Origin of the sequence: Rhodococcus sp. NPDC056506 (genome assembly GCF_042794945.1) — a bacterium.
GTDB lineage: Bacteria > Actinomycetota > Actinomycetes > Mycobacteriales > Mycobacteriaceae > Rhodococcus_F.
Window position 1 is genome coordinate 1 of the sequence record NZ_JBHTSW010000018.1, and the last position, 103,170, is coordinate 103,170.

A 103,170-nucleotide genomic window follows, 5' to 3' on the forward strand; every position below is an offset into this window, starting at 1 on the left:
GTGTGGGCCCCCCCCGGGTGGGCTTTTTGGTTTGGGGGGGAAACAAAAACGGCGCACGGGGGGCGAAGCCCGTTACTTGCCTTCGGGCCGGGTAAGGAATGCCAGAACGGACGCAACCCAAGCGTCGCGGGCCTCGATCATCGTCCAGTGTCCGCAGTTGGGGAAGATGTGAACTTCGCCGTTGGGGATGTCGCGCATCGGCAGGATCGCCATGTCCACGGGGCTGACGCGGTCGTCGCGTCCCCAGGTCAACAGCGTCGGCGCCTTGATCTTGTTCAGCTGCGCCCAGTACGGCACGGCGGTCGACGCAGCAGCAGCCGCGCCCATAGCTGCCATGGCCTTGCTGCTGTACATACGGCGGGCGATCTCGAGCGTCGTCGGCTCGGTGGCGAGGGCCCAACGCTCTTCGATGAGCTGCTCGGTGACAACGGCACGGTCGAAGACCATCGAATGCAACCAACGGACCAGAGCTTCGCGGGTGGGGTTGTCGGTGAACTCCATGAGGAGTTTGATGCCTTCACCGGGGCCGGGAGAGAAGGTGTTCTTGCCCATACCGCCGATGGTGACGAGCTTGCTGACCCGATGTGGCTCGTCGATCGCAACCTTGGTGGCGACGATGCCGCCCATGGAGTTACCGATCATGTGGACCGGTCCGAGGCCCAGACCGTCGAGGAACATGCCGACCGATGCCTGCGCCATCATCATCGGATGGTCGGGGCCGGGATCGCTGACGCCGAATCCGGGAAACTCGAGAACGTAGCAGTGGAAGTGCTCCGCGAAGTCCGCGAGAACGCCGCGGTAGTTACGCCAACCGGTGACTCCGGGGCCCGATCCGTGCAGCAGCAGTAGCGGCGGGCCGTCGCCGGCTTCGTGGTACCGGAGCACACCGAGATCGGTCTGCAGTTCCTTCAGGGTTCCCTCGTAGCTCAGTTCAGTCGTCATGGTCCGAACGGTGCCATCAGTACCGCTGAGCTGCTATGACTCGTCCCGATCAGCGAGACAAGTCGATCAAAATACGTCAGATCCAGTGGTCGGACGACGCTGCCAGCAGGCGATCCATCGTCTCCGCGGAGAACGTATTGGTCGGAACAGGAGGGGTTTTGCGGCCACGGCGGGGAGCGCCCAGTTCGGGGTACAGCGTGCGCGACACCTCGCGAGCCGCGTCGACTACCAGCGGAGCAACTCGCTCGAGCTGAGCGGTCCGCATGTCCCCACACAACGCGATGCTGCCGACGGGACCCTCGTGTCCGCGGATTGCCGACGCCACACAAGCGACCCCACGTGCCGACTCTCCGCGCTCGAAGGCCAGGCCCCGACGCTGACGGATCCGGTTCAGTTCCTGATGGAGCACCGCGACGTCGGTGATCGTGTTCTCGGTGCAGCGGGGAAGCGCCGACCCGAACAGAGCGTCGACACGCTCGGGGTCGATCCACGCCAGCATCGCCTTGCCTCCGGCCGTCGAATGGGCGAGTACTCGGCCGCCGACGCGGGACGGTAGCGCCGCGGCGAACCGCCCGCCGACCTTGTCGAGGTAGACACTCTCGCGCCCGTCGAGCACCGACAGATGAACAACCATGCCGGTCTGCAGGTGCAACTCGTGCAGAAGCGGCGCTGCGGCTTCGCGGATCTGGCTGTGGCCGCCGTCGCCACCACCGAGGCCGAGTGCACGGCGCCCGAGACAGTAGCCGAACGATGCGTGATCAACCCAGTCCAGTTTGACGAGCTGATCGAGAATGCGGTGGACGGTGGACCGCGGCAACTGAGTGCGGCACGCGACCTCTTCCAGCGTCAGCCGTGCGGCGCGGCCGTCGAAGGCGTCGAGAATCAGTGTCATCCGCTCGACCATCGACGGCGGCAGATCCTTCTTGGGTAGCCCGGCGGCGGTCTGGACGGTGGACAGTGTGTCGTTCATGTCAACGATGGTCATGGACGCCTCCCGAAAACTGGAATTGATTCTACCGACTATAACCCAGGTCACAGTTTCTGGAAAGTGAATCAACCTTTTCGATCCCGATCAGCGGTAATTCACCTGCCGCCGCGTGTGCGGGAGGGCTATAAACGCCCGATGCACCTGGGAATCGTCACGCCGGTCCTGATTCAGCACCCGAGCACACGTTCGGAGTGGGAGGCGAGTGCTGACATCGGTGAGATTGCCACAATTGCTGCCGCGGCGGATCAACTCGGTTTCCACCATCTGACCTGCAGTGAACACGTCGCGGTTCCAGAAGAGATCGCCACCGAACGTGGCGGAACCTACTGGGATCCGCTCGCCACCCTCGGTTTTCTCGCCGCACGTACATCACGAATCCTGCTGGCGACGCAGGTGCTGGTGCTGGGCTATCACCATCCCCTCGAGATCGCCAAGCGCTACGGAACGCTGGATCGCGTCAGCAACGGACGCCTGATACTCGGACTCGGAGTGGGGACTCTGAAACAAGAATTCGATCTCGTAAATGCTCCATTCACCGATCGAGGAGCGCGTGCCGACGACGCTTTGGCCGCCCTTCGGACATCGTTGTCGACGCCGACTCCGGAGTATCACGGCGAGTTCTACGACTACTCCGGATTTGTCGTCGAACCTCATGCCGTCCAGAAACGTGTGCCCCTGTGGATCGGCGGCCGGACCAAGAGATCGTTGCGCCGGGCCACCACACACGGCGACGGGTGGGTTCCGTTCGGGCTGAGATTCTCCGAACTGAAGGAAATGCTGGGCGCCACGACGCTCCCCGACGGATTCGACGTCGTCCTCCCTGCCGGCGCTCCGCTCGATCCCCTCGGCGATCCCGAGTCCACGCTTCGCGCCTTGACTCGCGTCCGCGACGCCGGGGCGACCATCGCCAGTTGCTCGGTCGGCGCTCGAAGCGCCGAACACTACTGCGAACAACTCGAAGAACTTCACCGAATCGCCCTCGCCGAGGGCTTCTCTTTCACCACTTCCTGATTCGCCGATAATCCAATGCAAAGGACCCACCGATGACCGACTCGACCGCCCTGATCGAATCCCTGCTCGCCCGAGTGGAATTGCTCGAGGACAAGCTCGCGATCACCGAACTGCTGACCACGTACAGCCCCGCCGTCGACAGCGGATCGGCCGACGAAGTCGCGAACCTGTGGCTCGAGGACGGTGTCTACGACGTCGACACCGGCGCGATGCACGGCCGCGGCGAACTGCGGGCCATGGTTCACAGCGCCTCTCACCAGAACTGGATCATGAACGGCGCGGCGCACATGATGACGCCCGCGCACATCCGCATCGACGGCAACAAGGCCGTCGCTACCTGCCATTCACAGTTGGTCATCAAGGATCCCGAGAACCCGACGGGATTCAAGGTCCTCCGCATCACCGCAAACCGTTGGGAGCTGATCAAGACAGACGGCGAGTGGAAGGTCGAGTTGCGCACCAACGCTCTCCTCGACGGCCGACCCGAGGCCCGCGCCCTGCTGGCAGCCGGGGTGACGGCCTAACCCCCTGTGCGCGGTTAGAGAGTCTCTGCGGTCACTAACCGCGCACAGCGGTTGAAAGTTTGGCTCCCCGAACTCTATAGTTCACATATTCGAACCGGCAGGTCCGAGTACGTGCGACCAGGAGACCGATGAGCACCAGTACGCAAGAGCCGACGACTCCGCGCCGACGACCTACGGGGAGATCCATCGCCCTGCTCGGTCCGGCGTTCGTCGCGGCCATCGCGTACGTCGATCCGGGCAACGTCGCCGCCAACCTGACTGCCGGCGCGAAGTACGGCTACCTGCTCATCTGGGTGCTGGTACTCGCCAACGCGATGGCCGTCCTGGTGCAGTATCTGTCCGCGAAACTCGGACTGGTCTCCGGCAGATCCCTGCCCGAAATGCTGGGTCAGCGCCTGCGTAAGAACAACCGTCGCGCGTTCTGGCTCCAGGCCGAGATGATGGCGATCGCAACCGACGTGGCCGAGGTCATCGGCGGCGCCATCGCACTCAACCTGCTCTTCAACGTCCCGCTCTTCGTCGGTGGGTTGATCACCGGTTGCGTGTCGATGGTGATCCTGACGATCCAAAGTCGGCGCGGACAGCGCACTTTCGAGTTCGTGGTCATGGGATTGCTGGCCATCATCACGATCGGCTTCCTGACCGGACTCGCCTTCACCGACGTCTCCGGTAGCGAAGCCGTCGCCGGACTGGTCCCCCGCTTCGAAGGAACCGAGACCGTACTGCTCGCCGCCAGCATGCTCGGCGCCACGGTCATGCCGCACGCGATCTACCTGCACTCCGCATTGGCCCGAGATCGCCACGGCCACATCAAACCTGGGCCACGATTGCAGCGACTACTCAAGGTCACGCGTTGGGATGTCGTCGTCGCGTTGATCATCGCCGGCGGCGTGAACATCGGCATGCTGCTCCTGGCCGCGTCGGCACTGCGCGGAGTACCCGGCACCGACACCATCGACGGCGCGCATGCCGCGATCGAGAATTCACTCGGCCCTGGCGTGGCCGTCGTATTCGCGATCGGACTCCTCGCCTCCGGACTCGCGTCGACCTCCGTGGGGTGCGCGGCCGGCGCCGAGATCATGCATGGCCTTCTGGCCATTCGCATTCCGGTGATCACACGCCGAATCGTCACTCTCATCCCGGCGCTGATCGTGCTCGGACTCGGCGTCGATCCGACTCTCGCACTCGTACTCAGCCAAGTGGTCTTGAGCCTGTGCATCCCCTTCGCGATCATCCCACTGGTGCGTATGACCTCGGACCCCGAACTCATGGGCGACGCGCGCAATGCCCCGCTCACGACCGTCGCGGCATGGGTTGCAGCGGGTTTGATCGTTGCGCTCAACGTCGCGCTGCTGGTTCTGACGGTGACAGGCTAGAGCACCGGAGCCACCCAACGCGTCCCTCACAAACGCGCTGGATGACTCCGGCCGGATCAGGAGGCTTGCTCGGCGAGAGTGGCCTTGGCCCAGCGATAGTCGGCCTTTCCGCTGGGAGAGCGCCTGATCGACGGCACACTGACAACAGTGCGCGGCACCTTGTACCGAGCAACGTGCGACGCGCAATGCTCACCGATCTCGGCAGCGTCCGGGACGTCGAAGCCCTCGCGGGTCGTGATTACCGCAGCGACACGCTCACCGAACTTCGCATCCGGAATTCCCGCGACCAGAGCGTCGAGCACCGCCGGGTGACTCTTGAGCGCCTGCTCGACCTCTTCCGGATACACCTTCTCCCCGCCGGTGTTGATGCACTGAGAACCACGTCCCAGCAAGACGATCGAGCCGTCGGCTTCCACGCGTCCGACGTCGCCGAGCACCGACATCCGCACCCCGTCGATCACCGGGAACGTAGCCGCGGTCTTGACCGGATCATTGAAGTAACCGACCGGCACGTGACCACTGCGAGCGATGTATCCGGTCTCGGGGGATCCCGGCTCCAGCGGCCGCATCCTTTCGTCCACGACGCGGGTCTCGTCGCGAGCGGCAATGCGCATCAGGCCGTCTTCGCCGATTTCGAGATTGCCGTCGACTCCCGACTCGGAGGAGCCGAATCCGTCGCGAATCACCAGGTTCGGAAGCATCGACTTGAGCTGCTCGCGCAGTGAGAGCGAGAACAACGCTCCGCCCGACGAAATCATTCCGACTGTACTGAGGTCGTAATCTGCTGCGTTCGACGCCAATTCGTCTGCGAGCGGACGAGCCATCGCATCTCCGACGACGGTGATGGAGACGGCCTTCTCACTCCCGGCGAGCTGCAGCGTCGACTTCGCGTCGAACCGCGCCATGAGGATTGCGTTGGCACCCATGAAGAATCCGGTGAACAGCGAGTAGGACGCCGCGCCGTGCATCAGGGGTGCGGTGCTGAGCATGTTCATCGCGGGAACGTTCGGTACCGCGGCATACAGAGCTTCGGCAGTCGTATGCGGCGGACCGAACGGATTTCCGCCGGTGAGCGCCGCGAAGTAGAAGTCTTCATGCCGCCACATGACGCCCTTGGGCATTCCCGTCGTGCCGCCGGTGTAGATGACAAACAGGTCGTCGTTGCTGCGAGGCGCGAAGTCACGAGTAGCGGGTTGCTCCGCTGCAGCGTCGGCATATCGAACGACGTCGACACCTTCGATGTCGCGGACCGCCGACTCGCCGACGACGACGACGTGTTTGATGCCCGGCACGGCCGGGAGAACCGTCTCCACGACGGGAACGAACTCCTCGTCCACGATCAGCGCTACCGACTGCGAATCGTTGTACAGGTAGGTCAGTTCGGCGTCGACGTAGCGATAGTTGACGTTGATCGGGACCGCGCGGATTTTGAGGCACCCGAGCAAACTTTCGACGAACTCGATGCTGTTGCGCATGTGCAGAGCAACGTGGTCGCCCGGCCCGACACCGACACTCGCCAGGTGGCGGGCGATGCGATTCGAGCCCTCGTCCAACTCGACGTATGTGCGACGACGCCCATCGCACACGAGTGCCGTGCGGTCCGGAATCAAATCCGAAATACCCTCGAACAGATCTGCCAAATTCAATGACACTGCTGGTGCCTTCCTTGATGTCCGGCCCGGCGAATTCGGGGCCGACCGTACTGCGTTTGCGGTGAGAACTATCCGATTTTGGCGCCGACGAATGCGGCCAGGAACTGGGCGGATTCACCCGTCGCACCACCAGAGGTCGCGAAAGCCGATCCCGCCGTGAGGATTTCCGACGGAGGTGTGGGGTGGGGACGTTTCTGGGTGTCGACAACCATGATGGCTCCGGGACAGGATCGGTGGTGACGCAAGCGCGTACGCGGTGGGATCGCCGCGTCGCCCCAAGGTGGCATGCACGGCTCGTGACCCAGATCACCGCTCCCGCTGAGTGGGACTGCCCCTCAGATGGCCAGACTTGTGTTCAAAACTAGAACTAATTCTGATTCTGTTCGAATGATTTTTTCGGAACGGCAACCGAACTCTCGACTTCAAATTAGAATGAATACTAATTTTGCCGAACTTACCGCCAGACCGGATCGAAGGAGCACGACATGACGCAATCACTGAGCTTGGAAGGCAAAGTTGCCGCCGTCACCGGCGCCGGTGCCGGCCTGGGTCGCGCCGAGGCACTCGGACTCGCCGCTGCCGGCGCAGCTGTCATCGTCAACGACATGGGTGCAGCGGCCAACGACGTGGTCGACGAGATCAAGGCCGCAGGTGGACAGGCACTCGCCATCACCGGCGACGTCTCCGACTGGTCGCTCGGCGGGCGCATCATCGAAGAAGCTGTCAAGAACTTCGGATCCTTCGACATCCTCGTCAACAATGCAGGCATCCTGCGCGACAAGATGATCTTCAACCTGACCGAATCCGATTGGGACGACGTCATCCGCGTGCACCTCAAGGGTCACGCCGCCACCTCGCACGCAGCCGCAGTCCACTGGCGCGCAGCCAGCAAGGCAGCCGACGCACCGGTCTACGGCCGCATCATCAACACCTCTTCCGAGGCCTTCCTCTTCGGCAGCGCCGGACAGCCCAACTACTCGGCGGCCAAGGCCGGTATCACCGCTCTGACGCTCTCGAGCGCATCAGGTCTCTCCCGCTACGGCGTCCGCACCAACGCGATCTGCCCCCGCGCCCGCACCGCCATGACAGCAGAAGCTTTCGGCGAGAACAACACCGGCGTAAGCGGTCTCGATCCGCTGGCACCCGAGCGCGTCGCGACCCTTGTCAGCTACCTCGCATCCCCCGATTCCGACGAGATCAACGGCCAGGTCTTCGTCGTCTACGGCAAGATGGTGGCGTTGATGGAAGCACCCAAGGTCGAAAATCGTTTCGACGCAGCCGGATCCGCGTTCACCGTCGAAGAGCTCGGTGGCCAGCTCTCGTCCTACTTCTCAGGCCGCGGACCGTACGAGACCTACGCTGCCTACAGCATCGCCGGCCTCGAAAAGATTGCCCTTGCAGTCGACGAGACCGCAACAGTTTAAGAAGCACCTACGAAGAGGAGCGTTTTCATGAGGTTGAACGGCAAGGTAGCGATCGTCACCGGCGGCGCCGGCGGAATCGGTCGTGCCATCACCCGAGTCTTCGCTCGTGAAGGCGCGAAGGTCCTGTTCGTCGACATCAACGACGAGCAGGGCCAGGCACTCGAGGAGGAACTGGCCGGGGCCGGCAAATTCCTGAACGTCGACCTCGCTGCCACAGGTTCTGCCGAGCAGATCCGTGACGCCGCGCTCGATGCTTTCGGCAAGCTCGACATCCTGGTGAACAACGCTCACGCGTCCCGTCAGGCTCCGTTGCTCGAAACCACGCAGGACATGTTCGACCTGTCCTTCAACACCGGCTTCTACCCTGTCGTCCACCTGATGCAGGCATGCCACGACGAACTCGCGAAGACCAAGGGTTCGGTCGTCAACTTCGCGTCGGGCTCCGGCCTGGACGGCATGCCCACCCAGACGTCCTACGCGGCAGCCAAGGAAGCTGTGCGAGGCCTGACTCGCGTAGTCGCCAACGAGTGGGCGCCAGAGGGCATTCGGGTCAACGTTGTCTGCCCGTTCGCCGCCACCGAAGGCGTCGTCAAGTGGCAGGAAGCCTTCCCCGAGCGCGCAGCCGCATCCGTCGCCAAGGTACCTCTCGGACGCATCGGTGATCCCGAAACCGACATCGCTCCCGTCGTGGTGTTCCTGGCGAGCGAGGACTCCAAGTACATGACAGGTCAGACGCTGATGGCCGACGGCGGCAGCATCAAACTGCGCTGAGCGAAGCTCCTCACCGGCTGAGTCGAAGGTCTTCTCGGTGGGCTCAGCTCACCGAGAAGAGCTTGGCAGCGTTGTCGTGCACAACGGCTCGCAGCCACTCGTCACCGAGATCGAAGCGCGTAACCGCCTGCAAGGCGGTGAGATACGGGTACGGAATGTTCGGGAAGTCGCTACCGAACAGAATCCGGTCCTGCATGTCGACGAGCCGAGAGACATCGGCCTTCGGGAAGGCGCACTGCTCTTCCGTGAAGTCGGTGAACGCCATGGTCGTATCCAGGTGGACGTTGCCGTAAGCCTCTGCAAGATCGAGGAATTCGCTGTACTCGGGCATCCCCATGTGCGCGACGATCAACGGCAGGCGCGGGTACCGTGCCAGCAGCGAAGCGATGCGATCGGGTCCCGTGTACTCCCCCGGAGCCGGTCCCGAACCACAGTGAATCACGATGGGCGTCTCGGAGTCCTCGAGCTGACCCCAGACCTTGTCGAGCAGAGGATCGTTCGGATCGTAATTGCCGACCTGGATGTGGGACTTGAAGATTCGCGCCCCGGACTCCAACGCCTTCCCTACGTACGACGCCGCCGACTCCTCGGGATAGAACGTGGCCGTGTGCAGGCAATCAGGTGTTTGCGCGGCAAATTCGACGGCCCACTGGTTGAGCCATTCGGCCATCGCGTGCTTGTGGGGGTAGATCATCGACGTGAAAGCCCGGACGCCGAACTCGCGGAGACGGTGTACCCGTTCTTCCTCGGCAAGTCGGTAGGCGATGGGCCACGGTCGACCGATCATCGGTCCCGCGGAATCGAAGTAGCCCCACACCTTGTCCATGACGCTCTTCGGCATGAAATGGGTATGGACGTCGATCACACCCGGAACACCCAAATCGCGCCAGAAAGCCCGAACCTCGGCAATCTCTTCCGGTCCGGTCGATGGGACCTCTTCGGTACACACGTCTGACACCCCTTTCGTTCGCTCGACCATACCGAGTGCCGTCGCGCTCACCGGGACAGGTCGTTGACGGCCTGACCCGAGCACCCGAATGTGAACCCATATTGCCGATCACTGTTGGAGGTTGAATGTCTCAGACCGAGTCCGAAGTGGAGTCGATCAGTGCCGTCGAGGAACTGCTCGCCATCGAGGAAATCAAGCGTGTCTTCGCCGCGCGCCTACGCTGTATGGACACCAAGCAGTGGCACGTCTACCCAACCCTGCACACCGCAGACGTCGTCAGCGAGACGTGGGGCGGACTCCCGACAGACAAGCAACCCAAGACCGGTGACACCTCGAACCAGGTAGTGGGAATCGACAAGCTCACCGCAGCAATTCGGAACATGCTCGACGGCGACATCCCCCTCACCACAGCGCACCACGCACACACCCCCGAAATTGTGCTCACCTCACCCACCACCGCAACTGGTATCTGGGCGATGGAGGACATGTTGTGGTGGAACGACGGCGAGAAAGAGCTGCATCTGCACGGCTACGGCCACTACCACGAGGAATACCGCAAAGAAGACGGCAAGTGGCTGATCAGCTACCGAACCCTCACCAGGCTCCGTGTCGACCAGGACCCCGGATTCTTCCGATTCATGAAAGCGCTGTGACGAAGTGACCAACCCGCTGTTCCAACCGCTCCGCATCCGTTCGCTCGAACTGTCCAACCGAATAGTCATGTCGCCGATGACGCGCACGTACTCCATCGAGGGCGTGCCCGGCCGCGACGTTGCCGACTACTACCGCCGACGCGCTGAGGGCGGCACCGGGTTGATCGTCACCGAAGGCGTCGCGATCGATCACGAGACTGCTGTCGATCACGCCAACGTCCCCAACCTCCACACCCCCGCTGCGCAGGCTGGATGGCGCAAGGTCGTCGACGACGTGCACGCTGCGGGCGGCAAGATCGTGCCTCAGCTCTGGCACGTCGGACCGCTGTGGGGCGCGATGACGCAGATGGACCCGTCACTCAAGCCGATGCGCCCCTCCGGTGAATGGGGCCCGCTCGGCGTCACCTCGTACTCCGCTGCCTACGTCGAGCGCGCGCAGGCTAGCACCGAGGCGATGACCGAGCAGGACATCCAGGACGTCATCGACGCCTATGTCCGCAGCGCGAAGCACGCTGTCGAACTCGGCTTCGACGGTATCGCGATCCACGGCGGTCACGGCTACCTCCTCGATTCCTTCTTCTGGGAGGGCACCAACCAGCGCAATGACGCGTGGGGCGGCGACCTGGAGCGTCGTACCAAGTTCCCGGCCGCCGTCGTCGCTGCAATCCGCGCGGCAATCGGCCCGGATCTGCCGATCATCTACCGTTTCTCGCAGCACAAGCAGCAGGATTTCACCGCGAAGATCGCGGAAACTCCCGAGGAGTTGGGTGTCATCCTGGGCGCGCTGGTCGACGCCGGAGTGGACGTCCTCGACGCCAGCATCAGGCGTTTCGACGTCCCGGCCTTCGAAGGCAGCGACCTCTCACTGGCCGGTTGGGCAAAGAAGCTGACCGGTGCCGTCACGATGGCCGTCGGTAGCGTCGGGATCGGAAAGTCACTGCGCGACAGTCGCATCGAAGGCGTCGCACCTGTCGTGGACAACATCCCGCAACTCGAGGAGCGCATCGGCAGTGGTGAGTTCGATCTGATCGCGATCGGCCGTCTCCATCTCGCCGATCCTGCGTTGGCGACGACCCTGCGCGCGGGCGGTCCGCTGCCGGCTTTCGATCGAGCGGTGCATGAGGGCAGCTTGATCTAGGGGCTCCGGCCCTGTGTTGATCTAGGGGCTCCGCCCCTGTGCGCCTTTCCGGTAGTTCGCACTACCAAGAAGGCGCACAGGGCCGAAGGCCTTTATGTTCGACTTATGACTACTTTCAACGCCTGGGTCGCCCGCGACAGCGACGGCTCCATCGACTTCGCCCCCGAAACCGTCGACGAATCCTTCCTCCCTGCAGGTGAGGTCACCATTCGTGTCGAATATTCGAGCGTCAACTACAAAGACGCCCTCGCGGTCACCCCGAAGGGCGGGGTGGTTCGCGACTACCCGATCGTCCCCGGTATCGACGTTGCCGGCGAGGTCATTGCCTCCGAGTCCGACGCGTTCGCCCCCGGCGACAAGGTGGTGGCCCACGGATACGAGATCGGGACCGCCCGCAACGGCGGCTACGCGGAGATCGCCAGGCTGCCTGCCGAGTGGGTGGTGAAGCTCGACGGCATCTCCACTGCCGACGCTGCTGCAATCGGCACGGCTGGATTCACCGCCGCCATGAGTGTCCAAGCGATTCTGGCCAGCGGAGTGAAGCCCGCCGACGGTCCGGTACTGGTGACCGGCGCGAGCGGCGGCGTCGGCACCGTCAGCGTCGACCTTCTGGCAAGCGCAGGCTTCGACGTGGTCGCCTCCAGTGGCAAGCCCGGTGCGGCAGACCTTCTGACGTCTCTCGGTGCGTCTTCGGTGATCGGCCGGCTCCCCGAGGATCCCGACGCCAAGCCCCGTCCGCTCGGGAAATCCCAGTGGGCGGCGGCCGTCGACTGCGTCGGCGGAAAGACCCTCGCCCACGTACTGAGCACGATCAACTACGGCGGTGTTGTCGCTGCCAGCGGATTGACCGGTGGCGCCGCGCTGCCTACGACCGTGCTGCCGTTCATTCTCCGCGGAGTCTCACTGCTGGGTATGGACTCGGTACTAATGCCGATCGAACCCCGTCGTGCACTGTGGGCACGTCTGGGCTCCGACCTTGCGCCACGTCATCTGAAGGAAATCACGAACCTCGTTGCCGTCCGCGACGTCGTCTCGGTGATCGATCAGGTACGCGAGGGCAAGTACACGGGCCGGGCGCTCGTTCAGGTTGCCGACGGTTTCTGAACCGCTCAGAAAAGCGTGAACAGATCTGCCGGTTCTTCGGCCGTCGTGGACTTCTCTTTGTACGAGGAGTTCACGACGGTCGGTTCCTTCTTCACCGGCGCCGCAAGCGGGACCGACGCGATGTCCCCCGAGACGATGGCGCGTGCGGCTTCGCCGGCCAACTTGTCGGCCATCTCGTTGTAGTGGTTGCCGACGTGCCCGCGCACCCAGCGAAAGCGCACCGGTCCGACACGGTCGGTGATGGCTCGGTCGATGCTCTGCACCAGTTCCAGATTCTTGACCGCCCCGCCGCTCGCGGTCTTCCATCCCTTGCGCTTCCAACTCGGCAGCCATTCCGACGCGCACTTGATGGCGTACTGCGAGTCGGATTCGATGAGCAGTGGATCCCCACCCGGATGCGCGACGACAGCCTCGAAGAGGGCACGCAACTCGGCAATCTGGTTGGTGCCGGACGCTTCTCCGCCGGACATGCTCGGACCCTCGTGATTGACCCACGCCCAGCCGATAGCCCCACCGGGGTTTCGCAGACAGGATCCGTCGGTGCTCACGATGATCATGGCTCGGACAATACGTTGCGCCACCGACACACGCCTTAACGGAGGATGGACGGTGGCGATACGCTGACCTCGATGACGCCGCTATCTCCGGCCGACGAAGTCACGGTGACTTCTCAGCGACCACTCGATGCCGCGCTGACGCTCAGCCCGCATCAGCGCGGACCCGGCGACCCCGCACATCGGCGGTCCGCCGACGGAGCGATCTGGCGAGTTTCCCGCCAACTTTCGGGTCCTGTGACCTACCGCATCACGCAGTCGGATCGGCACACGGTCCGCGTGCAGGCGTGGGGTCCCGGTGCCACGGAATTACTGAAAGGCGCCGAAGCGCTGCTCGGCCTCGACGACGAAGCCGAAGATTTTGCCCCCGAACATCCCAAGCTCGCCGAAGCCCATCGACGCTTCCCTCATCTGCGCATCGGCCGCACCGGACGCGTCATGGAGGCTCTCGTACCAGCGATCCTCGAGCAACGAGTTCACGGCATCGACGCGTTTGCCGCGTGGCGCCGCCTGTTGACCAAGTTCGGTGAGCGCCCACCCGGCCCCGCGCCCGACGGAATGCGCGTTCCACTCACCACGGACCAATGGCGTCGAATGCCGTCGTGGGAGTTCCATCGCGCGAACGTCGATCCCGCGAGGTCCAAGACGATCGTTCAGTGCGCTCGCGTCGCCGACCGCCTCGAGCAGGCATCCACGTTCTCCAGAGCGGAAGCGACCAAACGATTGCGAGCGGTCCCCGGCGTCGGGATCTGGACTGCCGCCGAAGTGGCGCAGCGTGCCTTCGGCGATTCCGACGCACTCTCGGTCGGTGACTATCACCTCGCCGCGGTCGTCGGGTGGTCGCTGCTGGGTGAACCGATCGACGACGCCCAGATGGTGCAGTACCTCGCTCCCCTCCAACCGCATCGATACCGCGCTGTACGACTGCTGCAGGTCAGCGGTCAAGCAGTCAAACCCAAGTTCGGTCCGCGAACAGCCGTTGCCGACCACCGCTGGCACTGAGCACCAGGAGATAAAAAATGTCGACCCGATACGCACACATCGCCTTCTCACCCGCTGCGGTGGAGCGTCAGCGGTCGACCGGTAGCTTCACCGTCTACGGTTCGAAACTCGATCAGCCCGACGAAGGCCCGATGGAATTCGATTTCCGCGCTCAGGGATTCGTGAAATCCGTGGATTCCTTCTTCATGTCCACGGTGACGCCCGACGGTTGGCCGTACGTCCAACATCGCGGCGGCCCGCGCGGATTCCTGCATGTGTTGGGTCCGAATCGAATCGGATTCGCCGATCTGCCCGGCAATCAGCAATTCGTGACACTCGGCAATCTGGAAGAGAACAATCGCATCTCGCTGTTCGTCATCGACTACCCGACGCGGACCAGATTGAAGATCTACGGGCGCGCGCAGGTGATCGAAGCGGATCAGGACCCCGAACTGCTGCAACAACTCTTGCAGGTTCCCGGCGGCACGATGACGGCAAAAGCTCAGCGCTCCATCGTCATCGACGTCGAAGCGTTCGACTGGAACTGCAGTCGAAACATCACGCCTCGCTTCGACAAGGAACGCATGGACGAATCCCTCGCTCTGGCACGCCAACCCTTGCAAGCCGAGGTCGATCGCCTTACTGCCGAGGTCGAAGAACTGCGCGCTCGCTTGTCGAAAAACGAATGAGACTAGGCGGTTTCAGGGCACCCGGAGTCGGGTAGCCACCAAACACGGCCCGTCGCGCGAAGACGACGGGTCCCGTTGTGCCCGAGGAGGTCCGCACGATCGATCCTGACGGTGGAGTTCAGGCTGACGAACTGCACCGCCACCATTCACGACCGGTTCCACACAGACAGATTGGCCGTCCCCATGAAACTGTCCCGAACTCTCACGATGTCCGTTCTCGTTGTCGCCGCTGTCGGCGCCGGAGCCGGCACTGCCGTCGCAGCGCCCCCGAATGCGGGCTTCGATCCGTCCCAACCCCTGTTCACCCCGACCGCCGAGTCGAACAGCCAGGCGGCGTTGATGCTCTTCCCCGGAAACGATCCAAAGCAGGCCGCGTTCGACACCATGGCCAACGAGGTCAATACCGGCTGGAACAACGGTGGCCTGCAGTCGACGCTGATCGGGGCCAACCTAGGCGTCGGAATCGGCTGCCTGTCGATCTTCCCGAACTTCATCGCCGGCTGCATTGTCGGTGGAGTCATCGGCACGGTTGCCGGAGTCGGCGCAGGAATCACCAACGGAAACCCGAACGCTGCACCGGCCGTCGAGAAATTCTTCGCGACTCCTTGAGAGCCGCTCAGCTGTGCGTGTGCCCGGGGGTGTGTGACTCCTCGTGAAAATGCGTGGCGCCGATCGAATGCAGTAACTGGTGAACGGTGTCGTCTGCCAGTTGGTATCGCATCGATCGGCCGTCGCGCGTCGCGCTCACCCATCCCTGGCTACGCAGCAGTCGCAGCGCATGTGAGACGGCTGTGCCGCTCATCCCCAGCGCCACGGACAGATCCGTGACGCAGATACCCGGTGCGTGGTGAAGGCAGAGCAGCAGACGCAGACGGTTGGCGTCGGAGAGCAGTTCGAAGCGACCGGACCAACTGGTGACGTCCAAACCCTCGAGTGCAGCCCTGGCGCGACGAACATCCTCGATGCTCAGCGCGCCGCTGGTGTCTGCTGCACCTGCATTCGTCAACCGACTGCCTCCGTAGAACTTCCGATCCCCCGCCGCAAGTGTACCCAGAAGCGCGACCTGGTCAGGCAGACTCCACCACGGCCGCCATGCCCTGGCCACCGCCGATGCACATGGTCAACAGCGCTTTTCCGCCGCCGCGACGGCTGAGTTCGTGAAGGGCCGTCGTCGCCATGCGCGCACCCGTCGCTCCCACCGGGTGCCCGAGCGAGATGCCGGAACCGTTGACGTTCAGGCGATCGACGTCCTCGAAACCCCATTCCTTCACGACACCGAGAACCTGGCACGCAAACGCTTCGTTGAGTTCGACCAGCTCGAAGTCGGCGAAGCCTGCACCCGTCCTGGCAAACAATTTCGAGACGGCGGCGACCGGCCCGAGACCCATCAGCGCCGGTTCACAACCGGCCGCGGCCCAGCTGTCGAGGAACCCGATGGGCTCCAGCCCCAGTTCGTCCAGACGATCCTCGGCGACCACCAACATCGCTGCGGCAGCGTCATTCTGTTGGCTGGCGTTACCGGCGGTCACGACGCCACCCTCGGTTACCGCACGCAGCCGTGCCAGAGTTTCGAGTGAGGTGTCCGAACGGATCCCTTCGTCAGCACGGAACTGTGTGACCTTCCCTTTTCGATCCTTCAGTTCGACGGTGACGATTTCGGCGTCGAACCGGCCGGAATCTCTTGCCAGTGTTGCTTTTCGGTGACTGTCGACGGCAAACGCGTCCGACTCTTCCCGACTGATCCCGCAGCGTGTCGCGACGTTCTCGGCCGTTTCGATCATTCCGCTGATCCGGCCGAAACGCCACTCGGGTTGCGAGCGCTCGCGACCACGATCGAGGCGGTCGAACAGTTGCAGCCCACCGGCTTTGGTGCCCCACCGCGCTCCGGTGGTGTAGTGCTCGATCCCGCTCATCGATTCGACACCGCCCGCCAGAACCACGTCGGCAGCACCCGTCTGGACCATCATGGCCGCAGTGACGATGGCTTGCAGGCCCGTTCCGCATCGGCGATCCGTTTGGAAGCCGGCCACCGAAATGGGCAACCCGGCCTCGAGCGCCGCCCACCTACCGATGCACGGCGCCTCCGAATTGGCATACGACTGCCCCATCGCGACGTCGTCGATGCGAGACGGATCGATTCCGCTACGACGCACAGTCTCCTTGACCACGGTGGCAGCCAAACTTTCCGCTGGCACGTCTCGAAGTGCCCCTCCGAAGCGGCCCACCGCGGTTCGGACCGGCGCGACCAATGCTGCTCGTTTCACAACTGACCTCGAATCTCGTTCTGGAATAATGGAAAAGGGCTCAGGCAACCAGCAGGCGCACGGTGTCTGCCACCAGCGCAGGTTTGCCCGCTCCTTCGATGTCGATCGTGTACCGCACGACAATCGTCGCGCCCTTCGCCGTGCGCTCGAAGGAAAGAATCTCCGCGCCCGCTCGCACCGACGAACCGACCTTGACCGGTTCGGGGAATCGCACCTTGTTGCTGCCGTAGTTCACGGTCATGGAAATTCCGTCGACGCGCATCACCTGAGCGCCCAGCACCGGCAATAACGACAGGGTCAGATAGCCGTGGGCAATGGTGCCGCCGTAAGGGCCCTGCGCTGCGCGCTCGGGATCCACGTGAATCCACTGATGATCCTCGGTGGCGTCGGCGAACTTGTCGATCCGATCCTGTGTGACCGGGAACCACGCGCTGTAGCCCAAGTGCTCACCGACAGCCGTCTCTACTTCGTCGATTCCGTTGAAAATTCGCATAGTTCTCTCCTGAAAAGTGTTGAACAGCAAAGGAAAGCAACAGCGTCCGGCGCAGCTCTAATGTGCGCCCCGGCGCAGCGTTAATGTGCGCCCCGGCGCAGTGTCACCCGATACGTGTACTGCTCCGGCAAGAAGTAACTCACCGACAGCTCGTTGGCGACGCCCTGCGCGTTGGAGTACAACCGATCCACTCGCAACATGGCGTGCCCGATCTCGCAATCGACGTCCCTGGCCACGTCTGCCGTCGCCGGGGACACCGTGATCGATTGTGCTGCTTCGACAATCGGACTGTCGATCAGCGGTTCCAGCAAGCCGATCACGGTATTTGCGCTCACCGCACCGGCGGCCATTGCGGGTAGGTCGATGATCTGACGAGCTATCGCCTCCGGCAGATGCGCCGTCGTCTGAACGAACGGAACCCCTTCGTGTATCCGCCGAAAGACCACGGTGTACACGACGTCGGTGTCGAGCCGAAGCCGACTGGCAGCCTCGATGTCCACGCGCCGTTGCAGCGGTGAGACTACTTCCATCGTCGTATCCCGCGAAAGGTTCATGAGATCTTCGATGGACCCGAGATGACGGAGATAGCGGCCACTGTTCTCGGTCACGAACGTTCCGCGCCCGGGTACCCGGTACACGATGCCCTCGGCAACGAGGTCGTGAAAGGCTCGGCGGACCGTCTGCCGGCTCACGCCATGATGCTGCGCCAGTTCGGATTCGGTGGGCAGTTGAATGCCGTCGCGGTAGGTACCGGCAGAGATCTGCTGACGAAGCTCACGAGAGAGGCGTTGGTACGCCGGCTCCGTCTCTCTTTCCTTACCGCTCATAGCGACATGATCCTACTTGCTCACCGGGCCGTCACAGACCGCCGCGGGCAACCAACTGCGAAACGATCACGTTGCGCTGAATTTCGTTGGTTCCCTCACCGACGATCATCAGCGGCGCATCACGGAAATACCGTTCGACGTCGTACTCCGTCGAGTAGCCGTAACCACCGTGGATGCGGACGGCGGACAACGCGATTTCCATTGCCACCTCGGAGGCGTACAGCTTGGCCATGCCTGCCTCCATGTCGCACCGCTCGCCGCTGTCGTACATTTGCGCCGCGTGCCAGGTCAGCTGCCGTGCCGCAGTCAACTTGGTTGCCATGTCGGCGAGATAGTTCCCGATCGACTGGTGCTTCCAGATCGGCTGCCCGAAGCTCTCGCGCTGCTGCGCGTAGGCAAGCGAATCCTCGAGTGCAGCCGTGGCGACGCCCAGCGCACGGCATGCCACCTGGATACGGCCGGTCTCGAGCCCCTTCATCATCTGCCCGAATCCCTTGCCAGGAGTGCCACCGAGAATGGCCGACTCGGAAATTCGGTAGTTGTCGAAGGACAATTCACAACTCTCGACGCCCTTGTACCCGAGCTTCGGGAGATCGCGGGAGACCGTCAGTCCTTCGCCGTGCTCGACGAGAACGATCGAGATACCCGCATGCCGAGGGCTTGCACTCGGATCGGTCTTGCACAGCAAGGCGATCACGCCGGACCGGCGGGCATTGGTGATCCACGTCTTGGCCCCGTTGACGACCAGATCTGTGCCGTCGCTCTTGGCGTTGGTCGTCATGGCCTGCAGATCGGAGCCACCGCCAGGCTCGGTGAGTGCCATGGTTGCCCGGATCTCACCGGTTGCCATTCGCGGCAGGTATTTCACCTTCTGCTCTTCGGTACCGAACAGTGAGATGAGCTTCGCGACCACCGTATGACCGCCCATCGCTCCCGCCAGGGACATCCACCCTCGCGACAGTTCCTGCGTCACCTGCGCATAACAGGGCATGGACACCGGCGATCCGCCGTACTCCTCGGGAATCGCGAGACCGTAGATCCCGATCTGCTTCATCTGATCGATCCACTTCTCGGGATACTCGTTCGCGTGCTCCACCTCCTGAACTGTGGGCTTGACCTCTCGGTCGACGAACCGGCGCACGGTTTCGATCAGGAATGTCTCTTCGTCGTTGAGCTTGAGCATGAATCCGCCTCGACTTGAAAAAAGTTTGTACGGCCATATTTCGATATTGTTCGCGCAATGTCAATACCGCTCCTTGACATGGATACGCAGCAACTGCCAGCATCGAGGCAGTTCGTTGCACATCAACGCCGTTCACGGCAGCTCATCACTTTCACAACTGGCCGTACATTTGAACCCCAGATCGAGGTAATCGACACACATGGACGAGAACCACTACCGCTCGACCAGACGCCGCGCGTCCCTGGTCGCACCGGGTTCGGACGAGCGCAAGGCCCGCAAAGCCATCGCATCGAGCGCAGACGAGGTGATTCTCGACCTCGAGGATGCCGTCACTTCGGCAAACAAGGACCTGGCGCGGGCCCTCGTCACCGCGCTGGTGCAGGAGTTCGGTGCGACGCGCACCATCTCGGTGAGGATCAACGGCCTGGCAACGCCGTGGGCCCGCGACGACCTGATCGCCTGCGGCACCCTCGGAGAATCGCTGACCAGCGTGATCGTCCCGAAGGTCGAGTCGTCCGACGAACTGCTCGAGGCCGAACAGATCCTCGCGACTGCAGGCGGGCACCACACCACCTTGCAAGCGCTGATCGAAACTCCGCTCGGCGTCCAGAATGCCGACTCCATCGCCCGCGCGACTCCTCGCCTCCAGGGCGCGATCATCGGATACGCCGATCTCGGTGCAGCACTAGGTCGCTCGCGCTCGGCGCTGCCGGAACACTGGCTTGCCGTCCAGGACAGAATCCTGATCGCCTGCCGTGCGGCCGGCATCGCAGCAATCGACGGGCCCTTCCTCGGTATCGCCGACGACGACGCCTTTCGGCGCGCTGCGCACTGGACCAGCGCTCTCGGATTCGACGGCAAATGGGTCATCCATCCGGCGCAGATCGACTCGGCCACTGGCGCATTCACCCCTTCGGAGGACGCTGTCAGTGAGGCCCGGCGGGTATTGACCGCACTCGAAGAAGCCGAGACCCTGGGTTCGGGCGCCGCCCAACTCGACGGTCAGATGCTCGACGAAGCTGTGGCCGTGGCAGCGCGTCGTACGCTTGCCCGAGCCGAAGGAGTCACCGTATGAGCGAGCACTACGTAGGAGGACCGTACTTCGACGAGCTGACCCACGGACAGATCTTCGACGAAGCCCCCGCGGTGACGTTGACCAGTGGACTCGCCGCCGCCCATCAGGCAATTCTCGGCGACCGCATGCGCCTGCCTCTCGACGCACACTTGTCGTCGAGCGTCACGGGTTCTGCTGCACCAGTGGCGAATCCAGGACTGGTCACGGACATTGCCATCGGTCAGTCCACCGTGGTCACTCACCACGTCAAGGCGAACCTCTTCTACCGTGGACTGCGATTCCACCGCTTCCCCGTGCTCGGCGACACCCTGTACACACGGACCGAAGTGGTCGGTCTACGAGAGAACTCGGCCAAGCCGGGACGCGCCGCCACCGGACTTGCGGCGCTACGGATGACGTCCGCTGACCAGAACGGCAACACGGTCCTCGACTTCTACCGCTGCGCCATGCTCCCGCTGAGCCCCGACCCGATCGAGACGAGAACCCGCCACGCCGACGACCTCGGTGCGATCGGTCCGCTCGAACCGGCTCCGTACGTCTCACCAAGTGGCTGGGACCTCGACACATATCGAGAGCGGGTGCCCGGCAAGCACTTCGAATCAGGTTTGGTGGGCTCCGTGTTCCGTAGCAGCGGCGACGTCGTCTCGAGCGCCCCCGAACTTGCCCGCCTGAGCTTGAACATCGCAGCAACGCACCACGACGAGCGCGTCGGCACTCACGGTCGCCTCGTCTACGGCGGCCACACCATCGGGATTGCTCTCGCCCAGGCAACTCGCGCACTGCCGAACGTGGTGACAGTGCTGGGGTGGCACTCGTGCGATCACGCCGGACCCGTTCACGAGGGCGATACCCTCTCGAGCGAACTGCACGTCGAAGGTTCGTCGCCCCTCGAACACGGAACCGCAGTGCAGCTGCGTTCACTCGTGTTCTCCCACAATGCTTCTGCAACACAAACTCCGGTCCTCGACTGGCGTTTCACCGTGTTGATGGCATGACCGCACACTCTTCTACCCCGGAGGAACACAGATGACTCAGACCCCCGGCCCGCTGTCCGGGCTTCGCATCGTCGAGGTCTCGAGCTTTGTCGCCGCACCCCTGTGCGGGCTGACTCTCTCACAACTCGGTGCCGACGTGATCCGGATCGATCCGATCGGAGGAGCCTCCGACTACAACCGATGGCCGGTGACGGCCGAGGGTGAAAGCATCTACTGGACCGGGCTCAACAAGGGCAAACGCTCACTCTCGGTGGACATGCGTGCCGAGCGCGGCCAGGAACTGATTCGCCAACTGGTCACGGCTCCGGGACCTGGCGGCGGAATCCTGGTCACCAATGCCGGCGGCCGCAACTGGATGAGCCACGACTCCCTGGCCCAGTTGCGCAGCGACGTCATCACTCTCGAGATCCTCGGGCGCCGCGACGGCAGTCCCGGAGTCGACTACACGGTCAACGCCGCGTTGGGATTTCCACAGATCACCGGCCCCGCGGACTACGCCGGTGTTGTCAATCACGCCTTGCCTGCCTGGGACGTCGCATGCGGGCTCTACGCCGCCCTGTCGATCACTGCCGCAGTGCGCCAACGTGACTCGACCGGACATGGATCTCGGATCACGCTCCCGCTCGAAGACGTCGCGTTGGCCACCGCAGGAACTCTCGGCTACCTCACCGAAGTGCAGGTGAACGGCCGCAGTCGTGAGTCCGGTGGCAACGCCGTCTACGGCACGTACGGAATCGATTTCGTCTCCAGTGACGACGAACGGTTCATGATCGTCGCCCTCACTACTCGCCATTTCCGCGACCTTGCGTCGGTCACCGGCACCACGGCGGCTGTCGACGCCGTCGAAACCGCACTCGGAGCGGACTTCTCCACCGAAGCGGACCGCTACCGTCATCGAGAGGTGCTGACTGCCCTGTTCTCACACTGGTTCCGGGAACACAGCGGCGCCGAGATCGCTGCAGCGCTGGACACATCGTCAGTTCTGTTCGAGAGGTACCGCAGTTTCGAAGAGGTTGTGAAATCGGGTGAACTCGAGAACAACCCGATGTTCTCCGCACTCGATCAACCTCGAATCGGACGCTATCTGGCTGCCGCCAACCCCGCCTCGTTCGACGGCGCGCACCTGGGCACCGGACCCGCCTCCGAGGTCGGCGGCGACTCGATCGCGGTTCTCGCCGGCATCCTCGGAACCAACGCCGATCACGCCTCGACGCTGATCGCGGACGGAGTCGTCGGGGTTCCGGCGAACTGACCCACCCACGAAAATACTTTCGGCCTCGGAACATCGTTCCGAGGCCGAAAGTTCGTAGCTTGCAATTCAGAGACCAAGATCCTTCGCGATGATGGTCTTCATGACTTCGCTTGTACCACCGTAGATTCGCGTGACACGTGTGTCTGCGTACAGACGTGCGATGGGGTACTCGGTGATGTAGCCGTATCCGCCGTGCAACTGGAGGCACTTGTCGATCACTCGACCTGCTGCCTCGGTGCAGAACAGTTTCGCCTTCGCTGCGTCGGGAATCGTCAGCGTGCCGCGGTCATGGCATTCGAGTGCGTTGTCGGACACCAGCTGGATGGCATCGACCTCGGTAGCACATTCGGCCAGAACGAATTTGGTGTTCTGGAATGCCGCGACGGGTTTACCGAACACCTTGCGGTCCTTGACGTAGTCGATCGCAAAGCGAAGCGCGGCGCTCGCGGTGGCGGCCGCGCCGAACGCGATGGTCAACCGCTCCTGAGCCAGGTTGTGAGTCAGATAGCTGAACCCGTCACCTTCTTCTCCGAGTCGGTCCTCGACGGGCACCTGTACGTCGACAAACGAAAGCTCAGCAGTATCGGAGGTCTTGAGACCGATCTTGTTGATCTTGCGCCCCACCGAGTATCCGGGCGACGACGTATCGATCACCAGAATCGACAACCCAGTGCGTCGGTTCTCCGCTGTACTGGGGGCGGTGCGGCACACAACCAGGACGCGATCGGCAAGCACCCCGCCGGTGATGAACGTCTTCGAACCATTGACCACGTAGTGCGTGCCGTCCTCGGACAGCTTGGCCGTCGTCGCGATGTTCGCCAGATCCGAACCCGTTCCCGGTTCGGTCATCGCAATCGCGAACATCAGATCTCCCGAAGCGAAGCCCGGCAACCAGCGGCTCTTCTGCTCGTCGTTCGCGTACTCGAGCAGGTAGGGCAGGATTAGGTTGGTATGCACCGACTGCGAGCCGAACGACGCCCCGGCGGCAGCAACTTCCTCGGCGACGACGACGTTGAACTTGAGCGACTTCTCGCCGCCTCCGCCGTATTCCTCCGGCACCTGAATTCCGAGTACGCCCAGCTCTCCGAGTCGTCGGTAGAAGTCACGGGGCGGGTAACCGTCCTCTTCCCACTTCTCGTGGACCGGGGTGACTTCCTTCGCGATGAAATCGCGGACAGTAGCCCGGAATGCCTCGTGATCCTCGTTGAACACGGTGCGCTGCATGTATGAACTCCAGTCGGTCAAGGGAACAGGGTGATCCTTTTTCTCACCTTGCCTCAATGTTCCGCATCCGATCCAACACTCATCGGCTATGGCTCCGATAGGGCGTACCAATATGGCCTGACCTGCGATACATAGGCAACCGCTATCGTTCCGATCATCGACGCGACATTGCTCAAAGTGATCCAGAACACGTTGAATGGGTCAGCCGGCAAATACAACACCATCGATCGCTTCGAGGCCGCGCTTCGAGCACGATCGCATCCGCCCACCAGTCTCGAAGGGACGCCACGTGACCCCCATCGCGCCACAGCGTAACGACGTCCAGCCCGAAGCAACAGCAACGCCAGATTCGTCAGCAGTCCCTGTCTTCGGTACCCGCAAGCGTGCGTGGACGATGACCGGGCTCGTCGTCTTCCTCTACATCGTCAACTACGCGGACAAGGCAGTCCTCGGCATCATCGCTCAGCCCCTCGCTCGTGAGCTCGGACTGAAGTCGTCGCAAATCGGCATGGTCGGCTCGCTCTTCTTCCTGATGTTCTGCATCGGCGGATTCCTCGCCGGACCGCTCAACAAATATCTGACCCTACGTTGGGCGCTGTTGATCCTGGCCGCCATCTGGTCCGTGGTCATGCTTCCCCTCGTTCTCGGCGCCAGCCTCGCGATGTTGATCGTCTCGCGCATGCTCCTCGGATTCGCCGAGGGTCCCAGCTCGGCACTGATGCACACCGCCGCGTACTCGTGGCACCCGCCGGCCAAGCGCGGCCTTCCCGGCGCAATGCTCGCCGGATCCGCATCTGTCGCAAAGATCGCCCTCGCGCCGGTACTGACCTTCATCGCCGTTCATTACGGCTGGCGTGCAGCGGTTCTCTCGCTCTCCGTCCTCGGACTCGTGTGGATGGGTTGCTGGCTGGCCGGTTGGTCCGAGGGCCCGTACACGAGCAAGGCCGTCAAGGCGACCAAGAATGCAGATACAGAAGCAAGCGAGGCAGCCGGGACAGCAACGAAGGCAGTCACCGAGCCCAACGTTCCTTGGCGCAAGATCCTGCTCTCCCGCACCTTCATCAGCTGCTGCTTCCTCATCGCCACCATCTACGCGCTGACCACCGTCGTTCTCACCTGGCTGCCGTCGTACTTCGAGGTCGGCCTCGGATACAGTGCGATGCAAGCCGGTTCGATGTTCGCGCTGCACTCGATCGTCGGTCTGGTTCTCATGATCACCTCCGGTTCGGTCACGGACAAGTTGATCGGCCGCGGCTACACCTCTCGCACGGTTCGTGTCATCGTCCCCTGTGTCGGCGTTCTGATCTGCGGATCGATCCTCCTGTTCCTGCCTCAGATCTCCACTCCCATCGTCGCCGTCGCCATGGTCTCGATCGGCTACGGATTCTCGGCAATCACCTTCCCGCTCATCAACGCTGCGATCTCCGAACTGTGCCCGCCGCAGCAGACTGCCGGAACGATGGGATTCTTCCTCGCCATCATGTCGATCGGCGGCCTGATTGCTCCCTACGCAACGGGAGTCATCGTGGACAACGCTGCAACACCGGCCGATGGCTACGCCCAGTCCTTCCAGGCAATCGGCATCATCGGAGTCGTCGCCGCGGTTCTGGTCCTCGTCTTCGCCAACCCCGAACGCGACCGCAAGCTCATCCGCGGCTGAGTACTCCACGTATAGCCTTTCGCTAACACAGCCATTCACCGAAAGACATTGCCGGGTCGTCCCGCTCGTGATCGACTCGAGTAACGCCCCAACCGCACCGTCGCAACACCGGGCACGAACAGCAGGAGAGATACATGCGAGATGCCGTCATCGTCGACGCAGTACGTACACCGATCGGCCGTCGCGGCCGCGCCCTCTCGGAGATCCATCCGGCCGAGCTGTCCGCACACGTACTGCGTGCGCTCGCTGAACGGACCGGACTCGACGCGGCGACGGTCGACGACGTGATCTGGGGATGCGTGAGTCAGGTCGGCGAGCAGGCCGGAAGCATCGCCCGCACAGCGGCACTCGCCGCCGGCTGGCCCGACAGCGTTCCCGGTGTCACGCTGACCCGAGCCTGTGGATCGAGCCAGCAGGCAGTGTCCTTCGCTGCGGCCACCGTCATCTCCGGCCAGAACGACGTGGTCGTAGCCGGAGGCGTCGAATCGATGTCGCGAGTACCGATGGGGACCGCCAGCAAAAACGGTGAGCACTTCCCCGCTTCGGTACTCGAACGCTTCGGGGTGGACAGTTTCAGCCAGGGAACCGGCGCCGAGATGATGGCCCGGAAATGGGCGCTCACACGAACGGCTCTGGACGAATACGCACTTCGCTCACACAAACTCGCGGCCACCGCCACCGATGCAGGTGCGTTCACCGGGCAGATCGCTCCGATCGCCGGCTTGTCCCAAGACGAAGGCATTCGGCGAGGCGGAAGTCTGGAGTCGCTCGCGAAGCTGCCCCCGGCCTTCGACGCCGACGGAGTCATCCACGCCGGCAACTCTTCTCAGATTTCCGACGGAGCGGGCGCCACACTCGTCACGACCAGTGAGTACGCCCGGGCACGCGGGTGGAAGCCTCTCGTCCGTATTCACACCGCAGTGGTCGCGGCCGATGACCCGGTCATCATGCTCACCGGTCCGATTGCCGCCACCGCAAAGGCATTGGATCGCTCCGGCTTGTCTATCGACGACATCGGCGCCTTCGAAATCAACGAGGCATTCGCGCCCGTCCCGCTTGCCTGGCAGGCCGAAACCGGCGCGGCCGTAGATCGTGTGAATCCGCTCGGCGGCGCGATCGCGGTCGGGCACCCACTCGGCGGATCGGGCGCGATCTTGATGACTCGCCTGGCACATCACATGCGCGATCAGGGAATTCGCTACGGACTCCAGTCGATGTGTGAGGCCGGCGGCATGGCCAATGCGACCATTCTCGAATTGATCTGACCCGACAACGCTTTCGGGCCACACGTCATCCAGCAGGAAAGAAGAATTGATTCATGAAACTCGAGGGACTTTCCACCGCGATCACCGGCGGCGCTTCAGGTCTCGGCCTGGCCACCGCTCGACGACTGCTCGACGCCGGGGCGCAGGTCACGTTGATCGATCTGCCTTCCTCCGACGGTAAGCAGGTGGCGGCCGATCTCGGAGCTGCCGCACAATTCGCCGCGGCCGACGTCACCGACAGCGAACAATTCGCGGAAGCACTCGACGCGGCGCACGAGCGCGGCGGACTGCGTGGCGTCGTCCACTGCGCGGGCGCCGGGCGTCGCATGCGCATTCTCGACAAGGACGGAAAAGCCGGATCGGTCGAGGATTTCGAGTTCGTCGTCAAACTGAATCTGGTCGGTTCGTTCAACGCACTCCGGCTCGGCGCCGAGCGGATGGCCGAACTCGACGCCGTGGACGGTGAGCGAGGTGCCATCGTCATGACGGCGTCGGTCGCGGCATTCGAAGGTCAGATCGGTCAGATCAATTACACGGCATCCAAAGCCGGAATCGTCGGTATGACGGTCACCGCTGCTCGCGATCTCGCCAGCCGAGGAATCCGCGTCAACACCATCGCTCCTGGCATCATGGACACTCCCTTGCTGGCGCGCCTGCGCGAAGACGTGCGCACCGCCCTCGAAGCCTCGGTTCCCAACCCTTCACGGTTGGGTCGCCCCGACGAGTTCGGTCAGCTGGCCGTCTCGATGCTCGAGAACGGCTATCTCAACGGCGAAACCATCAGGCTCGACGGCGCTATCCGGATGGCTCCCCGGTGACGGGCGCCAGCGTGATCGCCAATCCACAACTGCGCCACAACATGCACTACCCGGATACCACGATGGCCTACTGGGCGCCCAGCATGGCGTCACTGTACGGTGATCGCCTCGCCGTCGTGGACGGAGAGCGCACGTGCACCTTCCGCGAACTCGGCCAGCGCAGTGCACAATTCGCCGGTGCATTGCGGCAAGCCGGAGTGGGCGTCGGTGACGTGGTGTTGATGCACCTCGGGAACTGCGTCGAGTTCCTCCAGGCCTACTACGGCTGCCTGCAAGCCGGAGCGACCGTTACGTTGGTCAATCCGCTGCAGCCAGAACTCGGCCTACGCAAGCAGATCGAAGAGACGTCCGCCGTTGCTGCGGTCACTCAAAGTTCGCAGCTGCACGTCCTTCTGGCGGCTTCTGCGGGAACCACCATACGTACGATCGTGATGGTCCAGGACACCGAGGGCGCGCTCGACGCTCCGGAGTCGGTCGTCGCGTTCGACGCCTTCATCGCGGACCTACCCACCGAATTCACCCCAGCCACCGTCCGTAGCGACGACATCGCGCACATCGCGTTCACGGGCGGAACCACCGGGGTGTCCAAAGGTGTTCGCGTTCTTCACCGCAACGTCGTCGGCAACATCACGCAGATGTGTGGTTGGAGGACCGGACACGAATTGGAGGCAGGTGCCGACGGTCTGGTCACGCCACGACGCATCGACGGCCTCGACGTGCTCGGTCCGACGCCGGGAACCGGTGCGACCATCGTGGTCTCACCTCTCTTCCACGCACATTCGTTGCTCAACACGTCGTTCCTGTTGATTTCCGGGCTCACTCAGGTATTTGCCGGCCGGTTCGAACCCGGCCGGATGCTCGAGCTGATCGAAAAGCACGGCGCCACCTACCTCACCGGGTCTCCCGCCATGTGGCACGCACTGTCGGTTCATCCCGACGCTACGGTGCGTAACACCGACAGCGTGTGTGTCGTGTCCTCCGGCGCTGCCCCGATCGACAGCGTCACGCTCGCTGCGCTCCGCCGCGCATTTCCCAAAGCGCTGGTCGTCGAGGGATACGGACTGACGGAAGCCACTTGTGTGGTCACGGCCGCACCGCTGATCAACGGCTCGCAATACCGTCAGAGCAGCGTCGGCCTCCCGATCTTCGACACCGAGATACAGATTCGCGATCAACTCGACCGGAAGACTGTTCTGGGCGAGAACGAACGCGGCGAACTGTGGGTACGTGGACCTCAGGTCACCGACGGCTATCTCGGACATCCGGAAACCACCGCAGAACAGTTCGTTGACGGCTGGTTGGACACGGGCGACATCGCGTACGTGGACTCGGACGGATACCTCTTCATCTGTGACCGGGCCAAGGACATGCTCATCTACAAGGGGTACAACGTCTATCCGCGTGAACTCGAAGAGATTCTGGTCTCGCATCCGGCAATCTCGACTGCCGCGGTCGTCGGCCGCGAAGTGGGGAGCAACGGTCAAGAACCCGTCGCCTTCGTGGTGATGATTCCGGGCGCCGAGTTCGACGCCGAGCAGATCAAGGCGTTTGTCGCCGAGCAAGTGCTGCCGTACAAGAAGATTCGCGATGTCGTCGAGGTAGAGCTACTCCCGACGTCCGCCGCCGGCAAGGTGCTCAAAACCGATCTCCGGTCGAGGCTTCTCGAGTCGGTCGACAAGGCAGGTTCCAAATGACGACCTTCGCAGATCTGACGTCGCAACTGCGGGTACCAGTTCTCGCGTCACCGATGTTCATCATCTCGACGCCCGACCTCGTCATCGCGCAGTGCACGTCCGGGATCATCGGGTCTTTCCCGGCTCTGAATGCTCGTCCGCAGTCAGCACTTCGGGATTGGCTCAAGCTGATCACGGTGGCGCGCGAGGAGCATGATCGTGAACACCCGGAGAAGCCCTCCGCACCATTTGCGGTCAACCTCATCGTCCATCGGTCCAACAACCGCCTGGAAGAGGACCTTGCCACCATCGCCGAGTTCGAGGTCCCGATCGTCATCACCTCGCTCGGTGCACGCACGGACATCAACGATGCGGTTCATGCGTACGGCGGAATCGTTCTCCACGACGTCATCGACAACCGCTTTGCACGCAAGGCGATCGAGAAAGGCGCGGACGGGCTGATCGCGGTCGCCGCCGGGGCAGGCGGACATGCCGGCAGACAGTCGCCGTTCGCCCTGATTCGGGAGATTCGTGAGTGGTTCGCCGGTCCGCTACTGCTGTCGGGTGCGATCGCTCACGGTGATTCGATTCTTGCTGCACTCGCGGCCGGTGCCGACCTGGCTTATGTCGGTTCGGCTTTCATCGCTACGGAAGAGGCCAACGCCGATCCGGCGTACAAGGAGATGATCGTCGACTCCGGCGCTTCGGACATCGTGTACTCCAATCTGTTCACCGGCGTACACGGGAACTACCTGCGTGGCAGCATCGTTGCCGCCGGTTTGGACCCGGAAAACCTAGCCGAATCCGATCCTTCCGCAATGAGTTTCGCGACCACCGATACCGACACCAAGGCCTGGCGCGACATCTGGGGCGCGGGCCAGGGAATCGGTTCGGTCGACGCAGTTCTTCCGACGCATGCAGTGGTCGAGCGTCTCGCATCCGAGTACGAGGCGGCCCGCGAGCGCATCTGCCGACGCTAGGGCTGCGACAGATAGTCGTCGGACAGGTATTCGTCGGACAGGTATTCGTGGACCAAGCTCACGAATGCCTGTCCCACCGGCGACAAAGTCGAGGGGTCGAAGGCGAGACCGTACGCACGAAGGAATCTCGGCTCGCAGGCTCGCTCCACCACCTGACCTGGCATCGATTTCGCCACCGAGCGCTCGACCAACGAACCGCCGAGCCCAGCGATGACCATCGGTAGCCGCGACTCCCGCTGCTCCGTGACCACTGCGAGTTCCGTTCTCGTACCGGCCTTTCGGATCGAATCTTCGATCGCGTCACCCATCGCCGCCCCGCGAGGAACGAAGACCATGGGAATGTCCGGCATTTCCGAAAGGCGTACCGGCCCCTCGGGTAGATCAGTTCCCGCCGGGTAGACCAGGCGGTACTCCTGCTCCCCCAATTCTACGATCTCGAGCCCTTCGCCGGCCTCGAGCGGCAGATGTGCCACCGCGAATTCGCAGTGACCGTCCCGGATGAGACTTTCCAGATTGTCCTCCCGCTCGAGTTCCGAAAATCTGACTCGCGCTTGCGGATACCGTCGACAGAACTCCGCGATCAGATCGACGATCGTCCCGGAGGTCAGAGCAGGAAAAGCCATGATGTCGAGTCGACCGACAATCGCACCGTCGGATGCCGTCAATTGTTCCGCCGCGGCTGCAACGTCTCGCAGAACCTGTCGACTCGGGCCGACCAAGCTGCGACCGGCTGCACTGAGCACCATTCCGCGCCCGATCCGGTGGAAAAGCCTCACTCCCAGTTCACGTTCCAACCCGCGCAACGCCTGGGACACCGTCGGCTGAGCAACACCCAAAGCGGCTGCAGCGCCGTTGATTCCCTTGTTCTCGACGACCGCGAGGAAGTACTCCATCTGTCGAAATTCCACCGCTCAGTCCTTCCCAGAGGATGAAGAGTACGTCGCGGCCATCTCGGCAGCCGTCGCGATGAGCGCTGCAGCGGCCGGCGATTGCTCGCCCGAGCGGTAGACGATGCCGACGTCGCGCCGAAGCGGCGGATCGAACGAGAAAGCACACACATCCGACATCTGCTGTTGTGCAACCTTTCTCGGAACAACTGTGGCGCCGATTCCGCGACGGACCAGGTCCCACGTCGTGACCGGATGGACACAATCCACGACGACGTTCTCGGCGCCTTCGCTGAGCAAACCACGAAACTGGTTCGATTGGTCACCGAGGTCGACGACGAGAGGCAAAGTGTGCAGTAGCGCTCGAGGGACCGGATCGATCAACGGCGCCACCAAGCGGCCGGACAACGACGCGTGCGTGGCGAGCACCAACTCCTGAGTGACGATCGGAGCCGTGACCAATCCTTCGTACCCGATACTCAGATCGGTGACACCGACCTCGGCCGATCCGCGCCGCAACGCGTTGTCCACCCCGGCCGGGCCGTACGTGTCGAGAACGCGCACGACGATCTTCGGGAAGTTGGCCCGGAATCGACGAACCAACTCGACCATCGGATCGATCGAGAACGCCGAGTACGAGACGACGTCCACACGGCCGAACTCGAGTTCGCGAACGGCGGTCACCTTGGCCTTCGCGCGCTCGACGTCGGCAAGTATTCGCCTGGCCGCGAGATCGAAAGTTCGTCCGGCATCGGTGAGAACCAACCGTCTACCCGTCCGGTCGAACAGCGTGGCGCCGAGTCGACGCTCGAGCGTACGAATTGCCTGTGAAAGTGACGGCTGCGAAATGTAGAGAGCCTGAGCGGCCTTCGTTATCCCACCGTGGTCGACAACAGCGACGAAGTAGGTGACAAAGTGCAGGTCCACTCACTCATCATACGACCAGCGATCTGTCGCTCACTCCACGCGAGTCACCCCTGGTACCGCCCACTCTCCGGTGAAGATCGGCTCCCGCTTTTCCACGAAGGCACGAACCGCGTCGGTAGCGTCCGTCGCGAAATTGACGGCTTGTGCCCTTGCCTCGTTGTCGAGTGCTTCCCGCAACGAGAGCGAAGTGTGATGTTCGAGCATGGCGGCAGACTGACTCAATGCAGCAGGCGGACCGTCGGCGAGCCGTAGCGCCAGTGTCGACGCGTGTTCGTCCAGTTGGGCCGGTTCGACCAGATAGGTCACCAGTCCGAGTTCGTAGGCTTCCTGAGCGTCGATCGTCTCGGCGAGCATCACCAGTCGCTTGGCTTGCTGGAGTCCGACCAGTCTCGGCAGGATCCACGAACCCCCGAAGTCGACCGACAACCCGCGTTTGGCAAAGATCTGGCTGAACTTCGCGCCTTTGGCTGCCACGACGAAGTCGCAGAGTAACGCCATGTTCCATCCGGCTCCGACGGCAAACCCGTCGACCTTTGCCACCAGAGGCTTGGGAAACTCACCCAGGGCAGCTGCCGTTGCGTTGATGACGCGCATCCGATCGAGCGGATGCGACGAGCCGCGTTTGTCCAGATCGGAACCCGCGCAGAAGGTGCCACCCGCGCCAGTCAGGATCACCGAGCGAATCTGCGAGTCCTCCTGAAGTTCGAGGACCGCTTCACGGAGCGCGATCCAGGCGTCAAGATCGAGCGCGTTGCGGCGATGCGGTCGATCGAGAACGATCGTTGCGACAGCGCCCGTGCGTTCGATGCTTACGGCCGCGCGCTCGACGGTTTCGGCACTCATGAACCACTCCACACGGGAGAGCGCTTCTCGGCGAATGCGGTGGCACCTTCCTTGGCATCCCGAGATGCGAAGACCGGATCGATGAATTCGCGTTGCGCGACAAAGGCATCCGGATCGGTGTACTTGGCGGACATTGCCAGCACCTGCTTCGTCGCGCGCACAGCCAGCGGACCGTTTGCCGCTACTCGTGCCGCCAGCTCGCGTGCGACAGCCAGAGCCTGTCCCGGTTCGGCGAGTCGATTGACCAGGCCGTGATGATGCGCCACGGCGGCACTGAGTGGGTCACCCGTGATAGCGATCTCCATGGCGAGCTGATACGGGAGAATCTTGGGCAGACGCAGAAGGCCACCGGCGGCCGCGGCAAGCCCCCGCTTCACTTCGGGTAAGCCGAATTTCGCGTCGGAGGATGCCACGATCAGATCCGCTGCCAACGCCAGTTCACAACCGCCGGCGAGTGCCCAACCCTCGACGGCTGCAATCAGCGGCTTCGACGGCGGAGCTTCGGTCAAACCGGCGAACCCACGACCGGGCAGCGATGGTCGTTCGCCGCGTGCGAATCCCTTGAGATCCATACCTGCGCAGAAGGTTCCACCAGCGCCGGTCAGAATTCCGATGGTGAGATCGGACCGTTCCTCGAACTCGTCGATCGCGGCCGCCAAGGCCTTCGCGAGTTCCAGGTTGACCGCGTTCTTGGCCTCGGGACGATTGAGTGTGATGATGGCAATGCCGTCGGCGAAGTCGGTGAGCACGACGCTCATGTTCGGTTCCTACTTCCGTGATGAGATTTTTGAAAGGTCACTGAGCGCGGAGGCTCCATCGCACGGGCGTGCCGCCGGACGGTGTCACGATCTCCCGCTTGGCCAAAACAACAAGATGAGCATGTGTTTCGCGGACTGCCAGGCGAAGTAGCCGCGGCGACATCTGATCGAACGGGCGAGACCAAGAAATCGTGCGCGAGAGGTCCCAGGCCGTGGACTCGGGCTCGGCCTGCACCGCCTCCACAATTTCCGCCAATCTTTCCTCGTGGTGCCCCATCAATTGACGTGCACGATCAGCGATCCCCCGGAATCGATATTCGTGTGCCGGAAGGACTTCGTATTCACCCAGGGTTGTCGTCGCCTCGAGCGAGAGCAGATAACGATGGAGCGGGTTCTCGAGTTCACCGGGAATCGTGGAGATGTTCGGGCTGATCCTCGGCAACATGTGATCGCCGCTGAACAACAAACCCCGGTCCTCTTCCACGAAGCAGAGATGTCCAGGGGTGTGGCCGGGTGTCCACTGGGCGCGAAGATTCCATCCTGGTAGGTCGAGTGAATCCCCATCGCCCAGAACAGCGTCGATGGATTCGTGCTCAGCGAACCGCACCAGGTCGACCCGAGAGGCGTCGAGCACTTCCGCCGGCGCGCCGAGTTCGGACAACTGCAAGTTCCAACCACTGATGTCGTTGCGAGTCTGCTCGGGGCCGTGGTATCCGAGAAGCGTCGCGTCGGCCACGTGCATCGCCAGCGTTGCACCGCTGACCTGCCGAAGGCGCGGCGCCAGGCCGAAGTGATCGGGATGCAGGTGTGTGATTGCCGCATACCGCACTTCGGAAACGTGGTACCCGATCGACGCTATGCCGTCGACCAGAGCCTGCCACGACTGTTCGTGATCCCAACCGACGTCGATGAGGGCTAGTCCGTCGTCGAGGGCCAGTGCGTAGACGAGCACGTAGCGCAAAGGGTTGTCCGGCATGGGAACAGGGATCGACCACAATCCGTCCCGTACCTGCTCCACCGGTGGAAGGACTTTGTTCGCCCACGCCTCACGTTGTGCGACGCCGACGTCTTCGGTCACGATCATGATGCTTCTCCGCTCGCGTTCAGCATGGTCCGCAGGCTCGACTTGAGCAGTTTCCCGCTCGCATTGCGAGGTAGAGAGTCCACGAAATGGATCTGGCGAGGCTTCTTGTACGACGCCAACTTCGCTGTGCTGAAAGCAATCAACTCCTCGACGCTGGGCACCGCGGCACCGTCGACGAGTTTGACGACTGCGGTCACGGATTCACCCCAGCGCGTGTCGGGAACCCCGACCACCGCGACCTCGGAAACCGAAGGGTGCTCGGCCAGAATGGATTCCACCTCGATCGGATAGACGTTCTCGCCGCCGGTGATGATCATGTCCTTGAGACGATCGGTGACGAACAGATAGCCCTCGTCGTCCAGATGACCGGCATCGCCCGTTCGGAGAAAACCGTCGTGGGTGAACAATTCGGCGGTCTCACGTTCACGTCGCCAGTACCCGCGAGTGTTGTTTCTACTGCGCGCGACGATCTCACCGGACTCGTTGGGCGGCAATTCTGCACCAGTCGTGACGTCTCGAATGGAGATCTCGACGCCGATCATCGGTTTTCCTGCAGAGCGGAGCAAGTCCGATCGCGGCCCACTCACATGATGGTCGTAGGCGCGAAGGACGGAAACCGAACCCGTTGTCTCGGTCATCCCGTATCGCTGAACGAATTTGCAGTTCAACACGTTCATCGCGTGGGCGAGGAGTGCCGGCGTGATCGGCGACGCCCCGTACGCGACCACCTGCAAGCTGGAGAGATCGAAACTGTCGAGGGTGGGCAGATCTACCAGCGTCTGAATGACCGCAGGCACCAGAAATGCGTGGGTGACGTGGTGAGTCGCGATGGCATCAGCGACCCGAGCCGGCGCCATGTCTCCGAGCAGCACCAAAGGCACTCCGGCGGACAGGCACGTACTCATCCAGCCTGCACCGGCGATGTGAAAGAGAGGCAGCGCGTCGAGTGCCACTGCATTCGAACCGAATTCGTACACGTCGAACCCAGCCGGTTCGTTGTATAGATTCCGATGCGTGGCCACGACTCCCTTGGGCCGGCCGGTGGTCCCGGACGTGTACAGCTGCAGAACCGCTGCGTCTGGCTCGTGCCCAAGTCCGGGGTCGATGCCCGTCCCGGACGCCACGAACTCCGCCCAGGTTCGCGAATCCGGCAGACCCCTTGCGGCGCCCACGGTGATGACCTCGATGTGCGGCAACGCTGTGGAAATCGCTGCCGCGCCCACTGCGAACTCGTCGTCGACGATCAAGACGTCGAGTTCTGCGTCCTCGGCGATGTCGACGAGTTCGCGTGGGTTGAGCCGCCAGTTCAACGGAATGAACACAGCGCCTGCCTTCGCGCACGCGATGAAGGTTTCCGCACCTTCGAGACCCATCCGCAGTAGCGCGCCGACACGAGCGCCCGTCGCGGTTACTTCTGCCAACGCACTCGCCAAGGCACTGGTCTCGCCGTCCAGCTCGGCCCACGTCAAAGCTCGGTCGCCGCACGTGATCGCCGGATCGAACGGCCGTGTCGACGCCGAGTGGCGTATCCGGTTGGGTAGGTGAAGCTCGCTCACATCACGCTCCTGTGTTCCAGGTACTCACCGAGCGCGAACCGCGGTCAGTGGTACTGGAACAGTCGACCATCGCTATGGCCTGCGCCACAAAGTCGAGAAGGCGCACAGAGCCATAGCTCAGACCTATGTCTGCAGGTCGCAGCAAGTCACCACAGCCAGGGCACCGTCATCTGGGAGAATTCGTCAGATGCAGGCACCCGGGATGGACATACGCAGCGCGCAGTATCTCGTCGCCGTCGTCGACCACGGCAGCGTCACTGCGGCCGCGGACGTCCTGCGTATCTCGCAACCGTCACTGTCGCAGGCCGTACGCAACCTCGAACGAGCACTCGGAGCCACACTCTTCGAGCGCACCACTCGCGGTTTGACTCCCACCACAGTCGGACTGGCAGTCGCCGAGTCTGCACGTGCGTTGCTGTCCGACGTTGCCCGGGCCGAAGCCGCGGTGGCTGCGGTAACCACCTTGCATGCCGGGGAACTCGCCCTAGCTGTCCAGTCCGATCTGGCCATCGACCCGGTGGCCGAGGTCGCCGGACGCCTCCATCTGACGGCACCCGGAATTCGGTTCTCCACGAACGCCGCCGCGAACGCACAGGACGTGCGAGCACTGGTCAGAGCAGGCGCGTGTGAACTCGGGTTTCTCGAAGCCCACCCGGGTGCCGGTGTCTCCGACGGGCTTCGAGAAATCTCCGTGAGTAGCCAGGAAACGGTCTTGTCTGTCCCCGTTCACCTGGCCACAGAACTACCCGACCCGGTTCCACGCGCTGTGGTTGCGCGCTTGCCGATGGTGGTCGAGGCCTCTGCAGCCAGGCGCGGGTATTCGGTCGACGACGACCTGGAACCCACCAACGTCGTGGTGGAAGTACCTGATCGCCTTGCCGTCCGGGAGATGGTCGGCCAAGGCGTAGGCGCCGCACTGCTTCCCAGATCGATCGCCGAACAAGACTCCCCGGCAGCTGAGGTTCGCTCGCTGTTCCCACCGATCACCCGGCAGACGATCTTGGTCTACCGCGACGGCCCGCTCTCGCCGGCCGGGTCCGCGTACATCGAGAAACTCTCGACACGTCACAAGCCGTCTACGAACAGCCTGCCCAACGGGGAGAGCGTCTCCGGATCGAATTCGACGCCGTAATTCAGCGAGATCGCCGGCTCCACCGGAAATATCTCCGCGCCGGACGCGACCGATCTCTCGGCCAGCGAACGCTCCATGAACGCCATACCCAAACCCGCAAAGACGAACGCGCCGACGGTCTCCCGCTGCGCCAGCTCCGTCGACATTCGAGTCCTGGCACCGGCAGCCTGCAGGGACGACTCGATGGCGAGCCGCGCCCGCGAGTGTTTGAGCACGCCCACCACCGGAAGATCGGGCAGTTCCGTCAATGACACCGGCTCTCCTGCAGCGGGTTTCATGCCGTTGGGCCACACATCCGGGTGTACCCCCGACGGCACTGCCAGCCAGTACTCGTTCACCCCGATCACTTTTGTCGACAGCGCCGACATGTCCGGGGGCCAATAGCTGAAGACCACCTCGCACGCGCCGTCTGCCAGGACCTGTTCGGTCGTCGCACCCTGCGGTAGTTCACCGACACGTACGGTGACACCAGGCCACTGCTCACGAAAGTTCGCCACGATGCGTGCGATCGGGCCTTCGAGACCATGTGCCGCGGAAAAGATGTCGAGGCGCCCACGAGGCTCGTCGGCCGTACCGATCGCGACATTGAACGCGGCCGCACTACTGCGCATCATCTGCCTGGCCGGTCCTACCAACGCCCGACCTGCTGCCGTCAGAACCAAACCGCGACCGACACGGTGGAACAGTTCGACTCCGAGTTCGCGCTCGAGACCACGAATCCCCTGCGACAGCGACGGCTTGGTGACCGACAGATTCTGCGCTGCCGTCGACAGAGACTCCCCACCGGCAACGGCGAGGAAGTACTCGATCTGACGTAGGTCCACGCCGTCGACTTTGCCATAAACGCAGCCAGGTATACCGGTAGCAAGCACTGCAGGGTGTTCATGCACCCTTCACTAATCGGACATTCAGGACACACCTTCTTCTACCCGGCGCCACCTACCGTAATTGGTCCAGACCAATTACGGATAGGTCTGAACCACCGCGTCGAAGACAAGGAATCCTCGTGAGACGTACGACCATCGCGATAGCAGCCGTAACCGCGGCTCTCGCCGTTCCCGGCATCGCCCCCGCCGAACCCCAAGCCGAACCCGGCTGGGGCAGTTCGTCCTTCGAATGGGGCAGCTCTTCGGGTGAGAACAACACGCCGCCCGCAGCGCCCGGCGTCAGTGTCCCCGGTGGACGGTACGAGCACCCCGTCGACCTGACCTTCACCACCGAGCGCGGCGCCACCGTCCGCTACACCGTGGACGGAACGACACCCACCACCGACAGCCAAGCTGCCACGCCGGGACATCCGTTGCAGATCGCACAGGATACCAACGTCACTGTCGCCGCTTTCCGCGGCGATCACGCGAGCGCGGCCGTCTCGTTCGGCTACCTGATCAAGACCTCGGAAAAGCCGCTGGCTCAGGTCGTCGTGATGTCCGACGTCCACGTCGGCGATCACGCGAACAACGACAAGAAGTACGAAAGCTTCTTCGACACAATCGGTTCCATCTTCCCGAAACCAGACGCAATCCTGTCCAACGGCGACATGATCAACGACAACGGAGACGGCAAGGGCCCCGATCACAAGATCGTCGCAGAGATCTTCCAGGCAAACCTCGCCAGGAAGGGAATGAACGACACCCAACTGCTGATCTCCAACGGCAACCACGATGCAAGTCTCGAGGCGATCAGAGCGGGATACCCGACAGAGTGGTTCCCGGATTCCGGTGGCGGATACTACGAATCCGACGTCAGCGGTGTCCATCTCTTCACAGTGAACACCGAGACATACAACAATGATTCAGCACAACGCAATTGGCTGAAGTCCCGCCTGACCGAAATCACCTCGGACTCGGCGAACCTGACCAAACCGATTCTCGTACAGGGCCACCGACCTGCCAGCAACACGGCCATGGACGGCCAGCAAGCGTCGAATCCACGACTGACAGAGGACTTGAGCGCCTTCCCACAGGCAATCTTCTTCTCCGGACACTCGCATCTGAACAACAACGACGATCGGTCGATCCATCAGCGTGACTTCACGTCGGTCAACGACGGTTCGATGTCGTACATCGAAATCGATCACGGCTATCAGATGGTGACCGAATCCGGTCTCGCCAACCGATTCGAATCACCCACGGCTCAAGCACTCTTCGTCGAGGTCTACCAGGACCGCACGGAGATCAACCGCATCAACATGGCGGCAGACAAGCACGACATCTACGCCGGCGGCGCGTGGTCGGCGAGTTGGCAGCCGCCGTACTCGAGCGCCGGCACTCTGAGCGGTTCGGGGTGGACGGTCGAGCTCGACGGTTCGACCAACCAGCAGATCAAGGACAACTTCCGCTACACCTCGGGCGCACGGAACACGCACGCGCCGGAATTCACCACGACCACCCCGCTCTCGGTGACGACCGGCGAAAACGGTGCGACCGCATTGAGGATCGCGCAGGCCAAGGACGATCAGATGGTGCACCACTACGCCGTCGAGGTCACGGACACGGCCACCGGAGCGAAGGTTGTCTCGTCGAAGGTGCTCTCCGACTTCTACTTCATGCCGCGGCCGAACAGCCTCGACATTCCGATTCCCGATGCAGCAGCGGGCACCGCGTACGAAGCCCGCGTCGAAGCCGTTGACGCATACGGCAATCGGTCACCAGTGACAACCTTGGCATTCAAGCGCTGAAGTTACCCGTCGACTTCACCCGCTGATCCGACACGACGAAGCGGCACCGCAAAAGTTTCGCGGTGCCGCTTCTCGGTTCAGTTGTAGGTACGCAGCAGGCCTTTGCTGATGATCTGCTTCTGGATGTCGCTGGTGCCTTCACCGATCAGAAGGAACGGCGCCTCGCGCATCAACCGCTCGATCTCGTATTCCTTGGAGTAGCCGTACCCACCGTGGATACGGAAGCTGTCCTGCGTGACCTCCGAGCAGAATTCACTCGCCAGGTACTTCGCCATGCCTGCGGCGACGTCGTTGCGCTCACCCGAGTCCTTGAGCCTGGCAGCGTTGACCATCATCAGATGGGCCGCTTCGACTTTGGTGCCCATCTCGGCGATCCGGAACGCGATGGCCTGATGCTCGGCGATCGGCTTGCCGAAAGTCTCGCGTTGCTTGGCGTAAGTGACAGCCAGTTCGAAAGCGCGCTGGGCGATTCCGCAAGCGCGAGCGGCGACGTTGACCCGGCCGATCTCGACGCCGTCCATCATGTGCCGAAATCCCAAACCGGGGGTGCCACCGAGAACCTCTTCGGCTGCGATCTCGAAACCGTCGAAGATCATCTCCGTGGTGTCGATTCCCTTGTAGCCCATCTTCTCGAGCTTGCCCGGAATGGTCAGGCCCGGGAGTACCTCACCGAAACCTGCGGGCTTCTCGATCAATATCGTCGTCAGATTGTTGTGCGGCTTCTCCGCGCCCTCGTCCGTCTTGACCAGGACTGCAACCAGCGTCGACGAACCACCGTTGGTCAGCCACATCTTCTGGCCGTTGACGACGTAGTCGCCCGACTCGGTGCGCCGCGCCCTGGTGGTGATCGCGGCAACGTCCGAACCCAATGCAGGTTCGGACATGGAGAATGCGCCGGTGAGCTCTCCGGACGCCAGACGCGGCAGGTACTTCGCCTTCTGTTCCGGCGTCCCGTGCGCGGAAATCATGTGAGCCACGATGAAATGCGTGTTGATGACACCGGACACGCTCATCCATCCGCGGGCCAACTCTTCGACGCACAGCGCATAGGTAAGCAGTGATTCGCCGATTCCCCCGTACTCGGGGTCGATGGTCAGTCCGAACAGACCCATGTCCTTCATCTGCTTGACGATGTCGGTCGGATACGTATCCGAGTGTTCGAGTTCCTGCGCCGCGGGGATGACGACGCGGTCGACGAACTCTCGTACGGCCCCGACGATGTCGGTCTGGGTTTCGGTCAATCCCGCCGTCTGCGCCAAACGAGTCACTGTTCCACCTGTCAGTCGGTACTTCGCACTCTCCTGTCGACGAAATAGATTCGACTACAGGAACTTTCAACCAGCGGCGAGCCGTGCTCAGCAGAGGTCGTGCGTCCATTCAATCCTTGAACGGTATATGTGTCAAAGTCGATTTCACATACGAACCGTATGGCGGAAACTATGTCCGAACAGGTCGTTCCCACTGTTGACAATCCCGCCGCGCGTGCTGGATATTCGAGTGGCCAGGTCGCGGTCGCCCTTCGATCGGTCCCTTCACGCGACGCATTCCCCACCTCTCCTCGAGACAGGCGCATTCCATGCACGACGCAGTCATCTGTGAACCCGTTCGCACCCCGGTAGGCGGATTCGGCGGAGTATTCAAGGACGTTCCCGTCACCACTCTCGCCGGCACTGTTGTGCGTGGCCTCGTCGAACGAACCGGCATTGCGTCCACAGATGTCGACGACGTCATCTTCGGTCAGGGCTACGCCAACGGAGAGGCTGCGGCCATCGGGCGAATCGCGGCACTCGACGCCGGTCTCGACGTGTCCGTTCCCGGAATACAACTCGATCGCCGTTGCGGTTCAGGTTTGCAAGCGATCATCTACGCCGCGATGCAAGTACAGACCGGGATGAGCGACCTGGTCATCGCCGGCGGCGCCGAGAGCATGAGCGGAACCGAGTTCTACTCCACCGACATGCGTTGGGGCACAAAGCGCCCTTCCGTCGAGTTCCACGACCGACTGGCCAAACCGCGCACGAACTCCGGCGGAGTCAACTTCCCGGTCGAGGGCGGAATGATCGAGACCGCCGAGAACTTGCGTCGGGAGTACTCGATCACTCGCGACGAGCAGGACCGTTACGCGGTCCGATCACACGAGCGGGCAGTTCATGCCCAGGACAGCGGGTATTTCGACGACGAGACCATTCCCGTTTCGGTGCCCGGACGCCGTGGTGAGCAGACGGTGGTCACTCGCGACGAGCATCCGCGCCGAGGGATTCAGTTGGCCGATCTCGCTGCACTGCGCCCCATTCGAGGTCGCGTCGATCCCGAAGCCACTGTCACCGCCGGTAATGCGTGCGGCCAGAACGACGCCGGCGCAGCCGCCATCGTCACTACTGCTGCCAACGCCGAACGGCTGGGCCTGCGACCATTCGCGAAACTGATCAGCTGGGGTGTGGCCGGTGTGGAGCCGAACCGGATGGGCATCGGCCCAGTTCCTGCCGTGGCGAAGGCACTCTCCCGTGTCGACCTGTCACTCGACGACATCGACCTCATCGAAGTCAACGAGGCCTTCGCGGCCCAGGTTCTCGCGTGCGCCAAGGCCTGGGGATTGAGCGCCCAGGACATCGAGGAACGGTTCAACGTCAACGGTTCCGGCATCTCGCTCGGACATCCTGTCGGCGCTACCGGTGGGCGGATCCTTGCAAATCTGCTGCGCGAACTCGACCGGCGCCAGGGACGGTACGGGATCGAGACCATGTGCATCGGCGGCGGACAAGGGATTGCAGCGGTGTTCGAGAACCTTCGACGCTAGGGAGCGTCAACCGATCGATCCGTCTTTTCGGAGATTCGTGATCTGATCGTCGGTACGCCCCAACTCGGCCAGCAGAGAATCCGTCTGCTGGCCGAGAGCTGGAACATCACCCATGCGCATTTCGACATCCGAGTACGTCATCGGAGGCAACACGGCATCGATCGGACCATGTTCGGTGCCCACGGACCGCCACCTGGCACGCTTCTCCAGCTGCGGATGTTCCAGCAGACCGGCCATGTCGTTGAGTGCCGCAGCCGGAACACCAGCGGCGGCCAGGCGCTGATCCAGATCTGCCGTCGAGTACAGACGAGTCAGAGAACCCACCAATTCGTCTACCTCACCACGGTTTTCGACGCGCACGATATTGGTGCGGTACCGCGGATGGTCGACCAGATCCTCGCGCTCGAACACGTCCACCATCAGTGCCCGCCATCCACGATCGTTCTGGACGCCGATCAGGATCTCGCCGTCGGCAGTCGGATACGAATCGTAGGGAACGATGGCAGCGTGGCCGAGACCGACGCGCGGAATCTGCTTGTCCGCATACATTTTCATGTACATCGGATGACCCAGCCACTCGACGGTGGAATCGAACATCGAGACCTCGACGAGCGCTCCCTTGCCCGTTCGCTCTCTACGGAACAGGGCGCTCAGAATCGAAGTCAGCGCGTACATTCCTGCCGCGATGTCCGAGACCGGGATGCCGGTCTTGGTGGCCGTTTCCGGCGTGCCTGTCACGGAGATCATTCCGGTCTCGGCTTGGACCAACATGTCGTAGGCCTTGCGCTCGCGCCGTGGGCCGGCGCTGCCGTAGCCGGACATGTCGATCACGATGAGCCGTGGGAACTTCTCGCGCAGTTGCTCCGCGCCGAACCCCAGTCTCGCGGCAGCGTCAGGAGCCAGGTTCTGCAGGAACACGTCGGCTCGCGCGACAAGGTCGAGAACGATCTGCCGGCCGGATTCCGATTTCACGTCGACGGCGATGGATTCCTTGGAACGGTTGAGCCACACGAAGTGTGATGCCTGACCGTGAACAGCCTGGTCGTAGTGACGCGCGAAGTCACCCTCGCCGACGCGTTCTATCTTGATCACCCGCGCACCCATGTCCGCGAGATGTCTGGTGGCGAGCGGTGCCGCCACCGCCTGTTCGAGTGCAACTACGGTGATTCCGTCGAGCGGAAGGTCCGAGTTCGGCTGTCCCATGTCAGTAGTCACCCCAGAAGTTTTACACCCAGAAGTTTTGCACTCTGAATTCTTGCACTCGAACAGGACCGTTTCAGATGTGGCGGCCGCCGGTGATCTCGAGAACCGTACCCGTCATGTAGCTCGAGAGGTCGCTCGCGAGGAACAGTACAACCGAAGCAACTTCCGAAGGCTCGGCTGCGCGCCCCATCGGAATCTCGGCCAGCTTCTCGTTCCAGATCCGTTCGGGCATCGCCTCGGTCATTGCCGTGCGGACCAGTCCGGGCTGAACGGCGTTGACGCGAACGTTCTTGAACGCGACCTCTTTTGCCGCGGCCTTCGTCAGACCGACGATGCCGGCCTTGGCGGCGGAGTAGTTGGTCTGCCCGAGCATGCCCACCTTGCCGGAGATCGACGAGATGTTCACGATTGCGCCGGTTTCGCGCTCACGCATGCGGGCGGCGGCAGCGCGTGTCCCGTTCCACGCTCCCTTGAGGTGAACGGCGATCACGTCGTCGAAGTCCTGCTCGGTCATCTTCCGCATCGTGGCATCGCGAGTCATGCCGGCGTTGTTGACCATGACATCGACTGGGCCGAAAGCGCTTTCAGCCAGATCGAGCATTGCCTCGACCTGTCCCGAGTCCCGAACGTCGCAGGAAGCGAAACGGGCGACCGACTCTCCGCCGAGTTCGGCGACCGCAGCCGTTCCCACGCCTTCGTTGATGTCGCCGATGACGACGGTCGCGCCTTCCTTGATGAAGGTGCGCGCAATTTCGAGCCCGATCCCCTGTGCTCCGCCCGTCACCACTGCGACCTTGCCGTCCAACAATCCCATGTCCACTCCGTTCGTGAGGTTAAAAGCTCGTCAGGTAAAAAGGTGTCAGCGCTGGTTTTGCTTTTTCGCTTGCGCCACGAGCCCACCGCCGAGAATCAGTCGCTGGATCTCGCTGGTTCCCTCGTACAGGCGCAACAGGCGAACTTCACGGTAGATGCGTTCGACCGGCACACCGCGCATGTACCCGTTGCCGCCGTGGATCTGCACGGCGAGATCCGCGACCTTGCCCACCATCTCGGTGCAGAAAAGCTTTGCCGCCGAGGGGCCGAGACGTCGATCCTCACCGCTCACGTACCGCGCGGCTACCTCACGCACCATCGCACGCCCGGCCATGACACCGGCCTGCTGGTCGGCCAGCATCGCTTGAACCAGTTGGAAGTCGCCGATAGCGGTACCGCCCTGTTCCGTGACCACGGAGAACGCGACAGATTCGTCGAGCGCTCGCTGTGCTGCTCCTACCGAGAGCGCCGCGATATGGACTCGTCCGCGTGCGAGAGACGTCATCGCAGCGCGGTATCCGGTGTCCTGGTCGCCACCGACGAGGGCCGACTCGGGAACCCGGACGTTGTCGAAGGTGACCTCGGAGGTCCAAGCACCTTCCTGACCCATCTTCTTGTCCTTGGGGCCGACCGTGACGCCCGGCGTGTCGGCCGGAACCAGGAACACTGCGATTCCCGGACCATCGGAATCCGCCGGGCGGGTGCGTGCGAACACCACGAACAGCTGCGCCAGTGGAGCATTGGTGATGAACCGCTTGTTGCCGTCGATGACCCAGTCGGATCCGTCCAGAACTGCCTTGGTCCGAAGGCCGGCCGGGTTGGAGCCCGCGCCCGGTTCGGTCAGAGCGAACGAAGCCACGACGTCACCGGAGGCGATGCGCTCGAGCCACTGAGCCTTCTGCTCGTCGGTACCGAAGCCGACCAATACCTGCCCGGCAATTCCGTTGTTGGTACCGAACATCGAGCGCAGCGCCAGGGACGTGTAGCCGAATTCCATTGCCAATTCGACGTCTTGGGTGAGGTCGAGTCCGAGCCCACCCCATTCCTGAGGGATCGCGTAGCCGAACAGCCCGATGGCTGCGGCTTTCTTGCGTATGTCCTCAGGAATGGCGTCGGTGTCGGCTATCTCCTGCTCACGCGGAACGACTTCCTTTCGGATGAACTCCCGCGCAGTCGCCAAGATATCTGCGAAGTCATCTGCATCGACCTGCATTCCCACCACTCACCTTGCTGTTTCCGAAGTCCATGCCGTCCTCCGAAGTCAATACCGTGAGGCAATCGGAGTCAAAGACCTGAAAACGAACCGAAGGTAAGGCAGAACCTATAGCAAGCCTCAGACGGTGCGCAGTTCCCGCTTCAGTAGCTTGCCGCTCTGATTGCGCGGGAGTTCGGCCACGAAACGGATGTGCTTTGGCACCTTGAACGGAGCGATCCGTTCCTTGACGTGGGCAATCAACGCCTCGGGCGTCAACTCGTCGTTGCCGTCCTTGAGCACGACGATCGCGGTGACGGCCTCGATCCACTTCTCGTCGGGTGTACCGATCACGGCAACTTCTGCCACTGCAGGGTGCGTGTACACCGCATCTTCGACCTCGCGCGACGCCACCAGGATGCCGCCGGTGTTGATGACGTCCTTGATCCGGTCGACCACTGTGATGAAACCTTCTTCATCCCGCACGACCAGATCGCCGGAATGGAACCAGCCGTCGCGGAAGGCCTCGGCGGTGGCTTCCGGATTCTCCCAGTAGCCGTTGCACAGCTGCGGCGAGCGGTAGAGAACCTCACCGGACTCCCCGTCGGCGACGTCATTTCCGTCGGCGTCGACGACGCGGGTTTCGACGAAGAACACCGCGCGACCGCAGGAAGACGGACGATCGGCATGCTCGCTGGGCTGGAGAACTGTTGCCAGTGGGCCGATTTCGGACTGACCGAAGCAGTTGTAGAAGCCGATGTCCGGGTAACGCTCACGCAGACGATTGAGCACGGTGACCGGCATGATCGAGGCGCCGTACTGCGCCTTCTTCAGCGAGGACAGATCGCGGGTCTCGAGGTCAGGATGGTTGGCCAGCGGTACCCACACGGTCGGCGCCAGGAACAGCGATCCGATCTTTTCGGCTTCGACGCGGCGCAGGATTTCCGGGATGTCCGGCGCCTGCATCAGACTGACCGTCGCGCCCACGGACATGTACGGCAGCATGAAGACGTGCATGCCCGCGGAGTGGTACATCGGCATGCAGATCAACGGGTTGTCGTTCTTGTCGAGCCCCAGCGCGATCACCGAGGACACGTACTCGTGAACCAGCGCTCCGTGAGACATCATGGCGCCCTTGGGCTTCGAGGTGGTACCCGAGGTGTAGAGCAGTTGCGCCAGATCCGTCGACGTCGCACGCGGCTCGAAGACCGGCACCTCGCCTGCGTCACCGATCGTGACGACCGACAGTTCCGCGTCCCGCAGTGCGATCACGTGGTCGAGATCGAGGTCGGAGCGTACCGAGTCGAGCGTCGGCGCCAATGCCGGATCCACCAACACCGCGCGGGCGCCTGACTGCGCCACGAGGTACCGGAGTTCCTCCCCCTTCAGTGCGTAGTTGACCGGAACGTGCACCAAACCTGCTCGCGCACAAGCAAGGAATCCGATTGCATAGGCGTCGGAATTGGTTCCGTATGCCGCGACGCGGTCGCCGTGTTCGAGACCCAGACCGAGCAGATAGGCCGCGACCCGGGTGACCGCGTCGTCGAGTTCGCGGTACGTGCGGGTGCGATCCTCGAAGACGACGGCTACGCGGTCGGGGTACTTGGCTGCCGAGCGCCGAAGCACTCCGTCGACGGTGTTGGTGCGTGGATCCAGGCTCATGCGCCCCAGGTTATAGGACGTCCAACTAAACCGGAAGAGCGATCGTTACTTATTGCGCCATTCGGGCTTTCGCTTGTCCACGAAGGCTTGCATACCTTCCTGAGCGTCGCAGGTCACGGCGTTGGTAGCCATCGTTTCCGCCATCGCCTCGTACGCCTGCGCTTGCGGCAGATCGATCTGGTGATAGAACGCCTGCTTGCCGATCTTCACCGTCAAGGGGCTGGCCGTCGTGATCTTGGCGGCCAGTTCGCGCACCTCCCGGTCCAGGTCTTCGGGCGGGACGACAAAGTTCACCAGACCCCAGTCCGCAGCGGTCTCGGCGTCGATCGTCTGACCGGTCAGCAACATCTGCATCGACCGCTTGCGCCCTACCGCCCTGCTCAGAGCAACCATCGGCGTCGAGCAAAACAGTCCGATCTTGACGCCGGGAGTACCGAAAACAGCGTTCGACGCGGCAACGACCAGATCACACGACGCGGCCAACTGGCAGCCCGCCGCGATAGCCGGGCCCTGGACTGCTGCAATCACCGGCTGCGGAATCCGCTGCACGGTCTCCATCATCTCGGTACAGCCGTCGAAGATCGCCCGCTCGTCCTCGAGGGTTCTCCCGATCATCTCCGTCAGATCGTGGCCCGCGGAGAACACCGGGCCTTCGGCGCGCACGACGACAACCCGTACGCGCTCGTCCGCAGCCAACTCGAGAAGGGCAGCCGTCACCTCGTGCATGGTCTCCGCCGAGAGCGGATTTCGGCGCGCCGGCCGATCGAGCGTCAGGAAACCGAGTCCCACCGATTCCTCGACGGAAATCTTCACTGCAGTGTTTTCTACCTGTGTCTGCGACATGTGTTCTCTCTACCAATCGAATCCGTCCCGGTCAACGAGACGAAAAGGGCATCCGCTCGCGCCGCGTCGATACGGTCCGGTCAATACTTCGCCACTACGAGGAGTGCCCATGAGCACCGATGTCGCCGTCACCACCGATCTCGAACAGATACTGCGCGCCCAGCAGGAAGCAACTCGCGCCGCCGGGCTTCCGTCCGCGCAGACACGACGCGAGCGCATCCAGCGCGTCGTCGATCTCCTGGTCGCAAACCACAAGGATTTGACCGAAGCGATCAACGAAGACTTCGGCGGTCGAATTCCGGCCTACTCGGTGATGAATGACGTTCTGGGATCGATGGTTTCACTCAAGCACGTTCGTGATTCTCTCGAAGAGTGGATGATTCGCTCACCGAGAGCGACCGGAGCGATGCAGGACCAACTCGGTGCCACGGCGTACGTGTCGTTCCAACCCAAGGGTTCGATCGGAATCATCGGAACCTGGAACGCACCACTCTTCACTCTCCTGAGCCCCCTCGCGTGCGCTCTGGGAGCGGGAAATCGCGCGGTTCTCAAACCGTCGGAGATCGTGCCCAACACTGCGGCCGTCCTGGCCGAGGCGGCGCGTCGAACGCTCGACCCTGCGGAGGTCGCGGTGGTGACCGGCGGCCCGGAAGTCGCTGATCTGCTGACGTCCCTGCCTTTCGACCACCTCGTCTTCACCGGCAGCACGACCGTCGGCAAGCTGGTCATGGCCAATGCTGCGAAGAACCTTGTTCCGGTCACACTCGAACTCGGCGGCAAGTCACCGAGCGTCTTGAGTCGCAGTGCCGATATCACCTCTGCTGCTTCGCGTTTGGCTATCGCGAAGTCGACCAACGCCGGTCAACTCTGCGTCTCTCCCGATCTGATCTACGTCCCACGCGAGAACACGGAAGCGTTCATCGGCGCATTCACCGATCAGTTCACGGGACTGTTCCCCACCATCGCCGACAACAAGGACATGGTCTCGATAGTCAGCGATCGTCACCTTGCACGCATCGAGGGGTACATCGAGGACGCCGAAGAACGTGGAGCACGAATCATCACCGTTCCCGACGAAGAACTCTCCGCTGACACTCGTCGTCGCCCACTGCGAATTGTGGTCGACCCTCCGACCGACGCACAGATCATGAAGGAGGAGATCTTCGGGCCGGCCGTCGTGATCCTGCCGTACGACGAACTCGACAGCGTTGTCGCGGACATCAATTCACGTCCGAAGCCGTTGGCGCTGTACTACTTCGGAACCGATCTGGACGAGAAGGAGTCCGTACTCGAACGCACCGTCTCGGGTGGCGTCACCATCAACGACGCGATGTCTCACCCCGGGCTGAGCGACGCACCCTTCGGCGGCGTCGGGGCTTCGGGTATCGGGCATTACCACGGCCGCGAGGGTTTCCTCGAGTTCAGTCACGCGCGAACGGTATTCGAAGCAGCGCAGCATGACCCACGCGGCGAGTGGGGAATGCTCCCGCCGTACGGTGAGGGTTTCGAGCAGATGATGTTGGCTCAGGTCACGCCCTGAGGCCTCCGGCCCCGTGCGCCTTTTTGGTAGTTCGCGCTACCGGAAAGGCGCACCGGCAAGGCCGCGGCTGAGGAACTCCACCAACTGACCCGGCTCGGTGTCCTGCGACTCGATCAGTTGGATCAGCTCTTTCTTGTCTTCTACCGCAAGCGGTTCGATGCCACCGAAGGTGCGCATCGTGGACCCGGCCGGAAGAACACGAGCACACACGAGTGTGCCTGGCTCGAGGTTCAGCGAGCCCCACTCGTCCGTGACCTTCACCAGATGCCCGTTGCGGACGTCGCTGAGGGTCACCAACTGTCCCGGCTCCGTCGAGGCAACCTTGTACACCGAGCGCGCAATCTTCAACCACTCGTCGGCCAGTTCCCGCTCGTCGGAGGGCAGCAGTTCTCCGCGGCGCTCGACAAACGCCTCGAAGATGCCGACGTCGAACAAAGCAGCATCGACGGCCAAACCACCTTCGACGGCCAGCGTCAGTGCCTCTTCGCTGTTGAACTGCTCGGCACGAATGAGCGCGAGATCGAATACGGCGTCGAAGTACTCCGGCGTGCGCGAGAACAACTGAGCCTTGACGTAGAGCCAGCTGGCCCGGTCATCGAAAGTCACCTCGGACTTACCGAGATGGCAAACCTTGAACTTTCGACCGGAACCACACCAGCACTTGTCATTTCGACCGAGCTCAGGATGCTCGGCCGGTGCATAGCGCTGAAGAACCTCATGCAGAACTTCGGACTCGCCACCCTCGATCCGGCCCAGCAAAGCCAGCGCTCGCGTCACATCGCTGCGATCGGCCGCCAGTAGCGCCAGATCGAAGATCGCCGGAGTCCAGTCGGGATCAAGATCGTGCGCTGATTCGTACGACGCCTCAGCGGCCAGGATCTTGCCGAGACGGTCCGAAGCCTTGCCCGCCAGCCAGTGCGCTGCCGGCCTGACTCGGCGCGGCCCCTTCTCCGCGAGAGCAGTTGCAACAGAATGCAATGCGGAATCATGGTCATCGAGTTCGGACAACAGTTCCAATGCTGCCGCAGCCGCGGGCGGCTCGGCGATGCCGACGAAGGTCTGCGGATCCTCCTTGATCTGCTTGCGTGCCCAGTCCGAGACATCCTCGACGCCTTCGGCTTTCGCAGCCATGACCACATCGACGAAGGCGATCACCGACGCGGCTTCTTCGGAGTGCAGGTTCTCTCGAATCTCGAGCATCCTGGCCCGGTTCGCCAGGTGGTATGCCTCGAAATCGAAACCGTCCACCGCAACGTAGTCACCGTCGCGAACGTAACCTGCCGCGTCGAGCATCTCGCCCAGCGGGGCGGTCGGCTGACGGAACAGCGACGGCTCGTCGAGCATCAACTGCCAGACAATGGCATCGAGGGTGTCCGCACCGATGTCGGCAAGGACCGTCGCCAGGTTCTCGCCGAATCCGGGTGCGGGATCCAGTACCTCGGGGATGGTGCAGAGCGTCAACTCGCGGTCAGCGACGAACAATCCGATCAAGTCACCTGCCGAGCACTCGGCAAGGGTGTCGGTGTCGAGCAGAAAACCTTCGTCGTGCGGGAACTCCGGGTCTTCGATCCCACGATCAGCCAACAGATCGTCGTCGATCCCGCGATGCACGACGCTGATGCCGTGGATCTCGTCGTCGTCACGATCGAGGAAAACTCGCAGCATCATCAGATCGGGATTGGCGTCGAGAACGCCGGACTTGATCTCCGCTTCGGTGAGGCGATGGGTCAACACTCGATGCTCGAACAACGTGTCGAGTGCGGCGTACCGCTCCTCACTCAAGTATCCGAGCAGTGGGTCCTCGACGTACTCGACGAATTCGGCCATGTCCTCGGCTGTACCGTGCCCGGCGTCAGCCAACAGGGTGCCCCAGTCCGCCGCTGTCTGCGGGCCGTGCTCACGCAACAACTCCATCGCGGCTTCGGCGATCAAGTCATTGGCATCCATCGGTTCGTTCACCTATCCAACTTTAACGGGGTCGACTCGATACATCGTCACCGGTCATCGGTCGAGTGATCGGCGCCTCCACGCGACTCACGCACCACTTCGTCGGCGTCGAGATCCTCGGAAGCAAGAACCTCGAGAACCCTCGCTGCCTGCGATTGCGAAGCCATGCCCACCACGCCCACTGCAAGCGCGCCAGTGGGGGCCGTCAGGACCCGAGCACTGATCGCATCACCCGGCTTGCCCGCGACCGAGTGAGCAACCGTGACGGTCTCCTTGGACCCACGATCGAGCAGCACGACACCGGTGTCGGAAGATTCGACCACCTCGTACACCGACCTGCTGGTTCCGAGCCACTGCGCAGCTGTCACTACTTCCGCCTCCGGGAGGAGTTCACTGCGTCTGGCCAGGAAGTCGGCAAAGATCCCACCCTCGAACAGAGCCACATCCAGTGCCGAGCCGTCGAAGATCGTGGTGGCGAGCAGTTCGTCCTCGGAGAGATTCTCGTTTTCGAGATCGTCGAGCCCGGTCACGGTGTCGACGAACTCGGAGGCAAAGGCAAAAAGACATGCCTTCTTGTACAACCACCGACCGTCCGCCTCGACGGATTCATCTGCCTTTCCGAGGTGGCAAACCTTGTACTTGCGGCCGGAACCACACCAGCACTTGTCGTTTCGCCCGAGTTCCGGGTGATCGGCTGGGACGAAGTCCTGCAGTGCGGCGTAGAGATTCTCTTCACTTCCGCCGTCGATCCGCCCGAGCAGTGACAGTGCCCGGATCGCGTCGCCGCGGTCCGACGCGAACTGGGCCAATTCGAACAAAGCAGGACCCCAACCAGATTCGGCAAGTAGCGCCTTCTCGTAGTGCGCTTCCGCTTCGAGGACGCGTCCCAGCCGATCGACGGCCTTACCGGCCAGCCAATGAGCCGCCGCCCGCACCGACCTCGGCCCTCGCTCGGCCAGTTCGGCTGCAAGCGATTCGAGAATCGCATCGGTCACCGGATCCTGATTCCGAAATCCGAGATCGAACACTGCTACCGCTGCACCCGGATCTGCGAGTGAGACAAAAGAATCCGGGGAAGCGCTCACATGACGGTGGGCCCAGTCCGCGATATCGAAGTCGACGATGACCGCGTCGGTGTATCCGCGGTCCGCCAGATCGACAAACGCGACGGCAGAGACAGCCTCGTCGTGGGTCAGATCGTAGGTACTGGCGACCAAGGCTGTCCGAATCTGCAGATCGTAAGCGTCGAAGTCGAATCCCCGACGCGCCAGCAATTCTCGCTCATGTTCGTAGCCTGCCGCCTCGAAGATCTCACCCAGCGGCGCAATGGGAACCGTGAAGAGTGACGGATCCGCGAGGAGGAGTTGCCAGCACACGGAATCGAGTGCCTCGACTCCGTCGTCCTCGAAAAGCTCGTCCAGGGCGGGAGCAAGATCGGGCTCGTCCTCGATCTCCACCAGGCGAAAAGCAAGTCTTCCGTCTTCGACGGCAAAACCGACGAGATCGCCGTCGGCACACTCGCCCAGGGTTCCGACCGGGAGAACCACAACTCGTCGACTCCGGAAGGGAGCACCTCCGCGTTCCAGGGCTGCTTCTTCCGCCAGGGCCACCCGGATCGCTCCGTCTTCGCCGCCGCCGCCGAACGCCAAGATCGGTTCCAGGTCGGGGCTCGCGTCAAGGATGTCGGACGCAATCTCGAGCTCACTGAGCCGGTGAGTGAACACGAGCCCTTCGAGGGCCGCGTCGAGGGCGAAGTACTTTCCGTTGGGCAGGTACCCGAGCATCGGTTCGGACAGGTACTCGAGTACATCGGCCAACTCGGTCGCAGTTCCGTACTCCTCGAGATGGGTCGCCCACTCTTCGAGACTCAGCGGGCCTTGCTCGCGCAGAACATCCACAGCAGCGGAGGCAATGGAACCAGCAGCGTCGTCGTCGAAATCAGTCACCCGCCAATGGTAGGCGACTTATTGCAGTCCACTGAGCCCCTCGCCCAGCACGGTCGCACCGAGGATCGCCAGGATGACCGCCATCATCACTGCGTTGTTGGCGGTCATCCATGCCTTCGCGGATGCGAGGATCTCGTCGGCTCGTTTGCCGGAGAACACCTTCACCAGGATCGGCGACGCGATGCCGCCGCTGGCGATCACCGTGAAGACGACCGCCGCAACAATCTGTTGAGCAACAACATTCGTGGCGACCGCGATAGTGGCCGCACCGGATACCGCCAGCGCAGCGTTCTTGGGATTGACCGCCGCGGACAAGAACGCCAACCCGAAAGCCTTCCGCGGCGTCAATCCGTCGATGCTCTTCATCCACTTCGGAACTGTCGGATCACCTCCGTCTCTCGGTCGCGCTCGCCACTGCTTGTACGCCACTCCGAACAGAACAAGGCCCAACACGATTCGTACGACGCTCGACCACACCGAAGTCTGCGACGACTCCGATTCCGCGAACGAGTAGTCCGCGATCACGATGGTCGCTGCAACGACCGCCGATATACCGAGCACCCACCCGAGGAGAAAAGATGCCGCCCCGCGATGTGCTCCGGCGGTAACCATCACGAGCACGATCACCGCCATGGGCATCGAGACGAAAAGCAGACCGAGGGCAAGAGGCAGAGACTGACCGATCGCGGCTAGCACCGAAACCCTCCAGTTGAATGCACGATCGATGACCGACGCGAAATCATGACGGGGGTGGCAGCATGACCTCGATGAGATGCGGACCGGGCTCCGCCAGCGCTGCGGCAAACTGCTCCGCCAACTCCTCCGCCGTGCTCGCCCGTGACGCCGGCACACCCAGGCCCTCGGAGATTTTGACGTAATCCATGTTCGGAGACGACAAATCCAACATCGACTGTGCGACGACGCCGGCGCCTGCTGCGCCGACGCGTTGCAACTCGCCACGCAGAATGGCGTAGGCGCGATTGTTGAGCAGAATCGTCGTGACGTTCAACTGCTCTCGCGCCTGCGTCCACAACGCCGTGATCGTGTACATCGCGCTTCCGTCGGCTTCGAGATTGATCACCGGTCGCTCCGGCGCTGCCACCGCGGCGCCCGTCGCAACCGGAATTCCCTGGCCGATGGCCCCTCCGGTGAGCGTGAGCACGTCGTGGCGCGGCGCTCCGGCGAGGGCGATCGGAATCGCCCAACCGGAAGTGGCAGCCTCGTCGGAGATGATGGCATCGCCTGGCAGCAGGGCACCGATCACGTCGGCCCAATTTCGAACGTCCAGTGGCCCGCTCGGCAGTGCTGGCCGATTCACTTCCTGCAGAACAGGTTCGACTCCCGGTGCCACGAGTTCTGCCACTGCTTCCAGAGCACCGGCAACATCGTCGCCGACGCTCGCCAGCGTTGTCACCGCAGCGCCCTCCGGTGCCAGATCGCTCGGCTTTCCGGGATACGCAAAGAACGAGACCGGCGAAACCGCGCCGGCCAGAACCAGCTGAGTTGTTCCGCGAAGTTGTTCGGTGGCGTGCTCGGCGAAGTACCCCAAGCGCTCGAATGATGGTAGCCCGGCGCCCCGTTGAAGCCTCGCCGGAAAAGTCTCGACCAGAATCTGCGCACCCGTCGCGACGGCGATCCGGGAAGCGGCGCGCAGTCCGGCTTCGGAACACGCTGCGCCGCCCAGCAGTAGCGTCGCGCGGCCCTCGGCATTGAGCGCGCCTACCACCGAGTCGATCTGTGCTGCAGAAGCTTCCGCTCGCGCCGGTATGTCCCGAGGCTCCGCAAGCACTCCACCTTCGCCCCACGAGACGTCAGCAGGTAGGACCAGTGTCGCGATCCTTCCGGGCGAATCCATTGACGCGGCAACGGCGTCAGCTGCATCGCTACCGACGGTCGCAGTGGATTCGGAACGTCGACTCCACCCCTCCAGCCATTCGGTCAGCGCGTCGATGTTCGATTCGAGAGGAGCGTCGAAACCGTGATGATATGTCGCGTGGTCCCCGACGATGTTCACGATCGGTGTGTGGGCGCGGCGCGCGTTGTGAAGGTTCGCCAGTCCGTTCGCCATACCGGGGCCGAGATGGAGCAGCGTCGCGGCAGGCTTTCCGGCGATCCGTGCGTAGCCGTCCGCGGCACCGGTCACAGCGCCCTCGAACAGGCCGAGTACGGCTCGCATCCGGGGAACGGAATCGAGTGCGGCAACAAAATGCATCTCGGACGTTCCGGGATTACCGAAGCACACCTCGACACCCGAGTCGACCAGACTCTGGATAAGTGACTGTGCACCATTCATATCGGTCACCTCTTCTTCATGAAAGCTGCGAATGCTTCTTGCGCTTCATCGGATCGTCGCCGTCTCGCGAAATGATCCGACTCCACGTCGATGGTTTCCAGCAGGGAGTCGAGATGCGGTCGACGGAGCAGCATCTTCGTGAGCGCTACCGATTCAGCCGGGGAGTCTGCAATGCGAACTGCACGGTCCAGCGCCACGTCGAGTGCGGTGCCGGCCTCCACGACGCGATTGACCAGACCGGCTTCTGCCGCCTCGTCGGCGTCGAACATATCTCCGAGCATCAACAGTTCGGTCGCGCGTTTGAGGCCCGCGATCTGTGGCAACAAATAGCTCGATCCACCCTCGGGCGAAAGCCCGAGCGGAACGAACGGCAAGCGGAACCGCGTACCTCGTCCGGCAAACGCCAGGTCGCAGTGCAACAACATCGTGGTGCCGATCCCGACTGCAAACCCTTCGACCGCTGCGACAATCGGTTTACGTGCGGTAACGAGTGCGATCAACAGATCCTTGGCCTCACCGCCGTCCTCGCCGGCAGTGTCCTGAAAACTTCCGATGTCGTTACCACTGGTGAAGACACCACCGGCACCCGTCAGCACCGAAACCCGCACTGCATCGTCGCCGTCCGAATCCCGGATCGCGTTCGTGAGTTCGCGGTACGTCTTCGCGTCGAGCGCGTTGCGCCTCTCCTGGCGGTCCATCGTGAGCAACCGAACTCCCGGTGTGTGCTCCTCGATCCGAACAGTCATCCGTACCTCCGTCGTAGCCGAGAGTCTCGATTCAAGCTACTAGGTCCGGAGTTCAGCGTTCGTAGCCCTTGCGCATATCGTCGACGATCCGTGGCCGGTCGAGGGTCGAGGGCTCCAACTCCCGCCTCGGGCGATCGCGCGGAAACACCGATGCCGACGCCAGCGTCGGCTCGTCGAGGAACCGTAATTCCGGCACATCAGCGGGCAGACGAAGGTCGGGTGGAGTGGATCCTGCTTGCGCGAGCACATATCCCCAGTCACCGAAGCTCGGTACGAAGACGTGGTAGGGCGAGACACTCAGTCCGACAGCCGATACCGTCGACACCGTTCGCCAATACGCATCCGGTGTCGAGTACGGACTGCCGGACTGGACGACCATCAACCCGCCCGGATTCATCGCGGCAGCGGCGAGTCCGTAGAACTCCACGGAATACAACCTGCCCAGTGCAGGCGTGTCAGGATCCGGTAGGTCGACGATGACCGCGTCGAAACCCGGTTCCGGGCTTTCCCGTAACCATCGGAACGCGTCGTCGAGAACGACGTCCACCCGCGGATCCTCGAGGGCTCCCGCGTTCAGTTCGCGAAGACGGGTGTTGGCCAATTCGATCACGGCCGGATCCAGTTCGACCTGGACGATCTGCTCGACGCTGTTCATCCGCAGCACTTCCCGTGCAGCGAGGCCGTCACCGCCGCCCAGAATCAGCACCCGCCGCGGATCGTTCACCAGTGCCGGATACACCAGCGACTCGGTATAGCGATGCTCGTCGACACTGGAGAACTGCAGGTCTCCGTCGAGGAACAAGCGCACGTCGTTTCCCCGCTCGGTGACGACGATTTCCTGGTACACCGACCGCTCGGCGGCCACCACCGGATCGGTGTACAGACGCTGCCTCGACGTGGTCTCGATGTCCGAGGCCGCGATCAGCAGCCATCCGATCAAGCTCGCCGCCAACAGCATTGCGACGACGGCGATCAATCGTGCTCGCAGGCTGAGCTGCCACCGGAGAAGGATCAGCGCGACAACTGCCGCGGCCACGAGATTGATCATGCCGGTGAGTGCGGCGCCGCGAATCATGCCCGCCCACGGCAGCAGTACGAACGGCCACAGCAGGCCACCGATCAACGCGCCGAGGTAGTCGGCGGCATTGAGGTTTGCCAGCACTTTTCCGGTGCTCTGTGCGTCGTTGTCGCTCCGACCGGATTGTAAGAGCGTCATCAGCAGAGGCACTTCAGCACCGACGAGGATGCCGATCAGCGCCGTTGCTGCCACCAGAACTGCTGCGCTGGAACCGAAGAAGGTGAAGGTCACGTACAGAGTGACGGCGCTGAATCCGCCGATCAGGCCGAGCAGTATCTCGACCGTCACGAACGAAACGGCAGCGTGCCCCAGCAGAGGTTTGGCGGCCAATGCTCCGATACCCAGAGCCGCAACAAATCCCGCGACGATCAACGACGTCTGGGTGATACCGCCGCCGGTCAGACTCACGCTCAACGTCAACAGCGCCAGCTCGTAGATCAGGCCGCACGCCGCGCACGCGGCAACAGCCGCAAGGAGAAGCACACGTGCACGCGGGCCGAGCATCGTCGAACGCTCGTCAACCCTCACATCGGGATCAGCGGCAACCATCAGGTGAGCGCTGCGGCATTCACCAAACCGATGGACAGCAAGCTCACACCCACAGCCCACGCGGCGCCACACATCTTCGGATCCTGCACCAGTGCAACCAACTTGCCGGGAAGGAATGCGTTCATCAAACGCAGCGCGATCGCTTGCAACACGATCGCGAACAGTCCGTACACCGCGGAGTCGGCGAGCCCCTGAGCAAAGCCGTCCGAACTGGTCAGGATTGCCGTCACCACGATGATCGCCAGCGCAAGATGGTTGGAAGCCAACAGAATCGCGGCATTCGGGTTCTTGTCGACGTACACCTGATGGCGGAGATTTCCGGGTGTCATGAGGTCGAGGACAAGGAAACCCGTGGCCAGGACCGCTACGCCGACGGCGAAATAGGCGAGGGTGCCGAGAACGCCACCGACGAGCAATGCCGGATCCACCGTCCCGATCTCGACGGAAGTGGATGCAAAGATGTTCGTCACGCCGTTCTCCTTCTCATTGAGCATTACCGTCATTTGGCACTACCCGAGCCGCCGCTGCCGCTGCTTCCACCCGCTGGGGATCCCGGGTTGAAACCCGGACCCAGATACGCGTATCCGCCGCTGCGATACGTGCCGTCGATGTCCTCTACTTTGATGGTGCTGCCACCGCCCGAAGCTGAACTGACAGTGACGATGTCGTCGTCGTAGCGCAGGTATTCGTTGCCGCCGTCAGCACTTCGCGCCGCCGGTTCGTCAGCGTCGACGATTCGCGACACCGTCGTACCTACTGGATCGTTCGACGAGTACAAAACGACGTCACCGTTCTGGGACGACTTGGAATAGTTGTCCGCGATGAAGTCCTTGGCTCCGCCACCGCACGCGGACAACGCAATTGCGGCCGCCATCATCACGGGCGGCAACCATGTCCGTCCCCTCACGGTTGCCACCTGCTACGTGTCTTCACGATCACTCCTGTCCCCTCCCCTGGGTACAAATGCCAACTCTGCCAACTCCACCCCTGTCGGTCTCGAACGCCACACAACGCGGTCAATGCCGTCTCGTCACCGGGAAACGATCCGCAGATCCAGCCGTCCTGACCGGCGGATTCTCTCAACGACGCAGCTTCCGAATCGAATTCGACTCGGTCCAGGACCGTTGAGGAAGACTCGAACCGGTAGTTTGCCGTGGACTCCATTGCGGGCAACGGTTCACCGCCGGCCGCAAGAGCATCACACGAAACCTGTTCGGTCAGCTTCTTTCCCGACACCCAGGCCGTCACCACGTGCGACGCCCCGAGCACCCCCAGCGTCAACGTCGCATCGGCAGTTTCGATCACCAACTCGGCGAGGGTCGGCGGCGCGGGAGCTCCCAGTACCAACCCCAGTGCAGCGGCGTCCACGTCGGTCGGTTCCACGTCGAGTAGATACAGACTCATTCCGGTGGGCCGGAGTGGATGACGGTGAGTTCGCTGCGCGTGACCGCTCGTCCCGTGGAAACCTCCCACGACTGTCCGCGCGCCCACTTCTCGAATGCGATCAGGCCGGTCTTGTCGGCGGTTGCGTAGTCCGCGTATTCCATCGAACCGGCAGGGGCCGTACCCGTCGTACCCTCGGCAGTGAACTTCGCCGTTCCACTTTCGATCTTGCGGTGAACCTTGTCGTCGAGAATGACGTCGCCGTTCGGGACCAGGTTGGTTCCTTCTCGACGCATCCAGAGAGTCATCTCCAGTTCACCCTCGTCGTCCTCGACCGTCAGCCAGCGGCGACCGGTCGACCCGTCGAGAAGGTGCTCACGCCAGATGTACCCCTCTTCGTCGAGCGTGATGGTCCCTCGAACAACGTGGTCGATACCCGCGTACGTGATGATGTCGCCGACCCCGATCTTGTGAGGGTCGTACACCTCGGGGTAGTCGGCGAGCGGGTCGACGCGGGTATTCGGCTTGCCCTGGCGTCCACGCAGGACCACAAACGCGACGGCAGCGATCACCACGAGAATCAGGACAACTATCAGCACGTTGGTCAACGGTTTCTCCGAAATCGTCTCGGCAGGGTTGCCGCGGGCCATACCCTACCGATCCGTTCTCAGCCTTTTCGGATGAGACTGCCGGCAATCCGGCCTGTCGCCGGCCCGGCAGGTCTCCAGCGCCGCGGGCAGATCGAAAGACTGCCCCGGCGCACCTTTGCGTTTACGCTCAGCCCGAGGAACTCCGCGCGAAAGAAAGCCGGTCGACTGACGATGAGCAAGAACACGGAGCCGTCTGCCCGCACCGTCATGCACACACCACGATTCTGGTTGACGCCGTTGATAGTGGTCACCCTCTTGATGTCCGCGCTGGCAGCGCTGTACATGGGCGGGATACTCGACCCCAAGAAACATCTGGACCAGTTCCCGATCGCCCTGGTCAACCAAGACGAAGGCGACACCCTCCCGGGCGGTGATCCCGCCGATCGCAAGAATTTCGGAAACGATATAGCCGCCGGCCTCGAAAGCGGGATCGACCACCAGAAGATCGACCTGCAGCAGATCGGTATCGCCGAAGCACAATCACGGCTGAACTCCGGCACGCTGTACGGGGCGATCGTGATTCCCAGTGATTTCACGAAAAGGACGATCATCCTGGCGGAGGCGAGCGTCGTCGCCGGTGATGTAGAACAACCGATCATCACGATCTACACCAATCCTCGAGCCGGTTCCGTCTCCGCATCTCTGGTCCAATCGATCGGTACTACAGCGCTCGCGTCGGTCAACAAGAACATGGGCGAGCAGCTCACCGCGCTTGTCACCGCGCAGTTGGAGACGGGAGGCACCGGAACCCAGATCTCCGGAGCGAGCCGCCTGCTGCTCGAGAATCCGGTGAATGTACTCACCGTGGCTCACGATCCGCTTCCCGACGGCACCGGATTCGGTTTGGTTGCATTCTATTTCGCGCTGCTGTTGGTACTTGCCGGGTTCACCGGAGCAACCGTCGTCAATTCCTTGGTGGACGGCATGCTCGGTTATGCGCCCACGGAATTCGGTCCACTCTTCGTCCAGAACGATGTGGTGGGTATCAACAGGTTTCGGACACTGCTAGTGAAATGGGCGTTCATGATCGTGCTGTCCGGGATAGTCTCCGCGTTGTTCCAATGGATCAGTCGTGCCCTCGGTATGCCGGTCACTCACGGGCTTGCGTTGTGGGAGTACGGGGCGTTGGTCATCACAGCGGTCGGCATCACGGCAATGTCGGTGATGGCCGCGTTCGGCTCGTTGGGCATGTTGATCAACCTGTTCGTCTTCGTCATTCTCGCGCTGCCCTCGTCCGGCGGCACCATCCCCCTCGAAGCCAGCCCCAGGTTGTATGCCTGGCTGGCCCAGTTCGAGCCGATGCACCAGATTTACATGGGCACACGGTCGATCCTGTTCTTCGGTGCGCGCGGTGAGGCCGGCCTGCTGCATGCCATCTGGATGACGTTGGTGGGTCTCCTGATCGGCGTCGTACTCGGCATCGTGACCACCCGTTTCTACGACCGCAAGGGCTACGAACGCACCCATCGCCCCAAGGTGGCGTGACATGGTACCCAGCAGGTATTTGATCGAAACCTGTTGAGCCGATTCATTTCGATTGCGCGTTTCGGGAATCTTCGAGCCCCCTCCGCACGTTGTACAACTATGGCTAATTACAAAACAGTCAATCCCGCGACAGGTGAAACCGTCAGGGAATTCGATACTTTGGATGACGCCGGAGTTGAAGCCGCACTTGCGAACACGCATCGCGGCTACTTGACCTGGCGCAACAGTGCGCCTCAGCAGCGTGCGGCAGTCCTGAGCAGGACCGCCGAACTGTACACAGAGCGTGCAGACGAACTGGCTCGAATGATCTCGTTGGAGATGGGTAAGCCGGTCCGCGAGGCCAAGGGCGAAGTGCAGCTCTCGGCCGCGATCTATCAGTGGTACGCAGATCACGGTCCCGCACTGCTCGAGGAAGAACGACTCGACGTTCCCGGGGCCGAGGAGTCGGTTGTGTACCGGCGACCGATCGGCGCTCTCATCGGCGTCATGCCGTGGAACTTCCCGTACTACCAGGTCGCCCGGTTCGCGGCACCGAATCTGATGCTCGGCAACACGATCATTCTCAAGCACGCATCGAACTGTCCGCAGTCGGCATTGCTGATGGAAGAGATTCTGCGACAAGCCGGATTGCCGGACGACGCCTATGTCAACGTCTTCGCGACCAACGAGCAGATCGCGGACATGATCGCCGATCCGCGCGTTCAGGGTGTGTCACTGACTGGCAGCGAACGCGCAGGCACCAGCGTCGCGGAAACTGCCGGACGCAATCTCAAGAAGGTAGTTCTCGAACTCGGCGGATCCGACGTGTTCATCGTCCTCGATTCCGACGACTTGGATGCCACAGTCAAGTCAGCAACCAAGGCGCGGCTGTCCAATGCCGGACAGGCGTGCAATGCGGCCAAGCGTTTCATCGTCACCGAAGATTTCTACGACGACTTCACCCGCAAGTTGGCGACCTCCTTCGAATCCGTCACTGCCGGTGACCCGTTGGACGAATCCACAGTCTTGGGTCCGCTCTCTTCGCAGAGCGCGGCAGACACTCTGATCGAGCAGATCGACGACGCGGTATCCAAGGGCGCCACACTGCTGACCGGGGGAAAGAAGATCGACGGCCCGGGCGCCTACGTTCAACCGACATTGCTCGCAGACGTGACACCGGACATGCGGGCGTACAGCGAAGAACTGTTCGGACCTGCCGGCGTCGTCTACAAGGTCAAGTCGGCCACCGAGGCTGTGGAACTTGCCAATTCGTCGGTCTACGGACTGAGCGGATCCGTCTGGAGCAGCGATCTTGATTCCGCGCGGTCGGTCGCTGCCGATCTCGACGTGGGGATGGCGTTTGTCAACGAGCACGGTACGACGTTGCCCGGCCTGCCCTTCGGTGGAGTCAAGCGCTCCGGAGTTGGCCGCGAACTCGGCCCGTGGGGAATGGACGAGTTCGTCAACAAGAAGCTGATCCGCGTCTCGAAGAAGTAACTCGGCGCAGAAGTAACTCGACGCAGAAGTAGTTCGACGCGAAGGAAGGCCCTGACCTCGATGGAGGTCGGGGCCTTTGCTCATAACCCACGAACCAGCGTGAGGGTCCGCTGCCTGATCACTTGCTTGCCGGAGTGGCGGTCTGACGAGAGAGACTCCAACCGAACCGAGACGCAACGAGAGCCACGAGCCAGCCCAACAAGGCACCCGCGAACGGAGTGGCGACGGCGGTGTAGATCGCCTCGTAGGAAACACCGACCGACACGGTGGAGCCTCCGACAAAGGCGAAATCGGTCCGGTAGGCGAGGGTCGCCCACTCGACCAGAACGGAGACAACAACAATCAGGAACCCCGATACGAAACCGAAACCGGCCAGAAGAACATGAAGTGCGCGCATCCGATCAGTGTGCCTGTAACGCCCACCCAGATGAAACCGACCTGCTGGTATGACACTTTCACGAATTGCTCGCACTACCGCGATCGCCGCCGCCCTCTGCGCGAGCGCCGCTATCTGTTCCGCGACGTCAGCGTCCGCGGAGGTCGTCGACGTCACGATCATTCCCGGCCTCAGCAGCGGCCCGACAACGCCGTACGGAGCCGGCTGCACGTATCTGGTGGTAGCCAGGACAGCGGAGTTGGTGGAGCCGAACGTTTCGATAGTCGACATGAACCGGGCGTCGACCATGTTCCCGCAGGAATTGATCTGGGACACCGTCAATCCCTACTTCACCTTGCCGGTTGTACTCGGCCACGCCGTCACGCTGTGGACTCCGACTGCACCGGGCGAACACTCTCTGATGGCCTACCAGACATCCGCGGGCGGGCCGGTCGCAACGGTCATGGTCAATCCGGCCACCCCGATCGGGCCGGGGTGCATCGTCGCGCCCTGAACCACCGTCCGTCAGCTCTCCAAGAAGTCGACGAGCACCCGGTTCAGTTCATCGGCGGGAACCATCGGAATACTGTGGTGTGAAGCATCTTCCAACACCTCGACGCGCGCTGCGGGAACACGCTCACGTACTACCTTGGCCACTGTTGCCGCATCATGCACCCGCCCGTCCCGCGCGAGGACCACCAACAACTCGACATCCAGAGCGCTCGTGTCCTGCTCCGAAGGACGTTGAGGCACTACCAGATTGGGTCGTGGTAGATCCGAAGTGCCCAATTCCGCAAGTGAGAGCCAGTCGGAGTCGATGCTCAGCTCGCCTGTCTCCCACTCCAACAGTCGCCGTCGGCGTGCTCGCGACGGCTTGAGCAACAACGGAAGCGCACGCAGAAGGTAGCCGGCCTTCATGCCGGAGAAACTCGAATTGGGATCGAGCAGAACAAGTTTCCCGACACGATTCGGTCGATGCAGCGCAAGGGCCAACGCAATCATCGCGCCGTAGGAATGTCCGATCACATCGACGGTGTCGGCGCCGGTGCAATCGACTATCGAGTCCATCCACTCGATCAGATCGTCGACGGACTTCATCCGATCACCATTCGGAATACTGAGTCCGGCATCACCCAGGGTGTCGACGGCAAAAACACGCCGGGATTTCGACAGCGCCCCAACGTTGTCGAACCACACCGTCGAGGTGGCGCCTCCCCCGGACAGAAGGATCAACGGCCGCGAGTCTTCACGTCCACAGACGTTCACATGCGTGCTGCCGAACCGCCCCGCGAGATCCACACCCAGCGGTTTCTGCGGCCATTTGGTCAGTACGGCGTCGTATGCGCGATTGAAGTTCATCCCCACCCCCATTTCTCTCGATTATCGAGATAGTAGACAATCGAGAGACGACACACCAGGGCTGGGAGATATCCATGAGCGTCGGCGACACAGAAGACGAAGCGATGGCGATCGTGCACTCGCTTCGCGCGCTGACCGTCGACTTGAACGTGGCGGTTTCCGGATTTGCGACCAAATACACGATGCACTCCACCGACGTGCGCGCGCTGATCTGCCTTCTCGACGCCGAGCGCTCGAACACACCGGCGACGCCAGGCTGGCTCGGCGCGCAACTGGGCATCAACTCGGCGTCGGTGACCGCGCTCGTCGACCGGATGGTCAAAGCGGGCCACGTAGCTCGGGAACGCGATTCGGCGGACCGCCGGCGAGTGATCTTGCAGGTCACACCAGCGGCGGTCACACTCGGCGAGAGCTTCTTCGGCCCACTCATTTCACGGGCAGTGAGCACCATCGGCAATTACACGGCCACCGAGCGAGCCACCATCGCGAGTTTCATCGTGGCGATGCGAGCGGATGTGGAGCGGGCTCGCATCGATAGGGAGCCCTCCCGGTGACTTGCATACTTCCTGCCGGAGAACGTGCGTTTCTAGTCGACCTCGATTCCGAAGCCGACGTGCTCACGTTCACCGAAGCTCTGACGCGAAGCACCCCGGTCGGGGTCGAAGACTTCCTCCCCGCAGCGCGCACCGTTCTGGTCACCTGTAGCCCGACGGCAGATCTCACATACGTCCGGCAGTGCTTGAACTATCTGGAGCAGTCCAAGTCCGCTGCGATCGCGGACGCGCATTCCGAGACCGACCTTCTCACCATCTCCGTCAGGTACGACGGGCCCGACCTCGACGACGTCGCACGGTCACTCGGAATGACCCGATCCGAGGTGGTTACGGCTCATACCGGCGCGATGTGGCGTTGCGCCTTCATCGGATTCGCACCCGGCTTCGCCTACCTGACTTCAGGCGACACTCGGCTCGACGTACCGCGTCGAACGCAATCACGAACCGCGGTGCCTGCCGGTTCCGTCGCCCTGGCCGCTGGATACAGCGCGGTCTACCCGCGGGCATCACCGGGTGGCTGGCAGATCATCGGAAGCACCGACGCCGTGATGTGGGACCTGAACGCCACACCACCTGCCACCGTTCAACCCGGCAGACGCGTTCGCTTCGTGGACGAGAATCAACGATGAATGGTCTGGAGATACTCGAAATCGGGCCGCTGAGCCTGATCCAGGACCTCGGACGGATCGGGCACCTTCGCTCGGGTGTCGGGGTTTCCGGAGCGGCAGACAGGCGATCGCTCAAACTCGGCAATCGACTCGTCGGCAACGACGAGGGCGCGGCCGGTATCGAGGTCCTCCTGGGTGGGCTGAGCATGCGGGCGCGCCAAGCGACAACGATCGCGTTCACCGGAGCGCCGGCACAGGCCTACCGCGACGGCATTCCGGTCGGGCATTCGAGCGTGATCTCTCTGCGGGCTGGTCAGACCGTCCGCCTGGACTACGCACCGAGCGGGCTGCGGACGTATCTGACCGTCCGAGGCGGCATTGTGGTTCCCGAGATCCTGGGATCGCGCAGCACCGACACGATGTCCGGGATCGGTCCGGCTCCTCTCGAGCCTGGCGTTGTTCTCCCGATCGGGCCTTCGCCGACCACGTTCTCACCCGTCGACCTCGCGCCGGTGACGCCGATGACAAACGAGACTCTCGACATTCGAGTCCTATTCGGTCCGCGTGCAGATCGATTCACCAACCCCGAAACACTCGTCCAGGGCCGATGGGCGGTTTCGACCGACTCTGACCGAATCGGGGCACGCCTCGATCGCGTCGGCGCCGACGAACTGCTTCGACGCACCGATGACACCGAACTGCCCACCGAAGGCGTGGCACTCGGATCGATCCAGGTCCCACCCAGCGGCCAACCTGTCGTGTTCCTCGCCGACCACCCCATCACCGGCGGTTATCCGGTGGTCGGAGTGGTCGCGGACGCAGATATCGACCGGCTCGGCCAAGCCCGCCCGGGTCAGCACATCCGGTTCGTCGGCGCCTGAGCAGCGCCGAGCGTTCTCGTGTCGGACCTTGCCGTCACACTGATGGTGTGCGAGTTGTCCTGGTTCCCGGTAGTACGACGTCCACGGGAGCTGTGACGGCGACTGTCCTACGGACCGATCCCGGTGGAACGCCGCTCGCCGATCCCGTCGAATACCCCGACCTGATCGCAGCGGTGCGCACCATCGAGGAAGCCGAGCACCCGCGGTGGGTGTGGCCGAGTACGGCGACCGTGTACCCACCGCTACTGCGGGCAGGCGTACGGGTTCAGCGGTGCCACGACATCTCCCTGACTCGCGCGATCCTCGGAATGCGCGTCGGCAAACCGTCACCACCTGCCGACGAGTTCGACGACGACCGCCTCGGTCTCTTCGACACCGCCCCCGTTCTCGATCCCCTCGCCGTCGCCACCGAATTCGCCGAGCAGCGCGCAACCGTCGGCGCGGACGCTCGACTGGACTTGTTGATCGCAGCAGAATCGGCCGGCGCTCTCAGCGCCGCCGAAATGACGCACACGGGCCTTCCGTTTTCGACGCAGAAGCATCGCGAACTCCTCGAAGAACGGCTGGGACCGCGGCCGACGGGATACGACCTCCCCGCTCGTATGCAGGAACTTGCCGCACAGATCAGTGAGGTATTCGGGCGCACCGTCAATCCTTCGTCGTCGGTGGAGATCACCGAGGCGTTCGGGCGTCAGGGCATCGAACTGCCGTCGACGCGCAAGTGGTTTCTGCAGGAAATCGATCATCCGGCTGTGCCGCTACTCCTTCGTCACCGCGAACTCGCCAAGCTGTACAGCACCAACGGTTGGCAGTGGATGGACAGTTGGGTGCGGGGAGATCGATTCCGTCCGATCTACGTTCCCGGTGGTGTCGTGTCCGGCAGGTGGGCGAGCCGAGGCGGCGGGGCCCTCCAGATTCCGAAGACCATGCGCTCGAGCGTCGTCGCCGATCCGGGCCACCTGTTCGTCGTCGCCGACGCCGGTCAGCTCGAGCCCCGAATTCTGGCTGCCATGTCCGGCGACCGCCGCATGATGGCCGCCGCCGGGGACGACGACCTGTACGCACTTGTCGGTGCCGAAGCCTTCGGCGGTGATCGCGCAAAAGCCAAGGTCGCAATCCTCGGCGTCCTGTACGGGGCGACGGCGGGTGAAGCCAAAGCACTACTCATCTTGTTGCGGAAGCGATTCCCGGTCGCCGTCGAGTACGTCGAGCAAGCTGCGAAGGCAGGCGAGCGCGGCGAGGTGGTTCGGTCACTGCTCGGCCGGGCCTGTCCCCCACCGTCTCCCGACTTCTACTCCCACGGCGACGCTCATGCCCGCGGTCGTTTCACGCGGAACTTCGTCGTGCAGGCCACCGCGTCCGAGTGGGCGCTGTGCCTCCTGGCCGACCTCAGGCGACGCCTCGCCGAAGATCCGGACGGCGAATTGGTCTTCTTCCAGCACGACGAAGTGGTCGTGCATACCCGCAACCCCGAAACCGGTACCGCGCACGTGCTGGCCGCAGCTGCTTCGGCAACTCGATTGCTGTTCGGCGACACAGTGGTCCGTTTCCCCATGGACGTCGCAGCCCGCGAAACATACGGCAAAGGCACTTCGTAGCGTCGTCAATTCCACTCCAAGTGGTTCCTCCGCGCCCGTATTGCGTGTTCTACTGGAAATCGTTGCTTTGTTGGTGCTGGTCGACTGCGTTCGAGGAGAACCATGACCAAGCTGGATACAACTGACGCAGAACGGAACGAGCACGGAGCGGTCAAACGCCGTCGCCTGCCGATCTTCACCGTGATCGCCCTTGCGATCTTCGCCTTCGTCGCAGGCGGATTCGGCGGTTCTTTCCAAGGCAAACTCGCCGAGGTACAAAAGAACGACAACGCCTCCTACCTCCCGAGTTCCGCCGAATCGACGATCGTCAGCAACCAATCCGCGAACTTCCTGGCAGTCGAGACCATCCCTGGTTTTGTTCTGTTCCATCGAGATTCGGCCCTCACCGAGGCAGACAAGTCTGCAATCAACTCGGCGTACGACGCCATTTCCGTCGTCTCCGGAGTAGATGCCGACGGTATGCAGCCCACCCAGTACTCCGCCGACGGCACAACTGCGTCGATCTTCGTGCCACTCGTCGCCAAAGACGGCGACACCGCCGTGGCAGGCGATGTTCTGGCGACCACCGAACAGAACGTCATCGACGCCGCGAAGCAGGCTGCCGGGGATGTCGAGGTACTGCCCGCCGGACCAGGTGGGCTACTCGTTGCCTTCATCGACGCCTTCGCCGGTCTGGACGGAGCACTGCTGGGTGCGGCACTTCTGGTCGTGATTCTCATCCTGCTTGTCGTGTACCGGTCGCCTGTCCTGTGGTTCTTTCCGCTGTTCTCCGCACTTCTCGCAATCGGCTTGTCCTCGATGGTGATCTACTTCCTCGCGAAGGCCGAAGTACTCACGTTGACCGGCCAGTCCCAAGGCATCCTCTTTGTCCTGGTGATCGGTGCCGGTACCGATTACGCCCTACTCTTGATTTCTCGCTATCGCGAAGAACTGCACACGTATCCCAACCGCTTCGACGCGATGATCAAGGCCTGGCGCGAGTCTGCGCCGGCCATCACTGCTTCGGCTGTCACCGTAATTCTCGGTCTGCTGTGTCTGACGTTCTCTCAACTCAACTCCAACAAGAGCCTCGGACCCGTCGCCGCCATCGGCATCGCCTGCACCTACCTGGTGATGATGACGTTCATGCCTGTCGCTCTGGCCGCCACCGGACGGTGGGTCTTCTGGCCGCGCAAGCCCAAGGTCGATCACGCCGCAGACCTTACGACGCACGGGATGTGGGGCAAGATCGCCGAGGCCGTCGGCAGCAAGGACCGTCCACTGTGGATCGGCGCCACTGTCTTGTTGATCATCCTGTTCGCAGCCGGGATCGGCAGTCTCAAAACCGACGGCCTGACATCCACCGAAAGCTTCACCAACCGCCCCGACGCCGTTGTCGGACAAGAACTCTACGACTCGAAGTTCGATCCCGGAGCCGGCGCACCGGCTGTGATCACCACAAACGCCGACCAGGCCGACGCCGTCATCAAGGCAGCCAGCGGAGTCGAAGGTATCTCGCAGGATCCGGGCGCCGTCTGCACGCAGGTGGACGTCGCGAAGGTCAGCGAGCTGATCAAGACCAACCCCGCTGCCGTCGCACAAGCCGCTGCTGCGGGTTGCGCCCCTGCAGCTTTCACCGTTGCACCGATCGACGGCCGAACCATGATCAACGCAACCCTCGCCGACTCCTACGATTCACCGCAGGCACTCGACACCGTCAAGCGACTGCGGACGGCGGTGCACGACGTGCCCGGCGCCGACGCACTTGTCGGCGGCAGCACGGCCACCACCCTCGACGTCCAGGCCGCCTCGGTCCGCGACAGAAACCTGATCATCCCGATCGTGCTGGTGGTGATCTTCCTGGTCCTGGCCGCTTTGCTTCGCGCTCTGCTGATCCCGGTGATTCTCATTGTCACCGTGGTGCTTTCCTTCGCGGCGACACTCGGCGTGAGCGGATTCTTCTTCACCCACGTATTCGGGTTCGCCGGGGCGGATCAATCGTTCCCGCTGTTCGCCTTCGTGTTCCTGGTCGCTTTGGGTATCGACTACAACATCTTCCTGATGACCCGAGTGCGGGAGGAGACGGGAGAATTCGGCACCCGCTCAGGTGTTCTGCGCGGCCTTGCCGTGACGGGCGGTGTGATCACCTCAGCCGGAATCGTCTTGGCCGCAACATTTGCCGTACTGGGCATCCTGCCACTGGTCTTCCTCGCCGAGATCGGATTTGCCGTGGCCTTCGGCGTGCTGCTCGATACGATCATCGTGCGCAGCGTCCTGGTTCCGGCGCTCTCGCACGACATCGGGAAACGCATCTGGTGGCCGTCCGAACTGGCCCGCGCAAAAGACTGATCGACTACAGAAACGCTTCTTTTGTCCACAGGTGAAAGAGTGCGTAGGCACGCCAGGGCCGCCAGCGCTCCGACAACGCTGCTGCCTCTTTGCCTGACGAAACCCCCAGCGCACGTTTCAACACCAGATCATCGGGTACAAATGCGTCGCGATCACCAAGAATTCGAACGGTGAGATAGTCAGCGGTCCACGGTCCGATTCCCGGTAGCGCCAACAACTCTTGTCGAAATTGGACGGGATCCGCATCCCAGGTGAGTTCGAGGCCGTCTGCTGCGGCAGTTGCCAACGTGTGCACCGTTTTTGCGCGCGCCGTGGTCAATCCGACCGCTTTCTGAATGTTCTCCGGCGATTGCGCTGCAACCGCGCCCGGATCAGGGAAGGCAAGAAACTCCCCTCCCACCGACTCCCCGAATACGCCGACAAAGCGTCCACCGAACGTCCTCGCCGCGCCGAGCGAAACTTGTTGTCCCAGAACGGTGAGCACCGCAGTCTCGAACCCGTCCACCGAGCCGAGTACCCGCAATCCCGGACGGGCCGCCACGAGTGGAGCCAACAACTCGTCGCTGCCGAACGCTGCCTCCACAGCGGTGTGATCGGCGTCGAGGTCGAGCCAACGACGCACGGTCGCCTCGAGCACCTCGGAATCCGATTCCGGTGCATCAGCATCCACCACCACGCAGTCGTCACTCCACGACACCGACACGACTGCCGGGCCGGAAGGCAACGGTATGACCCTGGTGTGAACACCGTCGTCGTGATGCTCCAGGCCGGCGATACAGTGAGCCCGCAATGCGCCAGTGAGCGGCTCGACCGCATACGGTTTCTGAAAGTGCAACTTCACCTCGCTCACCGGTTCGATTCCAGCTCCAGCAGAATCGCTTTCAGTTCGGGGCCACCCGCGTACTGCCCGAGGCTGCCGTCGCTGCGCACCACCCGGTGACACGGGACCACCAACGGCAGCGGGTTCTTTGCGCATGCGGTCCCCACAGCACGCACGGCCCGTGGACTACCCGACGCTGCTGCGACCACCGAATAGCTTGCGGTGCGGCCGTATTCGATTTCGGGGAGATGGCGCAACACTTCGCGTCGGAATCCCTTCGCGAGTTGGAAATCCAAGTTCAGATCGAATTCCCTACGCGCACCGGCAAAGTACTCGTCCAGCTCCCGAGCGACGTTGTCGAGCCTCCGCGGATAATGAAGCACTCGGGGACTGACAGTGTCGGACAATCGTTCCAAAACCCGATCATGCCCTTCGACGGCAAAAGCAACCCGCACCAAACCCACGTCGGTCGCCGCCAGCAGTAGCTTTCCAACAGGTGAATCGACGGTTCGGTACGCCACGTCGATCAATTCGGCTTCGGAGGCCTCCGTGGCCAGGCGCGCGCGAAGCCGGGTCAGAGCGTCGGCGTCAACGGCTGGAAGTGCCTCGAACACTTCGGCGTCGGTATTCATGAGTGACTCCCTTCCGCAGCGGTGGCGGACAAGTAGGTTCTTCGTAAGGTGGCGATACCGTCGGCGCCCGCACGTCTGGCGGCTGCCGGAGTATTACCGAGGATGTCCGCGACCTCGGCGTACGGCAGCCCACCCAGAAAGTGATAGGCAACTGCCGCACGTTGTTTGAGTGGTAGTTGTTCGAGTGCGTCCCACAGTTCGTGATCCCATGTGCCCGGTACGCCGATTCGCGTCGGCAATTCCGGAACGTCGTCTGTCGGAACGGCCACGCGGGCACGCACTCGGGTGATGTCGATGGCCTTGCGGTGCGCGATGGTCACCAGCCAGGCTTCGATGTTCGCGTCCGGGTTCAGATCCGGATAGGCCCGCATCGCTGCGATGAACGTCTCGGACCACGCGTCCTCGGCGTCGACGGGACCGACCACCGCACGGCAGACCCGAAGGACCACAGCACCGTATTCGGTCACGACGTCTTCGAACGGTTTCAGTGTCACGATCGGTAGACGTTCCCGATCACCGAATTGTGAGTCGAGCGCATCAGAAGAGGACATCCGATTCGCCGCCGTGCTCTCGATCGAGGAGGAAGCGCTTGCGTTCGAGGCCGCCGGCAAAACCGGTCAGGCTTCCGTCGCTTCCGACCACGCGATGGCAGGGAACGATGATGCTGATCGGATTCTTACCGTTTGCCGCAGCGGCCGCGCGGATCGCAAGTGGGTTACCCAAAGTTTGCGCGAGCTCCATGTAGGTCCAGGTTTCGCCGTACGGGATCGTTCGCAAGACGTCCCACACTCGCTTCTGGAACTCTGTGCCCACGGGCGCCAGCGGCACGGAGAACTCCGTGCGATCACCCTCGAAGTACTCCGTGAGCTGCGATTCGACTTCACCGAAGACCGCCGGGGAACGATCACCGAATGTGGACTCGTCCGGCTTGTGACGATGCTCCGCCATGTACAGCCCGCAGAGGTTCTCACCTGCCGCTACCAGCGTCAACGCCCCGATCGGCGAGTCGATCACGGTATGCGTCCGGATTGCCGTCATGTCTCGATCCTTCCAGGTTGCGCGGTGCAGCAGGCAGCGGGTGAATTGATTGTCCGCGCTGGCACCGACACCTCGAAGACGCCGCGCGCCTCGTGAATGTGAGATTTACCTGTACTTTGACGTCACATCAGGCAGTATCGAGGGATGGCTCTAGTTTTGCCCGGAAGCTCCACCGTCGTCCGCTCCGTCGGCGACGTGGTGCACTGGTCCCTGTCCACGGTCGCTTTTGCGGTCACCCTGCCCACTCGACTCGAGGCGCTCCTCTTCTCCGTCGAGAGGTTGGTGGCACGCATCAACCAGATCGCTGACAACGCCGACCGCGTCGTCATCGGAGCCGCCGCCGTGACCGTTCGAGCGGAGACGTTGGTCGAAGCAGTCGAGCAGACCTCGGACATCGCGGGACAACTCCTCGAGATCTATGAGCCCATCGCCCTGCAGCTCGCGCCGCTGGCCGCAAGGTTCGCCGACGACCTTTCCGAGGCGGAGGTCAGCGCCGCGATCAAACTGATCGACCAACTGCCGGAGCTCACCGACCGGGTGGCCGCGGTGCTGCCCATCCTCGGAACCCTGGACTCCGTCTCGCCCGAGATCCACGAACTCCTGGGAGTGGTCAAGGACCTGCGGCAGGCGATTGTCGGAGTGCCCGGCTTTCACTTTTTCCGCAAGCGAGGCGAAGCCAAGCTCGATTGATACCGTCGAGGCGAAGCCAAGCTCGATTGATTTTTCAGGCCGAGTAGCCGTTGGTTCCGGCCCGCGTCATGACGACCTTCGGAACTACTGCTCGAGACGAGAGTTTGAGCAGACCGTCCACCAACTCGACGATGTCGTCGACCTTGATCATTTTGTCGGGTGTGATCCGATCGTGCGTCCACGCCGACATGTCGGTGTCGACGTAGCCGGGAGCGATGGCCGTCGCACTGACGCCGTTTCCGGATTCCTCGGCGTTGAGAGCCTCCACCATCGAAATCAGTGCAGCTTTGGTGGCTCCGTACACCGCCAGACCGCTCTCGGCATACACGCCGGCCATCGAAGCGAGGGCGATCACCTTTGCTCCGCCGGCGAGGTCCGCGTCCGCCGCATTGCGCAGGAGCGGCAGCGATGCTTGCAGGAGCGCGAACGGCGTCCGGAGATTGACGGCGACGGTCTTGTCGAAACGTCGCATGGGGTAGTCGGCTACTCGCCCACTGGTTCCCACTCCGGCGTTGAGGACGAGTGCCCGCATGGAGCCGAATCGCTCGCCGTGTGTGGCAACGAGTGCTGCGGCGAAGTTCTCGTCCGCCATGTCGCCGGCCGAGACTACGACGTCCGGCGACCCGGCACGCGTAAGTTCTTCGGCGACCACGGCGAGTCGTTCGGCGTCGCGTGCGGTGATGGTCAGCCCGTACCCTTGCGAGGCCAGTCGGGTTGCGATGCCGAGCCCGATTCCCTTGGAGGCACCGGTGACCAGTGCTGATCGACTCATTCGAATTTCCCTTGGAGTGCGTTGAGGCCGGCCGAGATCAGTTCCGGCACAGAAGATCCAGCCTTGTCGAAACCCCCGCCGACGGTGGCGCCTGCCCGGAATCGGTGATCGATACCTTGCGCCACGACGGCGAGTTTGAAGAACCCGAGCGCCATGTAGAAGTTCCAGTGCGCCAGTTCTCGACCTGACACGGTCGAATACCGTTGCGCCAGATCGACAACGGAGGGTAGCGACGGACTGGTCCATGCAGCAGGCTCACCCAGAACCAGATCCAGCGCGGGGTGCCGGTAGACGCACATCATCGCGATGTCGGCCAGCGGGTCTCCCAGCGTCGACAGTTCCCAGTCCACCACTGCGGCAACCTTGGTGACGTCGTTCGCCGCGAGAATCGTGTTGTCGATTCGGTAGTCGCCGTGAACGATCGACGAGGCTGATTCTGCCGGAATCATGTCCGCGAGACGCGACGCCAACCTGTCCACGTCTGCCGAGTCCTTGGTCTTGACGCGTGACCATTGACCGGCCCACAGCTTCACCTGACGGGTTACGTAGCCCTCGGGTCGGCCGAGTTCGCCGAGACCCACTGCGTTGTAGTCGACGTCGTGCAGGGCGGCCAGAACGCGCACCAACTCGTCAGTGCACTGCGTGACCTGTTCTGCCGGAACCGCTTCCAGTTCGGTTTTGGTCCGGATCACTTGGCCGGTGACGAATTCGACCACCGTGAACGACGCACCCATCACCGAGGCGTCCTCGCACAGCGCGACGGTCGGAGCGACCGGTACGGCAGTGTTCTGCAACGCCGAGGTGATTCGGAACTCGCGCGCGACGTCATGCGCCGACGGAGTGAGACCGGCAGTGGGTGGACGACGCAGAATCCACTTCGAGTTGTCGTCGAAGATTCCGTACGTGAGGTTGGATTTGCCGCCCGAGATCAGTTCGGCTCGCAACTCCCCGCTGACAGCGACGCCGGAGGCTTGCAGGTATTTGTGCAGCGCCGCCAGATCGAGTCCTGGAAAGTCCGTCACTTCGTCTCCTCCCGCGCAGCCCGCTTCGCAGCTCCGACAACACGTTTCGCAATGGCCCAGCGATGAACCTCGGACGGGCCGTCGTAGACGCGGAAGGGACGCACTTCGCGGGACAACCGCGCCAGCGGCAGATCGCCGGACACGCCCATCCCGCCACACATCTGAATGGAGCGGTCGACGATCCGGAAGATCGCCTCGGCCGCATAGGTCTTGGCGATGGACGTCGCGTTGCTCGCGTGCCCGCCCTGATCGAGTTCGAAGCAAGCCTGAACCAAGAGCGCGCGGCTGGCTGCGATGTCGATCTCGTTGTCGGCGACCATCTTCTGGATCATGCCGAGATCACCGAGTTTCGAGCCGAAGCCTTCGCGTTCGGCAACCCTGGCCACGGCAACGTCGTGGCCGCGGCGCGCCGCACCGAGCCAGCGCATCACGTGCGTCATGCGGGCGGGGCCTAGGCGAACCTGCGCGTAGGCGAAACCCTGATCGACCTCGCCGAGAACTGCCTCGTCGGGAACGAAGAGATCCTCGAACGTGACCTCGCAGTGCCCGCCGATCATGGCCTTGTCGAGGGTGTCGATGTGTCGACCCACGTGAAGGCCTGCAGTGTCCGTCGGCGCCAGGAACATTGTCGCTCCGCCGCGTTGCCCCGGCTCGCCGGAGGTGCGCGCCATGATGATGAAGAATCCGGCACCGTCGGCGCCGGTGATGAACCACTTCTTACCGTTGATCTTCCAGCCGCCGGGAACCTTCTCCGCGCGGGTGTTCAAGGCCGAGGGATCGGATCCGGCTCCGGGCGCGGGTTCGGTCATGGCGAATGCCGACCGCATGTCCCCGCTTGCGAGCGGCGCGAGGAACTGCTGCTTCTGCGCTTCGTTCGCGACGTGGGCAAGCATGTGAACATTGCCCTCGTCCGGCGCAGCGATGTTGAGCGCCGTCGGCCCGAAGAGCGAGTAGCCGGCTTCTTCGAAGACCGGCGCGCGATCACTCATGTTGAGCCCGTGACCGCCGTACTCGATCGGCGCATGGGGAGCGAAGACACCGGCTTCTTTTGCCGCAGCCTGCATCTCGATGCGAATGGCATCGCCACCCGCGACCGCGATGTCACCGGCATGTTCGTCTTCGATGGGGAGCACTACGTTGCGAGTGAAGTCGCGCGTCTTCTCGATCAGCGCCACCACCTCGGGCGCGTACGTCAGATCGATTGCCACCAGCCACCTCCGAAAGAACATCCCGACCGAGCGATCGCTCGGTACGAGCACTCTCGCACACGCCGACGTGTCGGGTCAACAATCTTCGAGCATTGCCTCACCCTGATCCAGCCGGCCGGCAACCACCATGTCGCGGTACAGATCGTCCTTGTCCATGAGCTCGTCATGGTTGCCGATGTTCCGGATCCGACCGTCCTCCATCACGACGATCCAGTCAGCGTCGCGCACGGTCGAGAGCCGGTGAGCGATGGTCACCACGGCCCCGGTGCGTGCACGTTCGTTGATCGCGTCGACTATGGCGGCTTCGGTGAGCGTGTCGACCTGGGCAGTGGCTTCGTCGAGCAGAAGCAAAGCACTCGGCCGCAGAACTGCGCGCGCCATCGCGATCCGCTGACGTTGGCCACCGGACAGCGAGGTGGCCGTCAGAGCGGTGTCGAGTCCGTTGGGCAGGGCCTCGATCGCGTCGTCGAGCCGGAGCAAGCGAAGAACAGCCTGAACTTCATCGTCTGTTGCGTCGGGATGACTGAAGACGACGTTCTCCCGAATCGTTCCGGGTACCACCGGTGTCTCCTGCTCCACGTACGCGAGACTCTCGCGCACAGCGCGGTGATCTAGCGCGTCGTAACCGACTCCGTGCAGGAGAACCTCACCCGATCTCGGTTCGACGAATCGCAACACCGTCGAGAGCAAGGTCGTCTTACCCGCACCCGACGGACCGACGATGGCCATGTGCCCGCGCTCCGGAATGACGAGCGAGACATCACGCAACGCCGGCTGGTTCGAGCCGTGGTAGCTCACAGTGACATCGCGCAACTCGATGAGCGGCGCGGCAGCATTCGTGTTCTCGACGACGTTCACGACCTCGTCGCACTTCTCGGTGGGCAACGACTGCATCTCGCGGATTCGGATAGCCGCCGCGATTCCCGACTGAACGGAGGTCACGTTCTGCGCAAGCTCCGACACCGGCCCCATCAGGGTGAAGGCGTAAAGCAGAAACGCGATGAGCGTCGAGACGGCCATTTCGCCATCGGCGACTCGCCAGGCACCAAAGCCCAAGATGGCGATGATCGAGCCTTGAATGGCGGTCCACGCGACAGTCCAGGCAGTTGCCGATACTCGCACCGCGGTGATCGCATGCTTTTTCGCATCGGACGCATTGTTCGTCACCAGAGCGCCGACGCGATCCTCGGCGAGGGAAACCTTGACCGTCCGGATCGCACGCAAGCCACCCTCGAGAACGCCGCCGAGCTGACCGAGCGATTCCTGGGTCCGCGCTTCTGCCGCGGAAATCCGAGGCATCAGAACGGCAAAGAGTATGGAGGCGAACACGATTGCCACCATGGTCACGCCCAACAACGGCAGATCCAGAACGCCCATCAGAACAATCGTTCCGATGGTCAACGCGGCTGCGTTCAGAATATTCACTGCGGCCGACGACGCCGCCTCCCTCAGCAGCAAGGTGTCCGACGTGACTCGGGTGACCAATTCACCGACCGATCGCGATTGCAGCGAAGGCACGGTCGCGGCGAGGAATCGCCTGACCAGCGAAGACCTGGCGTCGAAGACAACCTTCTCGGCGGCGGTTCCGAGAACGATCCACTGAGCACAGCCGAGCACCGCACCGACGACCAGAAGGACGACGAGCGTGAGGATCGGCCCCTTCAGTGACGCACCGGTATCGAGGGTGTCGAGAACCCACTTGGTGACCATCGGCGTTGCCAGCGTTGCCGCGGAGCCGCACAGCGCCAAGACCAATCCGAGGAGGAGCGACGGCAGGTGCGGGCGAGCGAACTCCGAGAGGACGCGGAGATTACTCCATTTCGGCGCGGGCTGAGGAGCATCGGATTCAAGCATGAATTTATGGAACACGAATGTTCCATAAAGGGCAAGAGGAATTCCGATACGGAAACACTGGATACCGAAACCGGACACGGCTACGCTTCGAATTCGTGACAACGATCCACAGCGCACCAGAACAAAGCGCGACCCGCGAGCGCACACGAAAGGCCATCCTCGATGCCGCCGTTTCGGTGTTCGCATCCAAGCCTGCCGCGACGCTCAGCGAGATCGCTGCAGCCGCGAAGGTCGGCCGGACCACCTTGCACCGTTACTTTCCCGAACGGTCAGACCTGGTCGACGCCGTCGCGGCCGAGGCCACCCGCGCCGTCGGAGAGGCCGCAGCAGCGGCGCGTCTCGGTGAGGGCTCCGGAGCAGAGGCACTGGTGCGCCTGTGCCACGAATACTTCGAACTGGCCGATCTTTTGACGGTCCTGTTCTTCACTCCCGGCGTGTATCAAGAAGATTCGTTTGCCGAGTCCGCGTCGAACGACGACGGAGTCAGCGACGCCATCGAGCGCGGACACTCCGACGGTTCCATCGACCCCGACATGGGTTCGGACTGGGTGCAGAACCTGCTGTGGTCACTGCTCTACACGTCGATGGACTACGTGAACCGCGGCTCCGGGACGCGACTACAGGCCTTGGACCTGACGGTTCGCAGCCTCCGCCGCGGAATCGCGCCCGATCCCGCGGTCTAGGTTGTCGGCTGCTTGAACAGCGGCACGCCGTTTGGTCACGCCTAGTTTGCGGTAGATCGAGCGAATGTGAGTCTTCACAGTGGGATAGGCGATGCCGAGGTGCGCAGCGATCTCGTCTGCAGTCATCGTGGTGCGCAGAAAAGTGAGGATCTCTTTCTCACGTTCCGTCAGGACTCCGGCGAGTTGGGCAGAGAGCCGGCCCCGTTTTTCCAGAATCGTGCGCAGGAGCTCCTGGTGTCTCGACCCCTGTGTTGTGTGCGCGTTCAACAGATCGACGATTACCGGATCGCCGCTGAGAAATGGGGCGAGAATCCGCTCGGGGATTGCCTCCGCCAGCGCACGATCCAACTGCTCGTGCGCCTGCGGTCCACGCCCGGCGACGGAGCTCAGGGCGGCAGACGTGACAAGGGTGCTCACCAGCGCATATCGCGGCAGCGCGGCCGAGGTTGCCAAGCGAAGCGCTTGAGCCGACGGTTCCGGATCCCCCATGACTCGGTAGAGCTCCGCGAGAAGCGCGTGAGCGACCGCAGCACCTGTTCTGGTCAGCGTGGGCATTGCGATGCGGCGAGCTTGCTCGTCCTGTCCTTGAGCGTGGGCGAGCCAGGCCGTGGTGACGCGCCGCAGCGTATCCCAAGGAATGCCGTGCTTGTCCGCAGTGCTCACGCCTCTCAGCAGACGAGCGGCGTTGTGGTACCGATCTTCCCGGTTCAGAGCGATCAGGCTCATCACCAAGTACAGACGGGCGAGCGCCTCGAAATTGGTTCCGGGACTGCCCTCCACGATGATCGAGTCGAACTGAGCGATCGCCTCCTCGAAGTCGCCACGCCAGTAAGCGATGCACCCTCGATTCGACTGTGGGAGACCGCCTTCGAAGCGTTCCCAATCGGACGCCACCTCTCGCGCAGGAAGGCCGTCGAGGATCCGTTCGGCTTCGGTGAATACTCCTGCGTGGGTGAGCGCAAAAGCCAAATTGGATTGTGCGAGACGCAACGTCTCCGTACGCGACTGCAACTGCGCCTCGTCGCTGGCGGAGCGAAGTAGCGCGATTGCGCGAGGAAGGTCACGACGAAGCCTGATCTCGGTCCACCCGAGGAGGAAAAGCGCGGACGGGTAATCGTCCTCGGGCTCACACTGGGCGAGCGCGTGGCGAGCGCGATCGGCGATGACGGCCTTGGTCGAGGTGTCCGGAGCGAGCAACAAGTCGGTGAAGCAGACGACAAAATCGTCGGACGCGACACGCAGACCCTGCCCGCGGAGAAACTCAGCGCCGTACGGATCGCCGCTGAGATCGCGGCAGCACGCCCGTATCAGCAGGATGTGCGGATCGTGCGGATCGGGATGCGCAAGGCAGAGTTGCTCGAGTTCCCTGGTGTGAGATTCGAGAATCAAACGAAGCCAGTTTTTCCGCAGGACGCGTCGAGCCTGCTCCGCCTCACCAGATGCGAGTGCGTCGCGCACGGCTTCGATCATGTGTCGAAGATACTCGAGACGTTCGATGTCCGTGGAGATCCGGTCTCATCCGCTTCGGATGAGACCGCGATCGAAGCCTGCGGAAACCAGTGAGAATTGCCGGAATCAACCGAAATGCGCTAGTCGGCGGAATCCCGGTGCGCAGGCCTGACACGAAACGGATAAGACACATGAGCTTCTGGGAAAGCCTCGGCTGGATGCTGTGGGCAACCGTCTTCATCGGATATCTCTTCGCGCTGTTCGCGATCATCGCCGACCTGTTCCGCGATCACAAGCTCAGCGGTTGGTTGAAGGCCGTCTGGGTGTTCTTCCTACTCTTCCTGCCCATCCTCACCGCGCTCGTCTATCTCGTCGCCCGCGGCGAAGGGATGACGGAACGCAGCAACAAGGCCGCACGCGACGCCGAGAAGGCCGCCGAATCGTATATCCGCGAGGTCGCGGGGAAGAGCCCCAGCGAGGAGATCGCCGCAGCCGCAGCACTGCTCGAAGCCGGAGCGATCAGCGAGGACGAGTTCGCCGCACTGAAGCTGAAGGTCCTCTCGTGAGTGCCGCGCGTTTCGGCCCTGTCGATTTCTATCTTCTCGGTCTGCCTGGGCAGAACCTCGACCCGGCCGCGCTCTCCGCGCTCACCGACCTCACGGATACGGGCCTGGTGCGGCTGCTCGATCTGATCGTCATCTCCAAGTCCGAGGACGGTGAACTCACCCTCATCGAGGTCGAGGAGTTACCGAACGGCTTCGAGATCAACGTCGAGATGCTCGGCGCGTCCGGTCTGCTCGGGCATGAGGACATCACCGAACTCGCGGCAGCCATTCCCACCGGCGCTGCAGCGCTGCTGGTCGCGCTCGAGCTGGTCTATCAGCGCGAGCTCGCCGCCCGGACCGCGGCGTCCGGAGCGGTGTTACTGGGCTACGAACGGATACCCGCACCCGTCGTCAACGCCCTCATAGACACGATCATCCCGAAACTGGAGGTCTGACATGCCGTACATACCGAGAAGAGGTCGCCCCGGACTGCTGGGCCTCGCCGCACGCACCGCGGTTGTGACCGGTACCGCGACCGCCGTCAGCGACGGTATGGCCACCCGCCGGCAAAGGAGAGCCCAAGCCGAATACGAGCAGGCGCAGTACGAATTTGCCCAGCAGCAGGCCGTACTTCCGATGCCCACACCCGCACCCGCCTCCCCGGTCGATCTCGTCACCGAGTTGCAGAAACTCGGCGACCTCAAATCACAAGGTCTACTGAGCGAGGCCGAGTTTCAAGCCGCGAAAGCTCGACTGCTCGGCTGATTCACCCCGACGGGCGAGGGATTCCCGCTCTCGCTTCCATACCCGACACCGAATGGAACCCGCTATGTCCGCGACCTCAGTCAACGTCCTGAACTTCAATCGGGCAGAATCCGATCTCATGTTCGCTCGCCTGGCCGCGGGCGTCGGCCTGGGCACGTGGAACCACACTCGTGATCTCGGGTCGCTCGACGACCAGCCGATCATCCGCCAGAACCGCGACACCCTGTACAGCAGCGCGATCGTCGATGTGCGCGAAGACGTCACGATCACGGTGCCCGATACCGGCAAGCGCTACATCTCCGTGTGGGTGGTCAGTCAAGATCATTACGGTCCTGTCATCCTGCGCGATCCGGGAGAGCACCTGCTCACGCGCGAATTGGTCGGAACCGATTACGCCGCACTGATCGTCCGTATCCTCGTCGATCCGAACAGCCCCGAAGACGTCACCGAGGTGAACCGGTTGCAGGACGCCCTCACCATCGACGGCGGCGGAACAGGCAAGTTCCCGTTGCGCGACTACGACGAGCAGTCGCAGACCGAGACCCGCGACGCGCTCCTCGCCCTCGCTCGTGGCATCACCACATACGACCATTCATTCGGCACCGCGGCGGAAGTCGACCCCATCAGGCACCTGCTCGGTACCGCCTCCGGCTGGGGCGGCCTCCCCGAGTACGAGGCCACCTACGTCAACTTCGACGAACGTCTCCCCGTCGGGGAATACCGCCTGCGCCTGAACGACGTTCCCGTGGATGCGTTCTGGTCGGTCTCGCTGTACAACGCGGCGGGGTACTTCGAAGAAAACGCTTTGGGCGTCAACAGCATCAACAGCCTCACAGCCACCCCCGACTCCGACGGCAGCACCACCATCCGCTTCGGTGTCCATCTCAACGGCGTCGCGAACGCACTGCCCATCATGCCCGGCTGGAACTACGTGCTGCGCCTGTACCGCCCCCAGCCCACCGTGCTCGACGGCACCTGGACGGCGCCACGTCCCGAAGCGCTCTAGAGAAGCGTCTATCTCCCACGCACACCCAACTCTCGGGTGACTCGACCTGATCACGGAGGTACAAGCCATGCGCCTGTTATTTCAGCTCATTTCGCAATGCGTACTCGGTGCGATCGCGCTGATCGTCGTACACTTTGCTCTTCCCGGGGTCAGCCTGAGCGTGAACGGCTTCTTGGCCGCTATCGGGGTATTCACCCTCGCACACATGATTCTCGGCCCATTCGTGCTCAGCGTGGCACTGCACTACGCGGCTCCGCTCGCGGGTGGTGTCGGCTTGGTCGCCACGCTGCTCGCGCTCTGGGTTGCCACCCTGGTCCCCGACGGCATTGAGATCAGCGGCGTCGGGTCCTGGATCCTCGCACCGATCATCGTGTGGGTGATCACCGCACTGGGAGGGTGGATCTTCATGGCTCTTGTCATCGACAAGTGGATCAAGAGACGCAATGCCGAAAAGCTCGTGCGCAGTGTGCAAAAGGCATGAATGATCAGTGAAACGGAACCCACAAGGAGTCAGCCATGCCAAGTCACCCGCTCGATCGTCGCGTTCTCCTCAAGACCGCCCCGAACTTCCGGGATCTCGGTGGCATTCCCGTTGCTGACGGCACCGTCCGCGCAGGCGCGCTCTACCGTTCGGCGACGCTCGCGAAACTCGACGGGGACGACGTTGCCGCGGTCGCCGACTTGGACGTCCGGACGGTCTACGACCTGAGGACCGCCGCCGAGCGCGACGGCGCACTCGACAATCTCCCCGACTCGACACGCACGGTCTGGCTCGACGTCCTCGCCGACAATGCCCAAAATGCAGCGGCCACCGGACTACTCATGACCGACCCGCTCGTGTACGCCGAGACCATCAGCGGCGGCCGTGGGATCGCGCAGATGGAGGAAGCGAACCGCAACTTCGTCAGCCTGCCGTCCGCTCTCGACGCCTATCGCACGTTCTACCTCGACCTCATTGACGAAAAACGCACCGGGGCAGCACTTTTCCACTGCACTACCGGCAAGGATCGAACCGGATGGGCCGCTACCTCCTTCCTGCTCCTCCTCGGCGCCGACGAAGCCGACGTACGCGCCGATTATCTGGAGACGAATACCGATCTGGCGCCCATGACGGAACCGATACTCGAGTTCGCCGCCAGCAAAGGCGTTGACGCAGAACTACTCCGGCCCCTCCTCGGAGTCCGTGACAGCTACTTCGACGCCGCTCTCGACGAAATGCGCACGCACTTCGGCACCGTCGAGGACTACGCAATCAACGGACTGAAGCTCACCGCAGAGCAACTCACCGCGCTCCGCGAGCGGTTCACATCCCGGTCGGGAGTCATCAGCGCGACGTGATCGGAGCCCTTACCGGACAGGCATTTTCGCCCTCGTCCCGCTTCTTCTGGCGATTGTCCACCCGGGTGACCACGACGACGGCGAGGATCCCCACTGCCAAGCCGAGCGCGGTGAAAGGAGTGAAGGATTCTCCGAACATCAACGCGCCCCAGACCGCGGTCACGGGGGCGATCAAGAACATCAAGGTGTTGACGGACGTGATGCCGATGCGACGGAGCAGTAACCAGTACAGCCCGTAACCACCGAAGGTGGACAGCACGACTAACCAGAGCAATGCGATCCAGAATGTGTTGACGCTTGGCGGTACGGCATTGCCGGAGGCGACCGCGAGAGACGTGAAAACTATTGCACTGGTCGAGCAGTGGATAGCCAGAGCCTGCAGAGGTGGCGTGGTCGTGAGAGCGCGTTGTTGGACGAAGGTGGATGCAACCAGGCTGAGCATCCCCAGGAACGGGATCGCGTACGCCCACCACGGAGCAGATGTACCGGCTCCTGCGTCGGCTGCCGTGACCAGTGCGACGCCGCCCAGTCCGATCGCCAATCCGACCCACTGCATCTGCGGGACTGCAACACCGAGGAGCGGACCGAGCAGAGCCGCCGCGACCAGCGGCTGAATACCGTCGATCAGTGCGGTGGTTCCGGTGTTCACACCGAGATCGACTGCCCAGTACACCGACAACAGGTAGCCGCTCTGGGAGAGCATCCCGATCACCACCTGCCTGCCGAGAGCCCGCGGTGTCGGCATCGTGTTCCGGCGCCGGGCGGAGAGCCAGACAATCGGGAGCAGTACCGCCGCAAGCGGGAGAAAACGCCACATCAGCAACGTGGGGATCTCGGCACTGCCGGCCCCGAGTTTGGCTCCGATGAAACCCGAGCTCCAGCACGCGACGAACAGGACCGACAAGGTAGCCGTCACGACAGATCTCGGGATCACGATCCGAGGTATACCGATCTGTTTACTCACACGTTCGACTATACAGATCGGTATACTTTTGTCCATGGCAGAGGAATCCGTACCCGAGTTGACTCCGAAAGCGCGTCGCATCCTGGAGTCGGCGTCGAAGTTGTTCTACGAAAAGGGAATTCATGCCGTAGGCGTGGATACCGTCGCACTGGACGCCGGGGTCACGAAGAAAACTCTGTACGAGCGGTTCGGCTCGAAGGACGGTCTCGTCGTGGAGTACCTGAAGGACCGAGATCGGCGGTGGCGGGCCTTTCGGGACAAGAAGCTCGAATCCGCCGGCGAGAGCCGCGCCGAACAGTTGAGTGCGGTATTCGATGCTTCCGCCTCCTGGTCCGGGGCGAGCGGAGGCAAGGGGTGCAGCATGATCAACGCCCACGCCGAGTTCAGTGATCGCTCACATCAGGTGTTCGGTGTGGTCGCCGAACAGAAGCGGGAGATGTTGGACCTTTTTCGGCGCATTCTGGCGACGGACGGGCAAACCGACGAACGTCTCGTCGAGGCGATCATGCTGCTTCACGAAGGCGCCCTCGTCGCAGACGGGATCGGTATCGGCACCGACCCCTTCGGCGCCGGCCGGGACGCGGCGCTCGAATTGCTGAAGAACTCCGTGTGATCGCCCCTACGCCCCCACCATGCGCCTCGCTATCTCCAGATACCTCTCCACCAACTCGTCCGGGGACAATTCACCGTCCGGGCGGTACCAGACCGCCACGGCGACGCACATCGTGACGACGGCGCGGCTGGCGTCCTCGGGATGGTCGGCCTCGAACACTCCCGAAGCGACGCCGTCGAGGACGATCCGGTCCACCTGCTTCTGCTGTTCGTCGCGCTGAGCGATGTAACTCGCCCGGCTGTCGGGCTCCATGCTGCGAATCTCGGAGGAAGCGACGAACGACTGCTCGCGTCGAAACATGTGGAACCGCAACAGAGATTCGATCACCGCGTCGAAGCGGTCCGAGGGATCGTCCCCGGCATCGAGTTCGGCGGCTCGGCTTCGCTCCAACAACTCCGTCATCACGACCGTCGCCAAACCGATCAACAGAGCCTGCTTGGACGGGTAGTGGTGGTAGAGCCCCGGCACCGACAAGCCGGACCGCGACGCGACGTCGCGGATCGAAGTCCCGTGATAGCCCTGCTCGACGAACGCCTCCAACGCCGCAGCGAGCGGTTTCGGCAGTCCCAGGTCTTCGTAATCGCGCCAGGAACCGCGTACCGGAAGCTCGTTCGTCATACCGATACCGTAGATCGCTCTTGCGCCGCCGCCGAACACGTCGGTGCCATTGGTTACAGTCGATGTTCACCGAAAGACAGGGACCAGTCATGATCCATGTTCGCCACACCGCGGTTGCTGCCGTGCCGGTTGATGTCGCCTTCGACTACATCGACAACTACCGCAACGTCCCGACGTGGATGTTCGGTGTTTCCGAGTTCACCCCGTTCGGAGAGTTCGATCAAGGGCTCGGCGCCACGTTCGACGCTGCCATGCAGATCGGGCCAAGCACGTTGCGTTCCAAGCTCGAGGTCACCGAGTGGGAGAAAAATCGCATCATCAAGCTGTCTTCGCTCGGCGGTGTATCCAACTCGTCCATGTGGGAGTTCGCCGCGATCGACGATTCCAAGACCCAACTCTCCGTCGACTTCGCCTACAAACTCCCCGGCGGCATTGCCGGCAAAGCACTCGGCCGCTTGATCGGGCCGTTCGTCGAAAACGCTGTCAAGAACAGCGAGGAAACACTGCGCCACAGCCTCGAGGAGCAGTTCGCGGCCCGCGGCGAAGGCTGAAACTACCCGCGGTCGCCTTCGAGGCCCAGGGCGTTGGCCCACACCTGAGTAGCCGTCTTGACGACGTCCTCGAACGGGACAGGGTTGCCGTCGGCGCCAGGTTCCTCCGAGACGAACGAACTGTAGGCAAGACGGCTCACCATCGCCGACAACGCTCGCGATGCCAGCAGCGGATCCAGTGAACGGTCTGCCTTGCCTGCAGCCTGCAAGCGTTCGATGGCGCGCGCATTACGCGAAATGAAGGTCTCGGCCCGATCTTGACGCAATTTCGCGAAGGCCGGATCGATGTGCGATACCTGCTCGAGCAGACCCATGAGTTTGGCGTTGCGGCGAAACGCTGTCAGATACGCACGGTTACTCGATTCGAGGACCGCATACGGATTGTCGACGTCACGAACCCGTCCCATGCCGGGGTGCAGCATGTCTTCCTGCGCAACTTCGAGAACTGCGGCGAAAATCTGCTCTTTGTTGTCGAAGTAGGTGTAGAACGTGCCGGTGGAGCAGTTCGCTTCCTTGGTGATGTCCGTCAGCCGGGCGTCGAGATACCCCGCGCGTTCGAACACAGTCCGAGCCGCGGCAACAAGAGAAGCCCTGGTACGGACGCCGCGAGCGGTCACCGGCAGGTCACGCAGAAGCTCCGTCGCAGCCATCGATGGTGGCGGACGGTCTTCCCAGTTCTCCTGAGGTTCGGCGCGAGAGGTCACCAGCTACTTATACGGCAAAGCGGGCGACATCTCGGCATCGGCGTCAGGTGATGGTGATTCCTCCGTCGACGGCGATGGTCTGGCCTGTGACGTATCCGCCTGCCTCGGATGCGAGCCACACCATCGTGGCTGCGAGCTCTTCCGGATCGCCCATCCGGCCGAGGATCAGGCGCGGAGCCATCGCGTCCAAGTAGCCGTCGTTGTATTGGTCGGTCATTTCCGACTTGAAGAAGCCGGGCGCGATCGCGTTGACACGAATGCCCTTGCGCGTTCCCCACTGCTGTGCGAGGTCGCGGGTCAATCCGACGACGCCCGCCTTGCTCGCCGCGTAGGCAGCCTGCGGCAGTCCGGCCGTCGTCAGTCCGAGAATGCTCGAGATGTTGACGATGGAGCTGCCCGGAAGCATGACGCGGCCGCACGCCTGCGCTGCCCAGTACGACCCGTTGAGGTTGATGTCGATGACGGCGCGGAACTGATCCGGGGTCTCGCGGGTCGCTGGAACGGCAGTTCCGACGCCGGCATTGTTGACCAGCACGTCCACGCGGCCGAACTTCTCCATCGCGGCGTCGACCATGTTCTGAGCCTGAGCCGGATCGACGATGTCGGTGGCCACGCACAATGCTTCGCGGCCTGCGTCACGCACGAGCTTGGCCGTGTCTTCGAGCTTGTCGACGCGGCGAGCAGCGAGGACGACGTCCGCGCCGGCCTCTGCTGCGGCTTTCGCAAACGCCACCCCGAGGCCCGACGACGCACCGGTCACGATGACCACTCGATCGGTCAGAGAGAACTTGTCGAGAACAGACATGCGCGGTGATGCTCCTGTGTCGTCGGGTTCGGGAAGTGGCGGTTGCAGTGACGTATCGACTGCAGTTGCGAAATTACAGGCCGAGATCGCGGCCGATGAGTTCCTTCATGATCTCGTTCGATCCGGCCCAGATCTTGGTGACGCGAGCATCCATCCACGCGCGAGCGGCGCGGTACTCGGTCATGAAGCCGTAGCCACCGTGCAACTGAACGCAGTGATCGAGGACCTCGTTCTGCACCTGCGCGGTCCACCACTTCGCCTTGGCGGCGTCGATGGCGGTCAGCTCTCCGGCGGCGTGTGCCGCGACGCAGTTGTCGACGTAGGCCTGCGTGACCTCGATGCGGGTGACGAGATCCGCGAGAAGGAATTTGTTCCACTGCAGCGAGCCGATCGGCTGACCGAAAGCCTTGCGGTCCTTGGCATATTGCAGCGTCTCTTCGAGGATCGGAGCGGCGTGCGCGATGTTGGACACCGCAGCGCCGACGCGCTCCTGCGGCAGCATTTCCATCATGTGGATGAAGCCGCGGTCGATCTCACCGATGATGTTGGTGGACGGCACGCGAACGTTCTCGAAGAACAGTTCGGCGGTATCGGACTCGTGCTGGCCGACCTTGTCGAGCTTGCGTCCGCGCTCGAAGCCTTCCATGCCGGTTTCGACGGCAAAGAGGGTGATGCCCTTGGACTTCTTCTCGGGACTGGTCCGCGCCGCCACGATCACAAGGTCGGCGTTGTAGCCGTTGGTGATGAAGGTCTTGGAGCCGTTGATGATCCAGTCGTCGCCGTCCTTGACCGCAGTGGTCTTGAGCGAGGCGAGGTCGGATCCACCGGAAGGCTCGGTCATGCCGATGGCCGTCAGCATCTCACCGGTGCAGAACTTGGGCAGCCAACGCTGCTTCTGCTCTTCGGTGGTGAGCTGAACGAGGTAGGGAGCAACGACGTCGGCGTGGATGCCGAAGCTCGAGGCAACAGCTGCGCTGGCGCGCGAGAGCTCTTCGGCCAGAACCGCGTTGAAGCGGTAGTCGCCGGCTTCGCTTCCGCCGTACGCCTCCGGAACCTCGAGCCCGAGGAAGCCGTTGCGTCCCGCTTCGAGCCAGATTTCACGATCGATGAAGCGCTGGTCGATCAGCTTCTCTGCGACCGGAAGGATGTTCCGGTTGACGAATTCGCGGGCAGATTCGCGAAATGCCTCGTGATCGGGTCCGTACAGAGTGCGACGCATGACGAGTTGCTTCCTTTCGGCGTGGCAAAGCCACACGTAACGATGTTCCTAAGCATTCGCTTAGAATCTAAGCACCTGCTTATAGTGAATCGAGAGCGGGATATTGTCAACATCGAAATCCGTCACATCTGGAGGAAACCGTGAGCGATTCACCTGAAGTGGTGATCAGCCCCTCCAAAGCTGCGGCCCGTATCCGCGCGGCAGCCGTGGACGCTTTTGCCTCCGCCGGCTACGGCGGCACCACCACCCGTGACATCGCCGCACGACTCGACATGAGCCCCGCCGCCATGTACCCGCACTACCGCTCGAAAGAAGAACTGCTTTTCGCGATCAGCTTCGAAGGCCACACCGAAGCGTTGAAAGTGGTCGAGGGCGCCGACCGCCCGGGCGAAGAACCGTCCGTTCGCCTGCGGGAATTGATCAGCACGTTCGCCAGTTGGCAGGCCGGGCACCACTCACTCGCTCGCGTCGTCCAGTACGAACTCACGGCACTCACACCAGAGCACTATCGAACCGTCGTCGCGCTTCGTCGCAGCACGACGCGGGTGGTCCGGGAGGTTGTCGATGCCGGCGTCCAGTCGGGTGATTTCACTATCCCCGACGCCGAAGGCGTCACCCTCGCCTTGATGTCCCTGTGCGTCGACGTGTGCCGCTGGTTCCCGGCCGGCAACTACACGGATCCGGAAGACATCGGAAAACTGTACGGAGACCTGGCATTGAGGATGGTGGGCGCCGCCTGATTCAGGTGACGCCGACCGCAGAAAGGAATCAGCCAGTGGCCAACCGCACCTATCTCTACACGACCCCTGTTGCCCCGCAAGAGAATCCGGCTGCCGCTCGCGCCCGGCGCCTCCAGGGAATCTCGGAGTGGTCGTACGCGATACCGCTGGTCCCCAGGATCCTTGTGTCCGTGAATCCCTTCGCTCGCCAGTCGATCATCTGGGACGACGTTCCCGACCTGATCGCGGTCACCGCGCCCTGTGGCCCCGGCATCGCCCGGCTCGAAGACTTCCTCGGCCGCATCGACCACCCCGAACTCGGCACGATGGCCGGGGAAGCGCTGAGCTTCCTGCGCAGCCACACCGAGCCCGACCACTACTTCGTCCTCGAATGCGGCGAGATCTTCGACATGGACGACGAACCGTTCGCAGAACAAGGCCAGGCACTGATGGCCGGTCTGGCGACCATCGACACCGAGATGGAGGCGGCTTTGACCACGTTCGCACCCACCAAGCCAAAGTTCTGGGAGAGGCTGTTCACGCCGACTCAGGAGAGCGTCGAGGAACCGCTCCGCGAGCTCGGTCTCGGTTACTGGTCCGAGACCCTGTACTTCGATCTCGACGTCCCTCGATAAGAGCACCGTCGCAGCCAACGGTTTCAGACCGGGTGGTCCGCAAACAGGTACCCTCGGATTTCGTGTCCGACAACGCCACCGATCTGCCAATCACTGCGCCCACCGTCCTCGGCGGTTGGGGTCGCACAGCCCGAACGACCTCGCACGTCGTTTCGACTCCTGATGTGGAGGCGATCGCGAAGGCCGTCGCCCGCGTCGCAGACGACAATGCAGACAAGCCGTTGCACCTCCGACGCGGAATCATCGCACGTGGTCTGGGTCGGTCTTACGGAGACAATGCGCAGAACACCGGCGGCTTGGTAGTCGACATGACTGCCTTCCGTCGAATTCACAAGATCGATGCCGAGACCCGACTGGTGGAGATGGACGCCGGAGTTTCCCTCGATCAGCTGATGCGAGCGGCACTACCGTTCGGCCTCTGGGTCCCGGTGCTCCCCGGAACACGCCAGGTAACCATCGGCGGAGCGATCGCCTGCGATATCCACGGCAAGAACCACCACACCGAGGGCAGCTTCGGAAATCATGTCCGCTCGATGGATCTGCTCACTGCCGACGGCAGTATCCGAACCTTGGAGCCGCAAGGCCCGACATCCGAGCTCTTCTGGGCTACCGTCGGCGGAATCGGACTGACCGGGATCATCCTGCGCGTCACCCTCGAGATGACGCCGACCGAAACGGCGTATTTCGTCAACGACGGCGCTCTGACCGCGAGTCTGGATGAAACCGTCGCTTTCCACAGCGACGGCAGCGAAGCCGACTACACATATTCGAGCGCCTGGTTCGACGCGGTCAGTGCGCCTCCGAAGCTCGGCCGGGCCTCGATCACGCGTGGTTCATTGGCAACCGTCGACCAGCTTCCGCTGAAGTTGCAGAAGAATCCGTTGAAGTTCGATGCGCCACAACTGTTCACGACGCCGGACATGTTCCCCAACGGCTTGATGAACAAGCTTTCTGCCTCTGCGATCGGCGAGTTCTACTACCGCACCGGCGGCAACTACGTCGGGAAGGTCCAAAATCTGACGCAGTTCTACCATCCGCTCGACCTCATCGGTGAGTGGAACCGTGCCTACGGGTCCAAGGGATTCCTGCAATACCAGTTCGTGGTGCCCGTCGACGCGGTCGACGAATTCAAGAGCATCATCCGCGATATCCAGCGTTCGGGACACTACTCAGCGCTCAACGTCTTCAAACTTTTCGGCGAGGGAAACGCAGCGCCACTGAGCTTTCCGATGTCCGGATGGAACGTTGCCTTCGATTTCCCCATCAAACCCGGGCTGGGTGAGTTCGTCGCTTCCCTCGACAAACGGGTACTCGAATTCGGCGGTCGCCTCTATACCGCGAAGGACTCTCGGACTACCGCAGCAAGCTTCCACTCGATGTATCCGCGAATCGCCGAGTGGATCCAGATACGCAGAAACATCGATCCCACAGGTGTTTTCGTGTCAGACATGGCGCGAAGGCTCGAATTGGTCTGAGACGGCGCTCAGTCCGAGATCTCACCCAACCGACGCTCCAGGTAGGCCCGCTCCGGTTCCGTACCAACGAGTTTCAGAGCTTGTCGGTACGCGGATGCCGCTGCGTCGGTGCGCCCCAACCGAGCGAGCAGTTCGGCGCGCGCGAGGTAATACGGATGGTAGTCGGCAAGTTTGGGCTCGGCTGCCAGTTCCTCCAACGCTGCCAGCCCGACCTCCTCGCCGTCGCGCATCGCAAGCGCAACTGCCCGATTGAGGGCAACGACCGGCGACGGAGTCAGTGTGAGCAGCACTCCGTAGAGCGCGCAGATCTGTGGCCAGTCGGTGCTCTCCACATCAGTGGCCTCGTCGTGCAGTGCGGCGATAGCGGCCTGCACCCCGTAGGGCCCCGGCGCTCCCCCCGTCAACGCGACGACGACGAGATCGCTGCCTTCCTCGATCATCGGCTGGTCCCAGCACCCGCGATCCTGGTCTTCGAGGAGCACGATCTCGCCACCGGCGTCGGTACGGGCATCCCGACGCGCGTGGACGAGAAGCATCAATGCGAGCAACCCGGCAATCTCGCGCTCATCGGGAAGCAACGCACGCAAGATCCTCGCCAGCCTGATCGCCTCTACCGCCAGGTCGACGCGTTGCAGAATCGGACCCGAACTCGCTGCATACCCCTCGGTGAACACCGAATAGATCACCTGCAGAACACCGGGCAAGCGCTCCGGGAGTTCTTCGGCGCTGGGAGTCCGGAAAGGAATCCGAGCCTGACGGATTTTCTTCTTCGCGCGCACGATCCGCTGCGCCATCGTCGCCGAAGGAACGAGGAAGGCCCGAGCAACCTCGGGCGTCGTCAACCCGCCGAGGCAACGCAAGGTGAGCGCAATTCGGTCGTCCTCGGCAAGCGCTGGGTGCGAGCAGGTGAAGAACAGCTGCAACCGCTCGTCGGGAAGTTCCCCGTCGACCGTGGGCGGCGCAGGGTCGGCACGATCGGCGTCCACCTGCATCACCGCCAGGCGCGCCGCATAGGCCTGATCACGACGAAGCCTGTCGACGGCTTTGCGGCGCGCCGTGGTCAGCAGCCAGGCGCCGGGTTTGGCCGGCACACCGTCCACGGGCCAGTGCACCAACGCAGACTCGACGGCTTCGGAGGTGACTTCTTCTGCCAGATCCAGATCACCGAAACGGCGGACAAGCGAGGCCAAGAGCCGTCCACGTTCCTCCCGGAACACTGACTCGATGGAGTTCTCGGCCTGCTCGTCCACGGCGAATCAGTCCCCGAACCCGGCCAGCGGACGCACCTCGACGCTGCCGCCGTCGCGCGCGCCGGGGCACCGCGCGGCCCAGGAAAGCGCCACATCCAGATCAGGAACGTCGATGACGTCGTAGCCGCCGAGGATCTCGCGGGTTTCTGCGAAGGGCCCGTCGGTGACGGACTTTTCCCCGGACTGCGAGACTCGAACCGTCGTCGTGGTGGTCAGGTCGGCGAGGGCATCGCCGGACACCCAGATGCCGGCGTCCTTCATTTCCTTGTCGTATTGCTGCCAGTCCTCGAACGTGCACTGGGGTTCGGTGTCTCCGCCGGGTGCGGTGTAGATGAGCAACATGTACTTCATGGCTGACTCCTCATTCTGTTGTTTTTCTTCCGGCTTTCTTGCCTTACAACATGACGACGAACGGTTCTCCCCGGAATCGACAGGCGACTCGAAAAAACTTTCGGCGGGTTCGTCGGAGGCGCTGCCGTTAGGCTGAGTGTATGACCGAACGCGACCGGGACGACGCTGGGAAGCCCCTCAATTCGCGGCCCCGCGACGGGCTCGGCCGTCCACTGCCACGCGACGCAGCGGGCGGTGTCCCGCGCATTCCGGACGATGTGCGCCTGCCGCCGGACGAGTCGATCACCGAGGCTCAGCGCCTCCTCGACCACGGCATGCCCTTTCATGCACACGAAATTCTCGAAGGAACGTGGAAGAACGCGCCGCCCGAGGAGCGCGACCTGTGGCAGGGGCTGGCACAACTGGCCGTCGGGCTCACACATCTACTTCGGGGCAACACCACCGGCGCCGTCTCGCTCCTCGGTCAGGGTCACGATCGCATCAGGCACTACGAGGTCGAGAGTCCACACGGACTCGACATCCCCGGTCTGCTGACGTGGTCCGAACACCTGCTCGCCGAAATCGATCGCCCCGGCGATTTCCCCGCCCCTCCGATTCCGAGGTTGAGAATCCCCTGATGCCCATCTTCCCCATGTTTCCGCTCGGCTCCGCTTTGCTACCGGGTGAGGTGTTGCCGCTGAACATCTTCGAACCTCGGTACCGCGCACTGGTCGAGAATGTTCTCGAAGCTGCCGACGGCCCACTGTTCGGAGTAGTGCTCATCGCCCGTGGCCACGAGGTCGGTGGCGGCGAATCACGCCACGACGTCGGCACTCTGGCTCGGATCGAGTCTCATGTCGCAATGGGTGCCGGACGGTATCAGCTGTATTGCCGGACCGAAGGCCGCATCCGGGTCAATCGCTGGCTGCCGGACGATCCCTTCCCGCGTGCCGAGGTCGAACTGTGGCCGGACGAGAACAACGGAACACCCGTCACCGCCTACGAATACGACTCACTCCTCGAGCGCATCGAGTTCATGTACGGAATGTTGGGAAAGCTCGCACTTCGGGCCGGCGAACAGACTCCGCGAATGCCCGTCCCACCGGATCCCTTGGATCCGCTGGGTTCTCGGCTGTATGCCCTCGCCAGGAGCATTCCGATGGGTGACGCCGATCGCCTGGCGATTTTGACCGCGCCAGGCGCCGACGAACGTATACGCACACTCTCGGAGGCAGTCGAGAACACCATCGAGGTCGCGCAGTTCAAACTCCTCTGAGCGCAACTACGCCATCGTCTGACCCATGTCGATGACGATCTTCGTCCCGGTGACCGCGCGGGAGAGGTCCGTCGCGAGGTAGACCACGGCATTGGAGACGTCCTCGACGGTGGTGCGCGGGACGGACGTGAGCGGCCACTTGTACGAGTTCATGTACTCCGGGTGCGCCGTGAGTATCTTGCCGACATTGGGATCGTTGCCCATCTCGGTCTCCACTGCCCCCGGATGAATGCTGTTGACTCGAATATCGAAGCCGCCCAATTCCGTTGCCGCAGTGCGTGCCAAACCGACGAGCCCGTGCTTGGCAGCCGAGTAGTGCGCGCAACCGGGCGCTTCGGCGACGCCGGCAGCACTACTGACGAGCACGATGGAACCACCGTTGCCGGCTTCGATCATTGCAGGAACCGCAGCTGTCATCGTGCGCCACACACCATTGAGATTGATGTCCACCAGCGTCGACCACTGCTCTTCCGGCATCTCCCAGAAACGATTCCACGTTGCGATGCCCGCGTTGGCGATCACGACGTCGAGGCGACCGAACTTTTCGACGCCCGACGCAACTGCCGCACGCAGTGCCTCGAGGTCACGGACGTCCGCTACAGCAGTGACGATCTCGCGTCCCTCGGCTCGAACCAGGCGCGCCGTTTCTTCGAGGTCAGCTTCAGTTGCGGCCGCGTAGCCCACGTTTTCGGACACCGACGCGCATACGTCGACAGCAATGACGTCTGCACCTTCCTGCGCGAGTCGAATCGCGTGATTGCGTCCCTGACCCCGCGCCGCACCGGTGATGAAAACGACCTTGCCTGCCAACAGTTGTGTCATGGCCGGGACCTTAGACGCTGATGTGGCCCGCTGCCTCCGAGTTCCCGCTCGACGGGAATCAACCGTCGACGATGACGACGTGAAGATTCCTCGGACCATGGACACCTTCGACGCGCTCGAGTTCGATGTCGGAGGTCGCCGACGGGCCGCTGATCATGGTGGTGGGGTGCTCCGGTGTCAGCTTCGCAATCGCCTCCGGCACTCCCACTTCCACACTGCTGCGATACACGACGCAGATGTGTGTGTCCGGCACCAGTGTCAACGCACGACGCCCTTGCGATGGACCGGCGTCGAGGAAGATGGTGCCGGTTTCGGCGCAGGAGACCTTCGAGCCGGTGACAACGGCGTCGAGCTTCTCGAGTTCGGGAGCCGGCACGTCCGAGCTGTCCACCACCAGCGTTCCGTCGAACCCGGTTACCCATGATCGGTCGAGTCCTGTGGGGATGCCCAGCGTCCGCAGCTCGTGTGCGCTCAGTATTCCGCTGACGACCTCGGCGATTTCTGTTGCAGCACATCGGTAGACGTGAGCCTTGTAGTCCTCGAGTCGATCGACGAACAGTTCGATGCGCTTCTCGTCAGACATGGTTCTGCCAGTCCGGTAGTTACGCGGTATCTCGCTCTCACGGGCCGGCGCCAAGGTGATCGCATCACGAATGCGACCGAGTACCACCTCACGTGAATTCATCTGTCCGCCCTCCCGTCACGACGAGCCTCGTCCAATGCATCGCGTCCTTCGTCTGAGTCCCACCAGGATCGGAAGGTCTGCTTGGGTGGTGCGGGGATGTCTCTGGCGGCGGTCCAACCGTTCAATGGCGGTGGCAGCGTCGAGATCTTCCCCTTCTTGCCTGCCACGACGCGTCCGAGCCCGGCAGCTTTCTGAGCGAGCGTCCACCGGCCCTCAGTCGACATCGCAACAGACGCGGCTTTCATCGCCAAAGACTCTGCCGTGACACCGGATTGCTCGACCTTCTGGTGACGCAATTCGACCAGCAGCGAGGGTATGTCGATCTTGACCGGGCAGGCGTCGAAGCACGCACCGCACAGACTCGAGGCAAAAGGAAGGGTCGAATTCGGATCGTCTTTGCCATGCATGCCCGCGAGCTGCGGAGTCAGTACCGCGCCGATCGGTCCCGGATAGGTGGATCCGTAGGCGTGGCCACCGGTGCGCTCGTAGACCGGGCACACGTTCAGGCACGCCGAGCACCGTATGCAGCTCAGGGCTTCCCGCCCGATCTTGTCGGCAAGCGCGGCGGTCCGGCCGTTGTCGAGGAGGACCAGGTGAAATTGCTGTGGACCGTCGTCGGGCGTGACGCCGGTCCACAGGGATGTGTACGGGTTCATCCGCTCCCCCGTCGACGACCGCGGCAGCAGTTGAAGGAAGACCTCCAGATCCTGATACGTCGGCAGAATCTTCTCGATGCCCATGACGGTGATCAGTGTTTTCGGGAGCGTCAGGCACATTCGCCCGTTGCCCTCCGACTCCACGACGGTCAGTGTTCCCGTGTCCGCGATGCCGAAGTTGGCACCGGAGACGGCGACCGGCGTCGTCATGAACTTGTGGCGCAGAAACTTTCGTGCCGCGGCGGCAAGCTCGGTCGGGTTCTCCCCGAGGTTCGGATCGACATCTGGCATCTCACGAAGGAATATCTCTCGAATCTCGGACCTGTTGCGATGGATCGCGGGAACCAGGATGTGCGACGGTTTGTCGTGGCCGAGCTGGACGATCAATTCCGCGAGATCGGTCTCGTAGGCGGTGATTCCCTGGGTTTCGAGATGCTCGTTGAGACCGATCTCCTGCGTGGCCATCGACTTGACCTTGATGACCTCTTCGGAGCCGGTGGCTTTGACGAGTTCGGTCACAATGGCGTTGGCCTCGTTGGCATCCGCTGCCCAATGCACCTGCCCACCGCGTGCGATGACTGCAGCTTCGAACTGTTCGAGCAATTCCGGCAATCGGGCCATGACGTCGGCTTTGATCGCGGATCCGGCATCACGCAGTTCTTCCCAATCGGGAAGCTCTCCAGTCACGTTGATGCGCTTGGCACGAATGGTGTGTGTCGCCTTGCCGATATTGCGTCGCAGTTGCGCGTTGGCCAGTTCGTGATGCGCTGCGACGGGGAACTTTTCGGTTCCGCGCAGGAACCCTGCACCTTCGGGGGATCTAGGCGGGAAGCTGGGCAGACCCAGAGTCACGGCGCTCATACTGTCACCCGGCTTTCCACCGACGCCAGAATCTCGGCGAGATGAATGGTCTTGGCGCCCATCTGCAGTCGTGACATACCGCCGCCGATGTGCATGAGGCAGGACGAGTCTCCGGCGCTGCAGAATTCGGCGCCGGTGTCCGCAACGTGGCGAATCTTGTCCGCCAGCATGGCCGTCGAGGTCTCCGCATTCTTGATGGCGAATGTGCCGCCGAATCCACAGCAGGAATCTGCTTCGGGGAGTTCGACCAGATCGATGTCGCGGACGTTGCGCAGCAACTGAAGTGGCTTGTCCCCCACCCTCAACATGCGCAGTGAGTGACAGGTCGGGTGATAGGTGACTCGGTGCGGGAAGTACGCGCCCACATCGGTGACGTCGAGAACGTCGACGAGAAATTCGGATAATTCATACGTCTTGGCCTTCACCGTCTGCACCTGCCCACACAGTGATGCGGTGCCGTAGCGCTCGGCGACGATCTCGTGTTGATGACGGACCGAACCGACGCACGACCCCGATGGTGCGACAACCGCGTCGATCGACGCATCACCGAAGGTATCGGCGTAGTTCGCGACCAACGGGAGCGCTCCCGGCTGATAGCCGGTATTGACGTGCATCTGCCCGCAGCAGGTCTGCCCGGACGGAAACACGACGTCGTGCCCGAGACGGGTGAGCAGGAGGGCGGTGGCCTTGACGGCGTCGGGAAACATCGTGTCCCCGATACAGGTGGCGAACAGCGCTACTCGCATGTGGTTCCCCGCAATCTGTCGGTGTGGTCTGACCACAGTAAAGCACGGTCAGCGCCACCAAGAACTGAAATACCCGAAAAATGCCGAAATCGAATCAATGCTCGATTGTGACCGGGGTCATGGTGTACGTTCCTGTGGTCCGACCACACATCGTCATTCGACAGCCTGTCAGGAGATACCAGTGGCTACCGAGCTGCTTGCGGTGAGCTTCACACCGTCCACTACCGCGATCGGCGGGTCTTTGACCGCGTCGGCGCTCGTCGGGCTACTTCCCCTGGCGACGTTCTTCGTCCTGTTGACCGGCTTCAAACTCAAAGCGTGGTACTCGGGACTCGGCGCCTTGGCAGTCGCAGCGACGGTGGCGGTAATCGGATTCGACATGCCGGCTTCGCTGACAGCGCTCTCGGCGCTCCAAGGCATCACCTTTGGCCTCTTCCCGGTCATGTGGATCGTGGTCACGGCAATCTGGTTCTACGAATTGACCGTCGTGAGTGGACGTTTCGAAGATCTCCGACGTGTTTTCAACACAGTCGGGCGTGGCGACATGCGCGTACAGGCCATGCTCATCGCATTCTGCTTCGGCGGGATGCTCGAAGCACTCGCGGGCTTCGGCGCACCCGTCGCCATCACCGGCGCCATGCTCATCGCACTCGGCATGCCGCCCATCCGGGCAGCCGTCACCGTCCTGGTTGCCAACACGGCGCCAGTTGCCTTCGGCGCCATGGCTATTCCGATCACGACGGCGGGGAACCTGACTGGGATTCCCGCCACCGAAATCGCAGCCGTCGTCGGTCGGCAGACTCCGATCCTGGCACTGTTCGTGCCGCTTCTTCTCCTGTTCCTGGTCGATGGCAAACGAGGATTGAGGCAGGTCTGGCCCATCGCATTGGTCACCGGCGCCGTCTTCGCGCTCGCGCAGTTCTGGTGCTCGAGCCACTTCTCGTACGAACTGACGGACGTCGTCGCGTCTCTTGCCGGCCTCGCCGCTGCGGTTGCGATGCTGCGCTTCTGGCGTCCCACAACCCCGGACGATCAGCGTTCCAAGGTCGAACCCGAAAAGCTCAGTCCGTCACGAACTTTTCTAGCCCTCTTCCCTTACCTGCTCGTAGTTGTGGTCTTCGGTGTCGCCAAGCTGTGGACCGTCGGATTCGATCTTCCCGCTTGGCTGAGCAAAACCGATCGCAAGGTCGAATGGCCTGGTCTGTACGGAAATCTGCTGACCGACACGGGAACCCCCTCGTCGAGCGCGATCTACACGTTCTCCTGGCTGTCCAATCCCGGCACACTTCTCTTGATCTGCGGCATCATCGTCACAGCCGTCTACGGTTTCTGGACTCACGGAAAACGATTCCCCCTGAGCGCGCGGCAATCCATGACGACCTTCGGCACGACAGTGGTCAAGATGCGGCTGGCAATTGCAACTGTCGCCACGGTGCTCGGCTTGAGTTACGTCATGAACCAGTCAGGACAAACCGTGTCGATCGGCACCTGGCTGGCCGGCACCGGCGCTGCATTTGCCTTCTTCTCCCCCATGCTCGGCTGGCTCGGTACAGCCGTAACCGGTTCCGACACCTCCGCAAATGCACTGTTCGCCAAGTTGCAGCAGGTGGCGGGACAAACTGCGGGCATCGATCCGACCTTGTTGGTCGCGGCCAATACGTCCGGAGGAGTCGTAGGAAAGCTGGTCAGCCCTCAGAACCTCACAATTGCGGCAACTGCAGTCGGGCAGGTAGGTAGCGAGCCGATCCTGTTGCGCAAGGTCATCGGTTACAGCCTCGGCATGTTACTCATCCTGTGCACGCTCGTTTATCTGCAATCCACACCGGTCCTGTCGTGGATGCTCCCGTAGGAAGCACCTAGGCTCTTGGCTCATGCCCTCCGATTCGAGTCCACGCGCGTGGGAACAAGTACTGACACACCTGGAGAAGCGGCTGACATCGGGAGAAGTCGTCCCGGGTCAGCGGCTTCCTGGTGAGCGCATCCTGGCGGCCGAACTCGGCGTCGGTCGTTCGTCGGTTCGCGAAGCTCTGCGCGTCATGGAAGCACTCGGCCTACTGAAAGCGCAGACGGGATCCGGCCCCACTTCCGGCGCGATGATCGTCGCCCGTCCCACCGGCGGCATGACCATGCTGATGCGAATGCAGGTTGCCGCACAAGGTTTTCCGGTGACAGATGTAGTTAAAACGCGCCTCGTGCTCGAGGCCGAAGTAATGCAAGAGCTCGCACGAACGCAACCAACTCCCAACTTGGAAACGGCAGTCGAGTTACTCGACTCGATGGACAATCTCGAACTCAGCGCGCACGAGTTCCTGATCCTCGACGCCCAATTTCACGTTGCACTCGCGGACGCTGCCGGCAATCGGGTTGTCGCGGCGATGATGACGGGGCTACGCGAATCGATCGAGGCGTACGTCCTCTCGGGAGTGAATCTCGATTCCTGGCCGAGCACGTGCTGCCGACTCCGCGAGGAACATCGCGGAATCGTCCAAGCAGTGCAGGCGGGAGATCCCGAATCGGCGCGCGAACGCATCACCGGACATATTCGTGGCTATTACGCCGAAAGCACCCACTCCGCCCAGTGACAGGGGGGTGGTAATTGCGCCTCCAGAAGTCGTGTACTGTTGGTTTCACACCGACGCGGGGTGGAGCAGCTCGGTAGCTCGCTGGGCTCATAACCCAGAGGTCGCAGGTTCAAATCCTGTCCCCGCTACAAAGAAGAGGCCCGTAGGTTGCGAAAGCGACCTACGGGCCTTTTGCTGTGCGCCTTTATTAACCGCCGGGGG

Annotated in this window: 105 protein-coding genes and 1 tRNA gene; 49 read left to right on the top strand and 57 right to left on the bottom strand. The window is 62.7% G+C overall.

The window, feature by feature from the left end; translation table 11 throughout:
- Nucleotides 1–72: 72 nt before the first annotated feature.
- Nucleotides 73–942, bottom strand: coding sequence for an alpha/beta fold hydrolase (locus ACFQ6H_RS16105; RefSeq protein ID WP_019745379.1), 870 nt, complete (start codon nucleotides 940–942; stop codon nucleotides 73–75).
- A gap of 76 nt (nucleotides 943–1,018) precedes the next feature.
- On the bottom strand, nucleotides 1,019–1,927 hold the full coding sequence (locus ACFQ6H_RS16110) for an IclR family transcriptional regulator (protein WP_378446850.1): 909 nt from the start codon (nucleotides 1,925–1,927) through the stop codon (nucleotides 1,019–1,021).
- A gap of 138 nt (nucleotides 1,928–2,065) precedes the next feature.
- Here ACFQ6H_RS16110 and ACFQ6H_RS16115 point away from each other — a divergent pair, with 138 nt between their 5' ends.
- From ACFQ6H_RS16115 to ACFQ6H_RS16125, 3 genes are all read left to right on the top strand, one after another.
- Nucleotides 2,066–2,941 carry a TIGR03619 family F420-dependent LLM class oxidoreductase gene (locus tag ACFQ6H_RS16115; protein WP_378647191.1) on the top strand — a complete coding sequence of 292 codons (876 nt, stop codon included), beginning with the start codon at nucleotides 2,066–2,068 and terminating at the stop codon, nucleotides 2,939–2,941.
- Between the two features lie 32 nt (nucleotides 2,942–2,973).
- Nucleotides 2,974–3,465 carry a nuclear transport factor 2 family protein gene (locus ACFQ6H_RS16120; protein ID WP_003939809.1) on the top strand — a complete coding sequence of 164 codons (492 nt, stop codon included), beginning with the start codon at nucleotides 2,974–2,976 and terminating at the stop codon, nucleotides 3,463–3,465.
- Between the two features lie 128 nt (nucleotides 3,466–3,593).
- A complete protein-coding gene (locus ACFQ6H_RS16125; RefSeq protein WP_378531423.1) occupies nucleotides 3,594–4,841 on the top strand; it encodes an Nramp family divalent metal transporter in 1,248 nt (415 codons plus the stop codon).
- A gap of 56 nt (nucleotides 4,842–4,897) precedes the next feature.
- On the opposite strand, the gene ACFQ6H_RS16130 is transcribed toward ACFQ6H_RS16125, so the two are convergent.
- Both ACFQ6H_RS16130 and ACFQ6H_RS16135 read right to left on the bottom strand, forming a co-directional pair.
- Nucleotides 4,898–6,493 carry an acyl-CoA synthetase gene (locus ACFQ6H_RS16130; protein ID WP_378647193.1) on the bottom strand — a complete coding sequence of 532 codons (1,596 nt, stop codon included), beginning with the start codon at nucleotides 6,491–6,493 and terminating at the stop codon, nucleotides 4,898–4,900.
- A gap of 68 nt (nucleotides 6,494–6,561) precedes the next feature.
- Complete coding sequence (locus ACFQ6H_RS16135) at nucleotides 6,562–6,705, bottom strand: hypothetical protein (protein ID WP_378542461.1); 144 nt, start codon at nucleotides 6,703–6,705, stop codon at nucleotides 6,562–6,564.
- 273 nt (nucleotides 6,706–6,978) lie between these two features.
- On the opposite strand from ACFQ6H_RS16135, the gene ACFQ6H_RS16140 reads away from it, so the two are divergent.
- Nucleotides 6,979–7,917, top strand: a complete 939-nt coding sequence (locus tag ACFQ6H_RS16140) for a 3-oxoacyl-ACP reductase (RefSeq protein WP_378446855.1) — start codon at nucleotides 6,979–6,981, stop codon at nucleotides 7,915–7,917.
- A gap of 27 nt (nucleotides 7,918–7,944) precedes the next feature.
- Nucleotides 7,945–8,688 (top strand): SDR family NAD(P)-dependent oxidoreductase, encoded by a 744-nt coding sequence (locus ACFQ6H_RS16145; protein WP_378647195.1) that lies wholly within the window; start codon nucleotides 7,945–7,947, stop codon nucleotides 8,686–8,688.
- A 43-nt stretch (nucleotides 8,689–8,731) separates the two neighbouring features.
- Here the strand turns inward: ACFQ6H_RS16145 and ACFQ6H_RS16150 are convergent, their stop codons facing one another.
- Entirely contained in the window at nucleotides 8,732–9,637 is a 906-nt protein-coding gene (locus ACFQ6H_RS16150; protein ID WP_378647197.1) for an amidohydrolase family protein, read from the bottom strand.
- A 125-nt stretch (nucleotides 9,638–9,762) separates the two neighbouring features.
- Between ACFQ6H_RS16150 and ACFQ6H_RS16155 the strand changes: the two genes are divergently transcribed.
- The 3 genes from ACFQ6H_RS16155 to ACFQ6H_RS16165 all read left to right on the top strand — a co-directional run bounded on the left by ACFQ6H_RS16155 (nucleotide 9,763) and on the right by ACFQ6H_RS16165 (nucleotide 12,532).
- Nucleotides 9,763–10,290 carry a nuclear transport factor 2 family protein gene (locus ACFQ6H_RS16155; RefSeq protein ID WP_378542459.1) on the top strand — a complete coding sequence of 176 codons (528 nt, stop codon included), beginning with the start codon at nucleotides 9,763–9,765 and terminating at the stop codon, nucleotides 10,288–10,290.
- A 4-nt stretch (nucleotides 10,291–10,294) separates the two neighbouring features.
- Complete coding sequence (locus ACFQ6H_RS16160; protein ID WP_378647199.1) at nucleotides 10,295–11,428, top strand: 12-oxophytodienoate reductase; 1,134 nt, start codon at nucleotides 10,295–10,297, stop codon at nucleotides 11,426–11,428.
- A 105-nt stretch (nucleotides 11,429–11,533) separates the two neighbouring features.
- Nucleotides 11,534–12,532, top strand: coding sequence for an acryloyl-CoA reductase (locus ACFQ6H_RS16165; RefSeq protein WP_378647201.1), 999 nt, complete (start codon nucleotides 11,534–11,536; stop codon nucleotides 12,530–12,532).
- A 5-nt stretch (nucleotides 12,533–12,537) separates the two neighbouring features.
- Here the strand turns inward: ACFQ6H_RS16165 and ACFQ6H_RS16170 are convergent, their stop codons facing one another.
- The gene (locus ACFQ6H_RS16170; protein ID WP_317552080.1) at nucleotides 12,538–13,089 is read right to left on the bottom strand and encodes a ribonuclease H; all 552 of its coding nucleotides are present in this window, start codon (nucleotides 13,087–13,089) and stop codon (nucleotides 12,538–12,540) included.
- A 45-nt stretch (nucleotides 13,090–13,134) separates the two neighbouring features.
- Here ACFQ6H_RS16170 and ACFQ6H_RS16175 point away from each other — a divergent pair, with 45 nt between their 5' ends.
- The 3 genes from ACFQ6H_RS16175 to ACFQ6H_RS16185 all read left to right on the top strand — a co-directional run bounded on the left by ACFQ6H_RS16175 (nucleotide 13,135) and on the right by ACFQ6H_RS16185 (nucleotide 15,365).
- Complete coding sequence (locus ACFQ6H_RS16175) at nucleotides 13,135–14,088, top strand: DNA-3-methyladenine glycosylase family protein (RefSeq protein WP_378647203.1); 954 nt, start codon at nucleotides 13,135–13,137, stop codon at nucleotides 14,086–14,088.
- Between the two features lie 17 nt (nucleotides 14,089–14,105).
- Nucleotides 14,106–14,756: a pyridoxamine 5'-phosphate oxidase family protein gene (locus tag ACFQ6H_RS16180; protein ID WP_378542448.1), complete on the top strand. Its 651-nt coding sequence runs from the start codon at nucleotides 14,106–14,108 to the stop codon at nucleotides 14,754–14,756.
- A 111-nt stretch (nucleotides 14,757–14,867) separates the two neighbouring features.
- Nucleotides 14,868–15,365: a hypothetical protein gene (locus tag ACFQ6H_RS16185; RefSeq protein ID WP_378531404.1), complete on the top strand. Its 498-nt coding sequence runs from the start codon at nucleotides 14,868–14,870 to the stop codon at nucleotides 15,363–15,365.
- A gap of 7 nt (nucleotides 15,366–15,372) precedes the next feature.
- Here ACFQ6H_RS16185 and ACFQ6H_RS16190 read toward each other — a convergent pair whose 3' ends face one another.
- The 5 genes from ACFQ6H_RS16190 to ACFQ6H_RS16210 form a co-directional block, all read right to left on the bottom strand.
- The gene (locus ACFQ6H_RS16190) at nucleotides 15,373–15,762 is read right to left on the bottom strand and encodes a metalloregulator ArsR/SmtB family transcription factor (RefSeq protein ID WP_317552083.1); all 390 of its coding nucleotides are present in this window, start codon (nucleotides 15,760–15,762) and stop codon (nucleotides 15,373–15,375) included.
- 61 nt (nucleotides 15,763–15,823) lie between these two features.
- Nucleotides 15,824–17,020 (bottom strand): acetyl-CoA C-acetyltransferase, encoded by a 1,197-nt coding sequence (locus tag ACFQ6H_RS16195; RefSeq protein ID WP_378647205.1) that lies wholly within the window; start codon nucleotides 17,018–17,020, stop codon nucleotides 15,824–15,826.
- A 40-nt stretch (nucleotides 17,021–17,060) separates the two neighbouring features.
- Nucleotides 17,061–17,513 (bottom strand): MaoC family dehydratase, encoded by a 453-nt coding sequence (locus tag ACFQ6H_RS16200; RefSeq protein WP_378531399.1) that lies wholly within the window; start codon nucleotides 17,511–17,513, stop codon nucleotides 17,061–17,063.
- Between the two features lie 80 nt (nucleotides 17,514–17,593).
- Complete coding sequence (locus ACFQ6H_RS16205) at nucleotides 17,594–18,340, bottom strand: GntR family transcriptional regulator (RefSeq protein ID WP_003940169.1); 747 nt, start codon at nucleotides 18,338–18,340, stop codon at nucleotides 17,594–17,596.
- A 31-nt stretch (nucleotides 18,341–18,371) separates the two neighbouring features.
- A complete protein-coding gene (locus ACFQ6H_RS16210) occupies nucleotides 18,372–19,523 on the bottom strand; it encodes an acyl-CoA dehydrogenase family protein (RefSeq protein ID WP_003940468.1) in 1,152 nt (383 codons plus the stop codon).
- A gap of 199 nt (nucleotides 19,524–19,722) precedes the next feature.
- On the opposite strand from ACFQ6H_RS16210, the gene ACFQ6H_RS16215 reads away from it, so the two are divergent.
- From ACFQ6H_RS16215 to ACFQ6H_RS16225, 3 genes are read left to right on the top strand one after another with little or no spacing between them, the layout of a single operon-like run.
- Nucleotides 19,723–20,598, top strand: a complete 876-nt coding sequence (locus tag ACFQ6H_RS16215) for an HpcH/HpaI aldolase/citrate lyase family protein (protein ID WP_378647207.1) — start codon at nucleotides 19,723–19,725, stop codon at nucleotides 20,596–20,598.
- The gene (locus ACFQ6H_RS16220) at nucleotides 20,595–21,593 is read left to right on the top strand and encodes a MaoC family dehydratase (protein ID WP_378531392.1); all 999 of its coding nucleotides are present in this window, start codon (nucleotides 20,595–20,597) and stop codon (nucleotides 21,591–21,593) included. The genes ACFQ6H_RS16215 and ACFQ6H_RS16220 overlap by 4 nt, the downstream gene beginning before the upstream one ends.
- Before the next feature lie 31 nt (nucleotides 21,594–21,624).
- On the top strand, nucleotides 21,625–22,845 hold the full coding sequence (locus ACFQ6H_RS16225) for a CoA transferase (RefSeq protein WP_378647209.1): 1,221 nt from the start codon (nucleotides 21,625–21,627) through the stop codon (nucleotides 22,843–22,845).
- Nucleotides 22,846–22,911: 66 nt separating this feature from the next.
- On the opposite strand, the gene ACFQ6H_RS16230 is transcribed toward ACFQ6H_RS16225, so the two are convergent.
- On the bottom strand, nucleotides 22,912–24,069 hold the full coding sequence (locus tag ACFQ6H_RS16230; protein WP_378647211.1) for an acyl-CoA dehydrogenase family protein: 1,158 nt from the start codon (nucleotides 24,067–24,069) through the stop codon (nucleotides 22,912–22,914).
- Nucleotides 24,070–24,265: 196 nt separating this feature from the next.
- Between ACFQ6H_RS16230 and ACFQ6H_RS16235 the strand changes: the two genes are divergently transcribed.
- From ACFQ6H_RS16235 to ACFQ6H_RS16255, 5 genes are all read left to right on the top strand, one after another.
- Nucleotides 24,266–25,729 carry an MFS transporter gene (locus ACFQ6H_RS16235; RefSeq protein ID WP_378647213.1) on the top strand — a complete coding sequence of 488 codons (1,464 nt, stop codon included), beginning with the start codon at nucleotides 24,266–24,268 and terminating at the stop codon, nucleotides 25,727–25,729.
- Nucleotides 25,730–25,863: 134 nt separating this feature from the next.
- On the top strand, nucleotides 25,864–26,994 hold the full coding sequence (locus tag ACFQ6H_RS16240) for a thiolase family protein (protein ID WP_378647215.1): 1,131 nt from the start codon (nucleotides 25,864–25,866) through the stop codon (nucleotides 26,992–26,994).
- 53 nt (nucleotides 26,995–27,047) lie between these two features.
- Entirely contained in the window at nucleotides 27,048–27,812 is a 765-nt protein-coding gene (locus ACFQ6H_RS16245) for an SDR family NAD(P)-dependent oxidoreductase (RefSeq protein WP_378446871.1), read from the top strand.
- Complete coding sequence (locus tag ACFQ6H_RS16250) at nucleotides 27,809–29,506, top strand: class I adenylate-forming enzyme family protein (protein WP_378647223.1); 1,698 nt, start codon at nucleotides 27,809–27,811, stop codon at nucleotides 29,504–29,506. Before ACFQ6H_RS16245 ends, ACFQ6H_RS16250 begins: the two co-directional genes overlap by 4 nt.
- A complete protein-coding gene (locus ACFQ6H_RS16255; protein ID WP_378531380.1) occupies nucleotides 29,503–30,465 on the top strand; it encodes an NAD(P)H-dependent flavin oxidoreductase in 963 nt (320 codons plus the stop codon). The genes ACFQ6H_RS16250 and ACFQ6H_RS16255 overlap by 4 nt, the downstream gene beginning before the upstream one ends.
- On the opposite strand, the gene ACFQ6H_RS16260 is transcribed toward ACFQ6H_RS16255, so the two are convergent.
- From ACFQ6H_RS16260 to ACFQ6H_RS16285, 6 genes are read right to left on the bottom strand one after another with little or no spacing between them, the layout of a single operon-like run.
- Complete coding sequence (locus ACFQ6H_RS16260; protein WP_378647225.1) at nucleotides 30,462–31,373, bottom strand: LysR family transcriptional regulator; 912 nt, start codon at nucleotides 31,371–31,373, stop codon at nucleotides 30,462–30,464. The genes ACFQ6H_RS16255 and ACFQ6H_RS16260 overlap by 4 nt on opposite strands.
- A 3-nt stretch (nucleotides 31,374–31,376) precedes the next feature.
- Nucleotides 31,377–32,279, bottom strand: a complete 903-nt coding sequence (locus tag ACFQ6H_RS16265; RefSeq protein ID WP_378531376.1) for a LysR family transcriptional regulator — start codon at nucleotides 32,277–32,279, stop codon at nucleotides 31,377–31,379.
- Between the two features lie 30 nt (nucleotides 32,280–32,309).
- Nucleotides 32,310–33,122 carry an enoyl-CoA hydratase/isomerase family protein gene (locus tag ACFQ6H_RS16270; protein ID WP_378647227.1) on the bottom strand — a complete coding sequence of 271 codons (813 nt, stop codon included), beginning with the start codon at nucleotides 33,120–33,122 and terminating at the stop codon, nucleotides 32,310–32,312.
- Entirely contained in the window at nucleotides 33,119–33,880 is a 762-nt protein-coding gene (locus ACFQ6H_RS16275; protein WP_378647229.1) for a crotonase/enoyl-CoA hydratase family protein, read from the bottom strand. The genes ACFQ6H_RS16270 and ACFQ6H_RS16275 overlap by 4 nt, the downstream gene beginning before the upstream one ends.
- Nucleotides 33,881–33,917: 37 nt before the next feature.
- Nucleotides 33,918–34,964, bottom strand: a complete 1,047-nt coding sequence (locus tag ACFQ6H_RS16280; RefSeq protein WP_378647231.1) for an MBL fold metallo-hydrolase — start codon at nucleotides 34,962–34,964, stop codon at nucleotides 33,918–33,920.
- Nucleotides 34,961–36,520 (bottom strand): AMP-binding protein, encoded by a 1,560-nt coding sequence (locus tag ACFQ6H_RS16285; protein WP_378647233.1) that lies wholly within the window; start codon nucleotides 36,518–36,520, stop codon nucleotides 34,961–34,963. Before ACFQ6H_RS16285 ends, ACFQ6H_RS16280 begins: the two co-directional genes overlap by 4 nt.
- A gap of 187 nt (nucleotides 36,521–36,707) precedes the next feature.
- Here ACFQ6H_RS16285 and ACFQ6H_RS16290 point away from each other — a divergent pair, with 187 nt between their 5' ends.
- Nucleotides 36,708–37,652, top strand: coding sequence for a LysR family transcriptional regulator (locus tag ACFQ6H_RS16290; protein ID WP_378647235.1), 945 nt, complete (start codon nucleotides 36,708–36,710; stop codon nucleotides 37,650–37,652).
- Here ACFQ6H_RS16290 and ACFQ6H_RS16295 read toward each other — a convergent pair.
- The gene (locus ACFQ6H_RS16295; protein ID WP_378628889.1) at nucleotides 37,586–38,476 is read right to left on the bottom strand and encodes a LysR substrate-binding domain-containing protein; all 891 of its coding nucleotides are present in this window, start codon (nucleotides 38,474–38,476) and stop codon (nucleotides 37,586–37,588) included. The genes ACFQ6H_RS16290 and ACFQ6H_RS16295 overlap by 67 nt on opposite strands.
- A 182-nt stretch (nucleotides 38,477–38,658) precedes the next feature.
- Between ACFQ6H_RS16295 and ACFQ6H_RS16300 the strand changes: the two genes are divergently transcribed.
- Complete coding sequence (locus ACFQ6H_RS16300; protein WP_378647237.1) at nucleotides 38,659–40,329, top strand: chitobiase/beta-hexosaminidase C-terminal domain-containing protein; 1,671 nt, start codon at nucleotides 38,659–38,661, stop codon at nucleotides 40,327–40,329.
- 77 nt (nucleotides 40,330–40,406) lie between these two features.
- On the opposite strand, the gene ACFQ6H_RS16305 is transcribed toward ACFQ6H_RS16300, so the two are convergent.
- Nucleotides 40,407–41,597: an acyl-CoA dehydrogenase family protein gene (locus ACFQ6H_RS16305; RefSeq protein ID WP_378446882.1), complete on the bottom strand. Its 1,191-nt coding sequence runs from the start codon at nucleotides 41,595–41,597 to the stop codon at nucleotides 40,407–40,409.
- 308 nt (nucleotides 41,598–41,905) lie between these two features.
- On the opposite strand from ACFQ6H_RS16305, the gene ACFQ6H_RS16310 reads away from it, so the two are divergent.
- On the top strand, nucleotides 41,906–43,126 hold the full coding sequence (locus ACFQ6H_RS16310; protein ID WP_378647239.1) for an acetyl-CoA C-acetyltransferase: 1,221 nt from the start codon (nucleotides 41,906–41,908) through the stop codon (nucleotides 43,124–43,126).
- Between the two features lie 6 nt (nucleotides 43,127–43,132).
- On the opposite strand, the gene ACFQ6H_RS16315 is transcribed toward ACFQ6H_RS16310, so the two are convergent.
- The 5 genes from ACFQ6H_RS16315 to ACFQ6H_RS16335 form a co-directional block, all read right to left on the bottom strand.
- A complete protein-coding gene (locus tag ACFQ6H_RS16315; RefSeq protein ID WP_378647320.1) occupies nucleotides 43,133–44,329 on the bottom strand; it encodes a CaiB/BaiF CoA transferase family protein in 1,197 nt (398 codons plus the stop codon).
- A gap of 73 nt (nucleotides 44,330–44,402) precedes the next feature.
- Entirely contained in the window at nucleotides 44,403–45,143 is a 741-nt protein-coding gene (fabG, locus tag ACFQ6H_RS16320; protein WP_214880049.1) for a 3-oxoacyl-ACP reductase FabG, read from the bottom strand.
- 45 nt (nucleotides 45,144–45,188) lie between these two features.
- Nucleotides 45,189–46,355: an acyl-CoA dehydrogenase family protein gene (locus ACFQ6H_RS16325; protein WP_007729538.1), complete on the bottom strand. Its 1,167-nt coding sequence runs from the start codon at nucleotides 46,353–46,355 to the stop codon at nucleotides 45,189–45,191.
- A 120-nt stretch (nucleotides 46,356–46,475) separates the two neighbouring features.
- A complete protein-coding gene (locus ACFQ6H_RS16330; RefSeq protein ID WP_378647241.1) occupies nucleotides 46,476–47,996 on the bottom strand; it encodes an acyl-CoA synthetase in 1,521 nt (506 codons plus the stop codon).
- A gap of 45 nt (nucleotides 47,997–48,041) precedes the next feature.
- The gene (locus tag ACFQ6H_RS16335) at nucleotides 48,042–48,839 is read right to left on the bottom strand and encodes an enoyl-CoA hydratase (protein ID WP_378647243.1); all 798 of its coding nucleotides are present in this window, start codon (nucleotides 48,837–48,839) and stop codon (nucleotides 48,042–48,044) included.
- Between the two features lie 109 nt (nucleotides 48,840–48,948).
- Here ACFQ6H_RS16335 and ACFQ6H_RS16340 point away from each other — a divergent pair, with 109 nt between their 5' ends.
- Nucleotides 48,949–50,379: a coniferyl aldehyde dehydrogenase gene (locus tag ACFQ6H_RS16340; RefSeq protein WP_378647245.1), complete on the top strand. Its 1,431-nt coding sequence runs from the start codon at nucleotides 48,949–48,951 to the stop codon at nucleotides 50,377–50,379.
- Nucleotides 50,380–50,415: 36 nt separating this feature from the next.
- On the opposite strand, the gene ACFQ6H_RS16345 is transcribed toward ACFQ6H_RS16340, so the two are convergent.
- Genes ACFQ6H_RS16345 through ACFQ6H_RS16390 form a run of 10 tightly spaced genes read right to left on the bottom strand, consistent with a single transcriptional unit; the run spans nucleotide 50,416 to nucleotide 60,971 of the window.
- Entirely contained in the window at nucleotides 50,416–52,338 is a 1,923-nt protein-coding gene (locus ACFQ6H_RS16345) for an SEC-C metal-binding domain-containing protein (protein WP_378647247.1), read from the bottom strand.
- A gap of 35 nt (nucleotides 52,339–52,373) precedes the next feature.
- Entirely contained in the window at nucleotides 52,374–54,272 is a 1,899-nt protein-coding gene (locus ACFQ6H_RS16350; RefSeq protein WP_378647249.1) for an SEC-C metal-binding domain-containing protein, read from the bottom strand.
- A gap of 18 nt (nucleotides 54,273–54,290) precedes the next feature.
- Nucleotides 54,291–54,968 carry a GAP family protein gene (locus ACFQ6H_RS16355; protein WP_378647251.1) on the bottom strand — a complete coding sequence of 226 codons (678 nt, stop codon included), beginning with the start codon at nucleotides 54,966–54,968 and terminating at the stop codon, nucleotides 54,291–54,293.
- Nucleotides 54,969–55,011: 43 nt separating this feature from the next.
- Nucleotides 55,012–56,574, bottom strand: a complete 1,563-nt coding sequence (locus tag ACFQ6H_RS16360; protein WP_378647253.1) for an acetolactate synthase large subunit — start codon at nucleotides 56,572–56,574, stop codon at nucleotides 55,012–55,014.
- Nucleotides 56,571–57,311, bottom strand: a complete 741-nt coding sequence (locus tag ACFQ6H_RS16365; protein WP_378446891.1) for an enoyl-CoA hydratase/isomerase family protein — start codon at nucleotides 57,309–57,311, stop codon at nucleotides 56,571–56,573. The genes ACFQ6H_RS16360 and ACFQ6H_RS16365 overlap by 4 nt, the downstream gene beginning before the upstream one ends.
- Before the next feature lie 52 nt (nucleotides 57,312–57,363).
- Nucleotides 57,364–58,938 carry a polyamine aminopropyltransferase gene (locus tag ACFQ6H_RS16370; RefSeq protein WP_378647255.1) on the bottom strand — a complete coding sequence of 525 codons (1,575 nt, stop codon included), beginning with the start codon at nucleotides 58,936–58,938 and terminating at the stop codon, nucleotides 57,364–57,366.
- On the bottom strand, nucleotides 58,938–59,441 hold the full coding sequence (locus ACFQ6H_RS16375) for a DUF350 domain-containing protein (RefSeq protein WP_269068308.1): 504 nt from the start codon (nucleotides 59,439–59,441) through the stop codon (nucleotides 58,938–58,940). Before ACFQ6H_RS16375 ends, ACFQ6H_RS16370 begins: the two co-directional genes overlap by 1 nt.
- A complete protein-coding gene (locus ACFQ6H_RS16380) occupies nucleotides 59,438–59,815 on the bottom strand; it encodes a DUF4247 domain-containing protein (RefSeq protein ID WP_378647321.1) in 378 nt (125 codons plus the stop codon). Before ACFQ6H_RS16380 ends, ACFQ6H_RS16375 begins: the two co-directional genes overlap by 4 nt.
- Before the next feature lie 26 nt (nucleotides 59,816–59,841).
- On the bottom strand, nucleotides 59,842–60,342 hold the full coding sequence (locus tag ACFQ6H_RS16385) for a DUF2617 family protein (RefSeq protein ID WP_378647257.1): 501 nt from the start codon (nucleotides 60,340–60,342) through the stop codon (nucleotides 59,842–59,844).
- Entirely contained in the window at nucleotides 60,339–60,971 is a 633-nt protein-coding gene (locus ACFQ6H_RS16390; protein ID WP_378647259.1) for a DUF4178 domain-containing protein, read from the bottom strand. The genes ACFQ6H_RS16385 and ACFQ6H_RS16390 overlap by 4 nt, the downstream gene beginning before the upstream one ends.
- Nucleotides 60,972–61,142: 171 nt before the next feature.
- Between ACFQ6H_RS16390 and ACFQ6H_RS16395 the strand changes: the two genes are divergently transcribed.
- Both ACFQ6H_RS16395 and ACFQ6H_RS16400 read left to right on the top strand, forming a co-directional pair.
- Nucleotides 61,143–62,456 (top strand): YhgE/Pip domain-containing protein, encoded by a 1,314-nt coding sequence (locus tag ACFQ6H_RS16395; RefSeq protein ID WP_378647261.1) that lies wholly within the window; start codon nucleotides 61,143–61,145, stop codon nucleotides 62,454–62,456.
- Between the two features lie 99 nt (nucleotides 62,457–62,555).
- Complete coding sequence (locus tag ACFQ6H_RS16400; RefSeq protein WP_378647262.1) at nucleotides 62,556–63,932, top strand: NAD-dependent succinate-semialdehyde dehydrogenase; 1,377 nt, start codon at nucleotides 62,556–62,558, stop codon at nucleotides 63,930–63,932.
- 118 nt (nucleotides 63,933–64,050) lie between these two features.
- Here ACFQ6H_RS16400 and ACFQ6H_RS16405 read toward each other — a convergent pair whose 3' ends face one another.
- The gene (locus ACFQ6H_RS16405; RefSeq protein WP_378647264.1) at nucleotides 64,051–64,329 is read right to left on the bottom strand and encodes a hypothetical protein; all 279 of its coding nucleotides are present in this window, start codon (nucleotides 64,327–64,329) and stop codon (nucleotides 64,051–64,053) included.
- A gap of 49 nt (nucleotides 64,330–64,378) precedes the next feature.
- On the opposite strand from ACFQ6H_RS16405, the gene ACFQ6H_RS16410 reads away from it, so the two are divergent.
- Nucleotides 64,379–64,822: a hypothetical protein gene (locus ACFQ6H_RS16410; RefSeq protein ID WP_378647266.1), complete on the top strand. Its 444-nt coding sequence runs from the start codon at nucleotides 64,379–64,381 to the stop codon at nucleotides 64,820–64,822.
- Between the two features lie 11 nt (nucleotides 64,823–64,833).
- On the opposite strand, the gene ACFQ6H_RS16415 is transcribed toward ACFQ6H_RS16410, so the two are convergent.
- A complete protein-coding gene (locus tag ACFQ6H_RS16415; RefSeq protein WP_378647268.1) occupies nucleotides 64,834–65,667 on the bottom strand; it encodes an alpha/beta fold hydrolase in 834 nt (277 codons plus the stop codon).
- Nucleotides 65,668–65,741: 74 nt separating this feature from the next.
- Between ACFQ6H_RS16415 and ACFQ6H_RS16420 the strand changes: the two genes are divergently transcribed.
- The 5 genes from ACFQ6H_RS16420 to ACFQ6H_RS16440 all read left to right on the top strand — a co-directional run bounded on the left by ACFQ6H_RS16420 (nucleotide 65,742) and on the right by ACFQ6H_RS16440 (nucleotide 71,636).
- Nucleotides 65,742–66,221 carry a MarR family winged helix-turn-helix transcriptional regulator gene (locus ACFQ6H_RS16420; protein ID WP_378647270.1) on the top strand — a complete coding sequence of 160 codons (480 nt, stop codon included), beginning with the start codon at nucleotides 65,742–65,744 and terminating at the stop codon, nucleotides 66,219–66,221.
- The gene (locus ACFQ6H_RS16425; protein ID WP_378628850.1) at nucleotides 66,218–66,850 is read left to right on the top strand and encodes an allophanate hydrolase subunit 1; all 633 of its coding nucleotides are present in this window, start codon (nucleotides 66,218–66,220) and stop codon (nucleotides 66,848–66,850) included. The genes ACFQ6H_RS16420 and ACFQ6H_RS16425 overlap by 4 nt, the downstream gene beginning before the upstream one ends.
- On the top strand, nucleotides 66,847–67,710 hold the full coding sequence (locus tag ACFQ6H_RS16430) for a biotin-dependent carboxyltransferase family protein (RefSeq protein ID WP_378647272.1): 864 nt from the start codon (nucleotides 66,847–66,849) through the stop codon (nucleotides 67,708–67,710). The genes ACFQ6H_RS16425 and ACFQ6H_RS16430 overlap by 4 nt, the downstream gene beginning before the upstream one ends.
- A gap of 47 nt (nucleotides 67,711–67,757) precedes the next feature.
- Nucleotides 67,758–69,308: a bifunctional 3'-5' exonuclease/DNA polymerase gene (locus ACFQ6H_RS16435; RefSeq protein WP_378531322.1), complete on the top strand. Its 1,551-nt coding sequence runs from the start codon at nucleotides 67,758–67,760 to the stop codon at nucleotides 69,306–69,308.
- A 102-nt stretch (nucleotides 69,309–69,410) separates the two neighbouring features.
- Complete coding sequence (locus ACFQ6H_RS16440) at nucleotides 69,411–71,636, top strand: MMPL family transporter (RefSeq protein WP_378647274.1); 2,226 nt, start codon at nucleotides 69,411–69,413, stop codon at nucleotides 71,634–71,636.
- A 4-nt stretch (nucleotides 71,637–71,640) separates the two neighbouring features.
- Here ACFQ6H_RS16440 and ACFQ6H_RS16445 read toward each other — a convergent pair whose 3' ends face one another.
- From ACFQ6H_RS16445 to ACFQ6H_RS16460, 4 genes are read right to left on the bottom strand one after another with little or no spacing between them, the layout of a single operon-like run.
- Nucleotides 71,641–72,486: a DNA-3-methyladenine glycosylase family protein gene (locus ACFQ6H_RS16445; RefSeq protein WP_378647276.1), complete on the bottom strand. Its 846-nt coding sequence runs from the start codon at nucleotides 72,484–72,486 to the stop codon at nucleotides 71,641–71,643.
- Nucleotides 72,483–73,088, bottom strand: coding sequence for a methylated-DNA--[protein]-cysteine S-methyltransferase (locus tag ACFQ6H_RS16450; RefSeq protein ID WP_378647278.1), 606 nt, complete (start codon nucleotides 73,086–73,088; stop codon nucleotides 72,483–72,485). Before ACFQ6H_RS16450 ends, ACFQ6H_RS16445 begins: the two co-directional genes overlap by 4 nt.
- Nucleotides 73,085–73,639 carry an RNA polymerase sigma factor gene (locus ACFQ6H_RS16455; protein ID WP_378647280.1) on the bottom strand — a complete coding sequence of 185 codons (555 nt, stop codon included), beginning with the start codon at nucleotides 73,637–73,639 and terminating at the stop codon, nucleotides 73,085–73,087. Before ACFQ6H_RS16455 ends, ACFQ6H_RS16450 begins: the two co-directional genes overlap by 4 nt.
- On the bottom strand, nucleotides 73,626–74,126 hold the full coding sequence (locus ACFQ6H_RS16460; protein WP_378446906.1) for a methylated-DNA--[protein]-cysteine S-methyltransferase: 501 nt from the start codon (nucleotides 74,124–74,126) through the stop codon (nucleotides 73,626–73,628). The genes ACFQ6H_RS16455 and ACFQ6H_RS16460 overlap by 14 nt, the downstream gene beginning before the upstream one ends.
- A 144-nt stretch (nucleotides 74,127–74,270) precedes the next feature.
- Between ACFQ6H_RS16460 and ACFQ6H_RS16465 the strand changes: the two genes are divergently transcribed.
- Nucleotides 74,271–74,816, top strand: coding sequence for a hypothetical protein (locus tag ACFQ6H_RS16465; protein WP_007729604.1), 546 nt, complete (start codon nucleotides 74,271–74,273; stop codon nucleotides 74,814–74,816).
- A 34-nt stretch (nucleotides 74,817–74,850) separates the two neighbouring features.
- Here ACFQ6H_RS16465 and ACFQ6H_RS16470 read toward each other — a convergent pair whose 3' ends face one another.
- From ACFQ6H_RS16470 to ACFQ6H_RS16485, 4 genes are all read right to left on the bottom strand, one after another.
- Nucleotides 74,851–75,588 carry an SDR family NAD(P)-dependent oxidoreductase gene (locus tag ACFQ6H_RS16470; RefSeq protein WP_378628828.1) on the bottom strand — a complete coding sequence of 246 codons (738 nt, stop codon included), beginning with the start codon at nucleotides 75,586–75,588 and terminating at the stop codon, nucleotides 74,851–74,853.
- Nucleotides 75,585–76,610: a phosphotransferase family protein gene (locus ACFQ6H_RS16475; RefSeq protein ID WP_378647281.1), complete on the bottom strand. Its 1,026-nt coding sequence runs from the start codon at nucleotides 76,608–76,610 to the stop codon at nucleotides 75,585–75,587. Before ACFQ6H_RS16475 ends, ACFQ6H_RS16470 begins: the two co-directional genes overlap by 4 nt.
- Nucleotides 76,607–77,818 (bottom strand): acyl-CoA dehydrogenase family protein, encoded by a 1,212-nt coding sequence (locus ACFQ6H_RS16480; RefSeq protein ID WP_378542369.1) that lies wholly within the window; start codon nucleotides 77,816–77,818, stop codon nucleotides 76,607–76,609. Before ACFQ6H_RS16480 ends, ACFQ6H_RS16475 begins: the two co-directional genes overlap by 4 nt.
- A gap of 75 nt (nucleotides 77,819–77,893) precedes the next feature.
- Nucleotides 77,894–79,672 carry an ABC transporter ATP-binding protein gene (locus tag ACFQ6H_RS16485; protein WP_378647283.1) on the bottom strand — a complete coding sequence of 593 codons (1,779 nt, stop codon included), beginning with the start codon at nucleotides 79,670–79,672 and terminating at the stop codon, nucleotides 77,894–77,896.
- A gap of 95 nt (nucleotides 79,673–79,767) precedes the next feature.
- Between ACFQ6H_RS16485 and ACFQ6H_RS16490 the strand changes: the two genes are divergently transcribed.
- Nucleotides 79,768–80,355, top strand: a complete 588-nt coding sequence (locus ACFQ6H_RS16490; protein ID WP_378446911.1) for a TetR/AcrR family transcriptional regulator — start codon at nucleotides 79,768–79,770, stop codon at nucleotides 80,353–80,355.
- Here ACFQ6H_RS16490 and ACFQ6H_RS16495 read toward each other — a convergent pair.
- The gene (locus tag ACFQ6H_RS16495; protein WP_378647285.1) at nucleotides 80,290–81,825 is read right to left on the bottom strand and encodes a LuxR C-terminal-related transcriptional regulator; all 1,536 of its coding nucleotides are present in this window, start codon (nucleotides 81,823–81,825) and stop codon (nucleotides 80,290–80,292) included. The genes ACFQ6H_RS16490 and ACFQ6H_RS16495 overlap by 66 nt on opposite strands.
- 170 nt (nucleotides 81,826–81,995) lie before the next feature.
- Here ACFQ6H_RS16495 and ACFQ6H_RS16500 point away from each other — a divergent pair, with 170 nt between their 5' ends.
- The 6 genes from ACFQ6H_RS16500 (at nucleotide 81,996) to ACFQ6H_RS16525 (ending at nucleotide 85,458) form a co-directional block, all read left to right on the top strand.
- Nucleotides 81,996–82,370 (top strand): PLDc N-terminal domain-containing protein, encoded by a 375-nt coding sequence (locus ACFQ6H_RS16500; protein WP_030537228.1) that lies wholly within the window; start codon nucleotides 81,996–81,998, stop codon nucleotides 82,368–82,370.
- Complete coding sequence (locus ACFQ6H_RS16505) at nucleotides 82,367–82,804, top strand: DUF6325 family protein (RefSeq protein WP_378647287.1); 438 nt, start codon at nucleotides 82,367–82,369, stop codon at nucleotides 82,802–82,804. The genes ACFQ6H_RS16500 and ACFQ6H_RS16505 overlap by 4 nt, the downstream gene beginning before the upstream one ends.
- Nucleotide 82,805: 1 nt before the next feature.
- A complete protein-coding gene (locus tag ACFQ6H_RS16510) occupies nucleotides 82,806–83,114 on the top strand; it encodes an SHOCT domain-containing protein (protein WP_378542359.1) in 309 nt (102 codons plus the stop codon).
- Between the two features lie 64 nt (nucleotides 83,115–83,178).
- Nucleotides 83,179–84,120: a DUF1214 domain-containing protein gene (locus tag ACFQ6H_RS16515; RefSeq protein WP_378647289.1), complete on the top strand. Its 942-nt coding sequence runs from the start codon at nucleotides 83,179–83,181 to the stop codon at nucleotides 84,118–84,120.
- Between the two features lie 67 nt (nucleotides 84,121–84,187).
- Nucleotides 84,188–84,601: a phage holin family protein gene (locus ACFQ6H_RS16520; RefSeq protein WP_020970904.1), complete on the top strand. Its 414-nt coding sequence runs from the start codon at nucleotides 84,188–84,190 to the stop codon at nucleotides 84,599–84,601.
- Between the two features lie 35 nt (nucleotides 84,602–84,636).
- A complete protein-coding gene (locus tag ACFQ6H_RS16525) occupies nucleotides 84,637–85,458 on the top strand; it encodes a tyrosine-protein phosphatase (protein ID WP_378647291.1) in 822 nt (273 codons plus the stop codon).
- On the opposite strand, the gene ACFQ6H_RS16530 is transcribed toward ACFQ6H_RS16525, so the two are convergent.
- Nucleotides 85,445–86,422, bottom strand: a complete 978-nt coding sequence (locus tag ACFQ6H_RS16530; RefSeq protein WP_378647293.1) for a DMT family transporter — start codon at nucleotides 86,420–86,422, stop codon at nucleotides 85,445–85,447. The genes ACFQ6H_RS16525 and ACFQ6H_RS16530 overlap by 14 nt on opposite strands.
- Nucleotides 86,423–86,456: 34 nt before the next feature.
- Here ACFQ6H_RS16530 and ACFQ6H_RS16535 point away from each other — a divergent pair, with 34 nt between their 5' ends.
- Complete coding sequence (locus ACFQ6H_RS16535; RefSeq protein WP_378647295.1) at nucleotides 86,457–87,035, top strand: TetR/AcrR family transcriptional regulator; 579 nt, start codon at nucleotides 86,457–86,459, stop codon at nucleotides 87,033–87,035.
- A 6-nt stretch (nucleotides 87,036–87,041) separates the two neighbouring features.
- On the opposite strand, the gene ACFQ6H_RS16540 is transcribed toward ACFQ6H_RS16535, so the two are convergent.
- On the bottom strand, nucleotides 87,042–87,653 hold the full coding sequence (locus ACFQ6H_RS16540; protein WP_020909261.1) for a TetR/AcrR family transcriptional regulator: 612 nt from the start codon (nucleotides 87,651–87,653) through the stop codon (nucleotides 87,042–87,044).
- Nucleotides 87,654–87,742: 89 nt separating this feature from the next.
- Here ACFQ6H_RS16540 and ACFQ6H_RS16545 point away from each other — a divergent pair, with 89 nt between their 5' ends.
- Nucleotides 87,743–88,204 carry an SRPBCC family protein gene (locus ACFQ6H_RS16545; RefSeq protein ID WP_378647297.1) on the top strand — a complete coding sequence of 154 codons (462 nt, stop codon included), beginning with the start codon at nucleotides 87,743–87,745 and terminating at the stop codon, nucleotides 88,202–88,204.
- Nucleotides 88,205–88,206: 2 nt separating this feature from the next.
- Here ACFQ6H_RS16545 and ACFQ6H_RS16550 read toward each other — a convergent pair whose 3' ends face one another.
- The 3 genes from ACFQ6H_RS16550 to ACFQ6H_RS16560 all read right to left on the bottom strand — a co-directional run bounded on the left by ACFQ6H_RS16550 (nucleotide 88,207) and on the right by ACFQ6H_RS16560 (nucleotide 90,932).
- Nucleotides 88,207–88,854 (bottom strand): TetR/AcrR family transcriptional regulator, encoded by a 648-nt coding sequence (locus ACFQ6H_RS16550; RefSeq protein ID WP_378647322.1) that lies wholly within the window; start codon nucleotides 88,852–88,854, stop codon nucleotides 88,207–88,209.
- Between the two features lie 97 nt (nucleotides 88,855–88,951).
- Nucleotides 88,952–89,713, bottom strand: coding sequence for an SDR family NAD(P)-dependent oxidoreductase (locus tag ACFQ6H_RS16555; RefSeq protein WP_003939707.1), 762 nt, complete (start codon nucleotides 89,711–89,713; stop codon nucleotides 88,952–88,954).
- Between the two features lie 73 nt (nucleotides 89,714–89,786).
- Entirely contained in the window at nucleotides 89,787–90,932 is a 1,146-nt protein-coding gene (locus tag ACFQ6H_RS16560; RefSeq protein ID WP_007730036.1) for an acyl-CoA dehydrogenase family protein, read from the bottom strand.
- Nucleotides 90,933–91,072: 140 nt separating this feature from the next.
- On the opposite strand from ACFQ6H_RS16560, the gene ACFQ6H_RS16565 reads away from it, so the two are divergent.
- The 3 genes from ACFQ6H_RS16565 to ACFQ6H_RS16575 all read left to right on the top strand — a co-directional run bounded on the left by ACFQ6H_RS16565 (nucleotide 91,073) and on the right by ACFQ6H_RS16575 (nucleotide 93,761).
- Complete coding sequence (locus ACFQ6H_RS16565) at nucleotides 91,073–91,672, top strand: TetR/AcrR family transcriptional regulator (protein WP_378628738.1); 600 nt, start codon at nucleotides 91,073–91,075, stop codon at nucleotides 91,670–91,672.
- 35 nt (nucleotides 91,673–91,707) lie between these two features.
- The gene (locus ACFQ6H_RS16570) at nucleotides 91,708–92,286 is read left to right on the top strand and encodes a hypothetical protein (RefSeq protein WP_378647299.1); all 579 of its coding nucleotides are present in this window, start codon (nucleotides 91,708–91,710) and stop codon (nucleotides 92,284–92,286) included.
- 62 nt (nucleotides 92,287–92,348) lie between these two features.
- Nucleotides 92,349–93,761 (top strand): FAD-binding protein, encoded by a 1,413-nt coding sequence (locus ACFQ6H_RS16575; RefSeq protein ID WP_378647301.1) that lies wholly within the window; start codon nucleotides 92,349–92,351, stop codon nucleotides 93,759–93,761.
- Nucleotides 93,762–93,769: 8 nt separating this feature from the next.
- Here the strand turns inward: ACFQ6H_RS16575 and ACFQ6H_RS16580 are convergent, their stop codons facing one another.
- Together ACFQ6H_RS16580 and ACFQ6H_RS16585 are read right to left on the bottom strand one after the other, a co-directional pair.
- On the bottom strand, nucleotides 93,770–95,011 hold the full coding sequence (locus tag ACFQ6H_RS16580) for an RNA polymerase sigma factor (RefSeq protein ID WP_378647303.1): 1,242 nt from the start codon (nucleotides 95,009–95,011) through the stop codon (nucleotides 93,770–93,772).
- 6 nt (nucleotides 95,012–95,017) lie between these two features.
- The gene (locus tag ACFQ6H_RS16585) at nucleotides 95,018–95,362 is read right to left on the bottom strand and encodes a YciI family protein (protein ID WP_378647305.1); all 345 of its coding nucleotides are present in this window, start codon (nucleotides 95,360–95,362) and stop codon (nucleotides 95,018–95,020) included.
- A 140-nt stretch (nucleotides 95,363–95,502) separates the two neighbouring features.
- Here ACFQ6H_RS16585 and ACFQ6H_RS16590 point away from each other — a divergent pair, with 140 nt between their 5' ends.
- Both ACFQ6H_RS16590 and ACFQ6H_RS16595 read left to right on the top strand, forming a co-directional pair.
- Nucleotides 95,503–95,979 carry a DUF309 domain-containing protein gene (locus ACFQ6H_RS16590; RefSeq protein WP_378647307.1) on the top strand — a complete coding sequence of 159 codons (477 nt, stop codon included), beginning with the start codon at nucleotides 95,503–95,505 and terminating at the stop codon, nucleotides 95,977–95,979.
- Nucleotides 95,979–96,617 (top strand): LON peptidase substrate-binding domain-containing protein, encoded by a 639-nt coding sequence (locus tag ACFQ6H_RS16595; protein ID WP_378647309.1) that lies wholly within the window; start codon nucleotides 95,979–95,981, stop codon nucleotides 96,615–96,617. The genes ACFQ6H_RS16590 and ACFQ6H_RS16595 overlap by 1 nt, the downstream gene beginning before the upstream one ends.
- Nucleotides 96,618–96,623: 6 nt before the next feature.
- On the opposite strand, the gene ACFQ6H_RS16600 is transcribed toward ACFQ6H_RS16595, so the two are convergent.
- Genes ACFQ6H_RS16600 through ACFQ6H_RS16615 form a run of 4 tightly spaced genes read right to left on the bottom strand, consistent with a single transcriptional unit; the run spans nucleotide 96,624 to nucleotide 100,387 of the window.
- Entirely contained in the window at nucleotides 96,624–97,439 is an 816-nt protein-coding gene (locus ACFQ6H_RS16600; RefSeq protein ID WP_378647310.1) for a mycofactocin-coupled SDR family oxidoreductase, read from the bottom strand.
- Between the two features lie 58 nt (nucleotides 97,440–97,497).
- Nucleotides 97,498–98,124, bottom strand: a complete 627-nt coding sequence (locus ACFQ6H_RS16605; protein WP_378647312.1) for a lactate utilization protein C — start codon at nucleotides 98,122–98,124, stop codon at nucleotides 97,498–97,500.
- On the bottom strand, nucleotides 98,121–99,641 hold the full coding sequence (locus ACFQ6H_RS16610) for a LutB/LldF family L-lactate oxidation iron-sulfur protein (RefSeq protein ID WP_378647314.1): 1,521 nt from the start codon (nucleotides 99,639–99,641) through the stop codon (nucleotides 98,121–98,123). Before ACFQ6H_RS16610 ends, ACFQ6H_RS16605 begins: the two co-directional genes overlap by 4 nt.
- A complete protein-coding gene (locus tag ACFQ6H_RS16615) occupies nucleotides 99,638–100,387 on the bottom strand; it encodes a (Fe-S)-binding protein (RefSeq protein WP_378647316.1) in 750 nt (249 codons plus the stop codon). The genes ACFQ6H_RS16610 and ACFQ6H_RS16615 overlap by 4 nt, the downstream gene beginning before the upstream one ends.
- 181 nt (nucleotides 100,388–100,568) lie before the next feature.
- Between ACFQ6H_RS16615 and ACFQ6H_RS16620 the strand changes: the two genes are divergently transcribed.
- The 3 genes from ACFQ6H_RS16620 (at nucleotide 100,569) to ACFQ6H_RS16630 (ending at nucleotide 103,097) form a co-directional block, all read left to right on the top strand.
- Nucleotides 100,569–102,236: an L-lactate permease gene (locus ACFQ6H_RS16620; RefSeq protein ID WP_378647318.1), complete on the top strand. Its 1,668-nt coding sequence runs from the start codon at nucleotides 100,569–100,571 to the stop codon at nucleotides 102,234–102,236.
- 22 nt (nucleotides 102,237–102,258) lie between these two features.
- Complete coding sequence (locus ACFQ6H_RS16625) at nucleotides 102,259–102,969, top strand: FadR/GntR family transcriptional regulator (RefSeq protein WP_378647319.1); 711 nt, start codon at nucleotides 102,259–102,261, stop codon at nucleotides 102,967–102,969.
- A gap of 54 nt (nucleotides 102,970–103,023) precedes the next feature.
- Nucleotides 103,024–103,097 (top strand) — tRNA-Met (locus tag ACFQ6H_RS16630).
- The last annotated feature ends 73 nt before the right edge of the window (nucleotides 103,098–103,170 follow it).

Coding starts and splice junctions, on each gene's coding strand:
- ACFQ6H_RS16105 (WP_019745379.1), bottom strand. CDS start 942: ATGACGACTGAACTGAGCTACGAGGGAACCCTGAAGGAACTGCAGACC.
- ACFQ6H_RS16110 (WP_378446850.1), bottom strand. CDS start 1,927: ATGACCATCGTTGACATGAACGACACACTGTCCACCGTCCAGACCGCC.
- ACFQ6H_RS16115 (WP_378647191.1), top strand. CDS start 2,066: ATGCACCTGGGAATCGTCACGCCGGTCCTGATTCAGCACCCGAGCACA.
- ACFQ6H_RS16120 (WP_003939809.1), top strand. CDS start 2,974: ATGACCGACTCGACCGCCCTGATCGAATCCCTGCTCGCCCGAGTGGAA.
- ACFQ6H_RS16125 (WP_378531423.1), top strand. CDS start 3,594: ATGAGCACCAGTACGCAAGAGCCGACGACTCCGCGCCGACGACCTACG.
- ACFQ6H_RS16135 (WP_378542461.1), bottom strand. CDS start 6,705: ATGGTTGTCGACACCCAGAAACGTCCCCACCCCACACCTCCGTCGGAA.
- ACFQ6H_RS16140 (WP_378446855.1), top strand. CDS start 6,979: ATGACGCAATCACTGAGCTTGGAAGGCAAAGTTGCCGCCGTCACCGGC.
- ACFQ6H_RS16145 (WP_378647195.1), top strand. CDS start 7,945: ATGAGGTTGAACGGCAAGGTAGCGATCGTCACCGGCGGCGCCGGCGGA.
- ACFQ6H_RS16155 (WP_378542459.1), top strand. CDS start 9,763: ATGTCTCAGACCGAGTCCGAAGTGGAGTCGATCAGTGCCGTCGAGGAA.
- ACFQ6H_RS16165 (WP_378647201.1), top strand. CDS start 11,534: ATGACTACTTTCAACGCCTGGGTCGCCCGCGACAGCGACGGCTCCATC.
- ACFQ6H_RS16170 (WP_317552080.1), bottom strand. CDS start 13,089: ATGATCATCGTGAGCACCGACGGATCCTGTCTGCGAAACCCCGGTGGG.
- ACFQ6H_RS16175 (WP_378647203.1), top strand. CDS start 13,135: ATGGACGGTGGCGATACGCTGACCTCGATGACGCCGCTATCTCCGGCC.
- ACFQ6H_RS16180 (WP_378542448.1), top strand. CDS start 14,106: ATGTCGACCCGATACGCACACATCGCCTTCTCACCCGCTGCGGTGGAG.
- ACFQ6H_RS16200 (WP_378531399.1), bottom strand. CDS start 17,513: ATGCGAATTTTCAACGGAATCGACGAAGTAGAGACGGCTGTCGGTGAG.
- ACFQ6H_RS16205 (WP_003940169.1), bottom strand. CDS start 18,340: ATGAGCGGTAAGGAAAGAGAGACGGAGCCGGCGTACCAACGCCTCTCT.
- ACFQ6H_RS16210 (WP_003940468.1), bottom strand. CDS start 19,523: ATGCTCAAGCTCAACGACGAAGAGACATTCCTGATCGAAACCGTGCGC.
- ACFQ6H_RS16215 (WP_378647207.1), top strand. CDS start 19,723: ATGGACGAGAACCACTACCGCTCGACCAGACGCCGCGCGTCCCTGGTC.
- ACFQ6H_RS16220 (WP_378531392.1), top strand. CDS start 20,595: ATGAGCGAGCACTACGTAGGAGGACCGTACTTCGACGAGCTGACCCAC.
- ACFQ6H_RS16225 (WP_378647209.1), top strand. CDS start 21,625: ATGACTCAGACCCCCGGCCCGCTGTCCGGGCTTCGCATCGTCGAGGTC.
- ACFQ6H_RS16230 (WP_378647211.1), bottom strand. CDS start 24,069: ATGCAGCGCACCGTGTTCAACGAGGATCACGAGGCATTCCGGGCTACT.
- ACFQ6H_RS16235 (WP_378647213.1), top strand. CDS start 24,266: ATGGGTCAGCCGGCAAATACAACACCATCGATCGCTTCGAGGCCGCGC.
- ACFQ6H_RS16240 (WP_378647215.1), top strand. CDS start 25,864: ATGCGAGATGCCGTCATCGTCGACGCAGTACGTACACCGATCGGCCGT.
- ACFQ6H_RS16245 (WP_378446871.1), top strand. CDS start 27,048: ATGAAACTCGAGGGACTTTCCACCGCGATCACCGGCGGCGCTTCAGGT.
- ACFQ6H_RS16255 (WP_378531380.1), top strand. CDS start 29,503: ATGACGACCTTCGCAGATCTGACGTCGCAACTGCGGGTACCAGTTCTC.
- ACFQ6H_RS16270 (WP_378647227.1), bottom strand. CDS start 33,122: ATGAGTGCCGAAACCGTCGAGCGCGCGGCCGTAAGCATCGAACGCACG.
- ACFQ6H_RS16275 (WP_378647229.1), bottom strand. CDS start 33,880: ATGAGCGTCGTGCTCACCGACTTCGCCGACGGCATTGCCATCATCACA.
- ACFQ6H_RS16280 (WP_378647231.1), bottom strand. CDS start 34,964: ATGATCGTGACCGAAGACGTCGGCGTCGCACAACGTGAGGCGTGGGCG.
- ACFQ6H_RS16290 (WP_378647235.1), top strand. CDS start 36,708: ATGCAGGCACCCGGGATGGACATACGCAGCGCGCAGTATCTCGTCGCC.
- ACFQ6H_RS16310 (WP_378647239.1), top strand. CDS start 41,906: ATGCACGACGCAGTCATCTGTGAACCCGTTCGCACCCCGGTAGGCGGA.
- ACFQ6H_RS16315 (WP_378647320.1), bottom strand. CDS start 44,329: ATGGGACAGCCGAACTCGGACCTTCCGCTCGACGGAATCACCGTAGTT.
- fabG (WP_214880049.1), bottom strand. CDS start 45,143: ATGGGATTGTTGGACGGCAAGGTCGCAGTGGTGACGGGCGGAGCACAG.
- ACFQ6H_RS16325 (WP_007729538.1), bottom strand. CDS start 46,355: ATGCAGGTCGATGCAGATGACTTCGCAGATATCTTGGCGACTGCGCGG.
- ACFQ6H_RS16330 (WP_378647241.1), bottom strand. CDS start 47,996: ATGAGCCTGGATCCACGCACCAACACCGTCGACGGAGTGCTTCGGCGC.
- ACFQ6H_RS16335 (WP_378647243.1), bottom strand. CDS start 48,839: ATGTCGCAGACACAGGTAGAAAACACTGCAGTGAAGATTTCCGTCGAG.
- ACFQ6H_RS16340 (WP_378647245.1), top strand. CDS start 48,949: ATGAGCACCGATGTCGCCGTCACCACCGATCTCGAACAGATACTGCGC.
- ACFQ6H_RS16365 (WP_378446891.1), bottom strand. CDS start 57,311: ATGACTGTTCGGATCGAGGAGCACACACCGGGAGTTCGGTTGCTCACG.
- ACFQ6H_RS16370 (WP_378647255.1), bottom strand. CDS start 58,938: ATGGTTGCCGCTGATCCCGATGTGAGGGTTGACGAGCGTTCGACGATG.
- ACFQ6H_RS16375 (WP_269068308.1), bottom strand. CDS start 59,441: ATGACGGTAATGCTCAATGAGAAGGAGAACGGCGTGACGAACATCTTT.
- ACFQ6H_RS16380 (WP_378647321.1), bottom strand. CDS start 59,815: ATGATGGCGGCCGCAATTGCGTTGTCCGCGTGCGGTGGCGGAGCCAAG.
- ACFQ6H_RS16385 (WP_378647257.1), bottom strand. CDS start 60,342: ATGAGTCTGTATCTACTCGACGTGGAACCGACCGACGTGGACGCCGCT.
- ACFQ6H_RS16390 (WP_378647259.1), bottom strand. CDS start 60,971: ATGGCCCGCGGCAACCCTGCCGAGACGATTTCGGAGAAACCGTTGACC.
- ACFQ6H_RS16395 (WP_378647261.1), top strand. CDS start 61,143: ATGAGCAAGAACACGGAGCCGTCTGCCCGCACCGTCATGCACACACCA.
- ACFQ6H_RS16400 (WP_378647262.1), top strand. CDS start 62,556: ATGGCTAATTACAAAACAGTCAATCCCGCGACAGGTGAAACCGTCAGG.
- ACFQ6H_RS16405 (WP_378647264.1), bottom strand. CDS start 64,329: ATGCGCGCACTTCATGTTCTTCTGGCCGGTTTCGGTTTCGTATCGGGG.
- ACFQ6H_RS16410 (WP_378647266.1), top strand. CDS start 64,379: ATGACACTTTCACGAATTGCTCGCACTACCGCGATCGCCGCCGCCCTC.
- ACFQ6H_RS16415 (WP_378647268.1), bottom strand. CDS start 65,667: ATGAACTTCAATCGCGCATACGACGCCGTACTGACCAAATGGCCGCAG.
- ACFQ6H_RS16420 (WP_378647270.1), top strand. CDS start 65,742: ATGAGCGTCGGCGACACAGAAGACGAAGCGATGGCGATCGTGCACTCG.
- ACFQ6H_RS16430 (WP_378647272.1), top strand. CDS start 66,847: ATGAATGGTCTGGAGATACTCGAAATCGGGCCGCTGAGCCTGATCCAG.
- ACFQ6H_RS16440 (WP_378647274.1), top strand. CDS start 69,411: ATGACCAAGCTGGATACAACTGACGCAGAACGGAACGAGCACGGAGCG.
- ACFQ6H_RS16450 (WP_378647278.1), bottom strand. CDS start 73,088: ATGAATACCGACGCCGAAGTGTTCGAGGCACTTCCAGCCGTTGACGCC.
- ACFQ6H_RS16455 (WP_378647280.1), bottom strand. CDS start 73,639: ATGTCCTCTTCTGATGCGCTCGACTCACAATTCGGTGATCGGGAACGT.
- ACFQ6H_RS16460 (WP_378446906.1), bottom strand. CDS start 74,126: ATGACGGCAATCCGGACGCATACCGTGATCGACTCGCCGATCGGGGCG.
- ACFQ6H_RS16465 (WP_007729604.1), top strand. CDS start 74,271: ATGGCTCTAGTTTTGCCCGGAAGCTCCACCGTCGTCCGCTCCGTCGGC.
- ACFQ6H_RS16470 (WP_378628828.1), bottom strand. CDS start 75,588: ATGAGTCGATCAGCACTGGTCACCGGTGCCTCCAAGGGAATCGGGCTC.
- ACFQ6H_RS16485 (WP_378647283.1), bottom strand. CDS start 79,672: ATGCTTGAATCCGATGCTCCTCAGCCCGCGCCGAAATGGAGTAATCTC.
- ACFQ6H_RS16495 (WP_378647285.1), bottom strand. CDS start 81,825: ATGATCGAAGCCGTGCGCGACGCACTCGCATCTGGTGAGGCGGAGCAG.
- ACFQ6H_RS16500 (WP_030537228.1), top strand. CDS start 81,996: ATGAGCTTCTGGGAAAGCCTCGGCTGGATGCTGTGGGCAACCGTCTTC.
- ACFQ6H_RS16510 (WP_378542359.1), top strand. CDS start 82,806: ATGCCGTACATACCGAGAAGAGGTCGCCCCGGACTGCTGGGCCTCGCC.
- ACFQ6H_RS16515 (WP_378647289.1), top strand. CDS start 83,179: ATGTCCGCGACCTCAGTCAACGTCCTGAACTTCAATCGGGCAGAATCC.
- ACFQ6H_RS16520 (WP_020970904.1), top strand. CDS start 84,188: ATGCGCCTGTTATTTCAGCTCATTTCGCAATGCGTACTCGGTGCGATC.
- ACFQ6H_RS16525 (WP_378647291.1), top strand. CDS start 84,637: ATGCCAAGTCACCCGCTCGATCGTCGCGTTCTCCTCAAGACCGCCCCG.
- ACFQ6H_RS16535 (WP_378647295.1), top strand. CDS start 86,457: ATGGCAGAGGAATCCGTACCCGAGTTGACTCCGAAAGCGCGTCGCATC.
- ACFQ6H_RS16540 (WP_020909261.1), bottom strand. CDS start 87,653: ATGACGAACGAGCTTCCGGTACGCGGTTCCTGGCGCGATTACGAAGAC.
- ACFQ6H_RS16545 (WP_378647297.1), top strand. CDS start 87,743: ATGATCCATGTTCGCCACACCGCGGTTGCTGCCGTGCCGGTTGATGTC.
- ACFQ6H_RS16550 (WP_378647322.1), bottom strand. CDS start 88,854: ATGGCTGCGACGGAGCTTCTGCGTGACCTGCCGGTGACCGCTCGCGGC.
- ACFQ6H_RS16555 (WP_003939707.1), bottom strand. CDS start 89,713: ATGTCTGTTCTCGACAAGTTCTCTCTGACCGATCGAGTGGTCATCGTG.
- ACFQ6H_RS16560 (WP_007730036.1), bottom strand. CDS start 90,932: ATGCGTCGCACTCTGTACGGACCCGATCACGAGGCATTTCGCGAATCT.
- ACFQ6H_RS16585 (WP_378647305.1), bottom strand. CDS start 95,362: ATGAAGTACATGTTGCTCATCTACACCGCACCCGGCGGAGACACCGAA.
- ACFQ6H_RS16590 (WP_378647307.1), top strand. CDS start 95,503: ATGACCGAACGCGACCGGGACGACGCTGGGAAGCCCCTCAATTCGCGG.
- ACFQ6H_RS16595 (WP_378647309.1), top strand. CDS start 95,979: ATGCCCATCTTCCCCATGTTTCCGCTCGGCTCCGCTTTGCTACCGGGT.
- ACFQ6H_RS16600 (WP_378647310.1), bottom strand. CDS start 97,439: ATGACACAACTGTTGGCAGGCAAGGTCGTTTTCATCACCGGTGCGGCG.
- ACFQ6H_RS16605 (WP_378647312.1), bottom strand. CDS start 98,124: ATGAATTCACGTGAGGTGGTACTCGGTCGCATTCGTGATGCGATCACC.
- ACFQ6H_RS16610 (WP_378647314.1), bottom strand. CDS start 99,641: ATGAGCGCCGTGACTCTGGGTCTGCCCAGCTTCCCGCCTAGATCCCCC.
- ACFQ6H_RS16615 (WP_378647316.1), bottom strand. CDS start 100,387: ATGCGAGTAGCGCTGTTCGCCACCTGTATCGGGGACACGATGTTTCCC.
- ACFQ6H_RS16625 (WP_378647319.1), top strand. CDS start 102,259: ATGCCCTCCGATTCGAGTCCACGCGCGTGGGAACAAGTACTGACACAC.